Here is a 115,343-nt window from a genome sequence, read left to right as displayed (position 1 = left end):
TGCGAAGACATTGTCGACGCGTTTATAGGTCAATTGCAAGGCACCCGTGTTGATGTTGTGGCAGGGGTAGAGAGCCGCGGCTTTTTATTTGGGCTGACCTTAGCCAATAAACTAGGGGTTCCGTTTGTACCCGTACGCAAAGCGGGCAAATTGCCTTATTCTGTCAAGCAGAAGGTTTACGAACTCGAATACGGCTCGGCTACTATAGAACTGCATACCGACGCCTTTGAACCCGGCCAGCATGTATTGATACATGACGATCTATTGGCTACAGGCGGTACTGTTACCGCTGCCAGCGAACTGATACACGAAATGGGTGGGGTAGTGGCCGGCTATTCTTTTGTTGTTGGCTTGAACTTTTTAAATGGCAAAGAAAAGATCACACCTGTAAGCGATAATATTATCGTACTGGCAGAATATTAGTCGAAGTCGTAATTCTTAAATTCACTGATCCGTCAGCTGACGGATGGGTGTAACATGTTACAGTTTCTCTAGTAATACTGACTTATTAGTATCTGACTGTATTTTGTCAGCATTGTAACAGGTTGAATATCAACCGAGCACAATCGTGTCAGTGTTTCAGGTTGACAGTTTTCTTCTCAAAATGTGTCACACATTGTCACAGGGTGTGACAATGGCACAATGATGTCAGTGACCTGTCCTAAAAAAAGTTGACACTTTTAATTGTTAATACTGAATTGAATTTACACTTTTTATTTTAGTCCTTAAAGGGGTTTACACTTGCTCTGTTATTTGTTGATGATTGGGATAATAGTTTCGCCATCGCCGCCTGAGGGGTCCGGATTCCCGGTGTGCTGCCTGTGGTGTCATCATATCTATACTGCTGTGCGGCCTTAAGTTGTTGTAAGTATTTATAGCGCTGCGTACCGCACGTGTTGCACCGCTCAGGTTTTTGTAAGCCTCATTTAACAGTTCAAGTTTAAGTATACCGTTTACACGTTCTGCAATGGCATTATCACGCGGGTTCCCGCTTTGGGTCATACTGATACCAATGCCTTCTTTGATCAAAAGTGCTGTATAGGTACCGCTGCAATATTGCGTGCCGCGATCCGAATGATGGATCAGCGGGGTGTCGGGTTGCTTTTGTGATAAGGCCATTTCAAGTGCTGTAAGGCAGCTGCCGGTAGAAAGATCATGGCTCAGACAGAAGCCAATGATCTTTCGGCTGTAAGCATCCGTGACCAGGCTCAGGTAAGCAAAGCCCTGCCCCACGCGGATGTAAGTGATATCGCTCACCCACAGCCGCCCCGGCGCTGCAGGCACCAGGCCGCCCGTCAGGTCGGGGTATTTCTTAAAGCGGTGGCAGGAAAAGGTGGTACGCGTACGGTATATTTTCCTGCGCACCAGCAAGCCGTTTTCTCTCAAAAGCTCAAAGAATGCATCCCGCCCTATGCCGGGCCGTATCAGTTCAAGCAGTTTCCTTGCACCCAGCCGCGGCTGGCGGCGACGGTGTGCCATTACTTGCTGAATGATTTCTTCTTGTTTAAAAGTCCGCATTTCTGTGGACCGGTGATGCTGGTAATAGGCTTGTGAACTGTAACCAAGCAGTCTGCATAACTCGCGCAGCCCGCGGCTGCGTTTTTGCATGCTTACTCCGACTGCCTGGTGCCAGACTTTTTTCTGATGTTGGTACCCAGCTCCTTATCTGCTATATCTATGATGTTATTCAGCAGCTCATTCTTTAGCTGCTCTGTCCGTAACATCGCTTTCAATAAAGACACATCATCGGGAAGAACTGTCTTCTTCGAACTTCTCAATGCCTTTTCGTTTAACTTGTCCTTGTTCACTATGCGGGAAATAGTTGTGGGTGATACGCCGTACTTTTTTGCTAAGGTACGCAAACTCTTACCCATGATCTCACGCTCATGTATGATACGCTCCGCTTTCCATTTGTCCATCTTGTTCCTCTACTTTTCTGTAAACTTATTTCAGGACAAGTCACAGTAGCCTGCATTGTGGAATTATAAGTCCATATATCGCTTATGCTTCGGTTGTTTTTCCATGACGCGGCATTTAATCAAATGAAAGATTAATATTTAAAAGTGAGGCCCCTCTCCGCTTGGAGAGGGGTTTGGGGGTGAGGCGACTACCGCTTATGCTTCGAGAGCCTAAGCATGAGGCAGAGTTGAAAGATGTTACTTCTTTTGACCGTCAAAAGAAGTAACCAAGAAACTAAGCGTAGCGTTCTCATGAAATAAACTCGCCGCTGCACCCTGTGCTATTACGGTTGTGCTGTGTTCAAATGTTGTGGTTGCCGCACAGACTGAGGCGGCATTTTGTCTGTTATGTAAATTCTGTGCCAATATCTCTCAGGACTTTGGTGCCAGGGCCAGTATTCGCGTTAGGGACAGGAGCGGCATCCTGCGTAGCAGATATAGCGGATGGCCCGACCCGGAAGGGGGACGCCCAAATTATTCTCTACTGCCATTTTCGAAATGGTAATGATCTTGCTCAGCTGTTGTAAAACCTCCTATGAATTTGCTTTCGCGATGATTGTCTTTTTTTATCTTGAAAAGACCATTCTCTAAAGCCCAATCATACACACCCTTATTTAAAGGGTAGGCCGTTAACAATCCGGATAGCTGATGCTTTTTAATCCAGTCTTCTGCCATTTCTAATGTTTCAAATACACCTCCTGCAAACCGTGCGGCCTCTTCGTGAAATATCCAAATAGTTTTAATCACTGCTTTCAATTTAAATAAGGGAACAAGGTAATCAGCGAAAACTTAATTAAGATAATTAATATGTACTTACAGCGAAGGTGATGTAGGTTGAAAATCAAGCTATGAGATTGCCGCGCTTTGCTCACAATGACAATCTGGATGTTTTTTTGAGGAGGGAAGCCTCTGAGCTTGTCGAAGGGTAGGGGTGAGGCGACTACGACGAGATTGCTTCGTTCCTCGCAATGACAAGTTGTTGATTAATCCTGCAAATCCTTAAATCCTTCAATTCGGGTTTAGATAATCATTTTGAAAATCAAATCATTTGCTTACCTTTGTCGTCCCATGAAAGGAGGTATTACGGGCATATGATCATAGTTAACATTAAAGACGGCGAATCATTAGACAAAGCGTTAAAACGTTTTAAAAAGAAATTCGAGAAAACCGGTGTATTACGCGAACTACGCAGTCGCCAGGCATTCGAGAAGAAATCTGTATCCCGCCGCCACGAAATCAAGCACGCGATATACAAGCAAAACATGAATTTAGACCAGGCGTAATTTCTAAAAATTACACCTTCTATTATACATTACTAAAACTATTTGTACATTGACTTTTCCAATGCGCAAATAGTTTTTATGTTTTCACAGCGTTTCATCTCCTATTTAAAACATGAAAAACGGTACTCGCCCCACACCGTTACTGCTTATGAAAATGACCTGGCGCAATTCTTTGCTTTCTTAAAAAGCCAGGACGCTGACAAAGCACTTACTGATATTACCCACCATGACATTCGCGCATGGATGGTGCAACTGGTAGAAGACTGCGGACCCCGCACCGTAAACCGTAAAGTTGCCACGCTGCGTAAATATTTTAAATTTCTGCTGCAGGAAAACCAGATCACGGTTAACCCGGCATCGCGCGTTAAAACACCCAAAATAGCCAAACAATTGCCTGTTGTGGTTGAGGAGGCCAAGCTAAGCCGCATGCTGGATAACGCCGAAACTTTTACAAATGATTTTAAGGGCCTGCGCGACAAGCTGGTAATAGAACTGTTGTTTGGTACCGGCATCCGTCTGGCCGAACTTTTAGGCATCAAAGAAACAGATTATGACGCCCGGGCGGGCACCATTAAGGTGTTGGGTAAGCGCAACAAGGAGCGAATTGTGCCTGTAAACGCACAACTGCAAACTTTGATTGCTGATTACCTGAATGTTAAGAAAAGTGAAAATTTTAGTAACAATTCTTTAACCATGGTCGTTACTAATAAGGGTGCAGATGCATACCCAAAATTGATCTACTTAATTGTGCGCAACTATCTGTCTGCCATATCAACCCAGGATAAAAAAAGCCCGCATGTGCTAAGGCACACGTTTGCTACGGCGCTATTAAATAATGGTGCCGATCTAAACGCTATTAAAGAACTGCTTGGCCATGCCAGCTTAAGTGCAACACAGGTTTACACGCACAATTCTGCAGAACGTTTAAAATCTATTTATAAACTGGCCCACCCAAAGGCCTAAAACACAGGAGGAAAAATGAAAATCTCAGTGCAATCGATCCACTTTACAGCCGACAGAAAATTGTTGGATTTCATTCAGAAAAAAGCCGACAAGCTTGACCTTTATTACGACAAGATCATTAGCGCCGAAGTTTATCTGCGATTAGAAAATGTAGAAGACGAAGCCAACAAACAGGTTGAGTTTAAGTGCCTTATCCCCGGTGGGCAGTTGTTTGTAAAGGAGCAATGCAAAACTTTTGAAGAGTGTACAGACAAGGCAATTGAAAGTTTACGCAAGCAGATTGAACGCCATAAGCAGAAAAAGGCAATCAGCGATGCCAAAGGCACAAAAGCCGTATTGGCAGAATCTGCTTTAGATGACGATTTTTAATAAATAAAACGCTTATAGCGTTGTAAAATCGGCAGGTTTAAGACCTGCCGATTTTTTTTGTGAAAAAATTTTGCTGAGCCTCAAAATTATGTACATTTGCATTCCCTTTTGAGAAGGTGACACAAAAGCGTCAGCACTTGAAAGATGTTCTTTAAAAAAGCCTCCTTAGCTCAGCTGGTAGAGCAACTGACTTGTAATCAGTAGGTCATTGGTTCGATCCCGATAGGAGGCTCAGTTGAAATTTCGAATTTCGGATTTTCAATTTCGAAATTATCTTCCCTAAAGAGGCTAAAATCCGAAATCGAAAGTTCGAATTTCGAAATCAAACTTGGGGAGATTCCAGAGCGGCCAAATGGATCAGACTGTAAATCTGCTGTCTTACGACTTCGGAGGTTCGAATCCTCCTCTCCCCACCAGCTATCAATGATAAAATGATTGAATGATAGAATGTTTCTATTCACTCATTCTCTAACTCACTCATTCACTCATTGGTAAAACTGCGGAAGTAGCTCAGTTGGTAGAGCGATAGCCTTCCAAGCTATAGGTCGCGAGTTCGAACCTCGTCTTCCGCTCAGGATATGTCGGATTTCGGATTTTCGATTTCGGACTTAGTTTTCAGATAGAGAATAGTCAATTTCGAAATTGAACATTCGAAATCCGAAATCAAAACATAAGCCGACGTAGCTCAGGGGTAGAGCACTTCCTTGGTAAGGAAGAGGCCAAGGGTTCAAATCCCTTCGTTGGCTCGCTTTTAAGAAAGTAACAATAAAATAGAAAAATTAACCAAGTAAATAATTTATAAATCATGGCAAAAGAAAAATTTGACCGCAGTAAGCCGCACTTAAACATCGGTACTATCGGTCACGTTGACCACGGTAAAACCACTTTAACCGCAGCTATTACAAAAGTATTATCTGATAAAGGTTTATCTGAGGCACGTTCATTCGACTCGATCGACTCTGCTCCTGAAGAGAAAGAGCGTGGTATCACAATCAACACAGCTCACGTTGAGTATTCAACTGCTAACCGTCACTACGCACACGTTGACTGTCCTGGTCACGCGGATTATGTGAAAAACATGGTTACAGGTGCTGCTCAAATGGACGGCGCTATCCTTGTAGTGGCTTCTACTGATGGTCCTATGCCACAAACCCGCGAGCACATCCTGTTGGCTCGTCAGGTAGGTGTACCTGCGTTAACTGTTTTCATGAACAAAGTTGACATGGTAGATGATCCTGAATTATTAGAACTTGTTGAGATGGAGATCCGCGAGTTGTTATCGTTCTATGATTTCCCTGGTGATGATATCCCTGTTATTCAAGGTTCTGCCCTTGGTGGTTTGAACGGCGAAACTAAATGGGTAGACAAGATCATGGAGCTTATGGATGCTGTAGATAACTACATCCCGATCCCTCCGCGTTTGACAGATCTTCCTTTCTTGATGCCTGTTGAAGACGTGTTCTCTATCACAGGTCGTGGTACTGTTGCTACAGGCCGTATAGAGCGTGGTGTTATCAACTCTGGCGATCCTGTTGATATTCTGGGTATGGGTGCAGAGAACTTAAAATCAACCGTTACAGGTGTTGAGATGTTCCGCAAGATCCTTGACCGTGGTGAAGCTGGTGACAACGTAGGTTTATTGTTACGTGGTATTGAAAAAGAAGCTATCCGTCGTGGTATGGTTATCTGCAAACCAGGTTCAGTAACCCCGCACACAGATTTTAAAGCAGAAGTTTACGTACTTTCTAAAGCAGAAGGTGGCCGTCATACTCCTTTCTTTAACCGTTACCGCCCGCAATTCTATTTCCGTACTACAGACGTTACAGGTGAGATCACTTTAGCAGACGGTGTAGAAATGGTTATGCCTGGTGACAACGTTACCATCACTGTAGCTTTGATCAACGCAATCGCGATGGAAAAAGGTCTTCGTTTCGCTATCCGCGAAGGTGGCCGTACAGTAGGTGCCGGTCAGGTAACTGAAATATTAAAATAAAAACCTAACCCCCCGGCCCCCTAAAGGGGGAGGCAAATAGGTAAGGTTAATTTTAAAAAACAAGGTATTCGGCTTTTAAACCGAGTACCTTGTTTTAACATTTCAAGCCCCTTTAGGGGTTTGGGGTGATTTATACACGGGAATAGTTCAATGGTAGAATAGAGGTCTCCAAAACCTTTGATCAGGGTTCGAATCCTTGTTCCCGTGCTTAAACTTATTGATTAAGAAGAAATGGCTAACGTAGCTGAGTATATTAAAGAATCATACATAGAGTTAACCCAAAAGGTAACCTGGCCAACCATGCGCGAGCTGCAGAACAGCGCCGTTCTTGTATTGGTTGCAGCCCTGATCATTGCCCTGGTTATTTTTGGCATGGACCAGATCATTGGTTTTTTAGTAAAACAGTTTTACGGTTCACTTACCTAATATAATATAGTAATGGCTGAAAATTTAAAATGGTACGTGGTAAGGGCCATCAGCGGTAAAGAAAAAAAGGTAAAGCAATACTTAGAGGCCGAAATTAACCGTTTAGGCATTTCGCATTTAGTGCCCCAGGTATTGATACCTACCGAGAAATATTACCAAATGCGCGATGGGAAAAAGATAGCTAAAGAGCGTAACTTTTTTCCGGGTTATGTGCTGATAGAAGCAGCTTTAGACGGCGAGCTTGAGCACGTGATCAAAAACATTAATAGTGTGATTGGCTTTTTGGGCGATAAGGCAGGTAATGCCATCCCATTACGCCAGGCAGAAGTTAACCGCATTTTAGGTAAGGTTGACGAGATGACCACACAAGGCGAAACCATGAACGTACCATATTATGTTGGCGAAAACGTTAAAGTGATGGACGGTCCTTTCAATGGCTTTAGCGGTGTTATTGAAGAGGTTAACGAAGAGAAAAAGAAACTAAAAGTAATGGTAAAGATATTCGGCCGCCGCACGCCGCTCGAATTGAATTACATGCAGATAGAGAAAGAATAGTGAACAGTGAGTGGTTGATTACGTGAGTAGTTGCCATTCTTGTTTTTAAATAATAGAGTATAGGTTTTGTTGGCAAGGTGATAACTATTCACCACTCACTTAACCAACCACTCACAAAATCTTAAATGTTACATAGCTTCCACTTACTAACATTGAGTAATAAATAAATTTAAGAAAATGGCAAAAGAAGTCGGTGCGTTAGTAAAACTACAAGTGAAAGGCGGCGCGGCAAATCCATCGCCACCAATTGGCCCTGCATTGGGTGCAAAAGGTGTTAACATCATGGAATTTTGCAAGCAGTTTAATGCCCGTACCCAGGATAAACCTGGTAAGGTATTACCTGTAGTTATTACTGTATATGTTGACAAGTCTTTTGATTTTATCATTAAAACCCCGCCGGTTGCTATCCAGTTATTGGAAGCTACAGGCTTAAAAAGCGGTTCGGCAGAACCTAACCGTAAAAAGGTTGCCAGCGTAAACTGGGATCAGGTTAAAACTATTGCCGAAGATAAAATGACTGACTTAAATGCATTCACAGTTGAGTCTGCCATGAAAATGGTGGCTGGTACTGCCCGCAGTATGGGTATAACCGTATCTGGTGCAGCACCCTGGAATTAACGGATTTTTGATTTCGGATTTTTGATTTAAGATTTTATATCTCACATCTCAAATCTCACATCTCAAGTCTATACTATTAACAAATCAGTTAAAGAAAGTGGCTAAATTAACAAAAAATCAAAAAGCAGTGCTTTCAAAAATTGAGGCTAACAAAGCTTACTCTTTGCAAGATGCGACTTCTTTGGTAAAGGATATTACTACTACCAAATTTGATGCTTCTGTAGACATTGATGTACGCCTTGGTGTTGACCCGCGTAAAGCCAATCAAATGGTACGCGGTATAGCAACATTACCTCATGGAACCGGCAAAACTGTACGTGTACTGGTACTTTGCACGCCTGACAAAGAGCAGGAAGCAAAAGACGCAGGTGCAGACTACGTTGGTTTGGATGACTACATTGCTAAAATAGAAGGTGGATGGACCGATGTTGACATCATCATCACCATGCCAAGCGTTATGGCTAAAGTAGGTAGGCTAGGTCGTGTACTTGGTCCTCGTAACTTAATGCCTAACCCTAAATCTGGTACTGTAACCCCAGAAGTGGGCAAAGCGGTAACAGAGGTTAAAGCTGGTAAGATAGACTTTAAAGTTGACAAGACCGGTATTATCCATGCCTCTATAGGTAAAGTATCTTTCCCTGCAGATAAGATCTATGAGAATGCTTTAGAAGTATTGCAAACCATCTCACGGTTAAAACCATCTGCAGCAAAAGGAACATATTTTAAGAGCGTACACGTCTCTTCTACTATGTCTCGCGGAATTGAAGTTGAAACTAAAACAATAGCGGGGATCTAATCATGAACAAGGAACAAAAACACGAATTGGTTGAAGGCCTTGCCGATCAGATGCGCGAGTTTGGTAATTTTTACATTACCGATACTTCAAACCTCACTGTTGAAAAGATCAACAGCATCCGCCGTAAATGTTTCGAAAACAACATCACCATTAAAGTTGCTAAGAATAGCCTTATCCGTAAAGCTATGGAAGCCGTTGGTGGCGATTTCGAATCGGTATACGGCACTTTAAAAGGTTCATCGTCTATCATGTTCTCCAAATCTGGCACTGCCCCGGCAAAGCTGATCAAAGAACTGCGCAAGCAAGGCGACAAACCTGTTTTAAAGGCAGCATACATAGACTCATCGGCCTTTATCGGCGACAACCAACTGGATACTTTGATCAAACTAAAATCAAAAGAACAGTTATTGGGCGAGATCATTGGCTTATTGCAGTCGCCTGCTAAAAACGTTATTTCTGCCCTACAATCAGGCGGATCTACAATTGCAGGTTTAGTAAAAACATTACAAGAAAGAGAAGGTTAAAACCGGCACCTTAAGACGGTATTTTAAACAAACGTATTCAAAGAAAAAAACAAATAAAATGGCAGATTTAAAATCATTTGCTGAACAGTTGGTAAACTTAACAGTAAAAGAAGTTAACGAATTAGCTCAGATCCTTAAAGACGAGTATGGCATTGAGCCTGCTGCTGCAGCTGTTGCAGTTGCTGCTCCTGCTGCTGGTGGCGGCGATGCTGCTCCTGCTGCTGCAGAGCAAACCGCATTTGACGTTATCTTGAAAGAAGCTGGCGGTCAAAAATTAGCTGTTGTTAAATTAGTGAAAGACCTTACAGGCCTAGGCTTGAAAGAAGCCAAAGATCTTGTTGACGGTGCACCAAAAGAATTAAAAGCAGGTGTATCTAAAGAAGAAGCTGAGTCACTTAAAAAACAATTAGAAGAAGCAGGCGCTGTTGTTGAGGTTAAGTAATTTAACCCGGCAATAAGCCCAAAAAGCACCAGACTCCGGCCCGAAAATGGCCGGGGTCTATTGCTGTTTATAGAGGTCTCGTTTTAGATATGAGACATGAGATTTGAGATTTGAGACAGTGAGGTATCATAGTGTTATCTTACGGCTCACATCTCACATCTCAAATCTTTTCAAGTAAATATTTAAATCCATAATCCCTTGGCAAATAACAATAATCAAAGAGTAAACTTTGCAACCAGCAGGCACGTAATTGATTACCCTGACTTTCTGGATGTTCAGTTGCAATCTTTCAGGGAATTTTTTCAGTTAGAAACCACTTCAGACAACCGTCACACAGAAGGCTTGTTCAAGGTGTTCGCAGAAAACTTTCCTATTTCTGATTCAAGAAACATCTTTGTTTTAGAGTTTCTTGATTATTTTATTGACCCGCCACGTTACGATATACAAGAATGTATCGAACGCGGATTAACTTACAGCGTTCCGTTAAAGGCAAAATTAAAATTGTCTTGTAACGATGAGGAGCACGAAGATTTTGAAACTATCGTTCAGGACGTGTATCTGGGTACCATCCCTTACATGACGCCTAAAGGTACTTTCGTAATCAACGGTGCCGAGCGCGTAATTGTATCGCAATTACACCGTTCACCAGGTGTGTTTTTTGGCCAAAGCCGCCACACCAACGGTACTAAATTGTACTCTGCCCGTGTAATACCTTTCAAAGGTTCATGGATAGAGTTTGCTACAGACGTTAATAACGTAATGTATGCTTACATAGACCGTAAGAAAAAATTCCCGGTTACAACCCTGCTTCGTGCAATTGGCTATGATTCTGACAAGGACATCCTTGAGCTATTTGAATTAGCCGACGAGGTTAAAGTAAGCAAATCCGGTTTGAAGAAATTCATTGGCCGCAAGCTTGCTGCAAGGGTGCTTAAAAAATGGGTTGAAGACTTTGTGGACGAGGATACCGGTGAAGTGGTATCTATCGACCGTAATGAGATCATCCTTGAGCGCGAAACCGTACTGGAAGATGACCACATAGATATGATTATTGACGCCGGTGTTAAAACCATTATCCTGAATAAGGAAGATGCAGCCACCAGCGGTGATTATACCATTATATACAATACCTTACAAAAGGATACATCAAACTCAGAGAAAGAGGCTGTGGAGCACATCTACCGTCAGCTGCGTAACGCAGAACCACCTGATGAGGAAACGGCACGCGGTATTATTGACCGTCTGTTCTTCTCTGACAAGCGTTATGACCTGGGCGATGTGGGCCGTTACCGCATTAACCGTAAGTTGAAACTGGATACCTCTAACGAGACTAAGGTTTTAACCAAACAAGACATTATCGCTATCGTAAAATACCTGATCAAACTGATCAACTCTAAAGCAGAGGTGGATGATATCGATCACTTGTCTAACCGTCGTGTTCGTACGGTAGGCGAACAGTTATACGCGCAATTTGGTGTTGGTTTGGCCCGTATGGCCCGTACCATCCGCGAGCGTATGAACATCCGCGATAACGAGGTGTTTACACCAACCGATCTGATCAACGCGCGTACACTTTCATCTGTGATCAACTCGTTCTTCGGAACAAACCAGTTGTCACAGTTTATGGACCAAACCAATCCACTGGCAGAGATCACGCACAAGCGTCGTCTGTCAGCCCTTGGCCCCGGTGGTCTTTCGCGCGAGCGTGCAGGTTTCGAGGTTCGTGACGTTCACTACACCCACTACGGCAGGTTGTGTACTATTGAAACTCCGGAAGGACCGAACATCGGTTTGATCTCTTCTCTTTGCGTACACGCCAAGATCAACAACTTAGGCTTTATTGAAACACCTTACAAAAAGGTAATTGATGGTAAAGTACAGGTTCAAGACGAAGTTATTTACCTGTCTGCAGAAGATGAAGACGGTAAAACCATAGGCCAGGCAAACGCGCACTATAATGACAACGGTGTATTTGATACCCCGCGTGTTAAAGCACGTTTCGAGGGTGACTTCCCGGTAATTGAACCAGAGCGTTTGGATTTAATGGACATTGCGCCAAACCAGATCACGTCTATCGCGGCATCATTGATCCCGTTCTTAGAGCATGATGACGCTAACCGTGCATTGATGGGATCGAACATGCAACGCCAGGCTGTGCCTTTGTTGCGCCCTGAAGCACCGATTGTGGGTACAGGTTTGGAAGGCCGTGTGGCAAAAGACTCTCGTACTTTGATAAACGCCGAAGGCGATGGTGTTGTTGAGTATGTTGATGCTACAGAGATCCGCATTAAATATGACCGTAACGCAGATGACCGTTTGGTATCATTCGATGGCGATTCAAAAAGCTACCGTTTAACCAAATTCAAGAAAACCAACCAAAGCACTACCATCAACTTGAAGCCTATCGTTAAGAAAGGCGAGAGGGTAGTAAAAGGTCAGGTATTGTCTGAAGGTTACGCTACACAAAACGGCGAGCTTGCATTGGGCCGCAACTTAAAAGTAGCGTTCATGCCTTGGCAAGGATACAACTTTGAGGATGCGATCGTAATATCAGAACGCGTGGTATCGCAGGATATCTTCACTTCATTACACGTAGAGGAATTTGAACTTGAAGTTCGGGACACTAAACGTGGTGAAGAAGAGCTGACTGCAGATATTCCTAACGTATCTGAAGAAGCAACCAAGGATCTGGACGAAGACGGTATCATCCGCGTAGGTGCAGAGGTAAAAGAAGGTGATATTTTAATTGGTAAGATCACTCCGAAAGGCGAGTCTGACCCATCACCTGAAGAAAAATTACTTCGTGCCATATTTGGTGATAAAGCAGGCGATGTAAAAGATGCTTCTTTGAAAACTCCGCCATCTATCAGCGGTGTGGTTATCGATACCAAATTGTTCTCACGTGCTAAAAAGACTTCAAAATCTGAAGAGAAAATAGCTATTGAGAAACTGGATGCTAAACACGATAAAGCAAATAAAGACCTTAAGAATTCCCTGATCGAGAAATTATTCGAGATCGTTAACGGTAAAACTTCTCAAGGTGTGAGCAACGTTTACAAAGAGCTTCTTGTACCAAAAGGCGTAAAATTCACCCAGAAAATTTTGGTTGAATTGCCTTACGAAAACATCAACCCAACAAAATGGACCACTGATGAAGACAAGAATGAGCAAATTAAGATGTTGCTGCATAATTACAACATCAAATTGAACGAAGAGCTTGGTGCTTACCGCCGCGATAAATTCGCGATCAGCGTGGGCGACGAGCTGCCATCGGGCATTGTTCAAATGGCTAAAGTTTATATTGCTAAGAAACGTAAGCTTAAAGTTGGTGATAAAATGGCGGGCCGCCACGGTAATAAAGGTATTGTTGCGCGTATTGTACGTGACGAGGATATGCCTTTCCTAGAAGACGGTACCCCTGTTGATATTGTTCTTAACCCGCTGGGTGTACCATCGCGTATGAACCTTGGCCAGATATATGAAACTGTATTGGGTTGGGCAGGTAAAGAACTGGGTATGAAATTCGCTACGCCGATATTTGACGGTGCAAGCTATGACGAGGTAGAACAATGGATAGAGAAGGCGGGCTTACCTGCAACCGGCCGTACCTATCTTCACAATGGCTTAACCGGCGAACGTTTTGACCAGCCAACCACAGTAGGTATTATCTACATGCTTAAACTGGGCCACATGGTTGATGATAAGATGCACGCCCGTTCAATTGGTCCGTACTCGCTTATCACACAACAGCCATTGGGTGGTAAAGCACAGTTTGGTGGCCAGCGTTTTGGTGAGATGGAGGTTTGGGCGCTTGAAGCATTCGGCGCGGCTAACATCCTTCAGGAGATCCTGACTGTGAAGTCGGACGACGTGATTGGACGTGCTAAAACCTACGAAGCCATTGTTAAAGGCGAAAACCTGCCTACACCGTCAGTTCCTGAATCATTCAACGTATTGGTTCACGAGTTAAGAGGTTTAGGTTTGGATATCACACTGGATTAGATAATGAATGAATGAGTGAATGATTGAATGAGAGAATCACGCAATCATTCACTTTAAGAATTTTATTTAAACATTCATTCATTCTATCATTCAATCATTAAAACAAGGAGACTATGTCTTACAAAAAGGATAATAAAATCAAAAGTAACTTCACCAGCATTACGGTTAGTTTAGCCTCTCCCGAGTCTATTCTTGAGCGTTCAAGCGGTGAGGTTTTAAAGCCTGAGACCATCAACTACCGTACCTACAAGCCAGAACGTGATGGTTTGTTCTGCGAGCGTATTTTTGGTCCGGTAAAAGATTATGAATGCCATTGCGGTAAATACAAACGTATCCGTTACAAGGGTATAGTTTGCGACCGTTGCGGTGTAGAAGTAACCGAGAAAAAAGTACGCCGCGAGCGTATGGGCCATATTAACCTGGTGGTTCCGGTTGCGCATATTTGGTATTTCCGTTCGTTGCCAAACAAAATTGGTTACTTGCTGGGCTTACCAACCAAAAAACTCGACCTCATTATTTATTATGAGCGTTATGTAGTTATCCAGCCTGGTATTAAAGAAGCTGACGGAATTGCCAAAATGGACTTCCTGACAGAAGAAGAATACCTTGACGTATTGGATACCTTGCCAAAAGAGAACCAATACTTAGACGACAAAGATCCGCAGAAATTTGTTGCTAAAATGGGTGCAGAAGCATTAGAAGAATTGTTAAGCCGTTTACAGCTTGATCAATTATCTTATGACCTGCGCCACCAGGCTGCCAACGAAACTTCTCAGCAACGTAAAAATGAAGCATTAAAACGTCTTCAGGTTGTTGAAGCTTTCCGCGACGCTAAAACACGCATAGATAACAACCCTGAGTGGATGATCGTGAAGATCGTTCCGGTTATACCTCCTGAGCTGCGCCCGTTGGTGCCTTTGGAAGGTGGCCGTTTCGCTACTTCGGATTTAAATGACCTTTACCGTCGTGTAATTATCCGTAACAACCGTTTAAAACGTTTGATCGAGATCAAAGCCCCTGAGGTGATCTTGCGTAATGAGAAACGTATGTTGCAGGAGGCGGTTGACTCTTTATTTGATAACTCACGTAAAGTAAACGCCGTTAAAACAGAAGGTAACCGTGCTTTAAAGTCACTTTCAGACATCCTGAAAGGTAAACAAGGCCGTTTCCGTCAAAACTTATTAGGTAAACGTGTGGATTACTCTGCACGTTCTGTAATTGTTGTAGGCCCTAACCTTAAACTGCACGAGTGCGGTTTGCCAAAAGATATGGCAGCCGAGCTGTTCAAACCGTTTATCATTCGTAAAATGATTGAGCGTGGTGTGGTTAAAACGGTTAAGTCTGCAAAGAAAATTGTTGACCGCAAAGACCCGCTGGTTTGGGATATCCTTGAAAACGTATTGAAAGGCCACCCTGTGTTACTTAACCGTGCACCTACGCTGCACCGTTTGGGTATCCAGTCTTTCCAGCCAAAACTGGTAGAAGGTAAGGCTATTCAATTACACCCGTTAACCTGTACCGCGTTTAACGCCGACTTTGACGGTGACCAGATGGCTGTTCACGTGCCGCTTGGTAACGCCGCAATTTTAGAAGCGCAGATCTTAATGTTGGCTTCGCACAACATTTTGAACCCTGCAAACGGTACGCCTATCACTGTACCATCTCAAGACATGGTTTTAGGTCTTTACTACATTACTAAAGGCCGCCGTACAGATGAGAAACGCGTTGTAAAAGGACAAGACTTGTCTTTCTACTCTGCCGAAGAGGTGATCATTGCATACAACGAAAAACAAGTTGACCTGCACGCTTTCATCAAAGTTAAAGCTGATGTTAAAGAGCGCGATGGCAGCATTGTAAATAAACTGATAGAAACTACGGTAGGCCGCGTGTTATTTAACCAGCACGTACCTACAGAAGTAGGTTATATAAATGAATTGCTGACCAAGAAATCGCTTCGCGATATCATTGGCGAGGTAGTGAAAACTACCGGTATGGCGCGCGCGGCTCAATTCCTTGATGATATTAAGGAGTTAGGTTTTCAGATGGCATTCCGTGGTGGTTTATCATTTAACCTGCAAGACGTTAACATCCCTGCTCAAAAAGTTACGCTGATAGAGTCTGCATCGAAAGAAGTAGAAGAGGTAATGAACAACTACAACATGGGTTTCATTACTAATAATGAGCGTTACAACCAGATCATCGATATCTGGACACGTATCAACAACAGGCTTACTGCCAACGTAATGGAGATCTTATCTACAGATAACCAGGGCTTTAACTCTGTATATATGATGCTCGATTCAGGTGCGCGTGGTTCTAAAGAGCAGATCCGCCAGCTGGCAGGTATGCGTGGTTTGATGGCCAAACCTCAGAAATCAGGTTCGGGCGGTGAGATCATCGAGAACCCTATCTTGTCTAACTTTAAAGAAGGCTTGTCGGTATTAGAGTACTTTATCTCTACCCACGGTGCCCGTAAAGGTTTGGCGGATACGGCTTTGAAAACTGCCGATGCCGGTTACTTAACCCGTCGTTTACATGACGTTGCCCAGGATATGATTGTTGGTGAAACCGATTGCGGTACACTGCGTGGTATCTTTACAACAGCGTTAAAAGACAACGAGGATATTGTTGAGCCATTATATGACCGTATTTTAGGCCGTACATCTCTGCACGATGTACATGACCCGCTTACTAACGATTTGTTGGTATCTGCAGGACAGGACATCACAGAAGAGATTGCCAAAGCGATAGAAAATTCTCCGCTAGAAGGTATAGAGATCCGCTCTGTATTGGCTTGCGAAAGCAAACGCGGTGTTTGCGCACTTTGTTACGGCCGTAACCTGGCAACAGGTAAACGCGTACAAGCGGGTGAGGCCGTGGGTGTAATTGCAGCACAGTCAATCGGTGAGCCGGGTACACAGTTAACACTCCGTACATTCCACGTGGGTGGTACCGCATCTAACATCGCGGCAGAATCTCAAATCTCTGCACGTTACGATGGTATCATCGAGTTTGAGAACGTACGTACTGTGACTTACCAAACTCCGGAAGATGGTGCTGTTGATGTGGTATTGGGCCGTTCTGGCGAGTTCCGCATTGTAGAAGAAGGCAGCAATAAAGTGATCATGACCAACAATATTCCATACGGTTCATACCTGTATGTGAAAGATGGCAGCAAGATCACCAAAGGCGACCGTATTTGTTCATGGGATCCATACAACGCGGTAATTATCTCTGAGTTTGCCGGTAAAGCAACTTTCGACGCCGTGTTAGAGGGTATCACATTCCGTGAAGAGTCTGACGAGCAAACTGGTCACCGCGAAAAAGTGGTTATCGACACCCGCGATAAAACTAAGAACCCTGTAATCCAGATCACCGACAAAGCCGGTAATTTGGTAAAAGGATATAACATCCCGGTTGGCGCGCATATCGCGGTTGACGAGAATGAAAGCATCCAAACAGGTCAGGTTATTGCTAAGATCCCTCGTTCTGCAGGTAAGACCCGGGATATTACAGGTGGTCTTCCACGTGTAACCGAGTTGTTTGAGGCACGTAACCCGTCAAACCCTGCTGTCGTAACAGAGATTGATGGTGTGGTAACCTTAGGTGGCATTAAACGTGGTAACCGCGAGATTACTATTGAGTCGCGCGACGGCCAGATCAAAAAATACCTGGTGCAGTTGTCTAAACACATTCTGGTACAGGATAACGACTTTATTAAAGCCGGTATGCCGTTATCAGATGGTTCAATTTCACCTGCCGATATCTTAGCCATCAAAGGCCCTGCAGCAGTGCAAGAGTACCTGGTTAACGGTATCCAGGAAGTTTACCGTTTACAAGGTGTGAAGATCAATGACAAGCACTTCGAAGTGATCGTTCACCAGATGATGCAGAAAGTACAGATCGAAGATCCGGGCGATACCCGTTTCTTAGAGCGCGAAGCTGTTGACGGCTGGGATTTTATGCTGGAGAATGACGAGATCTTTGATAAGAAGGTTGTTGTTGAGCCGGGTGATTCAACTACGTTAAAAGCAGGTCAGATAGTATCGTTACGTAAACTGCGCGATGAGAACTCTATCCTTAAACGTAAGGATGCTAAGCTGGTTGAAGTTCGCGATGCTATCGCGGCAACTTCTAGCCCGCTGTTGCAAGGTATCACGCGTGCATCATTAGGTACTAAGTCGTTCATCTCTGCAGCATCATTTCAGGAAACTACCAAAGTACTGAATGAGGCAGCCATTGCAGGTAAACGCGATAAAATGCTTGGTCTGAAAGAGAATGTGATCGTTGGTCACCTCATCCCTTCAGGTACAGGTATGCGTATCTACGATAACGTGCGTGTTGGTTCGCAGGAGGAGTTTGACCGCCTGATGGCTTCTAAATCAGAAGAAGTAGAAGCATAACGTTAACTTTATAGAATTCAAGGCGTCCGTTTACTAACGGGCGCCTTTTTTTGTTGGTATAAATTCAATAAATGTTATTATGCCTTTCATCATCAGCTATAATCTTTCACTTTTAAATGGTAATTTTGATGTTCACAACAAACGTTAACATCTACCGATGGAACAGCAAAACGACAATCAATTAAATATTGAACTATCTGAAGAAGTTGCAGAGGGTATTTATTCTAACCTTGCCATAATCACACACTCAAATGCCGAGTTTGTTGTTGATTTTGTGCGTGTTATGCCTGGTATTCCAAAAGCCAAAGTAAAATCACGCGTCATTTTAACGCCAGAGCATGCTAAACGTTTGCTTAACGCGCTTAGCGATAACATTGAGAAATACGAATCTATTAATGGCCGCATAAAAATTCCGGACGAGAACAATGGGTTTACCATGAACTTTGGTGGAACTATGGGCCAGGCTTAATCACAATAAAAATACAATCGACGTACAAGTAATCACATGAAGAAAGCATTAGTTACAGGAATTACCGGACAGGACGGTGCATATTTAGCAGACCTGTTGTTATCTAAAGGGTATGAGGTCCACGGCATAAAGCGCCGCAGCTCACTATTCAATACCGACAGGATAGACCACTTGTACCAAGACCCGCATGAGTCTGATAAAAACTTTTTTTTGCACTATGGGGATCTTGCAGACTCAACAAATATTATCCGCATAATACAACAGGTACAGCCCGACGAGATCTATAATTTAGGTGCCATGTCTCACGTTCAAGTGAGTTTCGAAACCCCGGAATATACGGCTAATGCGGATGGTATAGGTACCTTACGGATATTGGAAGCGGTAAGGTTACTGGGCCTGATTAAAAAGACCCGTATCTACCAGGCGTCAACCTCAGAATTATATGGCCTGGTACAGGCGGTGCCGCAATCAGAAACAACGCCTTTTTACCCGCGGTCGCCGTACGCGGTGGCCAAACTTTACGGTTACTGGATAACTGTAAACTACCGCGAAGCATATGATATGTATGCTTGCAACGGTATTTTATTTAACCATGAAAGTCCGTTACGGGGCGAAACATTTGTAACGCGGAAGATCACACGCGCGGTTGCCAAAATAGCTATGGGTTTGCAAGACAAACTGTACCTGGGCAACCTTGACGCGCAGCGTGACTGGGGCCATGCAAAAGACTATGTAGAGGCAATGTACCTAATCCTGCAGCAAGAAAAAGCAGAAGATTTTGTAATTGCCACAGGTGTTACCACCCGCGTACGCGAATTCGTACGTATGGCGTTTGCCGAAGTAGGAATTGAGATTGACTTTAAAAATGAAGGTGTTGAAGAGAAAGGTTATGTAGTCAGCTGTAGCAACTCTGCCTACCAGGTTGAAAATGGTACGGAAGTGGTTGCGGTAGACCCTAAATATTTCAGGCCTACAGAGGTAGACCTATTGATAGGCGATCCAACAAAGTCAAAAGATAAATTGGGCTGGGAACCTAAATATGACTTAAACGGTTTGGTAAAAGAAATGGTGGCTGCCGATATTGAACTATTTGAAAAAGACAGGATTTTAAAATCGTCGGGTTACCAGATCAAAAACCAGTACGAATAGTATTTATGGATAAAAACGCCAGGGTTTATATAGCCGGTCATCGCGGAATGGTAGGGTCGGCCATTATGAGGAAACTACAGCGCGAGGGATTCAACAATTTAATTACGCGTACGTCTGCAGAACTTGACTTACGCGACCAAGCAGCAGTGGCTGGCTTCTTCGAATCAGAAAAACCCGGATACGTATTTGTGGCTGCCGCCAAGGTTGGCGGTATTGTTGCCAACAATACCTACCGCGCCGAATTTTTGTATGATAACCTGCAGATACAAAACAATATCATCCACTCGTCTTACAAAAACGGAGTCGCAAAGTTAATGTTCCTTGGTTCGAGCTGCATCTACCCGAAACTGGCTCCGCAGCCGCTTAAGGAAGATTATTTGTTAACCGGCCGGCTTGAAGAAACTAATGAGCCTTATGCAATAGCTAAGATAGCTGGTATAAAAATGTGCGATGCATACCGTGCACAATATGGCTGTAATTTCATATCTGTTATGCCAACCAATTTATATGGCTACAACGATAACTATCACCCGCAAAACTCGCACGTGTTGCCGGCGTTGATCCGCCGCTTCCATGAAGCAAAAAGGGATAATACTTCGGAAGTTGTAGTGTGGGGTAGTGGTAAACCATTACGTGAATTTTTATTTGCAGATGACTTGGCAGATGCCTGTTTTTATCTGATGCAAAACTATGACGAGCCCGGCTTGGTGAACGTAGGCACAGGTGAAGATTTGTCTATCAGCGAGCTCGCTCATCTAGTTAAAGATGTAGTCGGCTACCAGGGTAGGCTAACGTTCGACAGCACAAAGCCCGATGGTACGCCTCGTAAACTGATGGATGTGTCGAAACTTAACCAAAAGGGTTGGAAATATACTATTGGTTTAAAAGAAGGCATATGGTTAGCTTACCAAGACTTTTTGGAAAAGCATGCTTAAATAAATTAGTATCATTATACCTATAAAATAATTAAAAATGAAGATAGCAGTTGTTGGAACCGGCTATGTAGGTTTAGTAACCGGTACGTGCCTTGCAGAGACAGGTAACGAAGTAATTTGCGTAGATATCAATAAAGAAAAGGTAGAAAAGATGAGAGCAGGAGAACTGCCTATCTACGAACCGGGTCTCGAACAGCTCTTTCATCGGAATATTAAGCAAGACAGGCTGCATTTTACCGCAAATTTGGCAGAGGCCATTGAAGAAGCGAAGATCATTTTCCTTGCTTTGCCAACTCCGCCGGGCGGGGATGGTGCAGCAGATCTAAGTTATGTGCTTGGCGCTGCTGCAGACATTGCAAAGATCATTAAAGAATACAAAGTTATAGTAACCAAATCTACAGTGCCTGTTGGCACCGCAGACAAGGTTAGGGCCGTTATGGCTAAAGAAACAAGCATTGAGTTTGCAGTTGTATCTAACCCAGAGTTTTTACGTGAAGGTGTCGCTGTTGAAGACTTTATGAAGCCCGACAGGGTAGTGGTGGGCACAACAGATGAACGCGCGCGCAAGCTAATGTCAGAGTTGTATGGGCCATATGTAAGACAAGGTAACCCGGTTATCTTTATGGATGAGCGTTCGTCAGAACTGACGAAGTATGCCGCTAACTCTTTCCTGGCCACCAAGATATCCTTCATGAATGAAATTGCGAACATGTGCGAACTAGTTGGTGCAGATGTTGACATGGTACGCCGTGGCATAGGTGCCGATGCCCGTATAGGTAAACGCTTTTTGTTTGCGGGTATTGGTTACGGAGGTAGTTGTTTTCCTAAAGATGTACAAGCCCTGGCTAAATCTGCAGAACAGAATGAGTATGATTTTAAGATACTAAACGCCGTAATGGACGTTAACGAGATCCAGAAAAAAGTTTTGGTGCAAAAAGTTAAAAAATATTTCAATAACGACCTGAACGGCAAGCATTTTGCATTATGGGGACTTGCCTTTAAACCTGAAACAGATGATATACGGGAAGCGCCAGCATTATATATCATAGATGAACTGCTTCAGGCGGGCGCCACAATAACCGCGCACGATCCGGAGGCAATGCCGAACATAAAGGCATTATTGGGAGATAAGATAAAATATGTTGAAAGTGCTTACGAGGCATTACCAAAGGCTGATGCCCTGCTGATTGTGACAGAGTGGTCTGTTTTCCGTAACCCCGATTTTGACCGCCTTACGCGCGATCTGAAAAGTAAAGTGATATTTGATGGGCGCAACTTGTATGACCTTGACAAAATGATAGATCTTGGTTTTTATTACAACAGTATAGGCCGGAAAATTGTTATGTAAGCTTAATATCAACTAATGTTATCTTTTATAAAGCAACAAATAACAGACTCTATCTCTACTAAAGAGGCATTGCTTAATGATGCCGATCTGCTTCAGCAAATTGCTGATGCAGCAAACCTGATCTTAAAAAGCTATGAGTCACAAGGTAAAACCTTGCTGGCCGGAAATGGGGGTAGTGCTGCTGATGCACAGCATATTGCCGCCGAATTTGTGAGCCGCTTTTATTTCGACAGGCCGGGGCTGCCATCACTAGCCTTATCTACAGACACATCTGTGCTTACTGCTGTTGGTAATGATTACGGTTATGAATTGTTGTTTTCGCGCCAGGTAGAAGCGCACGGTAAAGCCGGTGATGTTTTTATAGGCATATCTACTTCAGGTAATTCGCCCAATATTTTAAAGGCGTTGCAATCTGCCGGGAAAATGAGTATAAAAACTATTGGGTTTACCGGGTTAAATGGTGGTGCTATGGCGCAATATTGCGATGTATGCATTAAAGTTCCGTCGCCGTCAACTCCGCGAATCCAAGAATCACATATACTTATAGGCCATATTTTGTGCTGTATAGTAGAAGAGACCTTGTTTGGGCATTTAAATAAAATTGATGGGTAGTATCATTGTATTTGGTAGCTCAGGCCAGTTGGGCCAATCTTTAAAAAATGTTGCCGATAAAAACGGGCTGAAAGATATTATCTTTTTGGGCACGCAAGACGCTAATATTCTTGATCGTGCCGCACTTGAAAACACATTTGCAAAGTATAAGCCTGAACATGTGATCAATTGCGCCGCTTATACAGCTGTTGATAAGGCTGAGGATGAAGTTGAAGCTGCGCGCAATGTAAATAATAACGGCGCAGCTAATGTAGCCGAATTATGCAAAGCATACAACAGCTGTTTGATACATGTTTCGACCGACTTTGTATTCAAAGGAAACGTCCCTAAATTACTTAACGAGACCGACCCTACCCAACCGCTGAGTGTTTACGGGTTAACTAAGCTTGAGGGCGAGCAGGCGATAACCGCTGTAGACGGCAAGTATTTTATCTTACGAACCAGTTGGCTTTATTCTGAGTTTGCCAATAACTTTGTGAAAACGATGCTCAAATTGGCAGAGACAAAAACGGAATTGGGTGTTATCGCAGATCAGGTTGGTACCCCCACCTATGCGATAGACCTTGCCGAAGCAATATTCCAGATAATCCGCAACGAAAGCAAAGCTTATGGTTTATATCATTACAGCAACGAGGGAGTATTGTCATGGTATGACTTTGCGGTAGCGATATTTCACATCGCTGGCGTAGAAATGCTGGTAAAACCTTTAAAAACCACAGAATATCCAACAAAAGCAGAAAGGCCTAAATTTTCTGTGATGGACAAATCAAAAATTAAAAAAGATCTGGGAATTGATATCCCATATTGGAGAGATAGCCTGATCACTTGTATTAAAGCATTGCAGTAGTATGAAAGGAATTATTCTTGCCGGTGGGTCGGGTACGCGCTTGTATCCTATCACCAAAGCCATAAGCAAGCAGTTGATGCCCATATATGATAAGCCCATGATCTATTATCCGCTTTCTGTATTAATGCTGGCAGGGATTAATGAGATTTTGATCATAACGACTCCTGATGACCAGGCCGGATTTGAGCGTCTATTAGGAGACGGGCGCGAGTTGGGTTGCCGTTTTGAATATGCAATACAAGAAGTGCCCAATGGCCTTGCGCAGGCCTTTGTGATAGGGGAACAATTTATTGGTAACGATAAGGTTGCGTTAGTGCTGGGTGACAATATTTTTCACGGGTCGGGATTTAGTCAGTTGGTGCAAAGTTTTAATGATGTAGATGGTGCTGCGATATTTGCTTATGCTGTTGCCGATCCTGAGCGTTATGGCGTAGTGGAATTTGACAAACAATTTAAAGCGCTATCTATAGAAGAGAAACCGGCGAAACCAAAGTCAAATTACGCAGTACCCGGTTTATACTTTTACGATAATTCGGTTGTTGAAATCGCAAAAAATATTGCTCCTTCTCCACGTGGCGAGTACGAGATAACCGACGTAAATAAGCGTTATCTGGAACAAGGCAATTTGCATGTGGGGGTGATGGACAGGGGCACTGCCTGGCTGGATACCGGAACATTTGATTCGCTTAGCGACGCAACAGAGTTTGTGCGCGTAATTGAAAAACGCCAGGATACAAAGATCGGTTGCATTGAAGAGGTTGCTTATCGTATGGGTTTTATAGACCGTACCCAACTTGAAGTGCTGGCTCAGAAATATATCAAAAGCGGTTACGGCCAATATTTATTAAAACTTCAGGACTGATACGGGGTTAATACCCTTGATGAAAAAGCTCATCATATTTGATCTTGACGGTACCCTTGCCCAAAGCAAGGCGGCCATAGATGCTGACATGGCGCGCCTATTGCACAGCCTGTTAGACACGGTAAAAGTTGCTATTATATCAGGCGGTGATTGGCCGCAATTTGATAAGCAGGTAATTTCTCACTTGCCTAAAGACAGTCAGTTCAATAATCTGTTTATACTCCCCACCTGTGGTACTAAGTTCTACCAATATGATGGTAAAGATTGGCAAAAGCTATACTCGGAAAACTTTACCGCTGCTGAAAAGAAGAAGATTATTTCATCATTAAATAAGGCGGTAGAACAAACAGGTTTTAAGCCGGAGAAAATCTGGGGTGAACAGATAGAAGACCGCGACAGCCAGATCACGTTTTCTGCCTTAGGCCAGCAGGCACCGCTTAAACCTAAACAAGAGTGGGACCCGCACTTCGATAAACGGCGCAAGATCAAAGCCATTTTGGACAAAACCATTCCTGAATTTGCGGTACAGTTAGGCGGTGCTACATCGATAGACGTGACAAAGCCTGGCATAGACAAAGCTTACGGTATACATAAACTGAAAGAGGTGCTCAAAATTCCGATCACTAAAATGTTATTTATCGGCGATGCCTTATTTAAAGGTGGTAATGATTATCCGGCGAAAACAACCGGCGCCAAATGCATCTTAACCCGCGACCCCAAAGAAACCACTCACTTAATTGACGCGATTGTTAGTTGCCTGGATTAGAAGTTTCCAATAATCGCTTCGCAACCTTAAGCACGTCATCTTCCGATGGATTTATCCAATGAATTTCTTTGTCATTATTGAACCAAGTAAGCTGTCGTTTAGCGAATTGACGTGTATGCTGTTTAACAAGTTCAATGGCAGTCGGCAAGTTAATCTTGCCTTCCAGGTAGTCGAATATTTCTGTATAACCTACCGTGTTTAACGCGTTCAAATGGCGATAGGGCAGGAGGCTTTTAACTTCATCGACTAATCCATCGGCGATCATTGCATCAACCCGTTGATTGATCCTGTCATAAAGGATCTCTCTTGGCATATTTAGACCGATCTTGACTATACGAAAAGGCCTTGACATTACATTTGCACTGCGAAATGACGAGAACGGTTTGCCTGTAGCGTCAAATACTTCTAAAGCTCTTATAACGCGTTGTGGGTTATTGATATCAACTTCGGCATAGTAGACAGGGTCAGCTTCTTTAAGTCGTAGTTGAAGGCTGTCGATCCCGTGCTCCTTTAATTGAATGTTTAGCTTCTCTCTCACTTCCGCCGGTGCGGATGGCAGTTCATCAAATCCTTCACAGATAGCTTTTACAAACAACCCTGATCCGCCGACTAGAACAGCAATATTTTTAAATCTGAATATTTCATTGATCGCATTGACACCAGCCTTTTCGAAATCGCCGACAGTGAAATTTTCTTCAACGGAATGTGAGCCTATAAAATGGTGAGGTGCGGCGGCAAGTTCATCAATTGTGGGTTTGGCCGTGCCGATAGACATTTCCTTATAGAACTGCCTGGAGTCTGCAGAAACAATTTCTGTTCCGAAGTGCTGAGCAAGTTTGATAGCCGCCGCCGTTTTGCCAACTGCAGTGGGGCCTGCAACAACAATAAGCGTTTTATCGGTTGCTGCTGCCAATATTAATAATCGTCGCTGCTGCCCTTGCGGCCCGAATAGCCGTCTTCGTCGTCATCAGAAAACTCGTTACCAAACTCGTCTTCTTCCTCCTCATGGCTTTCTTGCTCTTCTTCGTGGGTTTCCAAACCTGTATCCTTAACTTCAGAAAAATCTTCAGCATCTTCGGGATTAAATTCCATTTCGTTAAGGAAGTCAAAATCTTCGTCGGTAGGTGGGATTACCGTTTGCCCTAACACATTGCCAAATTGTTTTGGTGCTTCGCCGGTGCTCCTAAATACACTTGGATAAGTTGTGCCCGGCGTTTCATTCAGGATCTTTATCAACTCGACATGGAAGTCAAATGGCCTGTCGAAATTGAAAGTGTAATAGAATTTTTGGTGCGGGTCATCAATAAAGTTGCTCAGTTTAGCGTTCTCCATCAACTTAACACCACGTTCTGTTTTACGCGCATTAGGTTTGTAAGCAAACTCTTCGCCCTTGGTCCATTGGTCATTGCTAATGTAGAAAGATGACGGATAATCTGCTGCGTAACCGGTAGCCTGATGTATCGCCGTGTGCAGGTCAGCAAACGTTTGATTAGACTTTATATCAATCTCGCGCGACACCTCGTCATAATCCTCAAAAGTTACCTTGAACCTATATATAGCCATGTTTTAAAAGTAGATTTTCGCCAAAAATAGCACTTTAATTTAAAAAGGTTTCTCCACAACTTTTAAGCCAAATTCTTCGCCTTTTGCTACGGTATATTCGAGCGCAGCCGCTCTGTCATTCGGGATATCGCCTTCAAGAATGGCCTCGCGTATTTGATTCTTAATAATCCCAACCTCACGGCCCGCAGTAATGCCAAAAAGTTGCATAATATCATCGCCGGTAACAGGGGGCTGCCAATTACGGATGCTGTCGCGCTCTTCTACATCCTTTAATTTTTGCTGTACTAGCTCAAAATTGTTACGATATTTTTTAATCTTGTACTCGTTTTTGGTAGTTACATCGGCCTTGCAAAGCATCATCAGGCTTTCTACATCGCTGCCTGCCTCAAAAAGCAGACGCCGTACTGCAGAGTCTGTAATAATATCCTGTGCAAGTACAATTGGTCGCAAATGCAGCTGAACCAGCTTTTGCACAAACTTCATGTGCTCATTCAGCGGAAGTTTCAATTGCGCGAATATTTTTGGTACCATGCGCGCACCTTTATCCTCATGGCCGTGGAAGGTCCATCCGTGGCCGGGCTCGAAGCGTTTGGTGGCAGGTTTTGCGATGTCATGCAATATAGCAGCCCAGCGCAGCCAAAGATCGTCAGTGTCTGCACAGATATTGTCTAGAACTTGCAGGGTATGGTAAAAATTATCTTTATGGCCACGGCCGTCAATATAGTCGACACCGTAAAGCGCAACCATTTGCGGAAAAATGATGTGTAGCAGACCGGTATCGAATAAATATTTAAATCCAACCGAGGGCTTAGGCGAAAGGATGATCTTGTTCAATTCATCTGTGATACGCTCTTGAGATACTATGCCGATGCGTTCTTTGTTTTGTTTTATGGCGGCTACGGCGCTTTCATCAATTTCAAAACCTAATTGCGAAGCAAACCTGATGGCACGCATCATTCGCAGCGGATCATCACTAAATGTTTCTGACGGATCAAGGGGGGGGCGTATCAGTTTGCTTTCCAGGTCTGCAATGCCATTGAAGGGATCAATCAATAATCCATAATTATCAGGGTAAAGTGATATAGCAAGTGCATTAATAGTAAAGTCGCGACGTTTTTGATCATCCTCCAAGGTGCCGTTCTCAACAATTGGTTTGCGCGATTCTGCGCGGTAAGACTCTTTGCGGGCACCTACAAATTCAACCTCCACATCTTTATACCGCAACATAGCCGTACCAAAGTTTTTAAAAACGGCCAGTTTTACGTTAAGTTGTTTTGCCACTTCTTCGGCAAATGCTATCCCGTTACCTATAACAACGATATCGATATCTTTCGAAGCGCGGTTTAAAAAGATATCCCGTACGTAGCCGCCAATGGCAAACGCCTGCAGATCAAGTTTGCCGGCAAGTTTTGAGATTATCGGGAATATGGGATGTCGTAAGTGCTGCTTCATCAAAGAGGTAAGATTTTGCCACGTTGCAAATCTATAATATATGTGTTGGTAATTGCCTTTCTTACCGTAAAGTTTATATTAGCCTGTCAAGAATTTAAACCCGCCTCAATATGAAATTTGTACTACATCCACTAAGCAAGCTATTTTTTATTTATGCAATCGTTCTTTCGGCACTATCAGTAAGTGCGCAAACGGTTAAAAATAATAAAATTGTAATGGGTGTTATTGACAGTGTAAATTCAAAAATATTGAAGGAGACACGCAAAATATGGGTTTATGTACCTGCAAGTGCCGCCGAAAGCATCTATGCCCCAAAGAAATATCCCGTAATATATCTGCTCGATGGAGACGCACATTTTGCATCTGTGGCGGGTATGGTACAGCAATTAAGCGGTACTGTTTGTCCCGAAATGATAGTTGTTGCCATACCTAACACCGACCGCTTGCGTGACCTCACCCCGAACCATATAGGCCCTCTTAAGAATTCGGGCGGAGGTAAGGATTTCATATCTTTTATCGAATTGGAATTGATGCCGTATATCAACCTAAATTACCCAGCAGCCTCATATAAAATGTTAATTGGCCACTCGCTTGGTGGCTTACTGGTAATTAACACATTGGCAGGCCAACCCGGGTTGTTCAACAGCTATGTAGCCATCGATCCAAGTATGTGGTTTGATAGGGGTATCGCGTTAAGCTATGCCAGAAAAAGCTTTGCAAAAGAAAATCTGACAAGTAAAAGTCTGTACATGGGAATTGCCAATACTCTGCCCGAAGACATGGATACTACATTGGCAAGAAAAGATACATCGGCCGCTACAGGGCACATCCGTGCTATATTAAATCTTAAAGATATTTTCCAAAAAGAGGCTATTAACAATAAATTAAAATTTGCTTACCACTATTACGCTAACGACAGTCACGGATCTATACCATTTATCACAGAATACGATGCTTTGCGTTTTATTTTCAGGGATTATGCAATACCACAATCGCTTACGAAAACGTTCTTTGACAAAAATATACCATCCGGGCCAATCATAGCTAAAGTGGAAGCCCATTATAATGAGATATCTAAAAATATGGGTTACAAATTCTCCCCTCCAGAAGACGTAATGAACGATTTTGGCTTAAATTTGATATCCGCCAATCCCAAATTAGCCTATACGTTTTTGCAATATAATATTAATGCTTACCCCAACAGTTACAACGTTTATGACAGCATGGGTGATTACTACAATGCTGTGCACGATAAGAGTAAAGCAATTGAACTATACCAAAAGGCACTGAGCCTAAAAGAATTTTCTGATACGAGAACAAAATTAAATAAACTGATAAACAAATAAAATTTATTGAAAATCGATAAATATTTATTATAATTGCATTGGATTCAAACTTTGCAATTGTTATGAAAAGAATTTCTACCGTATTTCTTCAAGGCGTGCTTGTCCTGATAGGTGTTATCACGTTAACCATTCTAATTGTTTTCCCAACAAGGGAAGGCCGGGCGGCTGACCTTGATTTGTTTCACATTTATGCAGATCCGTTTATATTATTTGTTTATGCTTCATCATCCGCGTTTTTTACCGGACTTTATAAAGCATTTAAACTATTAGGCTACATTGGGCGTAACAGGGTATTTTCTACAGATGCGGTATTGGCACTACGAAGCATCAAACTTTGTTCGCTAGCCCTGGCAGGTTGCATTTTACTGACAGCTGTATTCATCAGGATATTTCACGCCAAAGGCGACGACCCCGCAGGCTTTATGATGCTATGCATGACAACCGCGTTTGCAACTATTGTGGTTGCTACAGCGGCAGCAGTGTTCGAAAAAGTTTTGCAAAGCGCCATCGACATCAAATCTGAAAACGACCTAACCATTTAAGCCATGCCTATTATTGTAAACCTGGACGTGATGATGGCGAAACGGAAAATGTCGCTAAATGAGCTTTCAGAGAAAGTCGATCTCACGCTGTCTAACCTTTCTATCTTGAAAACCGGCAAGGCTAAGGCAATCCGCTTTAGCACGCTGGAAGCTATTTGCAAAGCATTAGACTGCCAGGCCGGCGATATCCTGGAGTATGAAGCTGAAAAAAGATAATGTTATCTGCGTATAAACTCGAAATGACCTTTCGCATCTAAACGCATGATAGTAGATGGTTTTTTGGGCTCGCGCAAGAGCTGATCTACGTCTGCAACGTAATCCACTCCGTTCAATATGTCCTCGGTAACTTCATCAAAAAATTGTGGTGAGGGCTGCCCGCTAATGTTTGCCGAGGTGGAAACGAGGGGCTTGCGCATACGCTGAATCAATTGCTGGCAAAAAGGGTGGGCACTCACTCTGATGCCTACGCTGCCGTCTTCGGCGATCAATGCCGGAGAGATGTTTTTAGCGCCCGGCATTACTAGCGTTAGAGGGTTTTCTGCGAATTCAATCAAGTCGAAAGCAATGGCAGGTACTTCTGTAATGTATTGCTCTAGTTTATGATCGGCGTCCACGAGAATGATCATGCTTTTACTTTCTTCGCGTTGCTTTAACTGGTAGATCTTCTTAACAGCGTCGGTATTTGTGGCGTCGCAGCCGATACCCCAAATAGTGTCGGTGGGATAGAGGATAATACCGCCGTCCCGAATTACGTTTAGCGCTTTGTCAATTTCGTCTTTAAGCATGATCTAACACTTGCTGATACAGTTTAGCATATTGCTGTATCAATTTTTCATCGTCAAAGTTAGCCGAATAATTTAGTCCGGCGATTATCATCTTGTTGCGCAATTGTTCATCACTTAGGAGGCTATTGATAGCTTTGGCGAGAGCTCTATCATCATCCGGATCAACGTAAATGGAATCCGGTCCGCCCGCTTCTTCCAGGCAAGATCCTGTCGCAGCTATCACCGGAACTTTACTCACCAATGCCTCTAAAATTGGTATGCCAAAACCTTCGTAGCGCGAGGGATAAATAAAACATGCCGCGCCCTGATAGATAGCAGGAAGGTCTGCAAAGGGTACGTTGTGCAGGAAAATTACCCGTTCCCTAAGCTGGTTCTGTGCGATAAAAATCTGTACTTCGTCAAGATACTTAGTTATCTTACCAACAACAACCAGTTTAATGTCAGGGATGTTTCTTAAAGACCTTTCCAACAGTAAAAGGTTTTTACGCTCTTCTATTGTCCCCACGTTAAGCAGGTACTTTTCCGGGAGGTTATACCGCTTACGCACCTCTTCTAATTTGTCTAAACCGGCCTCAACTTTAAAAGCCGGGTCGCAACCCTGGTAGATTACTTCAATTTTTGCCGGGTTGGTGCCAAAAATGTCGACAATATCATCTTTAGTTTTTTGGCTCATGGCCACAATACGGTCCGATTCGCGGCACGCGACTTTTAATTTCGCTTTGTAAAAGAACCGGTCAATAGCTTTAAAGTATTGCGGGTAGCGCATAAAAATCACATCGTGCACAGTAACTATACCTTTAATTCCGGTACGTTTTAAGCCGAACGGTAATTCGTGACTTAAACCATGATAAAGATCGATTTCATCGCGTTTTAGATCACGTATAATGCCGCTTGCCCGCCAACGTGAAGTAAATAATCTTAGCGTGGGTGTTTTTACAAAGGTATTTAACCCTTTAGGTGCGTAGAGTGTTGAAAGCTTTGGTGTATAAAGCAAGTACTTGTTTTCGGTATGCAATTTGGCCAGGCCATTAATGAGCCAGCGGCTGTAATTACCCAAGCCGGTACGGTTCAAGAAAGCACGCTTAGCATCGAAACCGATGTTCATAATGAAAGAATGATAGAATGAGTGAATGAATGAATGAGACGACAATTCTTAAAACTCAATCCTTCTATCATTCTTTCATTCAAAATTATACAGCAACATTGTTATCTCTCAACGCGTCGTTAAGCGATGTTTTCTTGTCTGTAGATTCTTTTCTTTTGCCGATAATTAATGCACATGGCACCTGGTACTCGCCAGCCGCGAATTTTTTGGTGTACGATCCCGGTATTACCACAGAACGCGCCGGCACCACGCCTTTATATTCAATCGGTTCTTCGCCGGTAACGTCAATGATCTTGGTTGAGGCTGTCAACACAACGTTGGCACCTAAAACGGCTTCGCTTTCTACATGCACGCCTTCTACAACTATGGCACGCGAGCCAATAAAGCAGTTATCCTCTATAATTACCGGCGCAGCCTGAACGGGTTCTAACACGCCGCCAATGCCCACGCCGCCACTTAGATGAACATGTTTGCCAATCTGGGCGCATGAACCCACGGTAGCCCAGGTATCAACCATTGTGCCCTCGTCAACATAGGCACCAATGTTTACGTATGATGGCATCATGATTACGCCTTTAGCAAGGTAAGCGCCATAACGGGCAATACCATGCGGCACTACACGTACCCCGGATTTTTTGTAGTCGGTCTTTAGTTTCATTTTATCATGAAACACAAACGGCCCAACTTTTATTTCCTGCATCTCCATGATCGGGAAGTACAGGATCACTGCTTTCTTGATCCAGTCGTTCACATGCCAGCGGCCGGTAATATATTCTGCAACGCGCATTTGGCCGTTGTTGAGCTGTTCAATAACAGTATCTATCGCGTTGGTGTATTCGGTTTCTTTCAGCAAGGAGCGGTCGTCCCATGCTGCTTCAATTTTTGCTTTAAGATCTAAAATCATCGGTTAAAATTTTCGCAAAGTAAATGTTTTCGGTTATAAGGTTGGCTGTAAAACGCTAAATAGTTGCTTAATGTTTCATGAGCCCCTGGCCAATGATGGAGTATATTACAAACAAAACAAATGCTACGGCCAATGGTGCAGTTACACTTTTAGGATAGTAATCCTTCTCTGGGAAATAGCGTTTGTAAAAAACCAAAACCAGTATTAGCGCGGCGGTAAGATCAAATGCTAATTTGATAACGCTTAGGGCAAACAACAGATCTTGTGCTTTAAGATGCAGCAAATAATTTTTAGCGATAAAGGTTGCCGCGAACGTTTCAACAACATAATAAGCTACGGAAAAAACCCCGACGATTATCGCCCTGCGGGTATATCCAGCTCCCCTTAAATTCAAGACCAACAGCGTGCCGCCAAAAAGCGTGGTAAATATTAGCGTAAACCAGAATACTGCTGTGCGCGAATATATCTCAATATCGTATTCATGCTTACCGCCTTCGGGCAGGTAATCCTCTTCAAATTCCATTGCTCAAATATATTTAAAACAACATTTGCGCCGTTGTAAAATATTTACCCTTTTTGTAAACGCAATATGCCTGAGAAAGAAAAGTTACGCGTAGATAAATATTTATGGGCCATCCGCCTGTTTAAAACCCGCTCGCTCGCTACCGAAGCATGTAAAGCCGGCCGGGTAAAATTGAATGGCGCTAACGTGAAAGCATCGCACGAAGTAAAGATCAATGAACTGTACAACGTGGCTAAAGGCCCGGAGCGAAAGATTATATTAGTGACGGGCCTGCTGGAGAATAGGGTTGATGCCAAAACCGCTGTGAATTTCTATGAAGACCAGACACCGGTAGAACAACGTGCCGGGTTTCAATCCATGTTCCAGGCACCACAGCTGCGCCGCGACCGAGGCACAGGCCGACCAACCAAGCGCGACCGCCGCGAGATAGATGACCTGCAGCAAGATTACTTTGACAGAAACGTTGAAGGAAGTGAGGAGTAATATTAATAGTCGCACAGTAATACATGTTCCTGATCCGTCATAACTGTTCAATAATGGTTATCTGGAAACAATGCGGTCTGCTGTTGGTAGCTGCTATTAATCTAATCTCTTCTCATAACAATAGAATCTTAACCCCGGCCTGAATTGCAGCCCAATTTCGCCGCAAAATTTATATCCCAATTTTGGGAATAGAGCCTGCGTAGCTTTGTTGTTGTTATTGGTATCGATACGCAGCGTTTTAAAGCCGCGTTCTAAAGCAATTCCTTCGGCTATATTAAGTAAGGCCGCGGCAACGCCGCGACCTTGAAAGTCGGGGTCAACAGCCAGGCGATGTGTAACTATAGCCGGTTCGGTAATATCCCAGCCTACATCGGCATACTCAGGATCCTGGTCGATTGTCAATGCTGCAACGCCTGCTATTTTACCATCTTCTTCTGCAACCCAGAGCTGGTTTTTGCTGATGTCTAAGGCGAACTTCTCCGGGTTAGGATAATTATCATCCCACTGCAAATTACCGGCGGCCCGCATCAGCGGAATAACCTTTTTTATAAGAAGCATAATAGCGGTGATGTCTGATGTGGTGGCGCGTCTGATGTGCATGGCCAAAAATAATTTATAAATGGCCACGCACAAAAGGAAATCAAGCCCTTCTCTTTTGGAGATGGGTTGGGGACGCCTTTAAACCGCAGTCGTCAGCAGGCCGCCCTCGGCACGGATGGCAGCGCCGTTAGTTGCTGCGGAAAGCGGACTAGCCAGGTAAGTAACAGTATTGGCGATCTCGTCTGTGGTTAGAAAGCGTTGAATTATGGAGGTAGGGCGCATGGATACAAAGAAATCTTTTTCCACTTCTTCTACCGTTTGATTTTTGTCCCGGGCTATCTTCTCGATAAATCCGCCGACACCTTCAGATAGAGTAGGGCCGGGCATAACAGTATTTACCGTTACGTTCGTGTTCTTAGTGAGCTCTGCCAGCCCGCGCGACAAACCAAGCATAGCGGTTTTGGTAACGCCGTAATGGATCATTTCTTTAGGAATATTCAATGCCGATTCGCTAGCGATGAAAATAATACGGCCCCAGTTTTTGGCTATCATTTTATCGAAGTAAACGCGCGATAAGCGGACGCCGCTCATTACATTCACATTAAAGAAATTAAACCAGTCATCATCAGTTATCGCCTTAAACTCCTTGGGTTCGAATATGGCAACGTTGTTGATCAGAATATCAACTTCCGTAAGCTGCTCTGTCAGGTTGTTAATATCTTCGGCGTTGCTAAAGTCTACCGTAATTCCGGCGACATTTTCGTTGCCGGTTTCTTTTTTTATACTATTTACTGCTTCGTCCACACGCTTTTGCGTGCGACCTGTAACAGTAACTATTGCACCTTCTTGCGCTAATTGTTTCGCTATTGAATATCCTATGCCGGCGGTAGAGCCGGTCACCAAGGCAGTTTTATCTTTCAGTTGTAAATTCATGAAAACAATACCATGCTGATTAACGGATTGTTTAGCAGATAAGATTTCCGTGCATTTCTATGACAGACTAGTTCCCAAACGGCGGCCTGCCGGTCAATTGCCGGTAAACCGGGAACTCTTCGTGCGGTTTTACGCTTTTATGAAAGTTCTTGCAATAGTAGACCTGTAGGTGCAACTCATCTACTCCGCTGCGGTAAATGATGATGTCGGGCATTTGGGTTACGCTGTCGAAAAAAGGTGTTACGTTCAGGTCGATACTTTTCTGATGCTCTTGACCAAGTATCACAGCGTCATCGCCGACTAAGGTTTTCGGGTCGACTAAAAATGCCAGGTTACGCGGGTCTTCGTCAAAAACAATGATGGGCTTTTTGCCTTTAAGTGCCCAATCGATCTTGCCCGTAAGCCACCAGCGGGTGCTGCCCGTAAATATTTTTGGGTCGTTTAACCAGCCTTCTTTCTCAAAGCGTTTCTGAATGTCGATGTAATCAGTGCCTTGTATTGTGGGTTCCGTTTTTTCACCGCCAAAGTGCACTATCCATTTCGGCCCATAATAACGCCAAAAACCTGTGATCTCCTGTAAGTTTGCCACCAGCAAAACGATACATGTAAACAATATGCTGAATGTTAACCAGCGGCGATTGAACAATGCCGAGCGCTTACCATGATTATTTAAGGCTTTATCTACAGCAAACCCAAGAGGAATAAACAGCATCATGTACCCCGGTGCCTGCCAGTGGAAGTGGTATTGCAAATCGCTCCATAGGGTTACCAGGGTGAAGAATACCAATGGCAATACGGATGTCCAAAAGATAAATCCATATGCCTCAGATTTGCTGCGACTTTTAAAGCTTGTCCATAATTGAATAACAAGCGGTACCCATATCCAAGGCAAGAGCCACAATGCCTGGCCGCCAATGCTGCGTAAAAACCATTCGGGGTGGAGGCTGAACCCATGAGTGCCCGAACCTGCACGGTTTCCCTGAAATGTAAAGGAGATCCAATCGTTTTTGTAATTCCACCAAATAACCGGGAACGCCAATGCAACTGCGATCAAAAACGCTATGTATAGACCGGGGTGGGTTAGCCAATGGCGTTGTTTCTTATTAGCGATAATAAAAATGAACACGCCCACCAACAAGAAAAGCACATGGTATTTGCTCAACACATCAAGCCCCATGCTAATGCCGATCAATATCCATAAAGTATATACCTTGCCTTTGTTACGGTCTAATTTTTCTTTGTTGTTGTAAGTGAAAAGCAGCTCGACAATGAAGTAGGCACTGAGCATCCAAAAGAACATCAGTGGTGCGTCGGGTTGAAACCATACCGCGATAGGGATAGTAAACACTGCGCTGAGGTTGATCAATACTACCGCCCAAAACCCGGAACGTGGGTTAAATAATCGTGCAGTTACTAAATATAATAACCAGCTGGTACCTGCGAACAATAGAACCGAAGGAAAACGAAGCCCAAGGTTTGTTAAGCCCAACAATTTTACGCTGATACCGCCAAGCCAAAAAAACAATGGTGGCTGGTCAAAATAACTAAGATCAAAACTTAACGCCCCGCGGAAATAATAAGATTCGCCAATGCCCAGGCCTGTGTATGCTGCCACGAAAAGCCTTGCAATAAAAGTAATGACGATGACCAGCAGGGTGTATTTGCGGGCATTACTTTCTAAAATATTCTTCATAGGGTAACAAAGCCGGACTGTTCGCAGCAAGTGCCAAATTTTATAATAATAATTGAGAATTGTGACATTATCGCTCCCTCATATTAAGCACGCGAAAAGGTCGCACGCAAATTAAAAAGCTATTTTCAGATAACACACCCCTTAACCCCTCTCGAGAGGGGAAGTCAAAACCTAAGCCAGCACCGGCGCTACATGCGTTAACTGCATGATCTCTTCGAGCAGGTCATCGCTTGGGTTTACCTTCACAGATTTTGATGGCATTTGTATACTCAGGTTTTCCGCCTGGTCTTTCACCAGAAACTTGAGCATGCAATTCTTAGCCGGATATTTCTGATTGTTATTGTCTACTATCTGCTTTAAGTCTAAGAGCAACTGATTGCTTAACGAATTAATCTCGATATGTACTGTAAGCGATTTGGTATGCTTATCGCGCATTTCTGAGAGTAATGATATAGCGCTGATACCCAGATCCCAATTGCCCACCTGACGGAACTTTTCGATGATATGGCCTTTGATGTGTACAAAATACCCATCGGACATCAGGTTGCGGAATTTTATATAATCGTCACCAAACAAGGCAAACTCGTACGATTCGTTGTAATCTTCCAATATAAATGTGCCGAACGGCTTTCCCGTTTTAGTCATCTTGTGCTGCACGTTGCTCATTAAACCTCCAACACATATTTCGCCGCGTTTACGCAATTCGTTAAAGGCATTCTGCACCTCCTCGCCGCCTTCGCCTGAGCGGGCTTTAACCATCAGTTTGAGATCGCTTACGGTGCTATTGCAAAAACGCTGCAATTCGTGTTTATAATTGTCGAGCGGGTGACCGGTCAAATAAATACCGATCATATCCTTTTCGTACTTTAGCTTTTCTATCAGCGGCCATTCTTCACTCTCGGGCATCGTAGGCTCTGGGATATATGACGCAACCGCCCCGCCAAATAACGATACCTGCGAACTGTTTTGTGTATTCTGATAATCTGCAGAAAACTTAATTAAGCGTTCAACACCGGTAAGCAACCCATTCTCGGTTTTGGCAAAAAACTGCGCGCGCTTCATATTAAAGCCGTCAAAGGCTCCGCTGTAAACTAAATTTTCGTACGATTTTTTGTTGACATTCCGGGTGTTAGTTCGCTTGGCAAAGTCGTAAATGTTTTGGTATGGGCCATTTTCTTTACGCTCGTCAATAATGCTTTCGATAGCCTTTTCACCAACGCCTTTTATACCGCCCAATCCAAAACGGATCTCGCCTTTAGCATTAGGCGTAAATGCCAGGAATGATTCGTTAACATCGGGGCCTAGCACGTTGATACCCATACGGCGGCATTCTTCCATAAAAAAAGAGATCTTGTCGATACTGTTCTGGTTATTCAACACCGCCGACATGTACTCTGCCGGATAATGCGCCTTTAGCCAGGCGGTCTGATAGGCCACAAAGGCGTAACAAGTAGAGTGCGATTTGTTAAAGGCATACTGAGCAAAGGCTTTCCAGTCGGTCCAGATCTTTGTCAGTTTATCTTTAGGATGGCCTTTGGCAACAGCGCCGTCCATAAACTGGGCTTCCATTTTATTAAGCACCTCTATCTGCTTTTTACCCATTGCCTTACGCAAAACGTCGGCGTCACCTTTGCTAAAGCCCGCCAATTTTTGCGATAGAAGCATCACCTGTTCTTGGTAAACCGTAATTCCATATGACTCTGACAGGTACTCCTCCATATCTGCCAGATCGTAGGTAATGGGCTCAAGACCGTGCTTACGCTTTATAAAATTCGGGATGTACTCTATCGGTCCCGGGCGATACAAGGCGTTCATGGCTATGAGGTCTTCAAACTTATCTGGCTTCAACTCGCGCAAGTACATTTGCATACCGTCACTTTCAAACTGGAAAGTGCCATTAGTATCGCCACGCTGGTAAAGCTCAAAGGTCTTTTGATCATCCAGCGGAATGTAATCAATGTCGATCTCTACTCCGTGGTTCTCTTTGATCATCTGCAACGCGCCCTTAATGATAGTGAGGGTTTTTAAGCCCAGAAAGTCCATCTTGATTACACCGGCATCTTCAATTACACGGCCATCGTATTGGGTAACAAGCAGATCAGAATCTTTTGCTGTCGCGACAGGAACTATATTGGTCAAATCGTCGGGTGCGATAATGATACCCGCGGCGTGAACGCCCGTATTACGTACAGAGCCCTCTAATTTCTCTGCTTCGCGAAGCACAATGCCCTTAAGTTCTTTGCTTCCGTAAATTTCTTTTAGTTCGGGTACCTGATCTATAGCGCCTTTTAAAGTTATGCCTAGAGTTTCGGGAACCAGTTTCTTAAGCATGTTCACCTCAGAAAGCGGCATGTCCAACACCCGGCCTACGTCCTGTATACTGGTACGGGCAGCCATAGAGCCGTAAGTTATAATCTGCGCTACCTGGTTACGACCGTATTTGTCTACCACGTAGTCGATAACCTTCTGGCGGCCCTCGTCATCAAAGTCCGTATCGATATCGGGCATCGATTTACGATCAGGGTTCAGGAAACGTTCGAAAAGCAGGTTATACTTTATCGGGTCGATATTGGTAATACCAGTACAATAGGCTACCACAGAACCGGCAGCCGAGCCACGGCCCGGACCAATAAAAACACCAATATTCCGTCCCTCGCGGATAAAGTCGGCCACGATCAAAAAGTAACCCGCAAAGCCCATGGTGCGGATGGTGAACAACTCAAAGTTAATACGCTCTTCAACTTCGGGAGTAATGTCGCGGTAACGTTCTTTGGCACCTTCAAAGGTAAGGTGCTTTAGATATTCCCATTGATTAAGCGTATCAGATTCGGGCCCTGAATGGATCTTAAACTTTTCGGGTATAGGGAAGTTAGGCAACATGATGTCGCGTTTCAGCTTCAGCACATCTACCTTGTCAACTATCTCATTGGTATTATCGAGCGACTCGGGGATGTCGGCAAAAAGTTTGCCCATCTCTGCCTGGGTCTTAAAATAAAACTGATCGTTAGGGAATCCAAAGCGGTAGCCTTTGCCGCCTTCCTCGTCAGTAGCGATAGGGGTGCTTTGCATATCGCCGGTATTTACACAAAGCAAAATGTCGTGCGCGTTTGAGTCCTGCTGATCCACGTAGTGTGAGTCATTAGAGCAAATCACCTTTACATTATGCTTTTTAGCAAACTTGAGCAGTGTCTCATTAATGGTCAGCTGCTCCGGTATTTCATGGCGCTGCAGTTCTATGTAATAATCATCGCCAAAAAGATCGAGCCACCATTTGAATTCCGTCTCAGCCTCAGCTTCTGATTTTTTAAGGATGGCTTGCGGCACAGAAGCACCAATACAGCAGCTTGTGGCAATTAGCCCTTTGTGATGTTTAAGTATAAGTTCTTTGTCTATTCGCGGCCACTTGCTGTACAGGCCTTCCATATAACCCAGCGAGCAGAGTTTAATAAGGTTTTTGTAACCTTCGGCGTTTTTAGCGATCAGGAGTTGATGATGGCGTACGTCGCGGTTCTCCTTAGTAAACTGTTTTTTATGACGGTCTTCTACCACATAAAACTCGCAGCCAACAATTGGTTTTATGTTGTGCTTACCGGCCTCTGCCACGAATTTAAATACGCCGAACATATTGCCATGGTCCGTTATGGCCAGTGCTTTCATACCATCGGCTGCGGCTTTTTTATACAGCTTCGAAATATCTGCTGCCCCGTCTAATAATGAAAACTGTGTGTGTACGTGTAGGTGCGAAAAATCCGGCATAGTCTAAATCCAATCGTCTCTGAAAGAGGATAACAAATTTACTTAAAAACACTGCTGTCCGCTTCCGGTACTCAGGTGTATTTTTTAACATTTACAGTTAGATGTTGATAATGAATGATGTAAAATGAACATGGGTATTAGCGCTCCCGGTTGTAATAAACCAACTTAAAAGTCTTGTTACAAAGAACCTTTTTGCATGGTGTTTGTATTTAAGTTCAGGTAACATATCTATGACCCCCAAAAACCTGTCAGCTTGGAAAAATTTGGACGTATTGCCCTAAAAACTATTCTTTGGATTATTGCAAGTGTCATATTTCTGGTGCTGCTTGTCTTTATTTTGATACAAGTTCCCGCCGTTCAAAACTTCGCGAAAGACAAGGCCGTTGGTTTTTTACAAAATAAAATTCATACAAAAGTTTCGATAGGGCACATCACTTTGGGGTTTCCTAAAATGATCGTGCTTGAAGGTGTTTACCTGGAAGACCAAAAGAAGGATACCCTATTTTCCGGTGATAAGCTAAAGGTAGATATCAGCATGCTGAAATTGCTTAAGAGCCAGGTTGAAGTAAATGAGATCAATCTTGAAGGTATAACCGCAAAGGTTGACAAGAACAAAGACAGCGTTTTTAACTTCGACTATATTATAAAGGCGTTCAACTCGGGGCCAAAAAAAGTTGACACCAGTAAATCGACTTTAAAAATTTCTCTAGATAAGATCATCCTCGACAAAATAAACCTTGCTTATGCCGATCAGACTAACGGCAACAAAGTGCGGTTTTATTTAGGACATTTTGATACCCGAATTAAGCAATTCGATCTGGATAAAATGAAATTCGGCATCCCGAAAATTAACTTATCCGACGTTAATGCCACCATCGTGCAAACACCTTCAGGCTCGGCAATTGCACAAACTGCCGCCGTCGATACAGCGACTACACCGCTTAACATGACCCTTGACCTGGAAACGATCAATGTTGAGAGGGTAAAGGTGAACTATAGTACCAATGAGATGGCTGCTAAAGTTAACCTGGGTAAATTCCTTGTGGCATTTAACAGCCTGGATCTTATCAAACAAAACGTAGACATTAAAAACATTGAGTTAAGCAGCACAAGCGCCTCTGTTAAACTGGCTAAGCCGCAAACTGTGGCGAAAGCTGTAGTAAAGGCTGCAAAAAAAGTTGACACCCTGCTGCGACCGCCAGCATCAACCAAACCGTGGAAAGTCGCTTTGGGCAAACTGGTGCTTAGCAATGACAATATTAAGTTTGACAATGAGGCGCAACGGCCATTAAACAGAGGGCTGGATTATGCCCACATGGATATAAAAAATTTAAATACAGAGGTCGACGATTTAAAATACACCGCCGACAGTACTTCTGGTAAAATAGCCGACTTTAACTTTAGAGATAAGAGTGGGTTTGCTATCAACAAGTTTCATACAAACTTTTTCTACGGCCCAAAGAACGCTTACCTAAAAGACCTTCTTGTAGAAACGCCGAACACGGTTATACAGAAAGAGGTGCAGATTGGTTATCCCTCAATTGCTGCCATCAGCAAAGACATCAGCAAATTAAGCATTAATGCCAACCTTGATGGCAGCCACATCGGACTCAGGGACATCTTATTGGCAATGCCGACGATGGCTTCGATGGAGCCGTTTAAAAGTTATCCTAACTCACAATTCAGGATAGATGGTCATGTGGTAGGGCAGGTGAATAACCTGAAAATACAAAACCTGGAAATAAGAGGATTGTCAGATACCCGAATCGCCGCGTCTGCTACGTTACGTGGTTTGCCTGATGTAAAGAAGGCATATTTTGATGTAGACCTAAAGGAGTTGAATACCAGCCGTAGCGATATTTACAAACTAGTGGATCGAAAGATGATTCCGGCAAGCGTAAGCATCCCCGAAAGGTTAAATCTTAAAGGAACGCTTAAAGGCAGCATGAAGGATCTCACCACCAGGATGACCTTGCGCAGCAGCTATGGTGCAGTAGACGTTAACGCAACTGTAAGAAACGCTACAGATATGAAGCGCGTTGCCTACAATGCACATGTAAAGGCTGGCAACTTAAACGTTGGTGCTTTAACCAGGCAGCCACAAATGGTTGGAAATATAACCGCGTCTGCCAATGTAAAAGGCGCCGGTGCTGACCCGAAGCATTTGAATTTACAATTTGATGCAAATGTTAACAGCGCTTACGTTAAAGGGTATCTGTATAAAAACCTGGTTGCTAAAGGCAGCGCTGCTAACGGCCGGTATGATATTACCGCCAGGATGAACGATCCTAACATCAACTTTAACCTTGTGGCGAAAGCCGACTTAAATAAAAAACACCCCTCTATCAACACCACATTGATGGTTGACAGCATAAACCTGCAAAGGCTGCATTTTGTAAAAGATGACATGCGCTTTCACGGAAAGTTGGCCGCCAACTTTACTACGGCAGACCCCGATTATCTGAACGGAAGGCTTTTGTTAACAGAAATGATTTTGTTTAATAAAGGCCAACGCATAGCGCTGGATACAGTAAGCCTGGTGTCTACCGCTACGGCAGACAGCAGTACGCTGCGTTTAAAAACACCAATGTTAAGCGCCCACCTTGCAGGCAAATATAAATTGACTGAGATAGGAACAGCATTACAAGACGAGATAGACAAATATTATAACATAAGCCTGGCCAGCGGCAAAACAAAACCAAAATATTCACCTGAAAATTTTGTGTTCGATATCCATTTCGTGAAAACTTCGTTGGTTACTCAGTTTGCACCTACGCTTACTCAACTAGACCCTATCATCATCAACGGCAGGTTCAATAGCACCACCGGTTATCTGTTGGTCAACGGTTCTATCCCGAAAGTGGTTTATGGAACAAATACCATCAGCAACGGTAAGCTTAACATTAATACCGCTAATAATTCGCTAAACTATGCCTTGACCTTTGATGGAATAAAAGTAGGGACATCGCTTAATGTACTTTACCCGTCAATAACCGGTAATGCTCAAAATAATAAGCTGAACGTGAGCCTGCAGGTTAGAGATGCAAGCCGCAAAGAACGTTTCAGGGTAGCCGGCGTATTCAGTGCCATGCAGGGCGGTTACCAGTTTAGCTTCTTGCAAAACGGGTTGCTGCTTGATTATGCACAGTGGGCGGTCAATCCGGCCAACTATATACAATTTGGAGGCAAAGGCATCCTGGCGCATGACTTTACGATATCTAACAGCAACCAGATATTTAGCGTGAACAGTAATTCGCAGCAACCTAACTCGCCAATTACAGCTACGTTCACCAATTTCCGCATAGAAACACTTACCAAGATGGCGCAGCAGGATACTCTGCTTGCTGGTGGTGTTATCAACGGTAATGCGGTTATTAGCAACTTTGATAAGTCGCCTTTGTTCACTGCTGCCCTTAATATTTCTGATTTTAGTTTCCGGGGCGACACGGTTGGCAACGTTGCCATTAAGGTGAATAATCAAACTGCTAATGCTTACGCCGCGAACGTGGATATCACCGGTAAAGGTAACCAGGTTAATTTGAACGGCGTTTATTATACAACACCGGATAGTCGTTTCGACCTTAACCTCAATATCATCAATCTAAGTATGAAGAGCGTCGAAGGTTTCAGCTTTGGCGCTATCAAAAATGCAAGCGGTAATATTACGGGTGCACTAAAAATTACAGGGACAACAACGGCGCCGTCCGTACGGGGTGATATTAAGTTCAATACGGTTGGGTTTAATGTATCAATGCTAAACTCGTACTTCAGGATGCCTAATGAAAGTATAACGTTCCAGAGCGATGGCGTCCACTTCAATGATTTTACCATGGTCGATTCGACCGGGAATAAAGCGGTTGTTTCCGGTGCTGTGTATACCACGGATTATTCAAGTTTCAAATTTGGCGTAAATATCGACGCTAATAATTTCAGGGCTATAAATTCTACTGCTGCTGATAACAAGTTGTATTATGGTAAGCTATACATCGACACCCATATCAAGATAAGGGGTGATATGGTGAAACCGATTGTTGATGGTACGCTAACGGTTAATGACAAAACAGACCTGACCATCACCTTACCGAGTGACGACCCTAGTATAGAAGACCGGAAAGGGGTAGTAGAATTCATAGATAAGAGCGCGCCCAAGCTCGACTCCATCCTGATGGCTAAACAGCTGGACTCACTGCGAAAATCAAATGTGACTGGTTTGGATGTCAATATGGTGGTCAACATCAGTAAAAACGCCAACTTCAACATCGTTATAGACCCCCGCAACGGCGACGTTGTACATATTAAGGGTGAGGCACATCTGCAAGGCGGTATAGATCCAAGCGGTAAAACAAATCTTACGGGTACCTATGTTGTTAACGAAGGCTCTTATACCTTATCGTATGCTACGGTTACACGCAAGTTTAATTTCAAGAATGGCAGTACTATCACTTGGACAGGCGACCCAACAAGTGCCATTGTAGACCTGACGGCCATCTATATTGCTAATGTGCCGCCAATAGACCTGGTCGCTGACCAGGTAAGCGGGACCGAGGCAGAGAAAACAGTTTACAAGCAGAAGCTACCATTCAACGTAAACCTTAATCTTAAAAATCAACTTTTAAAACCTGATATCAGTTTCGATATAGTGTTGCCTGATAGCAACTATACCGTATCGCCAACGGTTATTCAGACTGTAGATACGCGCCTGGCACAAGTTAGGCAAGACCCTAACGAGATGAATAAGCAGGTACTGGGCGTGCTGGTGCTTGGACACTTTATTGGCGATAATCCGCTGCAAAGCCAGGGCGGAAGCGCAGGTATAGGCGGTGCGGTACGTAACAGTGTAAGCAGCTTATTGTCAGATCAGTTAAATAAGCTGGCCGGCGACCTGATAGCCGGGGTTAACCTTAATTTTGACTTAACATCCGGTGAAGACTATTCGTCTGGTACGGCGCAGAACCGAACGGATCTCAATGTGGGATTATCCAAGCAGTTTCTGAATGATCGCTTGACGGTTACTGTTGGCAACAACTTCAACCTGGAAGGCGCAAATCAACCCGGGCAAAAAACAAGCAATATCGCTGGTAACGTATCGCTTAATTACAAACTTAGCAAGGACGGCCGTTACACATTACGTGCTTACCGACGCGACCAATACATTGTGCTGCAAGGCCAGGTAATTGAAACCGGTGTAGGCTTCCTGCTCACGGTCGATTATAATAGGTTTAAAGAGATCTTCCGCAAGTCTAATGCAGAGGAACGCGCCATGCAGAAGAAGTACAATAAGGAACAAAAAGAAAAGCAGAAGGTGCAAGATGCCAAAGACAAAGCTGCTGATAAGAAAATAGATGAGCAGCAAGCAGATTCAACCAAAACCACCACAAATAAATAGCATGATTAAATATCTATCATACCTGTTTCTTGCTATCGTACTCACGTTTTACGCCTGCAGTAACACTAAGTATCTGCCTAAAGGAGAGAAGTTGTATACCGGTGGTCAAGTTGATATCAAAAACAACGACATCACAAAGAACGAGACCACCATACTCAAAGGCGATCTCGAAGGCTTGCTAAGGCCAAAACCCAATGGCAGTTTTCTGGGCTTAAGGCCAAAGTTATATTTATGGAATATTACGCAAACCAAAAAGAAAAAAGGTTTAAAGGCCTGGCTTCATAAACAGGGAGAGCCACCTGTGCTGGTGAGTTCTGTAGATCTGAATGCCAACAGCCAGATATTGACCAACAGGTTGCAGAATGTAAGCTACTTCCAAGCTTCTGTTACAGGCGACACTATCAGCAAAGGCCGAACCGCAAAAGCAGTTTACACGGCAAACACCGGTCCGGGCTATAAGATCCGCAAAGTGGTATTTCCTGCCGGGACAAGCCATTTAGACACTGCTGTTGCAGGCACTGCCAAATACAGTTTGTTGAAGGTTGGTGACAATTACAACCTTGACGTGATCAAAAATGAGCGTGTACGTATTGATGCACGCTTAAAAGAAGAAGGTTTTTACTACTTCGCGCCCGAGGATTTGATCATGCAGATTGATAGCACAATTGCAAACCACCAGGTAGACATTTTTGTAAAAGTTAAAGATGCAACTCCAGACAAAGCACGTAACATTTATACCATAAATAAGATATACGTTTATCCGGAGTATAACCTGCGCGACACTTCACTGAAATTAGATTCGGCTGAAGCGTACCGCTGGTTTTATATCATAGATCCAAAGCATACGATGTCGCCATGGGCTTTCAAAAATACGGTGTTGCTTCATCCAAACGAAGTTTACAACCGTACCGCACATACCAAATCACTTAATAGGTTTATAGAATTAGGCCCGTTCAAGTTTGTAAAGAACAGGTTCGAGGATGTATCTACCGCAGATTCTCCAAAACTCAATGTGTTTTACCAGTTGACCAAATACCCTAAAAAGTCGCTGCAATTCGAGACATTGTTCCGTACTACATCTGCTAACTATAACGGTACACAGGTAAACCTTAGCTACAAGAATCGCAACCTTTTTGGAGGCGCAGAACTGTTGACCGTGACACTTTTTGGTAGTACAGATGGCCAGATAGGTGGCCAAAACGGTGGTTATCCATTATCACAGGTTGGCGGGCAGGCTACATTATCATGGCCTCGGTTTATAACGCCTTTTAAGGATTTTAAAAATGATAATGCCTTTATCCCGCATACTAATTTGACGTTCGGTTACGCCATTGTAAACCGTAAATCGCTATATAATTTAAATTCATACAACGCGTCGTTCGGTTACCAGTGGAAAGAAAACTTGCACCGCACCCATGATTTGACTGTTCTGGGTATTACCTATGTAAATCCGCAAAATGTAACGCCTGTTTATGATAGTATAAGCCGGGTTTCTAACGATCCAAGTTTCAGGCATGTTATAGATCCGCAATTTACCTGGGGACCTAGCTATCACTACACTTATGACAACACCACCGAGACCAGCCGAAAAAACAGTATCTTTTATCGCGGCGGCGTTAGCCTGTCTAACAATATCTTAGGACTTGTAACCGGCGCGGATACCCTTAAGGGAAAAGTAAAAACGCTTTTCGGCACACCATTTAGCCAATACATCAAATTTGATAACGAGATTCGCTATTTCCACAAAACTGGACCGAATGCTACCATTGCCACAAGGGTATTCGCCGGTTTTGGCATCCCTTATGGCAACTCTACAATTATTCCTTACAGTCAGCAATTCTTTATAGGCGGCGCTAACAGTTTAAGAGGGTTTAGAGCAAGGTCTGTGGGGCCTGGTACGGTTGATGCCGCCGCCGCAGCAGGGCCAAACGGTTTCCTGCCGGATCAGTCGGGGGACATTAAGTTAGAAGCCAACGTAGAATATCGACCTAAACTTTTTAGTATTGTTTACGGCGCGCTGTTTGTTGACGCGGGTAATATCTGGAATTTGAACAGCCATCAACCGGGCGATAAGTTTACCGCCAACTTTCTAAGCCAGATGGCAGTTGACGCCGGTGTAGGTTTAAGGTTTGACGTCACGGTTTTAGTTCTTCGAACTGACCTTGGTTTCCCGTTGATCAAACCATGGCTGCCTGTTGGCCAACGAGCTGTAAGCCCAAGTTTCCATGATGCGATCTTTAACATTGCAATAGGATATCCGTTCTAATTTTGACCTAAGTCTGTAACTTAGGCTATAACTAAAACTATGGAAAACGCACAAAAAATCACTGTCGAAGTAACTGTAAATGCTCCGGTGGATAAAGCCTGGAAATATTTCAGCGAACCAGAGCATATTGTAAAATGGAGTTTCGCTTCAGAGGATTGGCATACACCTCATTCAGAAAATGACTTGCAGGTGGGTGGAAAATTCAAATCTACTATGGCTGCAAAGGACGGCAGTTTCAGTTTCGATTTTGGTGGCACATACACCGAGATCAAAGAGCACGAGTTTATCGCTTATAGCCTTGATGACGGCCGTACTGTTCAGATTACGTTTGCAAGCGAAGGCGACAATACTAAACTGACTGAAACCTTTGATGCAGAAGATCAAAATCCGGTGGACATGCAACAAGGTGGCTGGCAAGCCATACTTAATAATTTTAAGAAATACGTAGAAGCTAATTAAGCTTCGTATTCATTACACAATAACAAAAAAGCCATTCCGTTAAGAATGGCTTTTATTATTTTAATTTTCGGGTTTTATTTATTTAAACGTCAATACGAGCATACTTGGCGTTTTGTTCGATGAAATCACGGCGGGGGGCAACTTCATCGCCCATCAGCATAGAAAAGGTATGGTCACACTCTGCTGCATTCTCAATACTTACCTGGCGTAATGTGCGGCGGGCAGGGTCCATTGTCGTTTCCCAAAGCTGCTCGGCGTTCATTTCGCCCAAGCCTTTATAACGTTGCACATGCACGCTGTCTTCGCGGCCGGCCCCTTTAAGGCGTTGTATGGCTGCGTCGCGCTGCTCATCGGTCCAGCAATACTCGCTGTCTTTACCTTTCTTAACCTGGTAAAGCGGTGGAGTAGCAATGTACACATACCCAAACTCAACCAGTTCTTTCATATAGCGGAAGAAGAACGTTAAAATCAAAGTAGTAATATGCGAACCATCCACGTCGGCATCCGTCATGATCACAATTTTGTGATAACGAAGCTTGGTAAGGTTTAGCGCTTTATTATCGTCGGCAGTACCAATGCTTACACCCAAGCCGGTAAACATGTTTTTGATCTCCTCGTTCTCGTAGATCTTGTGCTCCATAGCTTTCTCCACATTAAGGATCTTACCTCTTAATGGTAAAATAGCCTGGTATTCACGATTACGGCCTTGTTTAGCTGTGCCACCGGCAGAGTCACCTTCTACAAGGAATATCTCGCACAATGCAGGGTCGCTGTTAGCACAGTCTGCTAATTTACCCGGCAAACCCGAACCGCTCATTACGCTCTTGCGCTGCACCATTTCACGTGCTTTACGCGCTGCCGCGCGTGCAGTCGCCGCCAAAATTACCTTATTGACGATCATTTTCGCCTCACGTGGATTTTCTTCCAGGTAAATAGCTAATATCTCACCTACGGCTACGTTAACCGCCCCGCTCACCTCGCTGTTACCTAATTTGGTTTTGGTCTGGCCTTCAAACTGAGGCTCAGCAACTTTAACAGAAATCACTGCAGTTAATCCTTCACGAAAATCGTCACCCGTAATGTCAACTTTCAAATTTTTAAGCAGACCCGACTTATCGGCGTAGCTCTTGAGTGTACGCGTTAAGCCCATACGAAAACCGGCCACGTGCGTGCCACCCTCAATGGTGTTGATGTTGTTTACGTAAGAGTGTACATTTTCAGAGTAGGTATCATTGTACTGGAGTGCCAGTTCAACCGGTATACCTTGTTTGTTGCCTTCAACATATATTGGCTCCGGAATGATAGGGGTGCGGGTGCCGTCTAAAAACTTTACAAATTCTTTTAAACCACCTTCAGAGAAGAACTCTTCACTTCGATAAGTGCCGTCTTCCATAGCCTCGCGCTCATCCGTCAATGTAAGCTTAATGCCTTTATTTAAGAACGCTAATTCGCGCAAACGTGTAGCCAGTGTATCATATTTGTACTCAAGAGTGGTGGTAAATATCTCACCATCGGGCTGAAACCATTGCGTTGTGCCGGTAAGTTCACTTTCGCCAACCACCTTAACATCATACATGGGTTTGCCACGCTCATACTCTTGCTGAAATATTTTGCCTTCGCGGAAAACGTTGGTTTTCATGTGGATAGACAGCGCGTTTACGCAGCTTACGCCAACACCATGCAATCCACCAGAAACCTTATAAGTATCTTTATCAAATTTACCACCTGCGTGCAAAATGGTCATTACCACTTCAAGCGCCGACTTTTTTTCTTTTGAGTGCATCGCGGTTGGGATACCGCGGCCATTATCTTTTACAGAAATAGCATTACCCGGATGGATAGTTACATTAATGGTATCGCAGTATCCGGCCATAGCTTCATCGATAGAGTTGTCTACCACCTCATAAACCAGGTGGTGCAACCCCTTAGGTCCGGTATCACCAATGTACATGGAAGGGCGCTTACGCACCGCTTCTAAACCTTCTAATACCTGTATATTATCTGCCGAATAATTAGATCTGTCTTGATTTTCTTCGCTCATTTTTTATTTATAAAACAACTAACAAAAATACGAAATTTTAGGCGCATTGCCGCGGGTGTGGAGAAAATGGCCAATGTGGATAAGCCACTAATTTTTAGGATAATTAGATTGAAATTTTATCTTTGTGCCTGAAAATTTTTAAGAGAGATAAATGAAAAATCAAGCGTCGGGTGTGGTAAAACTTTCATTGGGTGTTTTACTTGCCGTTACGGTTGCAGCTTGCAACAAAACCAAACCTACAGAGAAAGCAACAGTTACAGTTGCAACAGGTACTGATGCCGCAAAAGGCGAGATCGTTTACATCAATCAGGATACCCTGTTGAACCAATACACTTATTTTAAAGACATGACCAGCCGTTTAGAGTCTAAAGGTAAAGCTGCACAAGCCGACCTCCAGTCACGCGGTCAGGCATTCCAGCGCGAAGTAGCAGAATATCAGAAAAATGCGCAAACTATGGCTGCTGATGTTCGCCAGAATACAGAAAAACATTTACAGAGCAAAAACCAGGAGTTACAGCAATACCAGCAAAATGCTGGTGCTCAAGTTCAGAACGATCAGGCTGCAGAACAGCTAAAGCTGTATGAGCGCATCTCTGACTTCGTTAAAAAATATGCCGAAGAAAAAGGCTATAAAATGGTGTTAACCTACCAAAAAGGCAATGCCACCATGTTATACGGTGCACCCGGCCTTGACATCACTAAAGAAGTGGTTAAGGGCTTAAATGACGCTTACGCAAAAGACAAAAAATAATTTATTAATTAATTATAGTAAGCCCCGGCCAATTGGTGCGGGGCTTTTTAATTTTGTGACGATGGAAAACAGTGAACACGAAAAATTTATGCAGATGGCGATCGACCTTTCTGCCAAAAATGTTAATGAAGAATTGGGCGGCCCTTTCGGCGCTGTAATTGTAAAGGACGGGCAAGTTGTTGCCGCCAGTGCCAATACAGTTGTCCCTACAAATGACCCAACGGCTCATGCCGAAGTGTCTACTATACGGTTAGCTTGTAAGAATCTAAATACATTTAATTTGGAAGGCTGCGTGATCTATACCAGCTGCGAACCTTGCCCTATGTGTTTAGGTGCTATTTATTGGGCCCGTCTAGATAAGATATACTACGCCAATACAAAAAAGGATGCGGCAGATATCGGTTTTGATGATGCCTTTATATACGAAGAACTGGATAAGCCAATGGACAAGCGTAAACTGCCGGTTATACAACTTATGCGCGACCAAGCCTTAAAGGCCTTTAAGCTTTGGGAAGTTAACGAAGAGAAAACGCACTATTAGTAGCCTCCCCTAAATCCCCTCTAAAGGAGAGGATTTTAAAACATTGCAGTGGTAGAAATCCTTAAACTCCCGCTCTTTGGAGAGGGCAGGAGTGAAGTTTTATTCATGCAACACCAGAATAGCTTTAACAGACTTGTTCATCACCTGGTTAATGGTGCTGCGTGTAAACAACCTGTAAAGAATGTTATGGTGGTGCCTTACCAGGCAAATGATGTCGGTTTTATTGGTTTCTATGAAGTCCATAATACCGTTAAGGGTGTTTGAACTGTTAATGTAATTGAAATCGAGCTTGGCATGTTTAAATAACCCCTTCAACCTTTTTTCGCCGGCATTTCTCTTAGTAACGGGCACTTCTTCGGTTACGTTAACCACCTGGATCTTATCAGACTCAAACGCTTTTACCATTTCGTTAAGGGCATTGACGTCGCCGGCAGAAAGGCGTGTTTCGAAATCTGTCGCTAAAGTAATAACAGGGGTTTTGGAAAACTGGCTTTCAGAAGGAACTATAAGCGTTGGCACTTTAATTTTAGAGACCACCATACTCGCGTTACTGCCCACAATACCCGTGATTCCAGTGGAACCGGTAACGCCTAAAACTACAAGTTCAACAATGTGGTGTTTAACATAATCGCTGATCACTTTTTTAAGCGAACCGACTTCGCAAAGCGTGGTCACCTTAACGTTTTTGAACTTGGGCTTATCGGCGTGTTTGGCAGCCCATTCTTTTAAAGCTTCGCGTTTATTTTTGTGGTATTCGTCTATAAATATCGCAGCATAAGTGCTGTTGTTTACCCCCTCTGTAGTGCTGATGGCATGCATAACGCAAACCTCCAGTTTCAACGTTTTTGCCATTGATAAGGCATACTTCATTGCATTAGAGGCGCTTGCCGAAAAATCTGTTGCCAGCAATAACTTTTTCATCTTACAATATAGCGATTATATAAACAGGTGGAAAAGTGCAAAGAATAAAAATGCGAGCGCTATAGCCACAGGCAAGGTTAATACCCAAGCTAACGCGATGCTTCTGAGCGTACGGCTATTCAAGTTTTTTGTTCCGCCCGAAGCCACCATAGCTCCAGCGATACCACTTGATAATACATGTGTGGTACTTACCGGAAGGCCAAGCCCTGTGCTTAAACCAATGGTTGATGCAGCCACTATCTCGGCAGTACCACCTTGCGCATAACTTAAATGCTCATTACCAATCTTTTCGCCAATAGTAACAACAATACGTTTCCAGCCGATCATTGTACCAATGCCCAGAGCAGTAGATATAATAGCGATAACCCAAACGGGAGCGAACTGTGTAAGCTTGTCTGTTTGCTTTAACTCGGCTTCTAAAGTCTTATGGTCGTTATCGCTCAGTTTTATGTTTTTATCTTTTAGGATGGCATTTACACCGGCCACTATTTTTTCTACCTGCTTGCGGAAGGTGTAATTCTTTTTAGCTGCGGGATTTTTTGCTAAACTATCGGTTGTCACCAATGCTTTGTCAAGCTCTGTAATGCGGACCTTCATTACTGCATCGCCAGGCTTTATCCTACTGATCACCTGGCGGGTATTGTAAATGTTTTGGGAAATCTTTTGATTCGAAATTGAATGGTTAACAGCATAATGTCCGGGCAAAAATGCGATCAATATCAGCATAAAAAGACCTACACCTTTCTGACCGTCATTACTGCCATGAAAAAAGCTAACCAGCATACAAGTGGTGATTAGCAATAAGCGTATCAAGATCGGGGGTTTGTCATGATCATTTTTAGGGATATCGAACAATCGCGTTTTACTAAAAGCCTTTTTCAGGAAGAACAACAAAAAGATAGATAAACCAAAACCCACAATAGGGGAGAGTATAAGTGATAGGCCAATCTCTTCTGCTTTATGCCAGTTAACGCCTGCCCCGCCATAGTATGCTTTGAAGGCAAGCCCTGCGCCGATCATAGAACCTATCATGGTATGCGAGCTTGAGCAGGGGATACCTAAGTACCACGTACCAATATTCCATGCGATTGATGACAGCAGCACAGATAACACCATATACGCGCCGACTTCTACCGGTAAAACCATTAAATGGTCCAACGGTACCAGGTTTAAGATACCCATAGCTACGGCTACGCCGCCCAACGCTACGCCCAAAAAGTTCCACATACCAGACCACGGAATAGCATATACAGGTTTTAAGGCGTTTGTATAGATCACTGTGGCCACAGCATTAGCGGTATCATGGAAGCCATTTACCAGTTCAAAGCCAACTGTTGCTATTATGCAAAGTATAAATACGATGAAAATGGGTGTAGCAAGGTCTACTTCGCCAATGAATGGCAGCGTGTGAACGGAAAGAATAGGAATCATGCGATGGTTTTACAGGGCATTTATCTCTGGTTGAATTGCGTGACAAAGAACGTATAATGATACCGCATTTATTTGAGATTGCTGATTAACAAATTGTTAATTTAAAAATAGATAAAAGTTAACCTGTTAAATTCCAGTTTGTTATAGTGAAGTTTTGTGTGCTAATAAACGTAGGCAGATAATGTTCGTTGCGACAAAAGAAATAACTTTTAACCTTCGCAAAAAGATTGAAAAGAGTAAAAATATTATTGATATTCGTTTCAACAACGATTAATAGAAACGCCGTTATTTCTTTACGTTAAGTTTGGTGTGAAGTTATCGTTTTGCGATGCGCTATTGATATGATCAGGTTCGGAATCTTGACTCTCGTTTTGATGTATTTTTTCGGCAATGGTTATTGCTCAAAAAAGACGGACAGTCTGATGGCCGTACTAAAAACGGAGATTGCAAAAAAAGCGCAATATGACCATCAGAAGGAAATCCGGATCGGGCAGTTTCGCAAAAAACTTATTAACCTGTCCGCGTCAGATCTGGAAGGACAATACCGCGCTTGCGAACCGCTATATGACGAATACAGATCTTACAAGTTCGATTCTGCATACGTTTATACGGTCAAACTTCGCGATCTTGCTAAGAAGCTAAACGATCCATCTAAGATTAACGCTACCAGACTTAAATTAGGTTTCATTTTGTTATCTGCCGGGATGTTTAAAGAAACATTTGAATGCTTCGGTAGCATCAACACGCGCTTTCTAGACGATACACTAAAGGAGCGATATTACACATTATATGCACGTGCGTATGCAGACCTGGCCAGCTATAACAGCGATAATATATACACGCCCGGTGATTACGAAAACTCTAAAAAGTACCTTGATTCTGCAATTCGCATTGCCAAGCCTAATTCATATGACCAATTCACCAATCTTGGCGAAATGCAAATTCGTACAGGGCAAACAAATGAACCATCAATTTACTATCAAAAGTTGTTAGACAGTTTTCCCTTGACCGCTCATCAACGTGCCATGGCAGCAACGGGTTTAAGCTCATTTTACGTTGGCGATAGCAAACGCGACGAGCGTATATGCCTTTTGCTCATTGGTGCGATAAATGACGTACGCTCATCTACTAAGGAGACGCTGGCGATATTCAGGCTGGGAGAGGAGTTGCAATCAGAAGGTGACATCATTAGTGCTTATACCTTTATTGAAGAGGCAATGGCAAATGCTCAATACTACGGAGCGCGCTTGAGAACATTAAAAATCGGAGCGGCGTTACCTATTATCGCAGCGCAGCGGTTGATATTAATCGAAAACGAAAAGAAGCGTTTTTTGATGTATATCTTATCTATTGCCACAATTGCAGTGATCATTGCGCTTATTTCTTTCATCGTGTTTATACAATTGAAAAGGTTGAAGGTGAAAGAAAAGATCATTGAAGACAAGAACGTTCAATTGGAGAAGATCAACATCCGGCTTACAGAAGACACCCGTATTAAAGAAGAATATATTGGTAGCTTTTTTTCAACCATTTCCGGTTATATCTCAGTACTTGAAAAGCTAAAACGCAGTATAGAGCGTAAATTGACGACTAAAAAATATGATGAAATATTGGTGACTATAAATGAGGTCAACATTAAAAAGGAGCGCGAAAACCTTTTCCATAGTTTCGACCAAATATTCCTGAAAATCTTTCCAAATTTCATCACTGCATTTAACACACTTTTTAAGCCCGAAGACCAGATCTGGCCTAAGGACCATGAAGTATTGAATACCGATCTGCGCATCTTCGCGCTAATGCGCTTGGGCATCAATGATAACCAGGCGGTTGCCGATATCCTGCAATATTCTGTGAACACTATCTACGTTTATAAAATGCGGATAAAAGCTAAGGCATTAGTACCTGGCGACCACTTTGACCAAAAGATTATGGCGGTAAAAGCAGTTGATGCTGACACTAAGTCGTAGCAAATTCTCGGTTTCTCACGCAAAAACGTTCTTAAAAAGCCCTTATAGAGGTGTTAAAAGCCTGTAAAAGCGTTAAAAAACGTTATATTTTTACAAGGTGTTAAATACTTAAGTATTTGATTTATAGTGCATTATATTTTATAAACATTATATTTTTCTAAATTTGGGTTGGCTTTATAGTTTTTGAGTTATTATATTTTTTACTTTGTGTAATCCAATTATTTAACCGCGTGCTGGTATAAAACCAAGGGCCTGAGAAACCCCATATCAGCTTAGCTTAAATAACTTTTTGAAAAAACACGTATCGTGCCGATGCACTAGTTGCGGCGTACGTTATAAGTTTCAATAGGCTTGGATAGCTAGTTTTAAACCGAATAAATTATATAAATGATTAAACTTTACGCTTCGCACTTAGGGCAATTCTTTTCTGGATAATGGATGCCGCAAATACCCCATTTCCAAAGTGTTTAAACGGCGTTCCGTTTTAAGCACAATCTGTTTTTAACCAAATTATCTTATTAAACCAAATGTTATGCATTTAAAGAATTTACTTAAACTATTTTTCTTTGCTGTATTTTGTTTAGCCCTGCACCCCGCAATGGCGCAGAACAAAGTAATTACAGGTAAAGTTACCGATGCCAAAGACGGCTCGACCCTGCCGGGCGTTGCAATAGTTGCAAGCGGCACTTCTATTGGTGGCGCAACTGATGTAAACGGTAATTTCCGTATTTCAGTTCCATCAAACACTACAACGCTAGTATTTACTTATTTAGGTTACTCACGTAAAGAAGTAGCCGTAACCGGCGACGTAGTTAACGTATCTATGGAATCAACAAATACATCTCTTAACGAGGTGTTGGTGGTTGGTTTCGGTACTGTACGTAAAAAAGACGCTACCGGTGCTGTTGTTAAAGTATCATCAGGCGATTTCGTACAAGGTGTTACTACTAACCCGTTACAACAGTTACAAGGTAAAGCGCCTGGTGTAGTGATCACTACATTTGATGGAGACCCTAACTCAAACCCAACCGTACGTATCCGTGGTACCGCTTCATTATCAGGTGGTAACGATCCGTTATACGTAATTGACGGTATCGAGGGTGCAGACATCCGTTCTGTATCTCCTAATGATATCGAGTCTTTTGACGTATTGAAAGATGCATCTGCTGCTGCTATTTACGGTTCACGTGCTGCAGGCGGTGTTATCTTAATTACCACTAAAACCGGTAAAGCAGGTAAAGCTCAGGTAGATGTAAACTCTTACGTAGCTACTGAATCTCCTTTAAAATTGCCTGAGTTTGCAGACCGTAACTTGTACCTGCAATTGTACCAGCAAGTTAAAGGTACTGCTATGCCTACAGGTACTACTACAACAAGCGACCAGGGAGCTAATACCAATTGGTTTAAGTTAATTACCCGCACCGCATTTACTCATAACGAGAACGTTGCAATCTCAGGTGGTTCAGAAAAAGGCCATTATCGTGGATCTATCAGCTATATAGATCAACAAGGTATTGCTTACAACTATCGTAAAGACTTAAACGCACGTTTAAACTTGGACCAAAAGGCTTTAAATGATAAGTTATTGATTACCATGAACATTTCTGGTTCTCATACACAATCTAAGTTTGTTGAAACTCCGGGTCAAAACGGTGGCGACAATAACGTGTTCCTTAACGCGCTGTCTGTACCATCTGTTATCAGCCCTTACAATTTGGCCGGTGTTGCAAATGATCCTGCTCTTAATCCTAACAATTATCAGTCTATCAGCAACACTCAAGAAGCTAACCCGCTTCCACTGTTGTTCTATACGCAAAACAGAAACACCATCAGCCGTATCAATGGTAACCTACGTTTAGACTATAACTTAACCAAAGAAATTACCCTGAGCCCGTTTGCAAACGCAACAAGAGATAACGGTTACGGTTATATCTACTATCCTCCGGGTCCGTTGGTTAAACCAATTGCAGATCAATTTGGCTATACCCCACAATTGACCAGCACAGGTGATATCGATCGCCAGTCAACCATGGCAACTACATCAACTTTTGGCGGTTACGCTAATTACAAAGGTGTTTTTGGCAAAAGCAGGTTAAATGTTACAGCAGGTGCCGAGCGTTACCAAACTAACTACCAGGGTTTACGTGTTGGTGCTCACGATTTTGCAAACATCAACTTACCCAACGAAAACATTGGTGCAGCAAACGCGATCACTAACAAAGACATCGCATCTTACGATAACGGTTATATCTTAAATTCGATCTTCGGTCGTATCGAGTATAACTACAACGATAAATACTACATCACAGGTAACGCCCGTTACGATCACTCAAATAAATTGGGTATCAACAACCAGGGCCAGGTATTCCCTTCTGGTAGTGTTGCATGGAACATCGGCAGCGAAGAGTTCTTGAAAGACACCCGTTGGTTAACTTCATTGAAACTACGTGCCGGTTATGGCCAGGTAGGTAACCAGGATGCCATCAGCCCTTACAACTCACAATTCTTGTTCGGTTCAACCGGTACATTATATTATGATGGTACTTCTGGCCAGTTCTTGAGCCGCAACTTCGCTGTTCAGAACGCTAACGCCGATTTACGTTGGGAAGTTGTATCTACAACTAACTTCGGCGCAGATTTCAGCTTATTTAACGGCCGCTTAAACGGTAGCATCGAGGTGTTCGACAGAAAGACCGACCACCTGTTATTTAACTATACAGTACCTACGGGTAGCCAGTTCTTCGTAAATAATATCCTTGCTAACATTGGTTCATTAGACAACAGAGGTTTTGAGTTTAACGTAAATGGTAAGATCATTGCCCGCAAAGACTTTACCTGGAACGCTGCTGTAAACTTTGGTTTAGTACGTAACAAGATCACTAACCTATCCGGTAGTCTTAACGGTACAAATTTTAACGTAACGCAAACCTACACTAACGGAGGCACAGGTGGTTTAGGTATCAGCGGTCAGGTTTCACAAATTGGTTACCTGAAAGTTGGTATGCCTATTGGTACTTTATTGTTACCTGAATATGCTGGTCAGGATGCTCAAGGCCGCCAATTATTCTGGAAATATGGAGCCAATGGCACTCGCACTGCGGTTACAGACCTAAGTACTTTAAATTACGCTGATGATGGCAGCACGCAAGACCGTAAGTTCTACACAACTGATCCTAAATTTACTTATAGCATCAACAACAGCTTTACTTACAAAAACTGGGATCTGAACATCTTTTTACGTGGCCAGTACGGTAGCAAAGCGTTTAACGAAACTTACATGGACTATACCGACTTGGATAAAGTAGGCGTATACGGTATCTTGAAAGACGCAGCTAAATATAACATCACCAGCCCTGCACAGCCATCTACTTTCTGGTTGCAGAGCACTTCATTCTTAAAAGTACAAAGTGCTAACCTTGGTTATACTTTTGGCATTGCTCCAAACAACTATATCAGCAGAATCCACGTATATGTTGCAGGTAACAATATCTACACGTTTACACCGTATAAAGGTCTTGATCCCGAAGTATTTACTTCTGGTATCTACGCCGGTATAGACAGAAGACAAAATTACCCACGTCCACGTCAATTCTCATTTGGTGTGAACTTTACGCTTAAATAATTATAAACACTTTATAATATGAAAAAGAGATATTTCTTAATCACAGCAGCTTTTCTTGCAGGCGTAAGCTTAACGTCTTGCAAAAAGTCTCTCAACACTCCGCAAGATTCTGTTACACAGGAGCAAGCGGCGGGTAGCGCAGCTTACCTTAACTCAATTGTGTTGGGTACGTATGCCAGCTTACAAACTATAGCTCAAGAGAACACTATACTACAAACTGCAGACGAAACTACGGATGGTATCATTGTACCAACCCGTGGTACAGACTGGGGTGATGGTGGTAAATGGTTAGCCTTGTATCAGCACACTTATAACGCGGCAAATGACAACATTTCAAACTCCTGGAATAACTGCTATGACGCTATTGGTGCAATCAATATCACCCTTGGCCTTTTAAAAGGTTTGCCGCAAACAACCAGTACAGCTTATTCAACTAATGAGTTGCGTGTGTTACGTGCATATTACTATATGCAATTGGTAACCAACTTTGGTAACATACCGTTGTTGACTTCTGCTTCTCAAGACGCTACTACCGTTAAAACAACTGCTGCAAAAGATGTATTTACATATTTAATTACAGAGTTGCAAGACGCTGGTCCTAAATTAAGCGCTAAAACTCCGGCTGCAGATCCAAGCCAGTATGGCCGTATTAACCGTTGGGGTGCGTACTTTTTGTTAGCTAAATTATATTTGAATCAAAACGTAATTACAGGTACAACTGATAACACAGGCTATCAAAACGCTGATAAGTATTGCGACTCTTTGATCCAGAAATCTGGTTACAGCTTGCAAGGCGATTTCTTGTCGAACTTTAGCAGCAACAATACTAATTCACCAGAGAACATTTTTGTAATTCCGTTCGATCACATTAATGCACCTGGTCTTCACATCCAGATGACCACCTTGCACTATAACCAAGCTCCTAAATATAAATTAGAGAGTACGGGTGGTCCATGGAATGGTTTTACTACATCTGCAGAAAACTATGCAAGGTTTAACAATGCAGATACCCGTAAACAAGGTTGGCAAGCAGGTCAGCAATATGCTGCTGACGGTGTAACACCACTTTTATTACGTGATGGTAAAACGCCGTTATTCTTCACTTCTACAATTGGCAACATTGCCTCTGCTGCAGAAAACGAAGGTGTACGTGTTCAAAAATTCCAGATCACTCCGGGTTCTCAGAACCAGGATGCAGACTTCCCGTTAATGCGTTATGCTGACGTGTTGTTAATGAAAGCCGAGACTCAATTACGTTTGGGTAACACTGGTACTTCTTTAACTTATACCGCGCCTGTACGCGCAAGGGCCAACATGCCAAACTTCACAGCTGCTGCTTACAATGCAGATTCATTGTTAAATGAGCGTGGCCGCGAGTTTGCTTACGAAGGATGGAGAAGACAAGACATGATCCGTTTCGGTCGTTTCGGTGACGCGCGTACGTTTAAACCAGCTGACCCTGATAAGCATTATCAGTTAATGCCTATCCCAACTTCGGCTATCCAAAAGAACCCTAACTTAACTCAAAATCCGGGTTATTAATAAGTTTTAGTTGATTGATTTTAATTGGAGCGGCAATTTTTGCCGCTCCTTTTTGTTATATACCTTTACGCCATATATGCTTAAAGCTGTACTTAGATATTCTTCCGTTTTATTGTTGCTCACTATCTTTTCCTGCAAGCAAAAAAGCAGTTTCGATGAAAAGAATGCCTTGTTTCAATTATTGACCAAAGAACAAACAGGCATAGACTTTAACAATAAAGTTGCAGACGATACTGAGTTTAACGTTTTTAATTATCGCAATTTCTATAATGGTGCAGGCGTAGCCATTGGCGACCTTGATAATGATGGCAAACCCGACATTGTTTTCACAGCTAACCAGGGGCTTAATAAAGTTTATATCAATAAAGGCAATTTAAAATTTGAAGACATTACCGCAAAAAGCGGCCTTAATGTATATAAGCGCTGGCATACCGGCGTTGCCATTGCCGATGTTAACGGCGACGGCTGGCTGGATATTTACATTTCTAACAGCGGCGGCCTTAAAGATGCCGACCGTGCCAACGAATTATACATTAACCAAAAAAACGGCACTTTTAAGGAAGAGGCTGTGCAGTACGGATTAGCTGATAAAGGACTCTCTACTCAAGCATTATTTTTCGACTACGACCATGACGGCGACCTGGATTGCTTCGTGCTAAATAACAGTTACCGTCCAATAGGCAGCTTTGGGTACGAACGCGACCAGCGCACCAAGCGCGACCCTCAAAATGGCGATCGCCTTTATCGCAATGATGGCGGCAGGTTTACAGACGTAAGTGAAGAAGCAAACATTTATGGTAGTGAGATTGGCTTCGGCTTAGGTATTGCAGCGGCAGACCTATTCAATTCGGGTTGGGATGACCTTTATATTTCTAATGACTTTTTTGAACACGACTACTTATACCGCAACTTGCACAATGGCAAGTTTCAGGAAATAAGTGACGAGGCCGTGCGCCATATGAGCCTGTCGTCGATGGGCTCTGATGTCGCGGACATCAATAACGATGGCTATCCGGATATTTTTACTACGGATATGCTACCTGAAAATGACTACCGTTTAAAGACCACTACCAAGTTTGACGAGTACGATATCTACAATGCTAAACTAAAAAATACTTTTCATCATCAGTTTACTACAAATTGCTTGCAACTAAACAATGGCGATGGCACGTTTAGCGAGATCGCTAACCTATCTGGCATCAACGCCACAGACTGGAGTTGGGGTGCCTTAAGCTTTGACTTTAATAACGACGGCTGGAAAGACCTTTTCGTAAATAACGGGATAAGCCGTGATCTCACCAATCAGGATTTTTTGACTTATTTCAGCAGTACCGAAGTAATGAACGAGGTGCAGCACGATGGCTTCAAGCCCAAAAAATTGCTTGACCTAATGCCCAAAACGCCTATCCCAAGTTACGGCTTTATCAACCAGAAAAATTTAACATTTAAAAACGAAAGTGAAAAGCTAGGCTTCTTCAGGCCGGCATACAGCAATGGCGCCGCCTATGGCGACCTGGACGGCGACGGCGACATTGATCTTGTGGTAAACAATGAGAACATGGAAGCCTTTGTGTACCGCAACATGACCACCGAGCGTTCTCATAAAAACTATTTGAAGGTTGAGCTAAAAGGTAGCGGTTTAAACACTTTTGGTGTAGGCGCAAAAGTTACAGTGTATGTAAACGGCAACGCGCAATTGATTGAGCAAATGCCCACCCGCGGTTTTGAGAGCAGTTCTGACCCGGTAATGAACTTTGGTGTAGGCAATGCTAAAAATATCGACAGCGTTAAAGTGGTTTGGACGGATTTTAAAATGCAGTTGCTTAAAAATGTAAAGCCTAACACTAAACTGGTTTTAAAACAGTCAGAAGCGAACGGCAAGTTTAGACCATATACCAAGCCACAAAAACCACTGTATAATAACGTCACCAAACAGCAAATAAGCGGTGATATCTTTCACAAAGAGAACGACTACAAAGATTTCGACGAGCAGCGGCTCATACCTAAAATGCTGTCGACCGAGGGTCCAAAACTTGCCGTTGCAGACGTGAACGGAGATAAACTGGATGACTTTTTCGTGGGCGGTGCCACAGGGGATACTGCTAAGCTTTTTATTCAACAGCCAGACGGCAGATTCATCCAAAAAAAGATCGCTGCCTTTGAGCAGGACAGGATTTGCGAAGATATTGGCGCGCAATTTTTTGACGCCGACCACGACGGCGACATGGACTTGGTAGTTGTATCGGGTGGAAACCAAAGTCAGGGTGATGCGATAAGTAAATTAAGCCGCTTGTATATTAATGATGGCAAAGGCAACTTTACCCGTAAGTTTAGCGGCTGGCCGCTAATCAGCATGAATGCATCTTGCGTTCGTGTCAATGATAAAACCGGCGATGTTTTTATTGGCGGGCGCAGCACACCGGGAGCTTACGGTATGCCGGCATCGAGCAAATTGCTGCACAATGATGGTCATGGCAACTTTACAGATGTTAGTACATCAGTTGGGTCGCAACTGCAAAACTTAGGGATGGTGACGGATGCCCAATGGATAGATATTGATGGAAATGGGCAATTTTCATTAGCCATTGTCGGCGATTGGATGCCGCTTACAATTTTCAAGTATCAAGGTGATAAACTGGTAAAGGCAACTGAGGTAAATAACTCAAGCGGCTGGTGGAATTGTCTTACCGTGGCTGACGTAAATGCTGATGGCAAACCCGATCTTGTCGCAGGCAACAGGGGCTTGAACTCTAAGATCCAGGCAGATGCAATACATCCGGCTAAATTATATGTATCAGATTTTGACAATAACGGACAGGTGGAATGTATTCCTGTTTATTATAAAACGGATGGAAAAGCATATCCGTTTAACCTGCACGATGATCTGATTAAACAGCTCCCTTATCTAAAAAAGAAGATTTTGAGATATGACGCTTATGCGGGCAAGAGCATAGAAGATGTGTTCACCGCCGAGGAATTGGCGAAGGCAAAATTACTTACCGTTACGCAGACGCAAACTTGTGCATTCATCAATAAGGGGAAGGGGCAGTTTACGATGCAGGCTTTGCCTGTAATGGCGCAGTTGTCAGAAGTGTTTAGCATTCTACAAACCGACGTGAACAAAGATGGAATAAATGACCTTTTCATGGGCGGCAACTTCTTTGGCTTAAAACCCGAAGTTGGTCGGTACGATGCCAGCTATGGTGTCACTTTTTTGGGGACTAAGAATAAAGGTTTTAACTATATGACCCCGGCTCAAAGTGGCATGTCTATAACAGGTGAGATAAGGGACATCAAAACCATTAGCACTAAAAAAGGTAAGCAGATTATCATTGCACGAAACAATGATAGCCTTCAAATATTCGGCAGTAATTAGTAATTAATTACTAAAGGTGGTGTAATTGATCCTGATCTTAACCGGGCTGTTGCTGCTTGACGGGAGTTTGTCGTCAAGATAACTTTCGAATGGCAACACCGGGATTTCCATCGCGTGATCGGCAAAATATTTTTTCAGCGCTTCGTGGGCTTGCAGCCTTTTTTCAAAAGATCCGCTATAATCTGCTGCAAACAACGGCCCGTCTTTGATCATTTTGGAATATAAGATGTGCCCTGAATTTTGTAGTGGTTTGTTGATATAGATGCCAACATTCACCATCATAGAGTCTGTACCTACCGGAATGAATTGTGCAATAACGGGTGCCACTTTTGTTACTCCAGTAATCAACGCGAATGACTTCAATTCGTTGAAAGAGGAATCCGCCGCAAGAAACTCATTGGTTTTAGCCACACGTTTTCTAATCACCAGCAGATCCGGCGATGGGACAGTTGTACGGTAAATATGGTAACCGTAAAACAGGTCGTCATTTTCTAAAAAATTCTTGAACTGAGCTGCGCCCGAGTATTGAAAGGGGTTTTTGGAAAAATATCCCACCAGGTATCCCGCAATGCTGATATGTTCTGCTACTATAAGTTCTGTTTCATTAACGGTTTTACCTGGTGCAACAGTTATCACATATGCATGATCACCGCTTATGCCTTGCTGTTTTATCGCAAAACTGCTCGCCGTTTCGTGAACTTCTATCGATGTATTTGGTGTATTTACACTGTATCCGTCGGGTTTAGTAATAAAAGATACTTTGTTTGAATCGGTAGTAAAGTCTGTTTTTATTTCCGGGTGCCATTCGGCCCACTTACGGGGTAACAACAGTTGTTTGTACGCCTTGAAAAATGGCACGTTGATAGGCATAGTTTCTGTGCGATTTACCGGAATGATAAACAATACAGCCACGGCCACAAGAAATATGATAATCAATAAAACCTTTTTCATTAAAAAAAAATCAGGCTGCAAAAATACATAAAAATGCGTTTGCGGCGTTTCAAACTATAAAATCAAAGATTAATAGCACGTTTAATCTTCGCAATAATGAAGTTAAATTGTTAATTTTAACATCTCTCTAAGAGCTTGGCCTATGCCATTATGCCCTCGAAATTATAAACGCTAACGCAGCAATTAGTTAATGACCATTATTTTTGCCGACACATTTGTTGTGATAAAAAAACACTTCTTAGCGGCAATTATTCTAGCTGCAATTGCGTTTGCCGGCTGCGGTAGCCAACCTTCAGAAACGCCTCTATTCACGTTGCTGCTATCATCGCAAACTAACATTCATTTTGTTAACCACTTAAATGACAGGGATAAGCCTGGCATTTTAAAATATTTGTATTACTATAACGGAGGCGGCGTTGCTGTCGGCGATATCAATAATGACGGTTTGCCTGACCTTTTCTTTACTGCTAATCAAAAGGGCGGTAACAAATTGTATCTCAACAAGGGTAATTACAAATTTGAAGACATTACAGTAAAGGCGGGTGTGGCCGGAAATGCGGATTGGAGCACAGGCGTTACCATGGCCGACGTTAATAACGACGGTTACCTGGATATTTATGTTTGCGCAGTTGCAGGTAAGTTAGACCTTAAAGGATATAACCAGTTGTACATCAATAACCACGACGGCACCTTTACAGAAAGCGCGGCACAGTATGGTCTAGATTTTTCGGGATATAGCACACAGGCCGCATTTTTCGACTATAATCACGACGGCTTGCTTGATTGCTATTTACTTAATCAATCAAACCATTCGGTTGAGACGTTTGGTGATACCACCTTACGCAAAAAGGTAAGCCCGCTTGCAGGCAGCAAACTTTATTTAAATACAGGGGGCCATTTTGAAGATGTTACCGCGAAGGCCGGCATTTACAGCAGCGCCTTAGGATATGGTTTAGGTGTAGCTGTTGCCGATTTAAACAATGACGGCTGGGAAGATATCTACATTGGCAATGACTTTCACGAGAACGATTATTACTACATTAATAACCACAACGGAACTTTTACAGAAGCCGGGGCGCAGCATTTCAACCATTATAGCCGCTTTAGCATGGGCAATGATGTGGCCGATTATAACAACGATGGCCAGTTAGATGTCGTGACTGCAGATATGCTTCCCGGCGAAGAAAATATTCTAAAAACATATGGCGGCGACGAATCTTATGACCAATATCAGTACAAAATAGTTAAAAGCGGCTTCCAGTACCAGTACTCGCGCAACGCGTTACAGCGCAACATGGGTAACGGCAATGCTTTTAGCGAGCAAGGTTTGATGAACGGCGTATCTGCCACAGACTGGACCTGGAGCCCCTTATTTGCCGATTTTGATAATGATTGTACAAAGGATTTATTTTTTGCAAACGGTATCAAACGGCGCCCTACAGATATGGACTACATCAGTTTTGTATCTGACTTTGCTATACAAAGACAATTGATGAGCAGCGACCAGTCTGACAGCACAACATTAGATAAGATGCCTGTTGGAAACACTCATCCCTACATTTTTAAGGGAACACCTTCTGAGAAATTTATAGATAAAAGCATGGTGTGGGGAATGAGCAATTCGGTGCTTTCCAATGGTGCGGTATATGCCGACCTTAACAATACCGGTCATCTTGATTTAATCACCAATAATGTCAACAGTGAAGCCTCAATATATAAACACAACGGGAGCAGCAGTAATTACCTTGCTTTAACATTTACCGGTACACATGACAACCGTTTTGGCATTGGTGCAAAGGCATATGTCTTTAACAAGGGTAAAATTCAGTATCAGCAATTGATGCTAACACGCGGTTTTGAATCGTCAGTGGCGCCTAAGCTCCATTTCGGCTTAGGTACTGCGAAAACCATAGATAGTTTGTTGATCATTTGGCCCAACGGATCCTATCAGGTAATTAAACAAGTTAAATCCGGTCAAACGCTCAAAATAAATCAGGCAAATGCGTCGGGTCATTTCGAACAAGATAAATTTTTCAAACCTGCGCAATCGCCCATTGAAGATGTAACAGCGGCGCAGCGTATAAATTGGCAGCATAAAGAAGATCAGTTTGTGGATTTTAATATGCAGCCATTGATTCCGCATATGCTTTCTGCAGAAGGGCCTCGGCTTGCGGTAGCCGATATTAATGGCGATGGCCTTGATGATATTTACGCATGCGGTGCCAAAGACCAGCCTGATGCACTGTTTATACAAGAAAAAAACGGCGGCTTTAAAGCGTCAATTCAACCTGCCTTTATTGAGGATGCGGCGAGCGAAGATGTTGATGCCATCTTCCTTGATGCGAATCATGATGGTCACCCCGACGTGTTCGTTGCATCGGGTGGGAATGAATATGCTGACGGTGCTCCGCAATTAGCAGACCGGTTATATCTTAACGACGGAAAAGGAAATTTTAAAAAATCCGCGACCATTCCATCAATTTTAAAAAACAAATCGGCTGTAGCAGTCGCTGATGTTAACCATGATGGTTATTCGGATATATTTATAGGCGGCGCACCGGATGCGCATCATTACGGTCCGGTACCCGAAAACTACCTGTTATTAAATGATGGTAAAGGGAATTACACAAAGGCTGCAATCAGTAACGATTTGAAATACGCAGGCATGTTGCGCAGCGCATCGTTTGCAGATATCAACAACGACGGCTGGCCAGATCTAATTGTAGCGGGGGAGTGGATGCCGGTCAAAATACTTCTTAATAAACAAGGACATTTTGTGTCTTTGAAAGATGCGCAAATGGAACAACTTTCGGGATGGTGGCAGCGTGTAATATCTGCCGACGTTGACGGCGACGGCAAAATGGATATCATAGCAGGCAATTACGGCCTTAATTCAAAACTGAGGCCAACTACCGCTGATCCTGTTAAATTGTATCTGTCTGATCTTGACAAAAATGGTACCGTAGACCCAATAGTCACTTACAGTGTAAACGGCAAAGATTTTACTTTTCTTGGCAAAGGTGAAATAGAAAAGCAAGTACCGCTGATTAAAAAGAAATATTTATACTATCATGATTTTGCCGGCAAAACGGTTCAGGAACTTTTTGGCGATTCGCTGGATGTCAACAAAATGATGAAAGTTACGTCGTTTGCATCGGGCGTGTTTTACAACAAGGGTCGCGGCAAATTTGTATTCAAAGCGTTTCCGCCGCAGGCGCAGGTATCACCATTATTTGGTTTTGCAATGGCAGGTAAACAACTTTTTGCCGGTGGCAATTTCGGCGGAGTGTTACCGTATGAAGGCCGTTATGACGCGGATTTTGGAGATATACTGTCCGTAGAAAAAAATGGTAATTTTAAAGCATTTTCATTAGCCAATTACAACCTGATGCTGAAAGGCGAGGTGCGGGATATTAAACGCGTCCGTACCGCAAATGGTGATATTTATGCCGTTGCGTTGAACAATAAACCCATAAGGTTTTATAGATTTAAAAACTAAAGTTTAAAATAAAAGCGTGCTATGTTGAGCCTCGCAACGCATAGCGCGTTTAGAACAATATGAAAAAGATATTTTACTTATTTGCGCTCTTCGCGGTTAGTTCAACAACCCTTAAAGCGCAAGATGCCTGGCAGATTAAAGCCGATAAAATAGATCCGGCGAATTATTACGGGATTACCGTGGCCAACGGCATGATAGGTATCGTGTCGTCGCCTGAGCCATTCAAGGTTAAAAATGTGGTACTTGCGGGAGCCTATGACCTGTATGGCCGCGGCAGGGTAAGTAACTTCTTAAACAGCTTCAACCTGTTGAATAGCTATCTGGAGATCAATGGCAAGCGTGTTGATGCTAGAAACATCAGCAACTTTAAGCAAGAGCTTGATATGCACACCGCCGCTTTCACCACCACGTTCGACTATGGAACAGACGCCAGCATTAAATATACTTACTACTCTTTGCGCCAATTACCTTTTACCGTTCTGATGGACGTTTCTGTTACTGCTAAGAAGGCGATAACAGTCACTGCTGCCAGCGTTATGGAGGCGCCGGATGCCTTAAAAGATGTGCAGAACTATTATAATGAAATAGACAGGCCGCACGCAACCATCAGTTTGCTGACCTCAACGGCTAAAAGCCCTACAGGCAAGTTGCAGCTCTGCGCGTCTAACACTTTTCTATTCAATGAGCAGCATGGCAAAGAACCGCGTGTGATACACGAGATGTGGGACAATAACATGCACCTGATGAAATTTACCCGCAGCATTAGCCCCGGCGAAACATATAACTATGGCATAGCCGGTTCATCTATTACTTCTGCGCATGATGCCGACCCATTAAACCAGGCAGAGCGTTTAACTATGTTCGCAAAACTGGAAGGTAAACAAAGGTTGATCACGCAGCACGCGCAGGCCTGGGCCGAGCTTTGGAAAAGCGATATTAACATTGAAGGCGACGCGCAAGCTCAACAGGATATTCACAGTATGTTATACCATCTGTATTCTTTCTCGCGTGCAGGTACGGCTTATTCACCGTCTCCTATGGGTTTATCGGGCTTAGGCTACAACGGACACGTTTTTTGGGACGCCGATCTGTGGATGTATCCAGCTGTTTTGGTGCTGCACCCGGAAATTGCCAAGTCTATGGTGGAATACCGCTACCAACGTTTAGCGATGGCTAAGCAAAACGCCTTTGCCCACGGATATAAGGGGGCGATGTTCCCTTGGGAGAGCGCAGATACAGGTGTAGAAGAGACCCCTGTATGGGCACTAAGCGGGCCATTTGAACACCATATTACTGCATGCGTAGGTTTAGCTGCATGGCAATACTATTGTGTTACACAGGATAAAGATTGGCTGCGCGAAAAGGGCTGGCCTATACTTTCTGCGACAGCAGACTTCTGGGCCAGCCGGGTCGAACGTAACGGCGCAGGACACTACGATATTAAAGATGTGGTAGCTTCTGATGAGTGGGCCGAAAATGTCAATAACGACGCTTTTACCAATGCGGCTGCCATAGCTAACCTGAATGCAGCGTCAGAGGCTGCAAGTATTTTAGGCATCGCTGCAGATGCCGACTGGAAAAACGTGGCCATGAACATTCCAATTAGCAAACTGCCTAATGGCGTCACCCGCGAGTTTGATTCATACAAAGGCGAGGGCATTAAGCAAGCCGATGTAAACCTTTTGGCCTTTCCGCTGAAGAGCATAACCGATCCTGTACAAATAAAAAAAGATTTGGAGTATTATGAAACCCGTGTGCCCAACGAAGGAACGCCAGCCATGACACAAGGTATATTTACGTTGCTGTACGCCCGTTTAGGCGATGGGACAAAAGCTTACCATTGGTTTAAAGACGCATATATCCCTAACCTGAACCCACCATTCCGTGTTATAGCGGAGACCAAGGGCGGCACTAATCCATACTTTGCTACCGGTGCGGGCGGTATTGTACAAAGTGTGCTGATGGGTTTTGGCGGTTTGGACATTACACCACAAGGCATCACGCAAATCAAAACCAGCCTGCCGCCGAACTGGACGTCGCTGACCATAACGGGTGTGGGCCTTGCTAAAAAAACTTACACAGTTTCGAAATGATAAAGAGACTTAGCTCATCCAGCTTATCGCTGATGATTGCAGGCATTACTGTTCTTGCCTTATCATCATGTTCCAGACCCGACTACGTCAAAATATTTCATGACCCTGCATTGTACAGCCGCACCGTGCATGAGTTAAACAGTGTTGTCATGGGCAATAACTTTACGCCGGTGGTTGCTTCAAGGAATTACGCTTACGCTACTATAGCCGGATACGAAGTAATCGCCGCAGGCGATCCCAAACATTACCAATCACTGGCTAATCAGCTTAATGGATTAAAGGCGGTGCCTAAACCCGAGAAAGATCAGCAGATAGATTATGCTTACGCTGCTTTGCTGGCGTTTTGCGAAGTAGGCGAGGCCGTAACTTTTCCCGAAGGAAGTTTGAAATACTACACCGACAGCCTGCACACTCTGGCTGCCACTCACCACATGCCTGACCAGATGATCAGCGGCTCTGAGATTTACGCGAAGGCAGTAGCGAAAAGCATTTTAGCCTGGAGCAAAGGCGACAATTACCTTAAAACGCGCAGTGCATCTAAGTTTTCTATTAATGACTCGTTAGGACGATGGGTGCCAACACCTCCCATGTATGCGGAAGCGGTTGAACCGCATTGGGGCGAAATACGCACTATGGTAATGCACGATGCAAAGGAGTACAGCGTGCCGCCGCCTCCAAAGTTTGATGTTACTAACAAAAGCAGCCCATACTTTCTGGATGTGATGCGTAGTAAGAATGCTGTTGATAGTTTGAATGCCGAGCAAACGCACATTGCTGATTTTTGGGACGATAATCCGCAGAAACTGAATGTATCCGGACATGTGATGTTTATCACCAAAAAATTTTCGCCGCCGGGGCATTGGTTAAGTATTGTAGGTATTGGTGCTAAAAATGTAAAGGCTGATTTTAATACCACTGTCGCGGCATATGCCAAGACGGCAATCGCGTTATTCGACGGCTTTATAGAATCATGGGCGGCAAAATACATCTACAAAACGGCACGGCCCGAAACCGTTATCGATAAATATATCGACGCCGACTGGCGCCCGCATTTGCAGACTCCGCCTTTCCCGGAATACACTTGCGGGCACTGCACCATTTCTGCTGCCGCTGCCGAGGCATTAACCAGCGCCTTAGGCGATAATATTGCTTACAAAGACACATCAGAACAGGAGTTTGGGATTAAAAGCCGCTCGTATAAATCTTTCCGTGACGCGGCGAACGAAAATGTAATGGCCCGCTTTTACGGTGGTATTCACTTTATGAATTCGTGCAAGGTATCAAATAAATACGGCAGGGTAGTGGGCGACTCTGTCGCTATCAAGCTGGTCATGAAGAAGAAGTAAGCCGGGTTTCCAGCGCACCATCTATCCATTAGTGTTTCACTGTTTCACTTGAAACAGGTGAAACAGCTGTTCCATACTTTTAGGTATGTGACGTTGTTATGCTCTTAGCTGATTAGCAATCCCGTTACGGCGTTTACCTACAAGCACTACTTTGTCAGTACTGTGGCCAAAACCGTCCTTGAAACACCTCTGCGCCATTGATTTGACAGTGTGACAAGATGCTGCCGAACCGGAAACCAACTGAACAGAGCGTTGAGGATATTCCGCTACATCAATTCTTTATCCTTCTTTTCGTGGTAAGTTTTATAAGCCAGGTAGAAGAAAAGGGCAGCCATTAAAGCTTCAATGATCAGGGATGATGTTTTGACCACCGGGTAAAACATTATTAAATTGATAACGATTAATGCCAATGCCACAATCCCGAAAAGCAGGTACAGGTAAAAATATCTTTTGTTGATCATCCCTCTCGTTTAAATACCATGGCTGCCAGCGGCGCAACGGTGATGTTTATGCAGTTGTCCTTACCATGCCAAAACTCTTCCTTTGATTCGACAGTCGTGTTTTGTACTCCCGTTCCCCAAAAGTCTTTTTTGTCGGTGTTAAAGATCTCTTTCCAGGTTCCCGGAGCCGGCACACCAATATTATAGTTCTCACGTACAACAGGTGTCATGTTTAATACTACGACCAGGTTATCTTTGGGATCATTTCCTTTGCGAATGTAAGCCACTAAAGAATCCGCGGCATTGCCACCATCCAGCCATTCAAAACCGGCTTCTTCAAATTCTTTCTCGTACAGAGCGGGCTCAGTTTTATACAAATGGTTAAGTCCTTTAACCGTTTCTTTAATGCCGTTATGACTGTCGTATTGGAGCAAGTGCCAGTCCAGCGATTTTTGAAAATCCCACTCGGCACTCTGGCCAAACTCGCTGCCCATGAATAGGAGCTTAGTACCCGGGTGCGTAAACATGTAACCATATAACAGGCGCAGGTTTGCAAAGCGCTGCCAGTCGTCGCCCGGCATTTTTCCCAGCATACTGCCTTTGCCATACACTACCTCATCATGCGAGAACGGGAGCATGAAATTCTCAGTAAAAGCATAAATAAGGCTAAAGGTTATTACGTTGTGATGGTACTTACGATTGATCGGGTCTTCGCCAAAATATTTGATCGTATCGTGCATCCAGCCCATCATCCACTTCATGCCAAAGCCAAGTCCGCCCGAAAACACTGGTCGGCTAACGCCCGAAAATGAAGTAGATTCTTCGGCGATGGTTTGCGTATCAGGGAATTCTTTATAAACCGCGGCGTTAAATTCCTTGAGGAACGATATAGCCTCGAGGTTTTCATTACCGCCCAGATAATTCGGCTCCCACTCGCCGTGGTTGCGCGAATAGTCGAGGTAAAGCATCGAGGCTACAGCGTCCACACGCAAGCCGTCTATGTGGTATCTGTCCAACCAAAAAAGCGCGTTACTGATGAGGAAAGAGCGCACTTCATTACGGCCATAATTGAATATGTATGATTTCCAGTCGGGGTGAAATCCTTTGCGTGGGTCTTCATGCTCATAAAGCGAAGTACCGTCGAAACGATACAGACCATGCTTATCTCCCGGGAAGTGCGATGGCACCCAGTCCAGTATAACACCTATACCAGCTTCATGCAGCTTTTCTACAAGGTACATCATATCCTGCGGCGACCCGTAGCGTGAAGACGCTGCGAAATATCCGGTCAGTTGGTAACCCCAGCTTGGGTAATAAGGATGCTCCATTAGCGGCATAAACTCTACGTGTGTAAAGCCCATTTCCTGAACATACGGCACCAGTTTATTTGCCACCTGGCGGTAATTTAATAGTTGATCCGGGCTTTCCATACCGCGCGCCCAAGATCCAAGATGTACCTCATAAACAGAGTACGGCTTGTTCAGCGCGTTCTTTTCATGGCGATAGCCCATCCATTGGGCGTCTTTCCATTCATAGTAGGTATCAGTCACGATACTGGCAGTGCTTGGCGGCACTTCCCACTGCAAGGCAAAAGGGTCGGCCTTCTCCAAATCTTCGCCTGTATTGGAGTTGATGAAATATTTATACACCTCACCGTTACCGATATGAGGCACAAAACCCTCCCAAATGCCGGAACTATCCCATCGCGGATAGATAGGGGTAGATCCCTTGTTCCATCCGTTAAAATTTCCGATCACGGAAATATAACGCGCGTTTGGCGCCCAAACTGCGAAGTAAGTTCCAATGACACCATTATGCTCAACCACATGTGAACCCATCTTTTCATACAGCTTATAATGTTTGCCCGATTTGAAAAGATGTATATCGAACTCTGTAAAGCGACTGTACTGGCCCGTACCATATGGTTTCGCTGCCGGAAATGTTGTTACTGAGGCAGCGACATCTGTTTTTGATTTTCCAAATCTTTTAGGCATAACCACCTCTTGAGATGATTCATCTTTAGGCGCTTTTATTGCCGGTTTATTTATAGTCGCTTTAACGGATTTTGGTTCTGACTTTGGTTCAGTCTTCTCAGTTTTTTTTGCCATTGGTGTAGCGTTAGGGCCTGCTAGAGCCTTTTTAATTCAACATAAATTAAAACAGCTTGTTTGGCAGGCAATGGCTAATATAGATAAAGCAAATCACTATCTGTTTATGCTATGTTGCATCGACGGCAGTTTGAGCGTATCTTTTCATATATTTGATATAGTAATTTAAGGGTATGACAACGTTAACAATAAACATTCCGGACGATAGCTCAAATGCTATATCTGATATATCTAAAATTGTCAAAAAAATTGGCGGCCACATTGCTGTATCATCGGATGATGACATAAGTGACGAAGAACTTGAAATTATCAGTAAAAGTTACAAGGAAGCATTGCTAATAAAAGATGGAAAAATAAATAAAGTGCCTGCATCTAAATTGTGGGATGAGTAATCAAGTCTTCGTTTCTCCAAGTTTTATTAAAAACGTAAAGCCGTTAGCCAAAAAATATCCCGGTTTACGGCCTTCCATCGATGATTTGATCCTGCAGCTAACCGGTAATCCTTACTTAGGTGAGTCCTATGGAAAAGGAATTTATAAGATTAGACTCACGGGTGAAAGTATTGGCAGAGGTAAAAGCGGAGGATTTAGGGTAATGTACTATCACCTAACAAAATCCAGTGATGGAATCGAAGTTCTATTGATGACAATATTTAGCAAATCAGAAAAGTCAACAATCAAAAAAGTAGATGCGGTAAAGAGGTTGAACGAAATTTTAGCCAATTATCTGAACACTAAATAACAAAGGCCTTAAACTTAAGGCCTCTGTTATGAAAGATTTTATCGCTATTTCAAAATCTCCGCCTTTTTAAAGTTCTTGGTAAAAATGAACTTAAATGAGGCGTCGCCGGACTGATCGAAGTCTGTTAACATTTTACCATCTATAATCACCTTTGCAGGTTTAAACGGCAGTCCAACTATGTTAAACGCGTAATTTTCGTAACGGGGAGTGTATAAGCCTTCCATCGACTGCTCAATGGTTAGCGACGCTGCATCACCATTAACAATAAATTTCTTTTCTGAGTAGATATCCTGCTCGTAAGCAAATGTTTCGCCATAGTCTTCAAAAAAGAATGAATTCACTTCATAATCACTATAGTAGATATTGATCTTAACCTCTGTGATTTCTTTTTCACCAACGTATTGTTGTACGGGATACTCCGGAATAACGCTGCCTGCTTTAATAAACATCGGTATAGTTTCCAGTGGGGTAGGAACAGTGATCTCGTTGCCGCCCTCAATTAACTTCTTGTCCCAGAAGTTGTACCATTTGCCTTTTGGCAGGTAAACTATGCGCTGCGTTTGTCCCGGCTCAAGTACCGGGCAGATCAGGATCTTATCACCGTAAGTAAATTCGTCCTGACGGGCCTGGTTATTCAAAACATCTTGCTCCTGTAAGACAACAGGACGCAGAATTGGGAAACCATACCGGTGATGTTCCCAAAACGTCGAATACAGGTAAGGCAGCAATCTGTACCGCAATTCTATAAACTTGCGGTTTATAGCGGTGTACGGCTCGCCAAAACTCCACGGTTCGCGTTCCTTAGTGTCGCCTGCCGAGTGGGCGCGCATAAAAGGCGAGAACGTACCTAACTGTATCCAGCGGGTAAACAACTCTCCATCAGGTTCGCCGCTAAATCCGCCGATGTCCGTACCGCAAAAAGGTATGCCCGACATTGACAGGCGTTGCAACTGTATATGTCCAAGGTGTAAATGTTCCCATGAGGCAACATTATCACCCGTCCAGACAGAAGCATAACGCTGCACGCCCGAATAGCCCGCGCGTGTTATAGTGAACGGGCGCTTGTTTTTCATTTGTTTGCGCAGCCCTTCATAAGTGGCGCGCACCATTTGCATGCCATATACATTGTGCGCCTTGCGGTGAGAGCCGCGATAGCCATCATACTGGTGGCGTACATCATCAGGGAAAGTACCTGCGCCAAATACGGCAGGCTCATTCATGTCGTTCCATACGCCCGCAACGCCGGCTTCAACCAACTCATCGAATAGATCGCCCCACCATCTACGCACCTCAGGGTTGGTAAAATCGGGGAACTGGCAGCGGCCCGGCCATACGTGGCCCTCCATAAAGTAATCGTCACATCGGCGGCAAAAATATTTCTTCTCTTTTCCTTCCCTGAACACCGCGTAGTTGTCATCGACACGTATACCGGGATCTATAATTATCACCGTTTTAAAACCGTCTGCCGCCAATTCTTTGATCATTTTCTTTGGATCGGGGAAGTATTTGCGGTTCCAGGTAAAGCAGCGATAGCCGTCCATGTAATCTATGTCCAGGTAAATACCATCACAAGGGATCTTATTGTCGCGGAAACCTCTGGTAACGCTGCGTACTTTGCTTTCGGGGTAATAACTCCAGCGGCACTGGTGATACCCTAACGCCCAAAGCGGGGGCATGGGGTGCGTGCCGGTCAACGAGTGGTAGCGTTTTACCACGTCCATCATATGCGGACCGTGGATGTAATAATATTGGAGCTCACCGCCATCGGCCCAGAAACTGGTTTTTGTAAAATCCTCTGCAGCAAAATCGAACGTCGAGCGAAAAGTATTGTCAACGAAAATACCGTGAGCGATACCTTCATTTAAACTGATATAAAACGGGATAGTGCGATATAGCGGATCCTGGTTCCAGGCAAACGAATAGGCATCTGTATTCCAGTTCCGAAAACGGCGGCCGCGCAAATTTAAGTTTGAGGCTTTGTCGCCGAGGCCATAGAATGCTTCATCCTGATGGCAAACCTTTGTACCAAAAACATAATAGCCCCCAAACTGGGTGTTTTCTTCCCAATGCATAGGCACAGCATCACTACTTGTTACATGCTCCTGGCTGTCAGAAAAATGGATCAGAAAATCCTGCTTGTTGATATGGCAGTTTACCGTGTTTGTCGAGACCCGGTATTCATTTTCGTCTTCATGAAGCGAAAACACAGAAGCGGTGACCTTTAACTCGGGCACGGCATAAGAAAACTCGTCCAAAAAAACACCATGCGGCGCAAGCCTCACGCGGATGATCTCGTCACTTACAACGGTAACCTCTACACGCGCGTCGTTATCGCTAAAAAAGAATTTATTTTTATCCTGCACCACTTCGGTTACGGTGCCGAGGTATTTTTTTTCGATCGGTTTTATCCCCAGAACGGGATTGTTGAGATGATGAAATTCCTCATCAACTTCTACATCATGATTATCGGTAAGTTCCGGATCAAGTATATTATCGTCCATCAAGCGCTATTTGGAGAGTTTATCTAATAATTTAAAGCAATTGGATTGCCAATATATTGATAATCGCCAAAAATCAAGCCAGTAAGATTTCAACAAGAATTATTCTAACGCCTTTTTAACACTGATGTCCCTGTTGTCCTGAACAAACATTACAGACACTGCCGCGCAAAGCATAAAAAAGCCTGCCAGAACAATGGCATACACCGACTGGCCGTGATAAAAATATTTTACTATTGGCCCACCGAACAGCCCGTTCACTATCTGCGGAAAGGTGATAAAGAAGTTGAATATGCCCATGTATACACCCATTTTTTTCGCAGGAATAGATCCCGATAAAATAGCGTAGGGCAATGCCAAAATACTTCCCCATGCCAAACCAATACCTACCATGGAAAGTATGAGCCAATGTGGATCCTTAATCAGGTAAATAGAAAGCAAACCCAGGCCGCCCATCACTAATGAAAAGGCGTGTGCTTTTTTACGGCTGGTTGCGCGGGCAATAGACGGCAGCATTAATGCGTAAATGGCTGATACACCATTATATACACCAAACAAAATGCCCACCCAATTGGCGGCCTCGTTATATTTCGCTGACGAAACATCACCCGTCGGCACGCCGTAAACATGCGAAGCGATTGCGGGCGTAGTAAATACCCACATTGAAAATAGTGCAAACCACGAAAAGAACTGTACCAGGCCTAATTGTTTCATAGTTGCCGGCATGCGGCGCAGGTCACCAATGATCTCAGCAATGCCGCTTTGATGTCCTTCTGTGTTTTCTGCCGGATGAAATTTGGCATACTCGGCAGGGGAGTATTCTTTGGTGCGGATAACGGTCCATAGCACGCTAAGCAATAATACCGTACCACCTACATAAAACGAATATTTAACATTATCTTCTACCTGGCCGTTAGATGCTGTCGCACCCAGGTGAAACCAGTTTGCGAAAATGTAGGGCAGCCATGATCCCAGCACCGCGCCAAAACCTATCAGAAAAGTCTGAACAGAAAAGCCGGTGCTTCGCTGACTATCGGGCAGGTTATCTGCAACTAAAGCGCGGAATGGCTCCATAGCCACATTAAACGAAGCATCCATTATCATAAGCATACCAGCGCCAATAATGATAACAGGGCCTACGCTGGCGATAGCCGCCGAATTAGGCATCAGGAATAAAGCCAAGGCTGATAATATCGCGCCGGTTAAAAAGTAAGGGCGGCGACGGCCAAGTCGGTTCCAGGTACGGTCGCTATAATGGCCAATTATCGGCTGTACGATCATTCCTGTAATGGGCGCTGCCAGCCAAAACCACGAAAGGTGTTCTACATCTGCGCCATATTTTTGCAGTATGCGGCTGGCATTACCATTTTGCAAGGCAAACCCAAACTGTATGCCCAAAAAACCGAAACTCATGTTCCATATCTGCCAAAAACTTATGCGGGGCTTCTCAATAATTGTACTCATAATTTAGGGTGTAACAGCCGCCCGTCAATTGGTATAAGGGCGGCATTAATCCCCGTAAGGTAACTAGAAATTAAGATAAATCATAAAAGGTCATGCCGTCCCGATAGCTATCGATCGGCATGACAAGGTAGTTTTAGACTTCTTGGATAGCAAACCCCGCTTTTTCAAGATCATTATAGAAAGCCGGATATGATTTTTCTACTACCCTGTAGTCCTCGATCTCTACCTGCGGAATGATGCAAGCTAGGGGTGCAAAGGCCATAGCCATGCGGTGGTCTTCGTAAGTTTTGACAGCAATCTTTTGAGGAATGAATTTTTCGCTCAGGTCCAGTTTATACACCTGGCCTTTCTCAATCAGCTTAACGCCCATTTTGCCAAGCTCGTTTTGTAAGGCTGCAATGCGGTCGGTCTCTTTGATCTTTAAAGTCTCTAAGCCGGTAAAAGTGGCCTCATGGCCTAAAGCCGCACACACAACAATAATGGTCTGTGCCAAATCCGGGCAAGATTTGAGGTCGAAAATCTTTCTTACTGTCGGCTTAGGTTTTTTCTTAAGGTAAACGCCACCATCTTTGAATTGAGAAGTGATGCCAAAGTTGGCCATTATCTCTGTTAATACACTGTCGCCTTGCAGGCTATAAGAGGCTAACCCGGGCAAAAATAATTCGGCTTCATCGCTCAGCGCGGCTATGGAATACCAATATGACGCGGCGCTCCAGTCGGGCTCTACCCAAATGCTAGCGTCCGTGAAGGGCTGATTTTCTATCGCGATGACATTGTCTTCCCAGGTATGTTGAATGCCCGCCTGCTGGAGCATGCTCAGCGTCATTTCTACGTACGGACGGGAGGTTAATTCGCCTTCAATTTCAAGCTGCAAACCTTGTTGCAGTTGAGAAGCGATCAACAGTAGCGCAGTGATATACTGGCTGCTGATATCACCTTTTATACTGATGCGGTTGGTCTGTTGTTCAAAACCGCCGGATATCTGCAATGGCGGATATCCATCCACACCTGCGTAGATGATCTTTGCGCCAAGTTTGCGCAAAGCGTCAACTAAAATACCAATAGGGCGCTGTTTCATACGTTCGCTGCCTGTCAAAAGAAATTCGCCCGGCTGCAAAGTAAGGTATGCTGTCAAAAAGCGCATGGCAGTCCCTGCGGGACCGACATTAATTTCGGATAAAGCCCCACCCAAACCCTCCACTGAGGGGAGGGCTTTTTCATTCTCGGTATTCTGAAATCCTGAAAATTTTGGCTCAGACAGAATCCCTGCCAGTGTCACCGTGTCCGCCGCGTCTGAAATGTTCTGAACTTTTACAACGCCTTTACTTAGGGCTTGTATAACGAGTGCACGGTTGCACTCACTTTTAGACCCTGTAAGTTGTATAGTGGTATTAACCGTTTTGTCCGGCTTACTGATGATAACATTGTGTGCCATTCAGCTAGTTTACGCGTGGGTTAGATTTTCGGCAACGGCCGCGTCTTTGTTCATGATTTCTGTCTGGCGACGGATTGACTCGCTGTGAATCAGTTCCAGCAGTTTCTCTGTGAACGAGCTATCCAATTTTAAGGCTTTGCCATAGGCGGTACGTTTTTGCAAAATTTCGTCCCAGCGGTTCACCTGAAGTATGGTGATGTTGTTGTCTTTTTTATACTCGCCGATCTTCTGAACAATTTGCATTCGCTCTGCCAGTTTCTGGATCACAAGGTCATCTATCTTGTCTATCTGGTTACGCAACTGGCTTAACTTATCATTAAAGTCGGCGCTTTTGATTTCAGGTTTACGCAGCGTTAAATGGCTCATCAATTCCGATAAGGCGGCCGGCGTTACCTGCTGTGCGGCATCTGTCCAGGCCACAGAAGGGTCAATGTGCGATTCTATCATTAAACCTTGCATGTCCATATCCAATGCCTTTTGTGCAACATAAGATATCAGGTCGCGGTTGCCGGTAATGTGGCTTGGGTCATTAATGATAGGCAACTCAGGCGCGTGTGTTTTCAAATTAATCGCTAAATCCCACATCGGTTCGTTACGGAATGCCGATTTTTCAAAAGAAGAGAACCCGCGGTGGATAGCAGCAAGTTTGGTAATACCCGCACGGTTGATGCGCTCCAAGGCGCCGATCCATAATGAAAGATCGGGGTTAACCGGATTTTTTACCATTACAGGTACATCTGCACCTTGCAAGGCATCAGCAATTTCCTGTACAGTAAATGGATTAACAGTTGAGCGTGCGCCCACCCAAAGAATATCAACGCCCGATGCCAAAGCTTCTTCCACGTGCTTAGCGGTTGCAACTTCAACGGCGGTAGGCAGGCCGGTTTCTTCTTTAGCGCGTTTTAGCCACTGCAAACCGATGCTGCCAATACCTTCAAACTCGCCGGGGCGGGTGCGTGGTTTCCAGATGCCGGCGCGCAAGGCGCTTACTTTTCCGGTTTTGGCTAAAAGGTGCGCGGTGGCGACTAATTGTTCTTCAGTTTCTGCGCTGCAGGGGCCGGCAATTAATAAAGGCTCGGCGGTTTTCTTGATCCAGCTGTCAAGAGGCTGTATTTTAAGGTCGAGTTTCATACTTTTTTTTAAGACGATGGACCATAGACGATGGACCATAGTTGTTATTTAAATGTTCGTATTTTAATTTTTTGCTTTTAATAATTTATCGCCCATGGTCTATGGACTATTGTCTCTTACTCTTCTACGTAGCGGAGATATTCCCCCAGGATGTTAAAATTGTGTGTATACTTTAATATCTGGCGGATGGCTTTGTCATACCTGGACTGCTCCTCCCATTCTACGTCTACATAAAAATTGTATTCGTTACGCTTGCCCAAAACCGGCATGCTCTGAATTTTGCTCATGTTTACCTGCTCTTCTGCAAGGATGTTCAATACCTTAGCTAAAGAGCCAACCTCGTTACTTACCTGGAAGCATAGCGATGCCTTGTTGGCACCCGTTGTCTTAGCGTTCTCATGATGGGTGAGAATCAAAAAACGCGTAAAATTCTTTTTATTCGATTCAATGCGTCGTTCCAGAATTTCCAGATCGTAAAGATTGGCGGCCAGGGTGTTCGCTATCGCGACGGTATCGGTCAGCTGCTCTTCGCGGATGCGCTTGGCGCATGCCGCGGTGTCGCTGCTTTCGACAACCTTTAAATGCGGAAATTCGTCAAAGAAATCAACACATTGCCTTATGGCGATGGGGTGGGATGTAACCACTTTTACATCTTCGAACTTTACTCCCGGCAAAGCCATCAGATGCAGTTGAATAGGCAGATATACTTCGCCCACCACCGGAAAATTGTAACTCAGCAGCAGCGAGTAGTTAGGCAAAATACTTCCGGCGATGCTGTTCTCAATGGCCATCACCACGTAGTCCGCTTCTTTTGCCTGGAGTTTTTCAAAAGTTTGTTTAAACGAATTGCATTCGATGGTTGTGATTTTCTCACCAAAGAACTTGAAAGCAGCTTCTTCGTGAAACGATGCCCTGATCCCCTGAATCGCAACCCGTGGTTTTTGCTGTGCCATTTTATGTCATAAAAAAAGTCCCGGCTTTTTGGCCGGGACTTTTTCTGATTTATTTTATGTCTTGTTTAGGCATATATCAGTCCCGGCTTTTACTGCTAAAGTAAAAGTAGAAACCAAAATAATATGCGCCTGTGTATTTCATTGTTGTAACGGTGGTAAATCTACAGGTAAAAATCAAAATGTCAATAGATAATTTTAAAATTCGTAAAAAAGTTACGGGCGAACAGAATTTAATTTGCTGAACCTTTTATCTAATTGTCATTTCGAACCATTGTTAATGGTGAGAAATCTCCTTAAACATATAAAACGCAGAAGATCTCTCCTCGGTCCTCGTCGAGATGACATAAGTACAGAACCTGTATCAAAACCGAACACTTGTGTAACGACTTCGAACGAATGCTTGAGCTGTTCTAAATTCAAAATGCTGACTATTAGTAATTTATATCAATGTCTTAATTATTGCTGATAATCACCAAACCTAGCTGCCATGCTTAAAAACTACTTTAAAGTTGCTCTAAGAAATATCGCCGCCCGCAAGCTATTTTCTTTTATAAATGTGCTTGGCTTAAGCATAGGCATCAGCGCGGCGTTGGTAATCTACCTCATAGTTGAGCATGACTTGTCGTTTGATAAGTTTCACTCTGACAGACATCGTATTTACCGGGTGGTAAGTAATTTTATTTATATGGGCAACCCAGGCTACAACAGAGGGGTGTCTATGCCGTTGCCCGACGCAATAGCTGCCGAAATTCCGGAAGTAGCAAAACTTACGCATTATTACACGTGGGACTTTGATGTGACGATACCAAATACAGCCGGCAACGCGAAATTTAAGGCTGTTGAAAACATCGTTTTTACGGACAAGAGATATTTCGGACTTTTTAAATACAAGTGGCTGGCAGGGAATATGAACACAGCCCTTAGCCAACCTAACCAGGTAGTATTGACGCAAAAGCAGGCTAAACTTTATTTCCCAAAACTAAACGCGCCCGATGTGTTGGGTAAGATCGTAGCTTATAATGACACCATAAAAACATCTGTAGTTGGTGTTGTCGCCGATTTTGAAGGAAACACCGATATCACTTTTCATGATTTTATTTCGTGGGGCACCGCGTTGACGAATGCGCAATTAAAACGGCAATTTCGCACCGATAACTGGGGAGGCACCACTTCCTCTTCGCAATGTTTTGTCATGTTAGATGCTAATGCTGATCCGTCTTTGGTTGAAAAGAAGGTAACACAGCTTTATTATCGCCACGATCCGCGTACGCCGCAGAACAAAGATGTGGTACGTAATTACCATCTTCAGCCATTATCAGATCTCCATTTTGGTACTAATTATGGTACGGTGGGCTACAACCAGCCTGTGAGCAAAACAGTGCTTTACGGATTACTGGTTATTGCTTCTTTTCTATTGCTGCTGGGTTGCATCAACTTCATCAATTTGGTTACCGCGCAATCTTCACAACGGGCAAAGGAGATCGGTATCCGCAAAACGATCGGCAGCACACGGCAGCAACTTGTAGTCCAATTGCTCAGCGAAACGTTTATCATCACGCTGGTAGCGGTTCTCATCTCTCTGGCCTGTGCACCGTTGATCCTAAAGTTATTTGCCGACTTTATATCGCCCGATGTAAAGCTAGACCTGCTTAATCATCCCGGTGTATTATTATTTCTGGCGCTGCTTACTATTGTGGTAGCCTTACTGTCGGGCTTTTATCCTGCTTTACTGCTCTCGAGATATAAGCCAATTGAAGTACTTAAAAGCCAGTCTGTCTTAAACAGTGGTACAACACGGACGGCTTGGATGCGAAAGTCCCTCACAGTTACACAATTTGTTATTGCGCAATTCTTTATCATGGCAACTATTTTGGTGAGTAAGCAAGTTTACTATGCTGTGCACAAAGACCTTGGTTTTAAAAAAGATGCCATCATTTATATGTGGACACCGTATAAGAAAAATTCTAATTACAAGATTGCTTATTTTAAAGATAAAATAGCTGCCATGCCGCAGGTGGCCATGATTAGCCGGGGCAGTAATCCGCCATCATCAAGCAATACCAATTCGACCGAGGGGACATATAAAGATGGCAAGAAGGAGATTAAAACAAATATTCAGATGAAGTACGGAGACGCCAATTACATAAAGCTATACCAGATAAAGCTATTGGCCGGCCGCAATATCGAACCGACGGACACCTCTAAAGCGTTTTTAATAAACGTGGCTTACACCAGGGCTATGGGCCTTAAAAACCCTGCAGATGCAGTAGGTAAAATAGTTGACAAATTTAATGGCGATAGCCGCATGCAGATCATTGGAGTGGTATCAGACTTTCAGCAAGGCTCTTTGCATGAAGCCCTTGAGCCGCTGTGCATTCAATGGTACCCCTCGCAGTATAACAACGAAGTTTTACATGTTGAGCTAAAACCACAGAGCGCCGGCGGAACCGAATGGGCAGACGCGCTGGCGGCTATAAAAACCGAGTGGAAGAAAATATATCCCGAGGATGATTTCACCTATCATTTTTATGACGAAAGCATCAGCAAGTTTTATGAGAGTGAGCAGCATACTTCGCGGTTGCTTATGTGGTCTTCCGGTTTGTCTGTACTCATCAGCTGCCTTGGATTATTAGGTTTGGCCATGTATACTACCCGCACCCGCACAAAAGAAATCGGTGTACGGAAGGTGCTGGGCGCGACAGTGGCACAAATCATTGCCTTGTTATCACGTGAAATAGTTTTGCTCATTGTTTTGGCCTTCGTTATTGTAACGCCTTTGGCTTATTGGGCCATGCACACCTGGATACAAAACTTTGCCGACCGCACATCAATCAGCTGGTGGATATTTGCTTTGAGCGGTTTAGGGATGCTGCTGACTGCCATGCTAACCTCAACGACGCAAACCTTTAGGGCTGCTACGGCTAATCCTGTAAAAAGCCTTCGCTCTGAATGATTTGTCATTCTGAACGCAGTGAAGAATCTTATGCAAAATGCATCAGCGCGTAAGATCCTTCGTATCACTCAGGACGACAACAAAAGGGGATTTAAGCCCTCCCTTAGAGGGAAAGTTGGGTTGGGTTGGGGCTTTTTCTACATCGACACCAGCTTTCCACCCTCGGCAGTAACGGTCAATTCGTGTACGACACCACACTTAAGCGCGAAATTATTGCGCTGATGGCCCACCGGAAAATCGAAACAGACCGGATAGTTATATCCTTTAACTTTTTCAAGAACGATATCGTAGATAGTTTTGCCAAACTCTTCGCCTGCATCGTCGGGCTTCATTTTAAATCCGCCGATGATGAGCCCGGCAAGTCCGGTCAATTGGCCGCTTCGTTTCAGGTTCCACAACAAGCGGTCAATGTTGTAGGGATATTCACCTGTATCTTCTATAAACAGGATCTTACCCTGCGTTACGGTCTGTGATTTGGTTCCTGATAAGTTGCTTAGTATACTTAAGTTCCCGCCAATCAATTGTGCTTTCGAGCTCCCGGCGCGGTTAGCGTTAGTCGGCGGCGAGGTGTAGCTCATACGCTCGCCTGTTAGTGCTTGCTTGATAGAGTTTATTGTCTCGATCTGTATCGGCTCAGCTTTTGTCCAATCATCCGGAAAGCTGTTACACATTTTAGCGTGCAGCGTAGCTATGCTAAAGTTGCGGTTAATGTGGCTATGCAGAACCGTGATATCACTAAAGCCGATGATCCATTTAGGCTGCCTGGCAAAGCGGCTAAAATTAAGGCGGTCGATAATACGCACTACACCATAGCCACCTCGGCCACACATAATGGCTTTAATATCTGTGTCGTCAAGCATTTTCTGGAAATCTGCCAGGCGCTCATCGTCAGTACCACCATAGGTCATATCTTTCTTGCCGACGGTTTCGCCCAGCACCACTTTGAAGCCCCAGCTTTCCATCAATTGTTTCGCCGATTCAACTTCTTTAACGGTTATATCACTCGCGGGGCAACTGATGCCTATCGTGTCGCCGGGTTTAAGGTATGGCGGGATCTTTAAACTACCTGTATTAGCTACAGTTTTGGCCTCTAAATTTAAAGTGGGGAGAGCCGTTGCGAAAGCCAGACTGGTGATAAAATATTTGCGGTTCATGATTGAGAGATAGCTAAGCTAAGATTTAAATCGCATTGCAGAAGCGAATTATTTTATCGTCGTTTTGGTCTTCCTCTAACTTTATCTAAATTACCGGGATGAAAACAAACTTTACCCTTTTCCGCAATTATAAACCTTTTGCTGCTCTTGCCGTCGGCTTAATGCTTTCAGGTAGCGTTAACGCGCAGTCGTCAAAATCTGTAGTAGATGCCATGGTGGCCGAAGAAACTAACAACTCGCAGCTGAAAACCCTGGCGCACGAACTTTTTGACGGCATTGGCCCGCGTTTGGTTGGCACGCCCGGAATGAAGCAGGCTAACGATTGGGCGGTAGCCAAGTATCAAAGCTGGGGTATATCGGCTAAAAACGAAAAGTGGGGCGAGTGGCGCGGATGGGAGCGGGGTATATCGCACATCGATATGGTATCGCCAAGGGTAAAGTCGTTAGAAGGAACACAATTGGCATGGAGCCCGGGCATGGGCAATAAAACGGTCACCGCCGAGGTGATTTTATTGCCCGATCTTGCAGATTCTGCCGCCTACGCTGCCTGGATGCCGAAAGTTAAAGGCAAATTTGTATTGGTGTCAACCAATCAGCCAACCGGCCGGCCCGACGATAACTGGAAGGAATTTGCCTTGAAGGAATCGTTCGATAAAATGAAAGCTGAGCGCACGGCTATGACGGATGCCTGGAAAAAACGCATCAGCAAAACAGGACATACTGCTAAAACACTACCTGTCGCTTTAGAAAAGGCGGGCGCGGCAGGTATTATTACTAACCTATGGTCGGCGGGGTTTGGGGTTGATAAGATATTCCAGGCGTATACGAAAGCGATTCCGACGGTTGACGTTGCACTTGAAGATTACACGTTATTGTATCGCCTGATAGAAGGTGGAACAGTTCCTAAACTGGCCATTCATTGCGAGTCTAAAGAGTTGGGTGTTGTCCCAACCTTCAATACCATCGCAGAAATAAAAGGAAGCGAGAAGCCGGATGAGTATGTGATGCTATCGGCACACTTTGATTCCTGGGATGGCGGTACAGGCGCTACAGATAATGGCACCGGCACCCTAACGATGATGGAAGCCATGCGCTTGTTAAAGACATTCTATCCGCACCCAAAACGAACCATTTTAGTTGGGCATTGGGGCAGCGAAGAAGAGGGCCTAAACGGTTCACGCGCTTTTGTGGAAGATCACCCCGAAATAGTGAAAAACCTGCAGGCACTGTTTAACCAGGATAATGGCACCGGTCGCGTAATAAACCTGTCAGGCCAGGGTTACGCAGATGCGAAGAATTATTTGACCCGTTGGCTTGCTGCCGCGCCGGATTCCATTAAGAACCGTGTTAAAACTGTTTTCCCGGGTGCACCGGGTGGTGGCGGGTCAGACTTTGCTTCTTTTGTAGCTGTCGGCGCGCCTGGTTTCTCGCTTGGCTCGCTTAACTGGTCGTACTTCAATTACACCTGGCACACTAACCGCGATACTTATGATAAGATCATCTTTGATGATCTGAGCAATAATGCAATGCTTGCCGCTATTATGGTGTATATGGCCAGCGAAGACCCTGAACGCGCTTCGACCGTTAAGGCCGAAGGCGTTAAGTGGCCGGTGCCAACCAAAGCGATACGCAGGGGAGGGTTGGATCAATAATTCTGCAAATGCGTCATCCGTAAAAATTTGGCATCTTTGTAGCACTTACATCCTATGACATTATACGAAAACATAAAGCAGAAGCCGTTTTTTATAATCGGCCCATGCGTAATGGAAAGCCAGGACCTGCTGTACACTGTTGCCGAAAAGGTGGCTGAGATAGGCAGCAAATACAATGTGCCGGTAGTTTTTAAGTCATCTTTCGATAAGGCCAACCGTACATCAGGGCACGCGTTTCGCGGGCCGGGTTTAGACAAGGGCATGGACATGCTGCAACTGGTTAAAGAGAAATTCGGTTTGCCCGTTACGACAGATATTCATGAGAGTATCCAAGCAAAACGTATTGCCGAAGTAGCCGATATTCTACAGATACCTGCATTTTTATGCCGTCAGACAGATCTTTTGATCGCGGCGGCTGAAACAGGAAAGATCGTTAACGTAAAAAAGGCACAGTTCCTGTCAGGCATGGATATGGAATATCCTGCGCAGAAGGTAGTTGAGGCCGGCAATCACCAGGTAATACTCACAGAACGTGGCAACATGTATGGTTATAATAACCTGGTGGTGGACTTCCGTAATATATACGATTTGAAAAAATTTGGCCACCCGGTGTGCATGGATTGCACGCACTCTGTGCAACGGCCCGGCGGTGCGGGTGGTAAAACAGGTGGCGACCGCACCTTTGTGCCGATGATGGCCTTAGCCGCCAAAGCCTTTGGCGCAGACGGTTACTTTATGGAAACACACCCCGACCCGGACAATGCCATGAGCGACGGGCCAAACATGGTAAAACTGCATGAGCTTGAGAAAACCATTGCTCCTTTGTTAAGCTAAGATGGATAATATAGCTAAACGCGTGTTCGATATCGAGATCGGCTCATTAAAACATGTTGCCGATAATATCGATGGTTCATTCAACGCGGTTGTAGAGGCCATACTCGGCTGTCAGGGCAAACTTATAGTAGCAGGCATGGGCAAATCGGGCACTATCGGTAAGAAGATAGCAGCTACATTAGCCAGTACGGGCACTCCGTCGTTTTTCCTGCACCCGGGAGAAGCCTTTCATGGCGACCTGGGCATGGTAGAGGCAAAGGATATTGTTATCCTCATCTCATACTCCGGCGAGACCGATGAAGTACTCAAAATTATTCCCTTTTTAAAATGGAACGGTAATACCATTATCAGTATGACGGGAAATGCCAATTCAACGCTGGCCAGGAATAGCGACCATCATTTATTGGTCGCCGTGCCGCGTGAGGCTTGCCCGCTTGAACTGGCACCAACATCATCAACCACCGCTACATTGGTTATGGGCGACGCGCTTGCCGTAGCTTTGATGGAACTGCGTGAATTTAAACCCGGCGACTTTGCTAAATTTCATCCGGGTGGTAACTTGGGCAAGCGTTTGCTGGCCAAGGTTAAAGAAAATATGCAGGTAGATAAACTGCCTTTCATTGACAAAGATGCTTCCTTTACAGACCTGTTGCTGCGCATGAGCGAGGGAAGATTGGGCATGGTGATCGTAGGAAATAAAGAACAAGTGGAAGGTATTGTTACCGATGGCGACCTGCGCCGGGCCCTGCTCAAGAACGCTAATGTAAACAATATGATCATTAGCGATATCATGACTGCAGAACCGGTATTTATTGACGAAAATATCCTTGCAGACGAGGCCGAGCAGCTGATGATCAGGCGTAAGATCACTACCGTATTGGTCGGCTCGGCAGAACAACGTACAGTATCCGGAGTTTACCAGATTTACAACAGGTAATGATCCACAGGTACGCAACGTTTATTAAGGCTGCAAATCTGGTTGTAGACTATATCGTGTTAAACCTCAGTTTGTTGCTGGCGTATGTAACAGTGAGCCTGTTGCCTGTAAGTACCATCCGCTCAGAGCATTACTTACCGCTGATATTGTTCGCCAATCTCATATGGTTTTTGTCGGCAAACATATCAGGTTTGTATAGCGGCGTGCTCAACAAAGATGCAATCATCACTTATCGCAATGTTTTCCGCACCTACTTGTTATTTGTTGCACTTATCTCCGTAACGGTTTTTATAACCGGAACAAAATCCTACACCGTAACCCGACAATATTTAATTTACGCGCTAGGCATTTTTGCAGTGTTACTGGGGCTTTGGAAACTGATCTTTCTGGGTATACGCAAAGGTGACCGCCACGTGCTGATCAGCAAAAGGAATGTAGCTATTGTAGGCGCGCGCCGGGTTGGGAATGACCTTTACGAATACATGAAAGAGAACCCGGACATTGGTTATAACATGCTGGGTTTTTTTGACGATAAGCCGGAATACCTGATCAGTAGCGACCTGTTATTGGGCACCACAGATACCTGTTTAAATTATATCAATGAAAAAAAAGTTCAGGAATTATTCTGCACCCTGCCAAACAGCGAAGCAGATACGATTGACCTTTTAATGCGCGAAGCAGATAAACACATGATCCGCTTTAAATTGGTGCCGGAATATTATAATTATAATAACCGCACAACCATAGTACAAAGTTTTGGCAGTATACCGGTTATTTCGCTTCGCCCAGAGCCTTTGGAAAATACGCTCAACCGCGTCATCAAACGTATCTTTGATGTGGCGTTCTCTCTATTTATGTTGGTGTTTGTGGCAAGTTGGTTAATTCCTTTAATGGGTATCATCATCAAGCTGCAGTCAAAAGGGCCGGTGTTTTTTACTCAGGCCAGGTCGGGGCTTGATAATAAACAATTTATGTGCGTAAAGTTGCGCAGTATGCGTATTAGCGATGATGCCCATACCAAACAGGCAACACGTAACGATAGCCGCTTAACGCCAATTGGCGCCTTTATGCGGAAGACCAATATCGATGAGTTGCCGCAATTCTTCAATGTGCTGGTAGGGGATATGTCTGTTGTTGGCCCGCGGCCGCACATGTTAAGACATACCGAGCAATACGCTAAAGAGATTGAGAAGTATATGGTGCGCCATTTGGTAAAACCCGGCGTAACGGGCTGGGCGCAGGTGCGCGGTTACCGCGGCGAAACTAAAGACCCGGCGACCATGGAAAAACGCATTGAGCATGATGTGTGGTACTTAGAAAACTGGTCTTTCCTTCTGGATATGAAGATCATTTTTCTTACCGTTTGGGTAACCCTTGTGGGCGACGACAATGCCTTTTAGCAAACCCTTCATTGATCAAATGGGCAGGGAGGTGAAAATTTCTTTTCCGCCGCAACGCATAGTCTCACTAGTCCCTTCACAAACCGAATTATTATTCGATTTAGGATTGGAAGACAAAATTGTTGGCATTACCAAATTCTGTATTCACCCGGCCGGTGAAACGAAGCAAGTGGTAAAAGTGGGCGGCACAAAACAGCTTGATGTAGAAAAGATCACGTCATTGAAACCCGACCTGATCATTGCTAATAAAGAAGAAAACGAGCGTGCTCAGATAGAAGAACTAGCCGTGCATTTCCCGGTTTGGGTTAGTGATATTTATGATCTGGATAGCGCGCTCGAGATGATTTGTGCTGTTGGAGAAATAACCGGAATGCCGGAGAAAGCCAATGACATAGCTGTCAAAGTAGAAGAACAGTTCTGCGAATTAATTGGGGCTGACTCGCAGACAGTGGCATACCTTATCTGGCGTAAACCATATATGGCTGCCGGCACCGGAACTTTTATAGACGACATGCTGCGTCGTTGCGGTTTTATTAACGCCATTGCGGATGGACGCTATCCCATGGTAACTTCAGAACAATTGGCCGATTTAAAACCCGATCTCGTTTTCCTGTCATCAGAACCGTACCCTTTCAAGCAAAAACATATAGAAGAACTTCAATTCTATCTTCCGGCTACCAGAATACTCCTCGTTGACGGCGAAATGTTTTCGTGGTATGGCAGCCGCATGTTGCTTGCTGTGCCATATTTTAAAAGCTTGTTAGCCAGCCTCAAAGGCTAAAAATTGAAAAATATTGCAGGATTACAGTTATAAAATGTATCTTTGCCCTCTCAAAATCCTAACTGCGGAAGTGGCGTAATTGGTAGCCGCACCAGACTTAGGATCTGGCGCTTCACGGCGTGGGGGTTCGAGTCCCTTCTTCCGCACTTTAAAAAGAAAACCCCGGCCATTTGGCCGGGGTTTTCTTTTTAAGTATGAATCGACTCGAACCCGGCGGGTTCGAACTATTCTCTTGAGCGGGAAAGTGCGCGGGATGGGGGGCGCGAAAAATCCTTTCTTCCGCACAACAAAGCCTCACAAATTTCGTGAGGCTCTGTTATTTAAAATCCCACCAAACTGCTGTTTTAGGCGGATCTCCTAACGTATATGGCTCGCCAATCTGCGGGACATTCAAAGGTATATTCAATTTTTGGGCGGCCGGTACTAACTTCTCTATCGGTTCATTCCATGGATGTTCTGCTTCTTTAAACTTTGCCCAATGAATAGGCTGCAGCATTTTTGCGTTAACGTCTGCTGCGGCTTGGGCTGCCTGTCCAAGCCACAGATGTGTCCAAGGCCAGTTGGGGCTGTATTGCCCGCATTCCAGCAGCGCCAAATCAAATGGGCCATAACGTTTACCTATATCTTTAAACTGGGGCCCGTACCCGCCATCGCCGCCAAAGTAAATTTTATAATTGTTAGACTGTATTATGTATGATGCCCAAAGAGTCTTGTTTTCCTTGCCGTAAGTACGGTTGCTCTTATGACGTGAGGGGGCTGCAGTGATCTTTATGCCACCCGGCGAAGTTGTAGATTGGTGCCAGTTTAATTCGATGATCTTCTTGCGGTCAAATCCCCAATAAACCAAATCTGAACCGATGCCAAGGGGCACAACTGCCAGTCTGATCTTATTTCGAAGTTTTCGCAGGGTACGGTAATCAAGATGGTCATAATGATCATGCGAAATAATAAGCACGTCTATTGGCGGCATGTCTTCGGCGTGATAGTTCATCGTGCCGGGGAAAGCTTTCATGACACGCGGAACAGGCCCTGCATGGTTGCTAAAGATCGGGTCGATAAGGATATTGCCTTGCAAGGTCTTAATCAGTAAAGAAGAATGCCCGAACCATACTATAGTCGGCGCGGGGGCTGCCAGTGCTTTTAAGTCGGTTTTTACCCACGGTATGGCGCTCGAAGGTTTAATCGTTTTAGGATGTTTATCTAAAAACACCCAGCGTTTTTTGGTCGAGTCCGCCCGCTCTGCTTCGTTGTCAAAAGCCCCGTTTTTGTAATTGGCAACAGTATCGATGCGTGAAAGGTCTGCACCCCGCGGGTTTTTACCAACAGACCTGACAACACCACAACCTGCTATTGAAGCAAGCAGAGCCACACCGATAAACCAACATAAATTTTGCCTGATCACTGTTTTAAAACGTTAAGCAGTAAAGCAGTATTTTGCCCTGCTTTTACCGCCGTAAAACGTGTGAGCATGAAATCTGTTTACAGGCAATCTTAAACGACAAAGCCCTGCAATTTGCAAGGCCTTGTCGTTTGGAATAAGCAAAATTACATTTTGCTCATGTTGTGCACTTTACCGCTCATCATTACCATGTCGCCGTCTTTAAGCTTCATGGTCTTGCCGTCTTTCATTTTAACGGTTCCGTCGGTCATAACCATTGTGCCGTTTTTCATGGTCATGTCTTTATCCATGGCCATGGTTTTACCATTTTTGGTGCACATCATTTTACCATCTTTCATCATTACGCAGTTGTCCATTTTCATGTCCGAATGCATTTTAGATGACGATTCCATTTTGGTTTGCGCCATTGCTGTGCAGCTTAACGCTACAGCAAAAGCGGCGATCATTAGTTTTTTCATAATTGGTTGAATTAGTTTTTCTAAAGTAAGAAGAATTAGTACCAATTAAAGTTTTAAGATTATCAGTGGTTTAAGGAGTGCGCCTACCAATTCAAATATTGCACGGGTTATCAAAATGTATAACTTAGCCTTTGCATGGAAGCAAAAAACAACCCTAAAACCATACGCGCCTGGGCCATGTTCGATTGGGCTAACTCATCGTACAACCTGGTAATCACATCAACCATTTTCCCGGCCTACTTTACGGCCATCACCACCACAAAAGAGCGCGGCGATAAGGTGACATTTTTTGGGCACGAGTTTGTAAATACTGCCTTGTCTGAGTATACCCTGGCAGTGGCTTACCTGTTGGTAGTGATTATGCTGCCGATACTAACTTCTATTGCCGATTACAAGGGCAACAAGAAAAGCTATATGCAATTTTTTACGCTGATGGGTGGCTTGGCCTGCTGCGGATTGTACTTTTTCAAACTCGATACATTGGAGCTGGGCATGCTTTGTTTTGGTATTGCCGCTATTGGCTATTGCGGCGGCTTTGTTTTTTATAATTCGTATCTACCACAAATTGCCACTGTTGACAGGCAGGATGCCGTGAGCGCCAAGGGTTTCACATACGGCTACATCGGCAGTGTAATATTGCAGGTTATTTGTTTTGTTTTTGTGCTTTCGCCGCAAACATTCGGTATTACAGATGCCAGCTTTCCTGCACGGCTGTCGTTTCTGCTCGTAGGTGTATGGTGGATGGGTTTCGCGCAGATACCTTTCGCCCGCCTGCCCAAAGGCGAACCTAACGCCAAAGTTTCCCGAAACTACAACGTATTTAGCGGCGGATTTAAAGAATTAGGAAGGGTATGGCGTCATGTAATGAGCATGCCTTTGTTGAAACGCTACCTGCCGGCTTTTTTCTTCTACTCCATGGGTGTGCAAACCATTATGCTGGTGGCGGCCAGCTTCGGCGCCAAGGAATTAAATTTGCCCGCCAAGAACCTGATTGCGGTGATACTGGTAATTCAATTGGTGGCTATTGCGGGTGCAACACTGATGTCTAAGCTTTCTGAAAAGTTTGGCAACGTGCGCGTTTTAATAGGGGTGGTATTTTTGTGGATACTGGCATGCATTGCCGCGTATCTAACCACGCTTGCTGTGCAATTTTACGCATTGGCAGTTGTAGTAGGTTTGGTAATGGGCGGTATACAATCGTTATCGCGATCTACCTATTCAAAGTATCTGCCGCAAAACATAACAGATACGGCCTCATACTTCAGCTTTTACGATGTAACAGAAAAGCTAGCAATCGTAATCGGACTTTTTACCTTTGGCTTTGTAGAATCGCTAACGCAAAGCATGCGCAACTCGGCCCTGGTGCTGGCGATATTCTTTGTTATCGGCATCATATTGCTGTTTACTTTGCTTACCGCAGAGAAAAGAGATAAAAGTTCTCAAATTAGCGGCTTGTAATTTAAGGCTGATGAAAGTTGAGTTGTTTGTTCCTTGTTTTGTAGATCAGTTGTATCCCGATACCGCTTTCAGTACGGTGAAACTTTTAGAAAAAGCCGGATGCAATGTGCACTATAACACAGAGCAAACATGTTGCGGTCAGCCCGCATTTAACGCCGGTTTTTGGGACGATGCCAAAAAAATAGGCAGCAAATTCCTGAATGAGTTTAGTGAAGACAGCGTAATTGTAACACCATCCGCGTCGTGCACGGGCATGGTGCGCAATTATTACAGCGATCTGTTTACCAATACGGTACTACATAATAAGTGCCGCGCGGTGCAAGGCAACATTTATGAATTGTCCGACTTCCTGGTGAATATCCTACAGTACGAATACTTTGGTGCCGAATTGGAAGGCCGTGCGGTTTACCATGATAGTTGCAACGCCCTGCGCGAATGTAAGATCAAAGACGAGCCGCGACGCCTTTTAGAAAACGTGCACGGGCTAGAACTTTTGAATATGCCTGACAACGAAACTTGCTGTGGTTTCGGCGGAACATTTGCGGTTAAGTTTGCAGCGATATCAAGTGCCATGGCCCAGCAGAAAGTAGACCACGCCTTATCAGTAAACGCGGAATACATCATCTCAACAGACGCTTCTTGCTTATTACAGCTACAAGGCTATATTGACAAGCAGCAGATTCCCCTTAAAACCATGCACTTAGCAGATGTGCTGGCCGGCGGTTGGGGGAATGTCTAGTTTCGATTGCACCGATTATAAGAACGATTTCGCCGATTCCATCCGATTCCCAAATTGGGTGTAATATTAAGCCTGTCGAAATATGGTGGGTGGGCACCGTTATGCCTCGAGAGGCTCAGAACAGGGTGTAACTACGAGGTGCTTATAATCTGTGCAATCTTTATCATCGGTGTAATCAAAAATCGTAGCTTTGCTCCCGAAATAAATCACTCCCGTAGGTGATCATATAATTGTTTTATTTTTTGAACCCGGAGGCTTTTCAAAGTCCCTCTCCTTGGGGAGAGGGATTTAGGGAAAGGTCGCCAAAATCATGTTTGTAGATGATTAACATTACACTTCCGGATGGTTCCGTGCGTCAGTATGACAAGGGAATCACTTCCATGCAAATTGCACAATCCATTTCAGAGGGCCTTGCCCGCAATGTTTTAGCCGCCGAGGTTAACGGCCAGGTTTGGGATGCTGAGCGCCCTATCGAAACCGACTCGAACGTTAAATTACTAACCTGGAATGACGAGGCAGGAAAGTCTACTTTCTGGCACTCATCGGCCCACCTGATGGCAGAGGCGCTTGAGGCGCTTTATCCCGGCACAAAATTTGGCATAGGCCCGGCTATAGAGACCGGTTTTTATTACGATGTAGATTTTGGCGACCAGGAGTTTTCTTCAGACCATTTCAAGCAAATTGAAGATAAGATGCTGGAACTGGCAAAAGCTAAGGAAGAATTTATCCGCAAGCCGGTGAGCAAAGCAGACGCTATAGAATACTTTACAGAAAAAGGCGACGAATACAAGCTTGACCTTATCAAAGACCTGCCCGATGGCTCCATCACTTTTTATAGCCAGGGCGGTTTTACCGACTTGTGCCGCGGTCCGCATATTCCCAATACCGGTTTTATTAAAGCTGTAAAGTTGATGAACACTGCCGGCGCGTATTGGCGCGGCGACGAAACACGTAAGCAGCTAACCCGTATTTACGGCGTTACTTACCCTAAACAAAGCGAGTTGCAAGAATACTTGCGCGTGATAGAAGAAGCCAAAAAACGCGACCACCGCAAACTGGGCAAAGAGTTGGAGCTTTTTGCTTTCTCAGAAAAGGTGGGTATGGGTTTGCCATTGTGGTTGCCTAAAGGGACTGCTTTGCGGGAGCGCTTGACCAACTTTATGCAGCGCGCGCAAGTTAAGGCAGGTTACGAGCAGGTGATCTCGCCGCATATAGGCCATAAAAATTTGTACGTAACATCCGGCCACTATGAAAAATATGGCAAGGATAGCTTTCAGCCAATAAAAACGCCGCAAGAAGGAGAGGAGTTTTTCTTAAAACCGATGAACTGTCCCCACCATTGCGAAATGTACAAGGTAAAACCACGGTCATATAAAGATTTGCCGGTGCGCTTCGCAGAATTTGGCACTGTTTACCGATATGAGCAAAGCGGTGAATTGCACGGACTAACCCGAGTTCGCGGTTTTACTCAGGATGATGCACACTTATTTTGCCGCCCCGACCAGGTGAAGGACGAGTTCAAAAAAGTGATCGATCTGGTATTGTATACCTTCGGCGCCCTGGGTTTTGATAATTACACTGCCCAGATCTCATTGCGCGACCCCGACAATAAAGGCAAGTACATTGGCAGTGACCATAATTGGCACTTAGCCGAGAAAGCCATCATTGAAGCTGCGGAAGAGAAGGGTTTAAAGACCGTTGTAGAACTTGGTGAAGCTGCATTTTATGGCCCTAAGCTAGACTTTATGGTGAAGGACGCCCTTGGCCGCAAGTGGCAGTTAGGTACAATACAGGTAGATTATAACTTGCCTGAGCGGTTCGAGCTTGAGTACACCGGCAGCGACAATCTTAAACATCGCCCGATAATGATCCACCGTGCGCCGTTTGGCTCGCTCGAACGTTTTGTCGCCGTATTGATAGAACATTGCGCTGGTAACTTCCCCCTGTGGCTATCGCCCGATCAATTTATCATTTTACCGATATCAGAGAAGTTTGAAGATTATGCAAATAATCTTTCAAATGAGTTAAAAAATTCCGATATTCGCGGTCTTATTGATTTTAGGGATGAAAAGATCGGAAGAAAGATCCGGGATGCCGAAATCAAAAAGATACCTTACATGTTAATTGTGGGGGAAAAAGAGGCTGCAGAAGGCACAATTTCTGTAAGGAAACATGGCGTTGGCGACCTTGGAAGTTTAACCATAGAAGAATTTAAACAACAAATAATAAAAGAAACAACAGTTTAACTTGGCATTAAATAAACCGAATTTTAATAGGGGACCGCGTCCACCTTTCAAAAAAAAGGAAGCAGAGCATAACATCAACCAATTTATACGTGCGCAAGAAGTACGTTTAGTTGGTGATAATGTAGAAACAGGAGTATACTCGTTGCGCGATGCTTTAGCCATTGCAGAACAGCAGGAACTAGATCTTGTAGAGATATCTCCAAATGCGGTTCCGCCGGTTTGTAAGGTTACAGACTACAACAAATTTATCTACGAGCAGAAAAAGAAGCTTAAGGAGATAAAGAACAATGCCAAGCAAACCGTTATAAAAGAGATACGTTTTGGGCCAAATACAGACGACCACGACTTTGAATTTAAGCTGAAACACGCGATTAAATTTTTAGAAGCAGGCGAAAAAGTTAGGGCTTACGTACACTTTAAAGGCCGTGCCATTGTTTACAAAGAGCAAGGCGAGATACTATTGCTCCGCTTTGCACAGGCTTTAGAAGAAGTTGGTAAAGTTGAGCAGTTGCCTAAATTAGAAGGTAAACGGATGTTTTTAACCGTTGCCCCTAAGGTTGGTAAGAAGTAGATATGAGATATTAGATGTGAGATTTGAGAAAATCAACGTCTATTGGAAATAAGTTGAATTAACAGACGATGTGTTTTGTGTAAAGTGAGTAGGTTTCTCACTTCTCATATCTCACATCTCAAATCTAAATAAATAGTTTATGCCAAAAATGAAAACCAATTCCAGTGCAAAAAAGCGCTTTAAGCTTACTGGAACAGGTAAAATTGCAAGAAAGAACGCATACAAAAGCCACATCTTAACCAAGATGTCTACAAAACGTAAGCGTGCCCTTGGCCACACCAGCTTAGTATCTGATGCGGATATGGGTAATGTTAAACGTATGCTTTGTATCGGTAAGTAATTAATTTTTAACCAGGTTTTAGAGTAATCAAGTCCGCAAGGCACTCACTACCAAAAACAACAAAAAATGCCACGTTCAGTTAACGCAGTAGCGTCGAGAAGACGCCGAAAAAAAATCATGAACCTTGCCAAAGGTTACTATGGTTCACGCAGCAAGGTTTACACCATTGCAAAAAACACAGTAGAAAAAGGTTTACAGTATGCATACCGCGACCGTAAAACCAAGAAAAGGGAATTCAGGGCTTTATGGATCCAGCGTATCAACGCGGGTGCACGCCAGCACGGTATCTCTTACTCACAATTAATGGGTAAGTTGGCCGGTAAAGAAATTGGTTTAAACCGTAAGGTTTTGGCCGATTTGGCGATGAACCATCCCGAAGCTTTCAAAGCAGTTATCGACGCTGTAAAATAAGCGATGGTAAGATATTTAAAAAGGCCTTTCGATTTCGGAAGGCCTTTTTTGTTAAATTTGATATCGATATGAAAAGATTGTTTTTTATCTGCTTGGGCCTGTTGGTATTGTCAGCTTGTACCACCAATATTGACAGCGGTGCCCTGCGCAACTTCGTGAAGGATAAACTTAAGGACAAAGAAAAAGGCACCTTCAATTTAGCTGACTATAAAGAAGGTGACTGGGATAAAGTTTATGTACTTGGCCCATATACTAACGACCGTGTTTTTGACGCTACGCTTAAAGCTTATAAAAAAGACATCCAGGCGACCGGTGTCGATACCGAGACCGACATCTGTTTGGTGATGCTTTTTAAAGGTGATAAGATGGTTACGCAATCTGTGTTCGACCGCAAAAAGATAGACTTTAATAACCTGGTAAAATTCACCACCAACACCCTGGCCATGCCTTACAAAAAAGGCGCAACCATGTTTGGTTTCGCCCGTAAAAGTAAGTATGAACCGTATGTTATAACGGCTAAGTAGTAACATCATCCAGTCATCCCGAACTTGTTTCGGGATCTCACATGATTATTAAAGACTTGTATGATGAGATGCCGAAACAAGTTTGGCATGACCTTATTTATCATCTATATATCCGCACCCACATTGATATCCATGTACTGTTTAAAGTTACGGACATCTTTTTCAACCATGTTTTTAAATACCGGGTTAAGCACATGCGCAAGCGCGAAACCAACTCCGCCAACCGGTGGCTCATAGCTGATCACTACATCTAATAAAGTCGTACCCGGCTCGACGCCGTCCTGGAAACGTATTTTGCCGGCATTGTCAATCGTAGAATCCGGTAATGAGCTCCAGCCAATCATTTCGTTTGGCTCATCTTTTACAATCTCCGCGTCCCAGCTTATGGTGGTAACATCCGCAGGTAACTTCAATACCCAGTGCGAGCGTTTTTCGTCCAATACTTCTACACTTTCCAGGTGGTTCATAAATAATGGTAGATTATCAAGCTTTCTCCAAAAGCTGTAGACCTCTTCTCGCGGTTTATTCACCACAAATGAGGTCCGGATATTCACATTAACCGGCTCTGTGGTAGACTTGCCTAGCTTGGTGTATAACTCGCAATGGCCTGTAATGCCGCGGCCAAGCAAATACCCACCGGCACCCACTTTAATGATGCTGGTCAAAGGGTGCTTAAAAATATGGGTAATGCCCGATAAGGCAAGCTTAGCGCCAAGCGCTATAGATACGTAGCGCTCGCCCCAGTTTAAGTTTATTGGTTCGGAGTGGTTATCCGCGCCATGTAATGTTATGCTTTTTTGTAATGCTGTAATAGCCATGATGTTTTTCTGTTGATGTTTCATTTTCAACAGTAACGGCATCATGATGTTTTCTCGAAATGAAAAATTGTTAAAGGCAAGTTCAATAAGGAAACTTAAACTTCTTCAAATCGGGCAGATGGTCTTTTTTGCGTCCTAACTCGTACCAGTAAATTACCTGACCCAGATTTTTCAAAAAAGGGAGGCACACAGTGGCGTATTCATATTTGTTGTCATTGTAGATACCATCTTCATTTGATTGTACCACGGCTGATAAGAAGAATTCCACTTTATTTTTAAAGTCGACTATGTATGCGTTATCGATATCGTAACCGTAGGAATCGCCCACTTTGTTAAAAATGCGGATGTTTGGATCGATAACTGCGCTGCTGTCGCCGCCACAGAACAAAAATTTACAATAAGCGGGAAAATAGTCAGGGTGGTTATACGTCGGCTTTTTGCTTTCAGTTGGATACATGCTCATGTATTTATAGATAAACTGATACTGATCGTTGGTAAGGTTGTACCGTTCGGCGGCCGGGAAAGCTTCCGGGAATATCAGTTTGCGCAACACCAATTGTTGGTCGGCCAGTGGGTACACGTTGTTTTTTGTAAAATCATATGGACGCATGATCAGGCTGTCGCGACGATCAAGATAGCCCTTGCCTTGCAGCATATTCTCCAACTGCATCGGGTAATCGTGTGGATCATACAAAGGTGGTTTGGTATAAATCAGTTTATCACCATCGTAAAACTGTATCTGGTTGGTATGTCTTGCGTTTTCTCCGCCGTCACCAATGGCCAAACGGTTTACAATTCGGGTTTGGTTAATTCCACGCGCTTTTAGTTTTTCATTGATCTCTTCTCGACCAACGAATTCATAAATGCGGTTGTAGGCGTCGTTATCACTTACCAGTAATATCTTTTTGATATAGTTCTCCATAGAAGGCTTGCCGGTTGCTGATGAAGTATCCATAGTAACTTTGGTTTGGGCTGCGAAACTACTGTCAGTCAGCATGGTTGAATGCATGGTCAACCCTTTAACCTTTAGTTCATTCAGTTTTTCTAAAGCGAATATTGCGGTAGGCAGTTTCACCGTACTCGCGGGATAGAAATAGCGGTTTGCGTTTAGGCGGTAGGTGTAGGTAGTGAAACGCGGAATGTTGTTTTTGTCGCGGTCTACGCGCGTGTAGATCACCTGCACCTCGTTGTGTGTGGCGTGTTGTAACACATGGCTAAACAAAGGCTTATTTTCATCTAAAAGTCTTTTTATAAATATCGTATCGGGCGCTTGGGCAAGTAATACACATGGTGTTAATAAGTATAAGATACTGACGATGAGTTTCATAAATAAATTCGTTGCAGCAAGGGAGCAAATTCGAAATTTTACAATGGCTTTATTTTGTGGATAACTGGCCTGTTTGTTTAAAACTTACGCTAACTGTGAAGCAATTTAACCTTTAGCTTTGAGATAAGTTCAAAGAGGCAATTTAACAAATGGTCGTAAGAAGGGAAGCTTATCCCCGAAAGGCCAAAAGGTTGCAGTTCAAAAACTTAGTGAGACCGGAGTTTAAGGGACGCTAAAATTTAACTGTAAATTAATTGTCATCGACAAACGTTTACACACATAAGGCTTGATAATTGGGGTATTTTCCCGCGGTGCATAGGTGCCGCGACGACTTGCCGTCTCTAATCAAATTTGAGAAAGAAACATTAGCGCGATATGCAACAGGAAGAAATATTATTAAAGGAAAACAAAGACCGCTTTGTGATTCTGCCCATCAACTACCCAAAGATTTGGGAGATGTATAAAAAACATGAGGCCAGCTTTTGGACCGCCGAGGAAATTGACCTTAGCGGCGACATGAAAGACTGGAACAACCTGAATGATGGGGAACGCCATTTTATTTCGCACATCCTGGCATTTTTCGCGGCAAGTGATGGTATAGTGAATGAAAACCTTGCGGTGAACTTTATGAGCGAGGTGCAATTGCCGGAAGCGCGCTGTTTTTATGGTTTCCAGATCATGATGGAGAACATCCACTCTGAAACTTACGCGCTGCTGATAGACGCTTATATAAGGGATCCTAAAGAGAAAGACCGTTTGTTCCACGCGGTAGAAACTGTGCCTTGCGTACAACGTAAAGCAGAATGGGCACTGCGTTGGATTGAAAACGGTTCATTTGCAGAACGTTTGGTTGCATTTGCGGCGGTGGAGGGCATTTTCTTCTCGGGTAGTTTCTGTTCTATATTCTGGTTAAAGAAAAGGGGCTTAATGCCGGGCTTGACATTCAGTAATGAGCTGATCAGCCGTGACGAAGGCCTGCATTGCGAGTTTGCTTGTTTGCTTTACAGCATGCTGGCTAATAAACTGCCCGAGGCCGAAGTGCACAAGATCATTATGGACGCTGTGGTAATAGAAAAAGAATTTGTAACCGATGCATTACCTGTTGACCTGATAGGTATGAACGCTCGCCTGATGCAGCAATACATTGAATTTGTTGCCGACAGATGGCTGGCAGAATTGGGTTATAGCAAGGTATACAACGCGGCCAATCCTTTTGATTTTATGGAGATGATATCGCTGCAAGGCAAAACCAACTTCTTTGAGAAGCGGGTAGGTGATTATCAAAAATCCGGCGTGCTGGCAGGTTCAAATAAAGAGAACCAGGCATTTTCGCTGGACGAGGATTTTTAGAAAAGACACAAGTAACCAGTATCAAGTAGCAAGTACAAAATGCCGGAGAGTAAAACTCAAAGTTTTGATACTTTGATACTAAGGACTCGATACTGAAAAACTGATCAATTAAAAATATATACAATTAACGTTCCGCGGCAGGGCGGAGTAAAAGGAGGGGATAATGTTTGTAGCAAAAAGAAACGGAAACAAAGAGAGCGTAAAATTTGATAAGATAACCGCTCGGGTGCAAAAACTGGCTTATGGATTAAGCCCATTGGTAGATCCAATTGATGTGGCAAAAAAGGTGATCGAAGGTTTGTATGATGGGGTAACCACTACAGAACTGGATAACCTGGCTGCCGAGACGGCGGCGTCTTTAACCACCAAACACCCCGATTACGCTTTGCTTGCCAGCCGTATTGCGGTAAGTAACCTCCATAAGAACACCATCAAGTCGTTTTCAGACACGATGCGCCTGTTGTACAATTACACAGATGAGGCTAACGACCGCAAAATGCCGTTGATTGCTGAGGATATTATGCAGGTGATTGAAGAGAATGCCGATATACTGGATAGTTCTATCATTTACGACCGCGACTTTGGCTTTGATTACTTTGGTTTTAAAACTTTAGAGAAATCATACCTGCTGCGCCTTGATGGTAAAATTGCTGAGCGTCCTCAGCACATGTATATGCGTGTAGCTGTTGGTATACACAAAAACGATATCGAAAGCGTTATCCGTACGTACAACCAAATGAGCGAGCGCTGGTTTACCCACGCTACGCCAACTCTGTTCAACGCAGGTACACCAAAACCACAAATGTCGTCATGCTTCCTGTTGTCTATGAAAGATGACAGCATCGACGGCATCTACGATACATTAAAGCAAACCGCGAAAATTTCGCAGAGCGCGGGCGGTATCGGTTTAGCTATTCACAACGTGCGTGCTACAGGCAGCTACATTAGCGGTACCAATGGTACAAGTAATGGTATTGTGCCAATGTTACGCGTGTTTAACGACACTGCCCGTTATGTAGATCAGGGTGGTGGTAAACGCAAAGGTGCCTTTGCGGTTTATTTGGAACCTTGGCATGCAGATGTTTTTGAATTCCTTGACCTGCGCAAAAACCACGGTAAAGAAGAAGCGCGCGCCCGCGATTTGTTCTACGCGCTTTGGATACCCGATCTGTTTATGAAACGTGTAGAAGAGAACGGCGACTGGAGCCTTTTCTGCCCGCACGAAGCACCGGGCATGTCTGAATGCCATGGCGAAGCTTTCGAAAAATTGTATGAGCAGTATGAGAAAGAAGGCCGTGCACGCCGCACTGTCCGCGCACAGGAATTATGGTTTGCCATCCTTGACGCACAGATAGAGACCGGTACACCATACCTGTTATATAAAGATGCTGCCAACGGCAAAAGCAACCAGCAAAACCTGGGCACTATTAAAAGCAGTAACCTGTGTACAGAGATCATGGAGTACACAGATGCCGACGAGGTTGCAGTTTGTAACCTGGCATCCATCGCACTGCCGCGTTTTGTTAAGGACAAGGAATTTGATTTCGAGAAATTATATGAGATCACTTACGATGCAACAAAAAACCTTAACCGCATTATAGACAACAACTATTACCCGGTTATAGAGGCAGAAAGATCTAACATGCGCCACCGCCCAATAGGTTTAGGCGTACAAGGGTTGGCAGACGTATTTATTATGCTGCGTCTTCCGTTCGAAAGCGAATTGGCTAAAGTGTTGAATAAAAACATCTTCGAGACCATTTACTTTGCCGCCATGACAGCGAGTAAAGACCTGGCTGTGAAAGAAGGTGCTTACGAAACGTTTAAAGGCTCGCCACTGTCACAAGGTAAATTCCAGTTCGATCTGTGGGGTGTAAAACCAACAGACCGCCACGATTGGGAAGGTTTGCGCAAAGCGGTGATGAAAAGCGGTGTACGCAACTCACTTTTAGTTGCACCAATGCCGACTGCGTCTACATCACAGATATTTGGTAACAACGAATGTTTTGAACCGTATACTTCTAACATTTATACCCGCAGGGTATTGAGCGGCGAGTTTGTGATCGTGAACAAGCACTTATTAAAAGACCTGGTAAACCTGGGCTTGTGGAACAACACTATGAAGAATAATATCATCGCGGCTAACGGGTCTATACAGCACATTCCGGAGATACCTTCAGATATCAAAGAACTGTATAAAACCGTTTGGGAGATAAAACAACGCAGCCTGATCGATATGGCCGCCGACCGTGGCGCATACATTTGCCAGTCGCAATCGTTAAATTTGTTTGTTGACAGCCCTAACAATTCTAAACTAACTTCTATGCACTTCTACGCCTGGAAGAAAGGTTTGAAAACCGGCATGTATTACCTGCGTACACAGGCGGCTACACAAGCGGTACAGTTTACCATTGAGAAACAAGGCAGCAAAGAAATGGAGCCGGTTATCCAGCCTGTTGCCGCAGAAACCAGTGCCCAGATGATGAATGACCTGGGCAGCATTGAACTAACCCAAACCAGCGGCCCAAGCTGCTCGATGGAAGAGGGTTGCGTTACCTGTTCTTCATAAGCCAATACCAAACAATCAACTAATACCAAGGCAGACCGGTTTCGGTCTGCCTTTTTTGCTGCCCTTAAACCCACCTTGTCATTGCGAGGCACGGCCTGTCCCGATTCATCGGGGAAGCAATCTCAGAGGACATTCTTTAAGATTTTATGCTTTGTCCCGATAGCTATCGGGAGCTTCGTCGTTTCACTTCTCGCAATGACAAATTTATCTTAGCCTTATTACCCTCAGACAACAAAACTACCTGCTAAGCCAACTCGTGCTATAATCTAAAATCTATTTTTACATTTGCAGTGCTTAAGGTTCAGTGATCAATTACGATCATTGATTAAAAGGGAAGCCGGTGATGATTCCGGCACTGTCCCGCAGCTGTGTGCTCTGTAACCAAAGCCCAATCAAAATGCCACTGTTCTTTAACTAACGAATGGGAAGGCCGGGCCAAGGGGAGTAAGTCAGAAGACCTGCCTATATAGCATTATAATATTCATGGCTTTCGGGGATTGAAGCTTGAATAGGATGCCGTAAATACCAGCAGTATTTCTATTCTTTTTGTATTACCCGTTGCCTGTGTTTTTAAGACAGATGGTAAAGGTGTACTTCGCTTATTTTTCAAAGAACATAACCGATCGACCCAAATTGGTCGGATTTTGCCTGCTTATAGCGTTAACCGTTCAAACGTTTACCGTTCAGGCCCAGAAAGACACAACCAAACTGAGCGAGGTTAAGATCAATGCCGACGTCCTTAAAAAGCAATACCCCACACCAAGCCAGCAAATTTCAAACGCAGATTTTAAGAAGTATGCCGCCCTTACAGTTGCCGACATTGCAAGCAACCTGGCAGGTGTAAACACCAAGGACTACGGCGGCATCGGCGGACTAAAAACAATTTCAGTACGCAGCCTTGGCGCAAACCATACCGGTGTTTTGTATGATGGTGTGCTGTTAAATGACGCGCAAAACGGGCAGATAGATATCGGCAAGTTTAATCTGTATGATATTCAAAGCATTACTTTATACAATGGACAGCAGCCCGACATTGTGCAGCCTGCACGGGCGTTCGCGTCGGCCAGCGTGCTGGATATCAAAACCATCCGCCCGCAGCTTACAGCATTAAAACCTTATAAAATATTGCTGGGTGTTAACGGCGGATCATTCGGTCTCATCAACCCCTATATTCAATATCAGCAGCGTGTGAGTAGCAAGTGGGCTTACGTAATCAACGCGAATTATACCGGTGCCAACGGAAAGTATAAATACAAAGTTGCGGGCGATGGCTCGGACACTCTGGCTACCCGTATCAACAGCGACGTAACATCTTTTCAAACAGATGGCGCGCTTTACTGGACAAAATCCGACAGTAACAAATTTAAACTACAATTTAACTATTACACCAGCGACAGGGGATTACCCGGTCCGGTGATCTTTTATAATCCACTGTCGGTGCAGCGTCTGCAAAATCACGACCTGCTTATCCAATCATCATACGAATATGTTGCTCCTAATAGTTTGCATCTGCTTGTTAACAGTAAATACTCGCAAAACTACTTATACTATACCGACCCAAGCTTTTTGAACGCAACAGGCGGCCTCAATGAGCACTATACACAGCATGAATTCTACCAATCCGTTTCGGTTGGTTACAACCTCTTACCCAACTGGCAAGTAGCATACGCTTCAGACGCTGCTTTAACTAACCTGTTTGCAGACGTTTATACATACGCGTTCCCAACCCGGTTGGCGCTTTACAATGTATTCTCTAGTGACGTTTCTTTAGGCCGTTTTAAGCTGCAAGGCTCATTGTTGAACAATTACATCCATGACCGTGTACAATCAGGAACGGCAGCGCAAAGCCAATCGGTATTTACACCAACCATTGCCGCAAGCTTCAACCCGTTTCAAAGATCAGGATTTCAAGTAAGGGCTTTTTACAAGGATGTGTACCGGTATCCAACATTTGCAGAACAATATTACTATGCCATCGCTCCGCGTAATTTAAAACCAGAACGGGTGAAACAGTACGATTTGGGCGCTACATGGCAGAAAACGTTTAATGGCTTGTTCAGCGACGTAGCCTTTACAGCGGACGCTTATTACAACAACATCGATAATAAAATAATTTACCTGCCAACGCGATCGCCCGAAACACCATCTGTTACCAATTTGGGTAAAGTTGACATAAGGGGCCTGGATGCTACTTTTAAAACGCACCTCGTTCCGGCGAAAGAGTGGCTAGTTTCCGTAAATGCTACTTACACCTATCAGGACGCAGTTGATGTAACCAATCCGACAGACAGCTATTACCTTAACCAAATCCCTTACACGCCTAAGAATTTAGTCACGCTCAATGGTGGGGTAAGCCATAAAAATTTAGGATTATACTATACACTCAATACATCATCTTCGAGGTATTACACCAGCAACAATGAACCACAATACTTTTTGCCGGCGTATAGCGTGAGCAGCGCCTCATTAATTTATTCATCACAAAACAAGCACTATCCTTATACCGCTTCAGTTGAAGTAAACAACCTTTTTAACGAAAATTACCAGGTGATAAGAAGCTATCCATTGCCAGGCAGGTCATACCGTTTATCTATTCAAATAACTATTTAATTCATATACAATGAAAATCATCAACTTAAAAAATCTATTGGCAGCCGCGATATTGTTATCGATATTCTCGTCGTGCCGCAAAAACAATTCGGACAATCCTGCGCCAACTACCACAGTGCAACGCGCGGGTATCTACATTCTAAATCAGGGCGGTTTCGGGTCAAACAACGGCAGCCTGAGCTATTACGATTATGCTACTAAAACCGTGACCGCGGATATTTTTACCAAGGCTAATAATAAAGGTTTGGGCGATACACCAAATGATCTTCAGATCTACGGTTCTAAGATGTACATCGCTGTAGACGTGTCGGGCACAGTAGAAATCTTAAACGCAAAAACCGCGGCAGAATTGAAACAGATATCCTTCAAAAGCGGAAACGTAAATAAAGAGCCCCGCAGTTTCGCGTTTGATAAGGGCAACGCTTTTGTAACCACTTATGACGGTAATGTAGCCGTGATCGACACCTTCTCTATGGCGGTTACAAAAACTATCGCCGTTGGCCGCAACCCCGAGCGCATGGTGGTGTCTAACAACAAATTGTATGTAACAAATTCGGGCGGTTTATCATTTGGCAATCCCGATAAAACGGTGTCGGTGATTGATCTGAATACTTTAACAGTTACGAAAACGATCACCGTAATTGCTAATCCTACAGGTATCGCGGCAGATGGTTCAGGCCACGTTTATGTACTGTCGAGCGGCGATTACAATACCATTAAACCGGGCATGACCGTTATTGATAACAATACAGACGCGGTAATTTCATCAAACAGCACCAGCATTGCTTACGGATCCAACCTGGTAGCGAATGGGGATTACGTCTACATCCTTACGTCTGATAAAAAGGTTGCACAGTTTAATGTTAAGACGCAAGCGTTTACCAACACCTCTTTTATAGACGCTTCTGCAGTTACTACACCATATAGCCTTAGTTATGATAGTGTGAACAGTGAATTTTTTATTACAGATGCTAAAAATTATGCGTCGAACGGAGCGCTATTCGCGTTTGATAAAACAGGTGCTAAGGAATACAATATTACAGTAGGCATAAACCCGGGTACAGTTGCCTTCTTTAACAAGTAATTGCTATTTCTGTAGCTTATCGCTATTTTTGAACAGATTATAAAAAGATATGTCATCACAACAAAAAATACAAGTACGCAACCTGGTGTTGATCTTAATGATAGTTGCAGCAGCAGCTATGCGCCTGGTAAGTTTCAAATATCAGCAATTAAGCAATTTTACCCCGGTTGGCGCTATCGCTATTTTCGGCGGTACATATTTTACCGATAAGTGGAAAGCTTATTTGGTGCCGCTCATTACGCTTTTTGTAAGCGACATCATCATCAACTACTTATATTTTCATAAGCTGATATTATGGACAAGCTACGCACCATTTGTTTACGGCAGCTTTTTGGCGATGGTATTTTTTGGTACGCTGATCAAAAAGGTAAACGTAGTGAACGTGATCCTGGCTTCTGTTGGTGGTGTATTGATCCATTGGCTATTAACCGACATCCACCCCTGGTTAAACGGGCCGGAGTATAGCAAAGGTATTATGGGTTATTTCCATTCACTTTGGAATGCTATCCCTTTCGAGAAAAACATGCTTTTAGGCGATTTAATTTACGGTACGATATTGTTCGGTGCCTTTGAACTGGCTAAAAGCAAATACATTTTTTTACGCACAAAGCGCGATCTGGCACTTGCTTAATCAAATAGCGATATTTTAAAAGCGGTGAGCGATCACCGCTTTTTTTATGTCATATATATTAACACCGAAGCTCCTCTCTTTGGAGAGGATTAGAAGAGGCCTTATGACTAAGCAGAAATTAGTAATATTAACCGGTGCCGGCATCAGCGCCGAAAGCGGGCTTAAAACCTTCCGCGATAGTGACGGACTGTGGGAGGGCTACGACATAAATGATGTGGCTACCCCGGAAGCGTGGCAACGCAACCCCGCATTGGTTCAGGATTTTTATAATCAACGCCGCAAGTCCGTCCTGGAAGCAAAACCCAACGCCGCCCATTATGCTTTAGCCAAATTGCAGAATAAGTTTAACGTTACCATAATTACCCAAAACATTGATGATCTGCATGAGCGGGCCGGCTGTAAAAATGTACTGCACCTGCATGGCATTATCACCCTTTCGCAATCGAGCAAAAACCCTAACCTCACATACCCAATAGATGGCTGGGAAATTAAAATGGACGAGGTGTGCGAATTAGGATCGCCACTACGTGCACACGTGGTATGGTTTGGCGAGGCTGTACCGATGATAGAACCCGCTGCAGACGTGTGCGCTCAGTCCGATATTTTTATATTAGTTGGCACCTCACTGGCTGTTTACCCTGCCGCCGGTTTGATCAATTTTGTTCCGCGGGAAACACCGAAGTATATTATAGACCCGGTAGTCCCGGATGTTTATCTACCGAATGTTATCAAGATAGAAGAGAAAGCCTCGGTAGGTGTTCCAAAGTTGGTGGAGGAGTTGTTGAAATGAACAGCGTTGTAAAGCTCTCTCCTTCGGAGAGGGTTGACTTAGGCATTTAATAATTATACCTAAAATACGTTGCTTTAAAATCATCATTCATAGCCTTGAAGCGTTCATTAACAGTGGCCAGAAACTCATCATCTAAAATTTCGAATACACTGTTAACGCCATCTGTCAAATCCATCTCAGGTATCTTATAGATTTGCTCAAAAGTGCCTTTTTCTATCTTGATGATAAACTTTTGGTTCATATTCAGAATGGAAACTTTAAAATCGGGGTGGGGCAGCTCGGCAATGATCCTCATTTGGTAAAATTAAGCAATCCTTTTAAAGGATCTGCGCCGTTAATGCTGCCTATCGTATCAATGATCTTGAAGCGCGCAAACAACTCTTCGCTATACCAATCATTGTCGCGGGTTTTTTTGATGACTTCGGCATGTTCACGCGAACGGTAAGCAAAAGCTTTAACATCGTCCAGGCTTTCCCAAACAGAAAAGGTCGCCTGCCTGAATACAGGTGCTTCGCCGATACCTAAAGACATCACATAACCTTTAGCAGACGTCATGATTTTGGCCACACTATCCACATTTGCCCAAAAGCCTTTCAGTTTATGCAGGCGGATGGTTGCCCGCGTAAGTACAGCAACAGGGCCTGTATGTTCTGATGGCGTTGGATTGCCAAATGGCGCCCGGCCGTCCCACCTGCCGTGGCTTTGCAGTGGTTCGCAAAGTATGGTCCATTGCTCGGCAGCAAAAACATCCCACCATTTGGCGACCAGCGATTTTTTATAAAACTCGTCAAAATCTTCCCGGTTATTCCAAACCGCTAAAAGGCCCCATTGCTGCCAGTCGGGAGATAGGTCGAAGGTGCCGTTTTTGCCGCTGCCTAACAATTTCCAAAAGCGGCAGCGCCGCTGAAACACCATGGGTATGCGATGCAAAGCCATTGCCATAAGCCCAAATTGGGTAAATGTTTTTTGATACCGGACGATGGTAAGGCTAACGATCACGGCGGCTAAGTAAGCTAATAAATGTGAGATTTAACCCATTAACTAATCACCTATGTGTTTAAATTTGTGTTATGGCAGAAGACCTCAAAATCAGCAGCGGCGATAAGGCTGCGCAGTATGAATCGCTTATTCCGCAGATCAAAGCTTTGCTTACGGGCGAGACCGACGCGGTGGCTAATATGGCTAACATGGCTGCGGCGCTAAAGGAGCAATTCAAATGGTTTTGGGTAGGATTTTATCTGGTAAAAGACGGCGAATTGGTTTTAGGCCCGTTCCAGGGCCCGGTTGCCTGCACGCGCATTGCTTTAGGCAAAGGCGTTTGCGGAACTGCCTGGCAGCAGGAAGAGATATTGGTAGTTCCCGATGTTGACGCGTTCCCCGGCCATATTGCCTGCAGCTCACTATCAAAATCAGAGATAGTGGTGCCAATGGTCAAAGACGGACAGATCTATGGCGTGCTTGACGTGGACAGCGAAGAGCTTAACCAATTTGACGAAGTTGATGCTAAATATCTTGAGCAGGTGGTTCAGTTATTAAATGCGTAAGGTTTACTTTATCTCCGGTCTCGGTGCCGACCGCCGCGCTTTCGACCGTATCAGGATCACCAATGTTGAAAAGGTATTTGTCGACTGGATAGAACCGGATAGGCGTGATACTATCGCCACTTATGCCGGGAAGCTAATCTCTCATTACGGCATAAAGCATAATGATACTGTGGTGGGCTTGTCTTTGGGCGGAGTAATGGCTATTGAGATAAATAAACAAATAGGGTTGGCTAAAGCTATTTTGATATCAAGCATTAGAAGTACAGATGAGGCGCCGGCCTACTTCAAAACCTTTAGCCGGTGGCCGGTATTCAAGCTGGCATCAGAAAAAGCAATTATTGATATTGCTGCCCGTATGGTGCCCGTGATGGGCAAAATGGAGAAAGTTAAAACCAACCTTTTTACAGACATGATCCGCGATTCATCGCCTAAGTTTGTAAAGTGGGCAATGGGTGCTATACTCAAATGGCAAAGTACAACGCAATTCGATAACGTTTACCAGATCATTGGCGATAAAGACCGCGTTTTTGATTTTCGTAAAACTCCAAACGCTACCGTCATTAAAGGCGGCAGCCATATTATGGTCTATAACCGCGCAGACGAAGTGAGCGCCTGGCTCGAACAAATACTCGCTGAATGAAACTGCCCGATTCTTATTATCAGTCTAATGATGTGGTCGCCCTTGCACGCGATCTCATTGGCAAATACCTGTTTACCAATTTAGACGGGCAACTTACAGGTGGGTACATTGTAGAGACCGAGGCTTATGCCGGCATCATCGATAAAGCATCGCACGCTTACGGCGACCGCCGCACGCCACGTACGCAAACCATGTATATGCAAGGCGGTGTCGCTT

General features: G+C 44.0%; 93 protein-coding genes, 6 tRNA genes and 1 riboswitch (2 of these 100 only partly in view). Of the genes, 67 read left to right on the top strand and 32 right to left on the bottom strand.

Features of this window, described 5'->3' with window-relative positions; all coding sequences use genetic code 11:
• A protein-coding gene (locus tag GO620_RS08775) for an adenine phosphoribosyltransferase (RefSeq protein ID WP_157525825.1) crosses the window boundary here: on the top strand, positions 1–423 show its 3' portion. The gene continues 105 nt to the left of window position 1, outside the view; the window shows 423 of its 528 coding nt (coding positions 106–528); its start codon lies beyond the left edge, outside the window; its stop codon occupies positions 421–423.
• A gap of 312 nt (positions 424–735) precedes the next feature.
• On the opposite strand, the gene GO620_RS08770 is transcribed toward GO620_RS08775, so the two are convergent.
• The 3 genes from GO620_RS08770 to GO620_RS08760 form a co-directional block, all read right to left on the bottom strand.
• Positions 736–1,608, bottom strand: a complete 873-nt coding sequence (locus GO620_RS08770) for an IS3 family transposase (protein ID WP_157527017.1) — start codon at positions 1,606–1,608, stop codon at positions 736–738.
• A gap of 2 nt (positions 1,609–1,610) precedes the next feature.
• Positions 1,611–1,919, bottom strand: coding sequence for a helix-turn-helix domain-containing protein (locus tag GO620_RS08765; protein ID WP_200229806.1), 309 nt, complete (start codon positions 1,917–1,919; stop codon positions 1,611–1,613).
• Positions 1,920–2,432: 513 nt separating this feature from the next.
• The gene (locus tag GO620_RS08760) at positions 2,433–2,705 is read right to left on the bottom strand and encodes a DUF7710 domain-containing protein (protein ID WP_449560067.1); all 273 of its coding nucleotides are present in this window, start codon (positions 2,703–2,705) and stop codon (positions 2,433–2,435) included.
• A 344-nt stretch (positions 2,706–3,049) separates the two neighbouring features.
• Here GO620_RS08760 and rpsU point away from each other — a divergent pair, with 344 nt between their 5' ends.
• The 25 genes from rpsU (at position 3,050) to GO620_RS08635 (ending at position 25,320) form a co-directional block, all read left to right on the top strand.
• Positions 3,050–3,241, top strand: a complete 192-nt coding sequence (gene rpsU, locus GO620_RS08755; RefSeq protein WP_074487938.1) for a 30S ribosomal protein S21 — start codon at positions 3,050–3,052, stop codon at positions 3,239–3,241.
• A 78-nt stretch (positions 3,242–3,319) separates the two neighbouring features.
• The gene (locus GO620_RS08750; RefSeq protein WP_157524306.1) at positions 3,320–4,204 is read left to right on the top strand and encodes a tyrosine-type recombinase/integrase; all 885 of its coding nucleotides are present in this window, start codon (positions 3,320–3,322) and stop codon (positions 4,202–4,204) included.
• Positions 4,205–4,219: 15 nt separating this feature from the next.
• Positions 4,220–4,573 (top strand): HPF/RaiA family ribosome-associated protein, encoded by a 354-nt coding sequence (locus tag GO620_RS08745; RefSeq protein ID WP_157524303.1) that lies wholly within the window; start codon positions 4,220–4,222, stop codon positions 4,571–4,573.
• A 159-nt stretch (positions 4,574–4,732) separates the two neighbouring features.
• Positions 4,733–4,805 (top strand) — tRNA-Thr (locus GO620_RS08740).
• 98 nt (positions 4,806–4,903) lie between these two features.
• Positions 4,904–4,989: transfer RNA gene (locus tag GO620_RS08735), tRNA-Tyr, on the top strand.
• Between the two features lie 83 nt (positions 4,990–5,072).
• Positions 5,073–5,145, top strand: a tRNA-Gly gene (locus GO620_RS08730).
• Between the two features lie 102 nt (positions 5,146–5,247).
• Positions 5,248–5,319 (top strand) — tRNA-Thr (locus tag GO620_RS08725).
• Between the two features lie 59 nt (positions 5,320–5,378).
• Complete coding sequence (gene tuf, locus GO620_RS08720; RefSeq protein WP_157524301.1) at positions 5,379–6,566, top strand: elongation factor Tu; 1,188 nt, start codon at positions 5,379–5,381, stop codon at positions 6,564–6,566.
• A 136-nt stretch (positions 6,567–6,702) separates the two neighbouring features.
• Positions 6,703–6,773 (top strand) — tRNA-Trp (locus GO620_RS08715).
• A gap of 24 nt (positions 6,774–6,797) precedes the next feature.
• Positions 6,798–6,992, top strand: coding sequence for a preprotein translocase subunit SecE (gene secE / locus GO620_RS08710; RefSeq protein ID WP_157524299.1), 195 nt, complete (start codon positions 6,798–6,800; stop codon positions 6,990–6,992).
• Positions 6,993–7,004: 12 nt separating this feature from the next.
• Entirely contained in the window at positions 7,005–7,547 is a 543-nt protein-coding gene (gene nusG, locus GO620_RS08705; RefSeq protein ID WP_157524297.1) for a transcription termination/antitermination protein NusG, read from the top strand.
• Positions 7,548–7,724: 177 nt separating this feature from the next.
• A complete protein-coding gene (gene rplK, locus GO620_RS08700; protein WP_157524294.1) occupies positions 7,725–8,165 on the top strand; it encodes a 50S ribosomal protein L11 in 441 nt (146 codons plus the stop codon).
• A 97-nt stretch (positions 8,166–8,262) separates the two neighbouring features.
• Complete coding sequence (gene rplA, locus GO620_RS08695; RefSeq protein WP_200229794.1) at positions 8,263–8,961, top strand: 50S ribosomal protein L1; 699 nt, start codon at positions 8,263–8,265, stop codon at positions 8,959–8,961.
• Between the two features lie 2 nt (positions 8,962–8,963).
• Positions 8,964–9,485, top strand: coding sequence for a 50S ribosomal protein L10 (rplJ, locus tag GO620_RS08690; RefSeq protein ID WP_157524292.1), 522 nt, complete (start codon positions 8,964–8,966; stop codon positions 9,483–9,485).
• Positions 9,486–9,543: 58 nt separating this feature from the next.
• Positions 9,544–9,927: a 50S ribosomal protein L7/L12 gene (gene rplL, locus GO620_RS08685; RefSeq protein ID WP_157524290.1), complete on the top strand. Its 384-nt coding sequence runs from the start codon at positions 9,544–9,546 to the stop codon at positions 9,925–9,927.
• Positions 9,928–10,125: 198 nt separating this feature from the next.
• Positions 10,126–13,929 (top strand): DNA-directed RNA polymerase subunit beta, encoded by a 3,804-nt coding sequence (rpoB, locus tag GO620_RS08680; RefSeq protein ID WP_157524288.1) that lies wholly within the window; start codon positions 10,126–10,128, stop codon positions 13,927–13,929.
• Between the two features lie 113 nt (positions 13,930–14,042).
• On the top strand, positions 14,043–18,332 hold the full coding sequence (gene rpoC, locus GO620_RS08675; protein WP_157524286.1) for a DNA-directed RNA polymerase subunit beta': 4,290 nt from the start codon (positions 14,043–14,045) through the stop codon (positions 18,330–18,332).
• 157 nt (positions 18,333–18,489) lie between these two features.
• The gene (locus tag GO620_RS08670) at positions 18,490–18,801 is read left to right on the top strand and encodes a DUF3467 domain-containing protein (protein ID WP_157524284.1); all 312 of its coding nucleotides are present in this window, start codon (positions 18,490–18,492) and stop codon (positions 18,799–18,801) included.
• 36 nt (positions 18,802–18,837) lie between these two features.
• Positions 18,838–19,950 (top strand): GDP-mannose 4,6-dehydratase, encoded by a 1,113-nt coding sequence (gene gmd, locus GO620_RS08665; RefSeq protein ID WP_157524282.1) that lies wholly within the window; start codon positions 18,838–18,840, stop codon positions 19,948–19,950.
• Positions 19,951–19,955: 5 nt separating this feature from the next.
• Positions 19,956–20,885, top strand: a complete 930-nt coding sequence (gene fcl, locus GO620_RS08660) for a GDP-L-fucose synthase (RefSeq protein WP_157524280.1) — start codon at positions 19,956–19,958, stop codon at positions 20,883–20,885.
• A 37-nt stretch (positions 20,886–20,922) separates the two neighbouring features.
• Positions 20,923–22,233 carry a UDP-glucose dehydrogenase family protein gene (locus GO620_RS08655; protein ID WP_157524278.1) on the top strand — a complete coding sequence of 437 codons (1,311 nt, stop codon included), beginning with the start codon at positions 20,923–20,925 and terminating at the stop codon, positions 22,231–22,233.
• Between the two features lie 15 nt (positions 22,234–22,248).
• Positions 22,249–22,845, top strand: coding sequence for a D-sedoheptulose-7-phosphate isomerase (locus GO620_RS08650; protein ID WP_157524276.1), 597 nt, complete (start codon positions 22,249–22,251; stop codon positions 22,843–22,845).
• Positions 22,838–23,692 carry a dTDP-4-dehydrorhamnose reductase gene (rfbD, locus tag GO620_RS08645; protein ID WP_157524274.1) on the top strand — a complete coding sequence of 285 codons (855 nt, stop codon included), beginning with the start codon at positions 22,838–22,840 and terminating at the stop codon, positions 23,690–23,692. Before GO620_RS08650 ends, rfbD begins: the two co-directional genes overlap by 8 nt.
• Before the next feature lies 1 nt (position 23,693).
• Positions 23,694–24,554 carry a glucose-1-phosphate thymidylyltransferase RfbA gene (rfbA, locus tag GO620_RS08640; RefSeq protein ID WP_157524272.1) on the top strand — a complete coding sequence of 287 codons (861 nt, stop codon included), beginning with the start codon at positions 23,694–23,696 and terminating at the stop codon, positions 24,552–24,554.
• A 19-nt stretch (positions 24,555–24,573) separates the two neighbouring features.
• A complete protein-coding gene (locus GO620_RS08635) occupies positions 24,574–25,320 on the top strand; it encodes an HAD-IIB family hydrolase (RefSeq protein ID WP_157524270.1) in 747 nt (248 codons plus the stop codon).
• On the opposite strand, the gene miaA is transcribed toward GO620_RS08635, so the two are convergent.
• From miaA to GO620_RS08620, 3 genes are read right to left on the bottom strand one after another with little or no spacing between them, the layout of a single operon-like run.
• Positions 25,304–26,233: a tRNA (adenosine(37)-N6)-dimethylallyltransferase MiaA gene (gene miaA, locus GO620_RS08630; RefSeq protein WP_157524268.1), complete on the bottom strand. Its 930-nt coding sequence runs from the start codon at positions 26,231–26,233 to the stop codon at positions 25,304–25,306. The genes GO620_RS08635 and miaA overlap by 17 nt on opposite strands.
• 2 nt (positions 26,234–26,235) lie before the next feature.
• On the bottom strand, positions 26,236–26,883 hold the full coding sequence (locus GO620_RS08625; protein WP_157524266.1) for an IS1096 element passenger TnpR family protein: 648 nt from the start codon (positions 26,881–26,883) through the stop codon (positions 26,236–26,238).
• Between the two features lie 39 nt (positions 26,884–26,922).
• A complete protein-coding gene (locus GO620_RS08620; RefSeq protein ID WP_157524264.1) occupies positions 26,923–28,335 on the bottom strand; it encodes a CCA tRNA nucleotidyltransferase in 1,413 nt (470 codons plus the stop codon).
• Positions 28,336–28,445: 110 nt separating this feature from the next.
• Here GO620_RS08620 and GO620_RS08615 point away from each other — a divergent pair, with 110 nt between their 5' ends.
• From GO620_RS08615 to GO620_RS08605, 3 genes are all read left to right on the top strand, one after another.
• A complete protein-coding gene (locus GO620_RS08615) occupies positions 28,446–29,681 on the top strand; it encodes an alpha/beta hydrolase (protein ID WP_157524262.1) in 1,236 nt (411 codons plus the stop codon).
• A 62-nt stretch (positions 29,682–29,743) separates the two neighbouring features.
• Positions 29,744–30,223 carry a DUF2975 domain-containing protein gene (locus GO620_RS08610; protein WP_157524260.1) on the top strand — a complete coding sequence of 160 codons (480 nt, stop codon included), beginning with the start codon at positions 29,744–29,746 and terminating at the stop codon, positions 30,221–30,223.
• Between the two features lie 3 nt (positions 30,224–30,226).
• The gene (locus tag GO620_RS08605; protein ID WP_157524258.1) at positions 30,227–30,439 is read left to right on the top strand and encodes a helix-turn-helix domain-containing protein; all 213 of its coding nucleotides are present in this window, start codon (positions 30,227–30,229) and stop codon (positions 30,437–30,439) included.
• 2 nt (positions 30,440–30,441) lie between these two features.
• Here GO620_RS08605 and GO620_RS08600 read toward each other — a convergent pair whose 3' ends face one another.
• From GO620_RS08600 to GO620_RS08585, 4 genes are all read right to left on the bottom strand, one after another.
• A complete protein-coding gene (locus GO620_RS08600; protein ID WP_157524256.1) occupies positions 30,442–31,008 on the bottom strand; it encodes an L-threonylcarbamoyladenylate synthase in 567 nt (188 codons plus the stop codon).
• Positions 31,001–32,113 carry a glycosyltransferase family 4 protein gene (locus GO620_RS08595; RefSeq protein ID WP_157524254.1) on the bottom strand — a complete coding sequence of 371 codons (1,113 nt, stop codon included), beginning with the start codon at positions 32,111–32,113 and terminating at the stop codon, positions 31,001–31,003. The genes GO620_RS08600 and GO620_RS08595 overlap by 8 nt, the downstream gene beginning before the upstream one ends.
• Before the next feature lie 85 nt (positions 32,114–32,198).
• Positions 32,199–33,017, bottom strand: coding sequence for a 2,3,4,5-tetrahydropyridine-2,6-dicarboxylate N-succinyltransferase (locus tag GO620_RS08590; RefSeq protein WP_157524252.1), 819 nt, complete (start codon positions 33,015–33,017; stop codon positions 32,199–32,201).
• A gap of 67 nt (positions 33,018–33,084) precedes the next feature.
• Positions 33,085–33,540, bottom strand: coding sequence for a hypothetical protein (locus tag GO620_RS08585; protein WP_157524250.1), 456 nt, complete (start codon positions 33,538–33,540; stop codon positions 33,085–33,087).
• 66 nt (positions 33,541–33,606) lie between these two features.
• Here GO620_RS08585 and GO620_RS08580 point away from each other — a divergent pair, with 66 nt between their 5' ends.
• On the top strand, positions 33,607–34,023 hold the full coding sequence (locus GO620_RS08580) for an RNA-binding S4 domain-containing protein (protein WP_157524248.1): 417 nt from the start codon (positions 33,607–33,609) through the stop codon (positions 34,021–34,023).
• Between the two features lie 96 nt (positions 34,024–34,119).
• Here GO620_RS08580 and GO620_RS08575 read toward each other — a convergent pair whose 3' ends face one another.
• From GO620_RS08575 to dnaE, 4 genes are all read right to left on the bottom strand, one after another.
• A complete protein-coding gene (locus GO620_RS08575; protein WP_157524246.1) occupies positions 34,120–34,623 on the bottom strand; it encodes a GNAT family N-acetyltransferase in 504 nt (167 codons plus the stop codon).
• A gap of 78 nt (positions 34,624–34,701) precedes the next feature.
• Positions 34,702–35,496: an SDR family NAD(P)-dependent oxidoreductase gene (locus GO620_RS08570; RefSeq protein WP_157524244.1), complete on the bottom strand. Its 795-nt coding sequence runs from the start codon at positions 35,494–35,496 to the stop codon at positions 34,702–34,704.
• 67 nt (positions 35,497–35,563) lie between these two features.
• On the bottom strand, positions 35,564–37,189 hold the full coding sequence (locus tag GO620_RS08565; protein ID WP_157524242.1) for an ArnT family glycosyltransferase: 1,626 nt from the start codon (positions 37,187–37,189) through the stop codon (positions 35,564–35,566).
• Between the two features lie 171 nt (positions 37,190–37,360).
• A complete protein-coding gene (gene dnaE, locus GO620_RS08560; RefSeq protein ID WP_157524239.1) occupies positions 37,361–40,945 on the bottom strand; it encodes a DNA polymerase III subunit alpha in 3,585 nt (1,194 codons plus the stop codon).
• 253 nt (positions 40,946–41,198) lie between these two features.
• Here dnaE and GO620_RS08555 point away from each other — a divergent pair, with 253 nt between their 5' ends.
• The 3 genes from GO620_RS08555 to GO620_RS08545 are packed head-to-tail and all read left to right on the top strand — an operon-like array spanning position 41,199 to position 49,056.
• Positions 41,199–46,331 (top strand): translocation/assembly module TamB domain-containing protein, encoded by a 5,133-nt coding sequence (locus tag GO620_RS08555; protein ID WP_157524237.1) that lies wholly within the window; start codon positions 41,199–41,201, stop codon positions 46,329–46,331.
• A 1-nt stretch (position 46,332) separates the two neighbouring features.
• Positions 46,333–48,597 (top strand): translocation and assembly module lipoprotein TamL, encoded by a 2,265-nt coding sequence (tamL, locus tag GO620_RS08550; RefSeq protein WP_198173529.1) that lies wholly within the window; start codon positions 46,333–46,335, stop codon positions 48,595–48,597.
• 39 nt (positions 48,598–48,636) lie between these two features.
• Complete coding sequence (locus tag GO620_RS08545) at positions 48,637–49,056, top strand: SRPBCC family protein (protein ID WP_157524233.1); 420 nt, start codon at positions 48,637–48,639, stop codon at positions 49,054–49,056.
• Positions 49,057–49,138: 82 nt separating this feature from the next.
• Here GO620_RS08545 and gyrB read toward each other — a convergent pair whose 3' ends face one another.
• A complete protein-coding gene (gene gyrB, locus GO620_RS08540; protein WP_157524231.1) occupies positions 49,139–51,097 on the bottom strand; it encodes a DNA topoisomerase (ATP-hydrolyzing) subunit B in 1,959 nt (652 codons plus the stop codon).
• Between the two features lie 151 nt (positions 51,098–51,248).
• Here gyrB and GO620_RS08535 point away from each other — a divergent pair, with 151 nt between their 5' ends.
• Together GO620_RS08535 and GO620_RS08530 are read left to right on the top strand one after the other, a co-directional pair.
• Positions 51,249–51,848, top strand: a complete 600-nt coding sequence (locus GO620_RS08535; RefSeq protein ID WP_157524229.1) for an OmpH family outer membrane protein — start codon at positions 51,249–51,251, stop codon at positions 51,846–51,848.
• Positions 51,849–51,909: 61 nt separating this feature from the next.
• Positions 51,910–52,389 (top strand): nucleoside deaminase, encoded by a 480-nt coding sequence (locus tag GO620_RS08530; RefSeq protein WP_157524227.1) that lies wholly within the window; start codon positions 51,910–51,912, stop codon positions 52,387–52,389.
• Positions 52,390–52,488: 99 nt separating this feature from the next.
• Here GO620_RS08530 and GO620_RS08525 read toward each other — a convergent pair whose 3' ends face one another.
• Together GO620_RS08525 and GO620_RS08520 are read right to left on the bottom strand one after the other, a co-directional pair.
• Entirely contained in the window at positions 52,489–53,310 is an 822-nt protein-coding gene (locus GO620_RS08525; RefSeq protein WP_157524225.1) for a universal stress protein, read from the bottom strand.
• Between the two features lie 15 nt (positions 53,311–53,325).
• Entirely contained in the window at positions 53,326–54,741 is a 1,416-nt protein-coding gene (locus tag GO620_RS08520; protein ID WP_157524223.1) for an inorganic phosphate transporter, read from the bottom strand.
• Between the two features lie 422 nt (positions 54,742–55,163).
• On the opposite strand from GO620_RS08520, the gene GO620_RS08515 reads away from it, so the two are divergent.
• The 4 genes from GO620_RS08515 to GO620_RS08500 all read left to right on the top strand — a co-directional run bounded on the left by GO620_RS08515 (position 55,164) and on the right by GO620_RS08500 (position 65,248).
• The gene (locus GO620_RS08515; RefSeq protein ID WP_157524221.1) at positions 55,164–56,708 is read left to right on the top strand and encodes a DUF6377 domain-containing protein; all 1,545 of its coding nucleotides are present in this window, start codon (positions 55,164–55,166) and stop codon (positions 56,706–56,708) included.
• A 532-nt stretch (positions 56,709–57,240) separates the two neighbouring features.
• Entirely contained in the window at positions 57,241–60,330 is a 3,090-nt protein-coding gene (locus GO620_RS08510) for a SusC/RagA family TonB-linked outer membrane protein (protein ID WP_157524219.1), read from the top strand.
• Between the two features lie 18 nt (positions 60,331–60,348).
• Positions 60,349–61,872 carry a RagB/SusD family nutrient uptake outer membrane protein gene (locus tag GO620_RS08505; protein WP_157524217.1) on the top strand — a complete coding sequence of 508 codons (1,524 nt, stop codon included), beginning with the start codon at positions 60,349–60,351 and terminating at the stop codon, positions 61,870–61,872.
• A 76-nt stretch (positions 61,873–61,948) separates the two neighbouring features.
• Entirely contained in the window at positions 61,949–65,248 is a 3,300-nt protein-coding gene (locus GO620_RS08500) for a VCBS repeat-containing protein (RefSeq protein WP_157524215.1), read from the top strand.
• Positions 65,249–65,251: 3 nt separating this feature from the next.
• Here the strand turns inward: GO620_RS08500 and GO620_RS08495 are convergent, their stop codons facing one another.
• Entirely contained in the window at positions 65,252–66,199 is a 948-nt protein-coding gene (locus GO620_RS08495; protein WP_157524213.1) for a hypothetical protein, read from the bottom strand.
• A 190-nt stretch (positions 66,200–66,389) separates the two neighbouring features.
• Here GO620_RS08495 and GO620_RS08490 point away from each other — a divergent pair, with 190 nt between their 5' ends.
• Genes GO620_RS08490 through GO620_RS08480 form a run of 3 tightly spaced genes read left to right on the top strand, consistent with a single transcriptional unit; the run spans position 66,390 to position 73,137 of the window.
• Complete coding sequence (locus GO620_RS08490) at positions 66,390–69,698, top strand: VCBS repeat-containing protein (RefSeq protein WP_157524211.1); 3,309 nt, start codon at positions 66,390–66,392, stop codon at positions 69,696–69,698.
• A 59-nt stretch (positions 69,699–69,757) separates the two neighbouring features.
• Positions 69,758–71,791 carry a glycoside hydrolase family 65 protein gene (locus GO620_RS08485; protein ID WP_157524209.1) on the top strand — a complete coding sequence of 678 codons (2,034 nt, stop codon included), beginning with the start codon at positions 69,758–69,760 and terminating at the stop codon, positions 71,789–71,791.
• A complete protein-coding gene (locus GO620_RS08480) occupies positions 71,788–73,137 on the top strand; it encodes a vanadium-dependent haloperoxidase (RefSeq protein WP_157524207.1) in 1,350 nt (449 codons plus the stop codon). Before GO620_RS08485 ends, GO620_RS08480 begins: the two co-directional genes overlap by 4 nt.
• Before the next feature lie 266 nt (positions 73,138–73,403).
• Here GO620_RS08480 and GO620_RS08475 read toward each other — a convergent pair whose 3' ends face one another.
• Entirely contained in the window at positions 73,404–73,598 is a 195-nt protein-coding gene (locus GO620_RS08475; protein ID WP_157524205.1) for a hypothetical protein, read from the bottom strand.
• Complete coding sequence (gene glgB / locus GO620_RS08470; protein ID WP_157524203.1) at positions 73,595–75,685, bottom strand: 1,4-alpha-glucan branching protein GlgB; 2,091 nt, start codon at positions 75,683–75,685, stop codon at positions 73,595–73,597. Before glgB ends, GO620_RS08475 begins: the two co-directional genes overlap by 4 nt.
• A 173-nt stretch (positions 75,686–75,858) precedes the next feature.
• On the opposite strand from glgB, the gene GO620_RS08465 reads away from it, so the two are divergent.
• Complete coding sequence (locus GO620_RS08465) at positions 75,859–76,077, top strand: hypothetical protein (protein WP_157524201.1); 219 nt, start codon at positions 75,859–75,861, stop codon at positions 76,075–76,077.
• Complete coding sequence (locus GO620_RS08460; protein ID WP_157524199.1) at positions 76,070–76,426, top strand: type II toxin-antitoxin system RelE/ParE family toxin; 357 nt, start codon at positions 76,070–76,072, stop codon at positions 76,424–76,426. Before GO620_RS08465 ends, GO620_RS08460 begins: the two co-directional genes overlap by 8 nt.
• A gap of 44 nt (positions 76,427–76,470) precedes the next feature.
• Here the strand turns inward: GO620_RS08460 and GO620_RS08455 are convergent, their stop codons facing one another.
• The 5 genes from GO620_RS08455 to GO620_RS08435 all read right to left on the bottom strand — a co-directional run bounded on the left by GO620_RS08455 (position 76,471) and on the right by GO620_RS08435 (position 83,907).
• Positions 76,471–78,927 (bottom strand): glycoside hydrolase family 31 protein, encoded by a 2,457-nt coding sequence (locus GO620_RS08455; RefSeq protein ID WP_157524197.1) that lies wholly within the window; start codon positions 78,925–78,927, stop codon positions 76,471–76,473.
• Positions 78,928–79,026: 99 nt separating this feature from the next.
• Entirely contained in the window at positions 79,027–80,388 is a 1,362-nt protein-coding gene (locus tag GO620_RS08450) for an MFS transporter (RefSeq protein ID WP_157524195.1), read from the bottom strand.
• 133 nt (positions 80,389–80,521) lie between these two features.
• Positions 80,522–81,823, bottom strand: coding sequence for a 3-phosphoshikimate 1-carboxyvinyltransferase (aroA, locus tag GO620_RS08445; RefSeq protein WP_157524193.1), 1,302 nt, complete (start codon positions 81,821–81,823; stop codon positions 80,522–80,524).
• A 9-nt stretch (positions 81,824–81,832) separates the two neighbouring features.
• Positions 81,833–82,954, bottom strand: a complete 1,122-nt coding sequence (locus tag GO620_RS08440) for a chorismate mutase (RefSeq protein ID WP_157524191.1) — start codon at positions 82,952–82,954, stop codon at positions 81,833–81,835.
• A gap of 116 nt (positions 82,955–83,070) precedes the next feature.
• A complete protein-coding gene (locus tag GO620_RS08435) occupies positions 83,071–83,907 on the bottom strand; it encodes a prephenate dehydratase (RefSeq protein ID WP_157524189.1) in 837 nt (278 codons plus the stop codon).
• A 487-nt stretch (positions 83,908–84,394) separates the two neighbouring features.
• Between GO620_RS08435 and GO620_RS08430 the strand changes: the two genes are divergently transcribed.
• Positions 84,395–86,860 carry an ABC transporter permease gene (locus GO620_RS08430; RefSeq protein WP_157524187.1) on the top strand — a complete coding sequence of 822 codons (2,466 nt, stop codon included), beginning with the start codon at positions 84,395–84,397 and terminating at the stop codon, positions 86,858–86,860.
• Between the two features lie 137 nt (positions 86,861–86,997).
• Here the strand turns inward: GO620_RS08430 and GO620_RS08425 are convergent, their stop codons facing one another.
• Positions 86,998–88,014 carry a S66 peptidase family protein gene (locus GO620_RS08425; RefSeq protein WP_157524185.1) on the bottom strand — a complete coding sequence of 339 codons (1,017 nt, stop codon included), beginning with the start codon at positions 88,012–88,014 and terminating at the stop codon, positions 86,998–87,000.
• A 98-nt stretch (positions 88,015–88,112) separates the two neighbouring features.
• On the opposite strand from GO620_RS08425, the gene GO620_RS08420 reads away from it, so the two are divergent.
• The 6 genes from GO620_RS08420 (at position 88,113) to GO620_RS08395 (ending at position 93,764) form a co-directional block, all read left to right on the top strand.
• On the top strand, positions 88,113–89,666 hold the full coding sequence (locus GO620_RS08420) for a M20/M25/M40 family metallo-hydrolase (protein ID WP_157524183.1): 1,554 nt from the start codon (positions 88,113–88,115) through the stop codon (positions 89,664–89,666).
• 54 nt (positions 89,667–89,720) lie between these two features.
• Entirely contained in the window at positions 89,721–90,500 is a 780-nt protein-coding gene (gene kdsA / locus GO620_RS08415) for a 3-deoxy-8-phosphooctulonate synthase (RefSeq protein ID WP_157524181.1), read from the top strand.
• A 1-nt stretch (position 90,501) separates the two neighbouring features.
• Positions 90,502–91,437, top strand: a complete 936-nt coding sequence (locus GO620_RS08410; RefSeq protein WP_157524179.1) for a KpsF/GutQ family sugar-phosphate isomerase — start codon at positions 90,502–90,504, stop codon at positions 91,435–91,437.
• Positions 91,437–92,837, top strand: a complete 1,401-nt coding sequence (locus GO620_RS08405) for an undecaprenyl-phosphate glucose phosphotransferase (protein WP_157524177.1) — start codon at positions 91,437–91,439, stop codon at positions 92,835–92,837. Before GO620_RS08410 ends, GO620_RS08405 begins: the two co-directional genes overlap by 1 nt.
• Positions 92,827–93,618: an ABC transporter substrate-binding protein gene (locus tag GO620_RS08400; protein ID WP_157524175.1), complete on the top strand. Its 792-nt coding sequence runs from the start codon at positions 92,827–92,829 to the stop codon at positions 93,616–93,618. Before GO620_RS08405 ends, GO620_RS08400 begins: the two co-directional genes overlap by 11 nt.
• Positions 93,619–93,682: 64 nt before the next feature.
• Positions 93,683–93,764 (top strand) — tRNA-Leu (locus tag GO620_RS08395).
• Positions 93,765–93,934: 170 nt separating this feature from the next.
• On the opposite strand, the gene GO620_RS08390 is transcribed toward GO620_RS08395, so the two are convergent.
• Together GO620_RS08390 and GO620_RS08385 are read right to left on the bottom strand one after the other, a co-directional pair.
• On the bottom strand, positions 93,935–95,020 hold the full coding sequence (locus GO620_RS08390; RefSeq protein ID WP_157524173.1) for an MBL fold metallo-hydrolase: 1,086 nt from the start codon (positions 95,018–95,020) through the stop codon (positions 93,935–93,937).
• Positions 95,021–95,163: 143 nt separating this feature from the next.
• Positions 95,164–95,475 (bottom strand): DUF6799 domain-containing protein, encoded by a 312-nt coding sequence (locus GO620_RS08385; RefSeq protein ID WP_157524171.1) that lies wholly within the window; start codon positions 95,473–95,475, stop codon positions 95,164–95,166.
• Positions 95,476–95,610: 135 nt separating this feature from the next.
• On the opposite strand from GO620_RS08385, the gene GO620_RS08380 reads away from it, so the two are divergent.
• From GO620_RS08380 to GO620_RS08350, 7 genes are all read left to right on the top strand, one after another.
• Complete coding sequence (locus tag GO620_RS08380; protein WP_157524169.1) at positions 95,611–96,933, top strand: MFS transporter; 1,323 nt, start codon at positions 95,611–95,613, stop codon at positions 96,931–96,933.
• A gap of 10 nt (positions 96,934–96,943) precedes the next feature.
• Positions 96,944–97,672, top strand: coding sequence for a (Fe-S)-binding protein (locus GO620_RS08375; RefSeq protein ID WP_157524168.1), 729 nt, complete (start codon positions 96,944–96,946; stop codon positions 97,670–97,672).
• Between the two features lie 320 nt (positions 97,673–97,992).
• A complete protein-coding gene (thrS, locus tag GO620_RS08370; RefSeq protein ID WP_157524167.1) occupies positions 97,993–99,918 on the top strand; it encodes a threonine--tRNA ligase in 1,926 nt (641 codons plus the stop codon).
• A 1-nt stretch (position 99,919) separates the two neighbouring features.
• Positions 99,920–100,489 (top strand): translation initiation factor IF-3, encoded by a 570-nt coding sequence (infC, locus tag GO620_RS08365; RefSeq protein ID WP_157524166.1) that lies wholly within the window; start codon positions 99,920–99,922, stop codon positions 100,487–100,489.
• A 139-nt stretch (positions 100,490–100,628) separates the two neighbouring features.
• On the top strand, positions 100,629–100,829 hold the full coding sequence (gene rpmI / locus GO620_RS08360) for a 50S ribosomal protein L35 (protein ID WP_022829872.1): 201 nt from the start codon (positions 100,629–100,631) through the stop codon (positions 100,827–100,829).
• A 66-nt stretch (positions 100,830–100,895) separates the two neighbouring features.
• On the top strand, positions 100,896–101,240 hold the full coding sequence (gene rplT, locus GO620_RS08355) for a 50S ribosomal protein L20 (protein ID WP_157524165.1): 345 nt from the start codon (positions 100,896–100,898) through the stop codon (positions 101,238–101,240).
• A gap of 68 nt (positions 101,241–101,308) precedes the next feature.
• A complete protein-coding gene (locus GO620_RS08350) occupies positions 101,309–101,764 on the top strand; it encodes a hypothetical protein (protein WP_157524164.1) in 456 nt (151 codons plus the stop codon).
• 104 nt (positions 101,765–101,868) lie between these two features.
• Here the strand turns inward: GO620_RS08350 and GO620_RS08345 are convergent, their stop codons facing one another.
• Positions 101,869–102,606 carry an SRPBCC family protein gene (locus GO620_RS08345; protein WP_198173528.1) on the bottom strand — a complete coding sequence of 246 codons (738 nt, stop codon included), beginning with the start codon at positions 102,604–102,606 and terminating at the stop codon, positions 101,869–101,871.
• Between the two features lie 58 nt (positions 102,607–102,664).
• Positions 102,665–103,909, bottom strand: coding sequence for a serine hydrolase (locus GO620_RS08340; RefSeq protein WP_157524162.1), 1,245 nt, complete (start codon positions 103,907–103,909; stop codon positions 102,665–102,667).
• Positions 103,910–104,284: 375 nt separating this feature from the next.
• Here GO620_RS08340 and GO620_RS08335 point away from each other — a divergent pair, with 375 nt between their 5' ends.
• The 6 genes from GO620_RS08335 (at position 104,285) to GO620_RS08310 (ending at position 112,943) form a co-directional block, all read left to right on the top strand.
• The gene (locus tag GO620_RS08335) at positions 104,285–105,259 is read left to right on the top strand and encodes a ribonucleoside-diphosphate reductase small subunit (protein ID WP_157524161.1); all 975 of its coding nucleotides are present in this window, start codon (positions 104,285–104,287) and stop codon (positions 105,257–105,259) included.
• A 163-nt stretch (positions 105,260–105,422) separates the two neighbouring features.
• A complete protein-coding gene (locus tag GO620_RS08330) occupies positions 105,423–107,828 on the top strand; it encodes a ribonucleoside-diphosphate reductase subunit alpha (protein WP_157524160.1) in 2,406 nt (801 codons plus the stop codon).
• 280 nt (positions 107,829–108,108) lie between these two features.
• Positions 108,109–108,308, top strand: a riboswitch (cobalamin riboswitch).
• A gap of 99 nt (positions 108,309–108,407) precedes the next feature.
• Positions 108,408–110,438 carry a TonB-dependent receptor gene (locus GO620_RS08325; RefSeq protein ID WP_157524159.1) on the top strand — a complete coding sequence of 677 codons (2,031 nt, stop codon included), beginning with the start codon at positions 108,408–108,410 and terminating at the stop codon, positions 110,436–110,438.
• A gap of 10 nt (positions 110,439–110,448) precedes the next feature.
• Entirely contained in the window at positions 110,449–111,522 is a 1,074-nt protein-coding gene (locus tag GO620_RS08320) for a YncE family protein (protein WP_157524158.1), read from the top strand.
• A gap of 49 nt (positions 111,523–111,571) precedes the next feature.
• Positions 111,572–112,153, top strand: coding sequence for a DUF6580 family putative transport protein (locus GO620_RS08315; protein WP_157524157.1), 582 nt, complete (start codon positions 111,572–111,574; stop codon positions 112,151–112,153).
• Positions 112,154–112,256: 103 nt separating this feature from the next.
• The gene (locus GO620_RS08310; RefSeq protein WP_157524156.1) at positions 112,257–112,943 is read left to right on the top strand and encodes an SIR2 family NAD-dependent protein deacylase; all 687 of its coding nucleotides are present in this window, start codon (positions 112,257–112,259) and stop codon (positions 112,941–112,943) included.
• Between the two features lie 46 nt (positions 112,944–112,989).
• Here the strand turns inward: GO620_RS08310 and GO620_RS08305 are convergent, their stop codons facing one another.
• Positions 112,990–113,238, bottom strand: a complete 249-nt coding sequence (locus tag GO620_RS08305; protein WP_157524155.1) for a hypothetical protein — start codon at positions 113,236–113,238, stop codon at positions 112,990–112,992.
• The gene (locus GO620_RS08300) at positions 113,235–113,942 is read right to left on the bottom strand and encodes a DUF3291 domain-containing protein (protein WP_200230859.1); all 708 of its coding nucleotides are present in this window, start codon (positions 113,940–113,942) and stop codon (positions 113,235–113,237) included. Before GO620_RS08300 ends, GO620_RS08305 begins: the two co-directional genes overlap by 4 nt.
• A 71-nt stretch (positions 113,943–114,013) precedes the next feature.
• Here GO620_RS08300 and GO620_RS08295 point away from each other — a divergent pair, with 71 nt between their 5' ends.
• The 3 genes in view from GO620_RS08295 to GO620_RS08285 are tightly spaced (each overlapping or abutting the next) and all read left to right on the top strand, a layout consistent with a single transcriptional unit that may run on beyond the window.
• Positions 114,014–114,487 carry a GAF domain-containing protein gene (locus GO620_RS08295; RefSeq protein WP_157524154.1) on the top strand — a complete coding sequence of 158 codons (474 nt, stop codon included), beginning with the start codon at positions 114,014–114,016 and terminating at the stop codon, positions 114,485–114,487.
• Positions 114,480–115,127, top strand: coding sequence for an alpha/beta hydrolase (locus GO620_RS08290; protein ID WP_157524153.1), 648 nt, complete (start codon positions 114,480–114,482; stop codon positions 115,125–115,127). Before GO620_RS08295 ends, GO620_RS08290 begins: the two co-directional genes overlap by 8 nt.
• Positions 115,124–115,343, top strand: partial view of a DNA-3-methyladenine glycosylase gene (locus GO620_RS08285; protein WP_157524152.1) — the start only. Its footprint extends 383 nt past the window's final position; 220 of the gene's 603 nt are visible here — the first part of the coding sequence; it begins with the start codon at positions 115,124–115,126; its stop codon lies beyond the right edge, outside the window. The genes GO620_RS08290 and GO620_RS08285 overlap by 4 nt, the downstream gene beginning before the upstream one ends.

This window comes from Mucilaginibacter ginkgonis (assembly GCF_009754905.2).
GTDB classification, from domain to species: domain Bacteria; phylum Bacteroidota; class Bacteroidia; order Sphingobacteriales; family Sphingobacteriaceae; genus Mucilaginibacter; species Mucilaginibacter ginkgonis.
The sequence above is the reverse complement of the archived record's forward strand: the minus strand, read 5'-3'. Positions and strand labels throughout refer to the sequence as shown.

Coding starts and splice junctions, on each gene's coding strand:
- GO620_RS08340 (WP_157524162.1), bottom strand. CDS start 103,909: ATGAAACTCATCGTCAGTATCTTATACTTATTAACACCATGTGTATTA.
- rplK (WP_157524294.1), top strand. CDS start 7,725: ATGGCAAAAGAAGTCGGTGCGTTAGTAAAACTACAAGTGAAAGGCGGC.
- GO620_RS08565 (WP_157524242.1), bottom strand. CDS start 37,189: ATGAAGAATATTTTAGAAAGTAATGCCCGCAAATACACCCTGCTGGTC.
- GO620_RS08530 (WP_157524227.1), top strand. CDS start 51,910: ATGGAAAACAGTGAACACGAAAAATTTATGCAGATGGCGATCGACCTT.
- GO620_RS08475 (WP_157524205.1), bottom strand. CDS start 73,598: ATGATCAACAAAAGATATTTTTACCTGTACCTGCTTTTCGGGATTGTG.
- rpmI (WP_022829872.1), top strand. CDS start 100,629: ATGCCAAAAATGAAAACCAATTCCAGTGCAAAAAAGCGCTTTAAGCTT.
- GO620_RS08305 (WP_157524155.1), bottom strand. CDS start 113,238: ATGAGGATCATTGCCGAGCTGCCCCACCCCGATTTTAAAGTTTCCATT.
- GO620_RS08465 (WP_157524201.1), top strand. CDS start 75,859: ATGACAACGTTAACAATAAACATTCCGGACGATAGCTCAAATGCTATA.
- rplJ (WP_157524292.1), top strand. CDS start 8,964: ATGAACAAGGAACAAAAACACGAATTGGTTGAAGGCCTTGCCGATCAG.
- rplL (WP_157524290.1), top strand. CDS start 9,544: ATGGCAGATTTAAAATCATTTGCTGAACAGTTGGTAAACTTAACAGTA.
- GO620_RS08335 (WP_157524161.1), top strand. CDS start 104,285: ATGCAACAGGAAGAAATATTATTAAAGGAAAACAAAGACCGCTTTGTG.
- tamL (WP_198173529.1), top strand. CDS start 46,333: ATGATTAAATATCTATCATACCTGTTTCTTGCTATCGTACTCACGTTT.
- GO620_RS08570 (WP_157524244.1), bottom strand. CDS start 35,496: ATGAATTTACAACTGAAAGATAAAACTGCCTTGGTGACCGGCTCTACC.
- GO620_RS08745 (WP_157524303.1), top strand. CDS start 4,220: ATGAAAATCTCAGTGCAATCGATCCACTTTACAGCCGACAGAAAATTG.
- GO620_RS08600 (WP_157524256.1), bottom strand. CDS start 31,008: ATGCTTAAAGACGAAATTGACAAAGCGCTAAACGTAATTCGGGACGGC.
- rfbA (WP_157524272.1), top strand. CDS start 23,694: ATGAAAGGAATTATTCTTGCCGGTGGGTCGGGTACGCGCTTGTATCCT.
- GO620_RS08295 (WP_157524154.1), top strand. CDS start 114,014: ATGGCAGAAGACCTCAAAATCAGCAGCGGCGATAAGGCTGCGCAGTAT.
- GO620_RS08765 (WP_200229806.1), bottom strand. CDS start 1,919: ATGGACAAATGGAAAGCGGAGCGTATCATACATGAGCGTGAGATCATG.
- GO620_RS08430 (WP_157524187.1), top strand. CDS start 84,395: ATGCTTAAAAACTACTTTAAAGTTGCTCTAAGAAATATCGCCGCCCGC.
- GO620_RS08375 (WP_157524168.1), top strand. CDS start 96,944: ATGAAAGTTGAGTTGTTTGTTCCTTGTTTTGTAGATCAGTTGTATCCC.
- glgB (WP_157524203.1), bottom strand. CDS start 75,685: ATGGCAAAAAAAACTGAGAAGACTGAACCAAAGTCAGAACCAAAATCC.
- GO620_RS08545 (WP_157524233.1), top strand. CDS start 48,637: ATGGAAAACGCACAAAAAATCACTGTCGAAGTAACTGTAAATGCTCCG.
- GO620_RS08425 (WP_157524185.1), bottom strand. CDS start 88,014: ATGAACCGCAAATATTTTATCACCAGTCTGGCTTTCGCAACGGCTCTC.
- GO620_RS08655 (WP_157524278.1), top strand. CDS start 20,923: ATGAAGATAGCAGTTGTTGGAACCGGCTATGTAGGTTTAGTAACCGGT.
- GO620_RS08490 (WP_157524211.1), top strand. CDS start 66,390: ATGACCATTATTTTTGCCGACACATTTGTTGTGATAAAAAAACACTTC.
- GO620_RS08590 (WP_157524252.1), bottom strand. CDS start 33,017: ATGATTTTAGATCTTAAAGCAAAAATTGAAGCAGCATGGGACGACCGC.
- gmd (WP_157524282.1), top strand. CDS start 18,838: ATGAAGAAAGCATTAGTTACAGGAATTACCGGACAGGACGGTGCATAT.
- GO620_RS08670 (WP_157524284.1), top strand. CDS start 18,490: ATGGAACAGCAAAACGACAATCAATTAAATATTGAACTATCTGAAGAA.
- GO620_RS08615 (WP_157524262.1), top strand. CDS start 28,446: ATGAAATTTGTACTACATCCACTAAGCAAGCTATTTTTTATTTATGCA.
- GO620_RS08405 (WP_157524177.1), top strand. CDS start 91,437: ATGATCCACAGGTACGCAACGTTTATTAAGGCTGCAAATCTGGTTGTA.
- GO620_RS08495 (WP_157524213.1), bottom strand. CDS start 66,199: ATGAAAAAGGTTTTATTGATTATCATATTTCTTGTGGCCGTGGCTGTA.
- GO620_RS08350 (WP_157524164.1), top strand. CDS start 101,309: ATGAAAAGATTGTTTTTTATCTGCTTGGGCCTGTTGGTATTGTCAGCT.
- GO620_RS08625 (WP_157524266.1), bottom strand. CDS start 26,883: ATGGCTATATATAGGTTCAAGGTAACTTTTGAGGATTATGACGAGGTG.
- aroA (WP_157524193.1), bottom strand. CDS start 81,823: ATGGCACACAATGTTATCATCAGTAAGCCGGACAAAACGGTTAATACC.
- GO620_RS08385 (WP_157524171.1), bottom strand. CDS start 95,475: ATGAAAAAACTAATGATCGCCGCTTTTGCTGTAGCGTTAAGCTGCACA.
- GO620_RS08525 (WP_157524225.1), bottom strand. CDS start 53,310: ATGAAAAAGTTATTGCTGGCAACAGATTTTTCGGCAAGCGCCTCTAAT.
- GO620_RS08290 (WP_157524153.1), top strand. CDS start 114,480: ATGCGTAAGGTTTACTTTATCTCCGGTCTCGGTGCCGACCGCCGCGCT.
- GO620_RS08455 (WP_157524197.1), bottom strand. CDS start 78,927: ATGGACGATAATATACTTGATCCGGAACTTACCGATAATCATGATGTA.
- dnaE (WP_157524239.1), bottom strand. CDS start 40,945: ATGCCGGATTTTTCGCACCTACACGTACACACACAGTTTTCATTATTA.
- GO620_RS08440 (WP_157524191.1), bottom strand. CDS start 82,954: ATGAAACTCGACCTTAAAATACAGCCTCTTGACAGCTGGATCAAGAAA.
- GO620_RS08510 (WP_157524219.1), top strand. CDS start 57,241: ATGCATTTAAAGAATTTACTTAAACTATTTTTCTTTGCTGTATTTTGT.
- GO620_RS08650 (WP_157524276.1), top strand. CDS start 22,249: ATGTTATCTTTTATAAAGCAACAAATAACAGACTCTATCTCTACTAAA.
- GO620_RS08410 (WP_157524179.1), top strand. CDS start 90,502: ATGGATAATATAGCTAAACGCGTGTTCGATATCGAGATCGGCTCATTA.
- GO620_RS08480 (WP_157524207.1), top strand. CDS start 71,788: ATGATAAAGAGACTTAGCTCATCCAGCTTATCGCTGATGATTGCAGGC.
- GO620_RS08345 (WP_198173528.1), bottom strand. CDS start 102,606: ATGAAACATCAACAGAAAAACATCATGGCTATTACAGCATTACAAAAA.
- GO620_RS08325 (WP_157524159.1), top strand. CDS start 108,408: ATGGTAAAGGTGTACTTCGCTTATTTTTCAAAGAACATAACCGATCGA.
- GO620_RS08420 (WP_157524183.1), top strand. CDS start 88,113: ATGAAAACAAACTTTACCCTTTTCCGCAATTATAAACCTTTTGCTGCT.
- GO620_RS08535 (WP_157524229.1), top strand. CDS start 51,249: ATGAAAAATCAAGCGTCGGGTGTGGTAAAACTTTCATTGGGTGTTTTA.
- GO620_RS08575 (WP_157524246.1), bottom strand. CDS start 34,623: ATGCACATCAGACGCGCCACCACATCAGACATCACCGCTATTATGCTT.
- GO620_RS08585 (WP_157524250.1), bottom strand. CDS start 33,540: ATGGAATTTGAAGAGGATTACCTGCCCGAAGGCGGTAAGCATGAATAC.
- GO620_RS08620 (WP_157524264.1), bottom strand. CDS start 28,335: ATGAAGCAGCACTTACGACATCCCATATTCCCGATAATCTCAAAACTT.
- secE (WP_157524299.1), top strand. CDS start 6,798: ATGGCTAACGTAGCTGAGTATATTAAAGAATCATACATAGAGTTAACC.
- GO620_RS08520 (WP_157524223.1), bottom strand. CDS start 54,741: ATGATTCCTATTCTTTCCGTTCACACGCTGCCATTCATTGGCGAAGTA.
- thrS (WP_157524167.1), top strand. CDS start 97,993: ATGATTAACATTACACTTCCGGATGGTTCCGTGCGTCAGTATGACAAG.
- GO620_RS08750 (WP_157524306.1), top strand. CDS start 3,320: ATGTTTTCACAGCGTTTCATCTCCTATTTAAAACATGAAAAACGGTAC.
- GO620_RS08400 (WP_157524175.1), top strand. CDS start 92,827: ATGCCTTTTAGCAAACCCTTCATTGATCAAATGGGCAGGGAGGTGAAA.
- rplT (WP_157524165.1), top strand. CDS start 100,896: ATGCCACGTTCAGTTAACGCAGTAGCGTCGAGAAGACGCCGAAAAAAA.
- gyrB (WP_157524231.1), bottom strand. CDS start 51,097: ATGAGCGAAGAAAATCAAGACAGATCTAATTATTCGGCAGATAATATA.
- GO620_RS08380 (WP_157524169.1), top strand. CDS start 95,611: ATGGAAGCAAAAAACAACCCTAAAACCATACGCGCCTGGGCCATGTTC.
- tuf (WP_157524301.1), top strand. CDS start 5,379: ATGGCAAAAGAAAAATTTGACCGCAGTAAGCCGCACTTAAACATCGGT.
- GO620_RS08610 (WP_157524260.1), top strand. CDS start 29,744: ATGAAAAGAATTTCTACCGTATTTCTTCAAGGCGTGCTTGTCCTGATA.
- GO620_RS08315 (WP_157524157.1), top strand. CDS start 111,572: ATGTCATCACAACAAAAAATACAAGTACGCAACCTGGTGTTGATCTTA.
- GO620_RS08505 (WP_157524217.1), top strand. CDS start 60,349: ATGAAAAAGAGATATTTCTTAATCACAGCAGCTTTTCTTGCAGGCGTA.
- GO620_RS08580 (WP_157524248.1), top strand. CDS start 33,607: ATGCCTGAGAAAGAAAAGTTACGCGTAGATAAATATTTATGGGCCATC.
- GO620_RS08485 (WP_157524209.1), top strand. CDS start 69,758: ATGAAAAAGATATTTTACTTATTTGCGCTCTTCGCGGTTAGTTCAACA.
- kdsA (WP_157524181.1), top strand. CDS start 89,721: ATGACATTATACGAAAACATAAAGCAGAAGCCGTTTTTTATAATCGGC.
- GO620_RS08635 (WP_157524270.1), top strand. CDS start 24,574: ATGAAAAAGCTCATCATATTTGATCTTGACGGTACCCTTGCCCAAAGC.
- GO620_RS08435 (WP_157524189.1), bottom strand. CDS start 83,907: ATGGCACAGCAAAAACCACGGGTTGCGATTCAGGGGATCAGGGCATCG.
- rpsU (WP_074487938.1), top strand. CDS start 3,050: ATGATCATAGTTAACATTAAAGACGGCGAATCATTAGACAAAGCGTTA.
- GO620_RS08450 (WP_157524195.1), bottom strand. CDS start 80,388: ATGAGTACAATTATTGAGAAGCCCCGCATAAGTTTTTGGCAGATATGG.
- rfbD (WP_157524274.1), top strand. CDS start 22,838: ATGGGTAGTATCATTGTATTTGGTAGCTCAGGCCAGTTGGGCCAATCT.
- GO620_RS08595 (WP_157524254.1), bottom strand. CDS start 32,113: ATGAACATCGGTTTCGATGCTAAGCGTGCTTTCTTGAACCGTACCGGC.
- GO620_RS08310 (WP_157524156.1), top strand. CDS start 112,257: ATGACTAAGCAGAAATTAGTAATATTAACCGGTGCCGGCATCAGCGCC.
- GO620_RS08320 (WP_157524158.1), top strand. CDS start 110,449: ATGAAAATCATCAACTTAAAAAATCTATTGGCAGCCGCGATATTGTTA.
- GO620_RS08500 (WP_157524215.1), top strand. CDS start 61,949: ATGCTTAAAGCTGTACTTAGATATTCTTCCGTTTTATTGTTGCTCACT.
- GO620_RS08330 (WP_157524160.1), top strand. CDS start 105,423: ATGTTTGTAGCAAAAAGAAACGGAAACAAAGAGAGCGTAAAATTTGAT.
- fcl (WP_157524280.1), top strand. CDS start 19,956: ATGGATAAAAACGCCAGGGTTTATATAGCCGGTCATCGCGGAATGGTA.
- rpoC (WP_157524286.1), top strand. CDS start 14,043: ATGTCTTACAAAAAGGATAATAAAATCAAAAGTAACTTCACCAGCATT.
- GO620_RS08460 (WP_157524199.1), top strand. CDS start 76,070: ATGAGTAATCAAGTCTTCGTTTCTCCAAGTTTTATTAAAAACGTAAAG.
- GO620_RS08770 (WP_157527017.1), bottom strand. CDS start 1,608: ATGCAAAAACGCAGCCGCGGGCTGCGCGAGTTATGCAGACTGCTTGGT.
- nusG (WP_157524297.1), top strand. CDS start 7,005: ATGGCTGAAAATTTAAAATGGTACGTGGTAAGGGCCATCAGCGGTAAA.
- GO620_RS08515 (WP_157524221.1), top strand. CDS start 55,164: ATGGCCGTACTAAAAACGGAGATTGCAAAAAAAGCGCAATATGACCAT.
- GO620_RS08605 (WP_157524258.1), top strand. CDS start 30,227: ATGCCTATTATTGTAAACCTGGACGTGATGATGGCGAAACGGAAAATG.